Raw genomic sequence first — 114,026 nt, 5'->3', positions numbered from 1 at the left:
AACAGCGCCAGCGGGCTGCGCCCCAGTTCATGGTTGTAGCCGCGCACCCCGCTGTCGGGGGGGAGCGGGCGATCGATCAGCACCATGTCCAGCTTGTGGCTGGCCAGCTCGCTGAACAGCTGTTCCGCCCGCTCTTCATGGCACACCAGCCGCAGCGGGGTGGCCAGCGCCATGGCGGGCGCCAGCAGCTCGAACGCCAGGGTGCGGGGCACGGAGTCGGCGATCCCCACCTGCATGGTCAGCTCCTGGCTGGCATGGCGCAGGGTATGCTCGAGATCGGCACCGAGCGAGAAGATGGCGCCAGCCTGTTCGAGCGCCTGACGACCGGCGGCGGTCAGGGCAAGCCGCCGCCCCACCCGATTGAACAACGCCACCCCGAGCGAGAGCTCCAGCTCGGCCACCTGACCGCTGACGGTCTGCGGCGTGAGGTGCAACTGCTCGGCGGCCCGCGTCACACTCCCGCTGCGCGCCACGTGCCAGAAGTAATAGAGCTGTTTATAGTTGAGCATCGGGCCCCTTATCAGTTTTTACCGAACAATCATCAATCAAAATCTGATTTTATCGAAACATCTTGCACTCTAGCATGCAACCACCCTGTGAATTGCCTCCTGCGAACTCCCATGCTGGATGTTGTTGTACTCTTTTTCCTGTTTGGCCTGCTGGCCGGTCTGGTGCGCTCCGAGCTCAAGCTGCCGCCCGCGCTCTACGATACTCTCTCCCTCTTCCTGTTGCTGGCCATCGGCCTCAAGGGCGGCGTCGGCCTGGCGCAGCAATCACTGCAACCGTTATTACCGCAACTGGCACTGGTGATCCTGCTCGGCATGCTGCAGACCCTGGCCGGGTTTGCCGTGCTGCGCCTCAAGATGAACCGGGTCGATGCCGCCGCCACCGCCGCCCACTACGGCTCGGTCAGCGTGGCGACCTTTGCGGTCGGGGTGAACTGGCTCACCGAGCGCGGCATCAGCTTCGAATCCCAGCTCTCCATCTTCCTGGCGGTGATGGAGATCCCCGCCATCCTGGTCGGCATCGTGCTGGCCCAGGGAGTGAGCCGGCAGACCCGCTGGCGCCGGCTGGCCCATGAGACCTTCCTCGGCAAGGGGGTCACCCTGCTGCTGGGCGGCATGGCCATCGGCTATCTGGCCGGTCCCGACGGGATCGCCCCGCTCAAACCCCTGTTCGTCGACCTGTTCAAGGGGGCGCTGGCGCTGTTCCTGCTGGAGATGGGCCTCATCGTCGCCCGCCAGTGCCAAGACCTGCGCCGCCACGGCCTGTTCCTGCTCGGCTTCGCCCTGCTGATGCCGCTCGCCTCGGCTGGCCTGGGCCTGATGATCGGCCAGCTGATGGGGCTCTCCCTTGGTGGCCTGACCCTGCTGGCCACCCTGGCGGCCAGCGCCTCCTATATCGCCGTGCCGGCCACCATGCGCATCGCCGTGCCCCAGGCCAATCCGGGCCTGTCGCTCAGCGCCGTACTGGGGGTCACCTTCCCGTTCAACATCATGCTGGGGATCCCGCTCTACTACAGCTGGGCCCGCCACTTCACGGAGTAGCCACATGCAGACCGAGATCCGCACCCTGCTCACCGTCATCACGGAAGCGAACCTGGAACCCACCCTGCTGCGCACCCTCACCCGCGAGGGGCTGCGCGGCTACACAATCACCGATGCCAGAGGCCGCGGCGACCACGGTGAGCGCAACGCCAGCTGGAGCGAGAGCGGCAACATCCGGCTGGAGGCGATCTGCAGCCGCGAACAGGCGGAACGCCTGCTCGCCCACCTGCAGAGTCGCTACTACCCCGACTATGCCATGGTCGCCTTTTTGCAACCGGTCGAAATCGTGCGACCCGAAAAATTCTGAGCCGGCTTGCCGGCTCTTTTTGCCAACCAGAGACAAACGTTTGACTGCAAGGAGTCATAGCCATGAATACCCCTCCCCTGATCGGCCTGGTAATGGGATCCGACTCCGACTGGCCCGTGATGCAGGCCGCCGCCCGCATCCTCAAGGAGCATGGCGTCCCCTATGAGGCGCGCGTGGTTTCGGCCCACCGCACCCCGGATCTGCTGTTCGAATATGCCGCCAGCGCCCGTGAACGTGGCCTGCGCGCCATCATCGCCGGGGCTGGCGGCGCCGCCCATCTGCCAGGCATGGTGGCCGCCAAGACCACCATTCCGGTGCTGGGTGTGCCCATTCCGACCCGCCAGCTAAAGGGGATGGACTCCCTGCTCTCCATCGTGCAGATGCCCAAGGGGGTGCCGGTCGCCACCTTCGCCATCGGCGAGGCGGGCGCCGCCAACGCCGGCCTGTTCGCGGTCTCCCTGCTCTCCGTCGCGCAAGACGGCGATGCCCCCCGCTATCAGCAGCAGCTCGACGGCTTTCGCGCCAACGAGCGTGACCGGGTGCTGGCCCTCACGCTGGAGGACCCGGCATGATACTGCCACCCGCCACCCTCGGCATGTTGGGGGGCGGCCAGCTCGGCCGCTACTTCGTGATGGCTGCCCACCGCCTCGGCTACAAGGTGGTGGTACTGGATCCCGATCCCGCCAGCATCGCCGGCGCGGCTTCCGATCACCATATTGTTGCCGCCTATGACGACCCTACCGCCCTGCACGATCTGGCCAGCCGCTGCGCCGCCGTCACCTGCGAGTTCGAGAACGTGCCGGCCACCGCCCTGGCGCTGCTGGAGCAGTACCAGCCGGTACGCCCGGCCGCCGGTGCCGTGCGCATCTGTCAGGATCGCCGTGAAGAAAAGGCCTTCTTGAGCAGAGCCGGCATCCCGGTCGCCCCCAACCAGACCCTGCAGCCGGGCCAGCCGCTGCCAGCGCTGCCCGCCTCCCTCTTCCCCGCCATCCTCAAGACCGCCCGTGAGGGGTACGACGGCAAAGGTCAGTGGACCATTCAGGCCGCCGACCAGCTGCCGGCAGCGCTGGCCGTCAGCGGCGTACCCTGTGTGCTGGAACAGCGGCTGGCGCTGGAGGGTGAGTTTTCCCTGACCCTGGCCCGCAGCCCGAACGGTGCCATCGGTGCCCTGCCGCTGGTACAGAACTGGCACAGCGGCGGCATTCTGGACCAGACTCGCTCCCCGGCCAACGTTCCGGCGCTGGAGGCCGACGCCAGACGCATTGCCGAGCAGCTGATCGCCGCCCTCGACTACGTCGGCGTGCTGACGGTGGAGTTCTTCCTGGTGGCAGGGAAACTGCTGGTCAACGAGCTGGCGCCACGCCCCCACAACTCGGGCCACCCCAGCCTCGACAACGCCGAGTGCAGCCAGTTCGAGCTGCAGGTGCGCGCCCTGTGCGATCTGCCGCTGCCGGCGCGGATCGCCGTGCGCCCCGCCATGCTGCTCAACCTGCTGGGGGATCTCTGGCAGGCCGGCACACCAGACTGGGCCGCCCTGCTGGCACTGTCCGGCGTGCATCTGCACCTGTACGGCAAGGGGGAACCCCGCCCCGGCCGTAAGATGGGTCATGTCACCATCACCGCCGCCGACTGGCCGACGGTGGAAGAGACCTGCCACCGGGTGCGCCAGCTGTTGGGGCTACCGCCACGCTGAGCGCTTAGCCGCGCACAAAAAAAGACCCGGGCCAGGCCCGGGTCTTTTCATTGTTTGCTGCGACGGGTGGGTGATCAGGCCCGCTCCACCGATACCGGGGCCGGCAGGCGGATGGTGAGGGAGAGCACCAGCGCCACCACCAGCAACACCAGGATCAGGTTGAAGGTCGCCATAAAGCCGCCGAACAGGGAGGCCACGATGGAGCCGATGATGCTGCCCAGACCAAAGCCCAGATAGATGACGCCGTAGTTCTTGGTCAGGTTGTTGAGACCGAAGAAGTCGCTCACCAGCGAGGGGTAGACGGTGATGGTGCCACCGAAGCTGAACGCCACGCAGGCCACCGCCACGAAGAACAGGTTGGCGTTGAGCGGCACGAACAGCAGCAGTGCCATCCCCGCCAAGGTGATCAGCTGGGCGATAGTGATGACCCGGATGCGGGACATCTTGTCGGAGAGGATGCCCAGCACCAGCCGGCCGCCCAGGTTGGCCATGGCGATGATGGCGACGGCGTTGGCGGCGACCACGGCCGGCAGGCCCACCATGTTCTCGCCGATGTCCTTGGCCACGCCGATGACGTAGAGACCGCTCATGCAGGCAGTGAGGAACATCAGCGCCAGCATCCAGTACTGCGGCTTGCGCATCGCCTCGGCCAGGGTGAAGTCGCGGCTCTCGCTCTGCTGCACGGCGGCCGCCTGCTTGGGCGCATCCTTCATCAGCATGCCGCCCACCAGCACCATGGACATGGCGATCAGTCCCCACAGCTGGAAGGTGGTCTCAAGGCCGTTGCTGGAGAGCAGCAGCAGGTTGATGTACTTGAAACCCAGGCTGCCGAGGCCGTAGGCACCGATGGAGCAGGCGGAGATCAGCCCCTTGCGCTCCGGGAACCACTTCACGCAGTTGGAGAGGGTCATCAGGTAGCCGGTACCGTCGGCAAAACCGACCAGGATGCCGGCACAGAGGTAGAGCATCGCCAGGTTGCTGGCGTGGGCGGTGAGGAAGAAGCCGATGCCGAGCAGCACGCCAGCCCCCAGCGTGACGTTGCGCACCCCGAACCGCTCCTGCAGCTTGCCTGCCAGGGAGGAGGCCACCGCCAGGGAGAGGCTGAGCAGGCCGAAGGCAAAGGCGACCTGGCTGACCGGCTCGTCCAGCTTGTCGGAGAGCTGGGCGTTGAACAGGCTCCAGGTGTAAACGGATCCCAGCGCGAACTGGGTGATGATGGTCCCCAACAGGGTGAGGTAGCGGGTGCGATTCATCTCTTTGGTCATGATGCGTCTCGGTCAATGGCCTTAAGGAAACTGGGGCCACTATAGGCAAGACGCCACTCCCGCCGACCGATTAAGGCATGAAATGCAGATCGGCGGGAATGAATGACAATCAGAGCCGCATCAGCTGACGGAACGCCTTGATGTTGCTGCGGCTGACCGGCACCTCGAACGGCAGGTCATGGAGCCGGATGAGATAGGTGCTGTTGAACCAGGGCACTATCTCGCGGATCTTGTTGATGTTGACGCAGTAGGAGCGGTGGCAACGGAAGAACCCCTCGGCGGGCAGCCGGCTGACGAACTCGCTGAGGGTCATGGTCATCACGTAGCGATCATCGCGGGTGTAGACATAGGTGAGCTTCTCGTCGGCTTCCGCGTAGTAGATCTGTTCGCAGGGGGTGACGATGATGCGCTCCCCCTTCACCAGATTGACGGTGCGATTGTGCGGCGTGCCCGGCTCGCTCCCCTGCCCCGCCTGCGACTTGCCCGCCAGCTCCAGCTTTTGCAGCAGGCTGATGAGGCGCGGCTCGTTGTAGGGTTTGAGGATGTAGTCGAACGCCTCCAGCTCGAACGCCTCCACCGCAAACTCCTTGTAGGCTGTGACGAATACGATGTGGGGCGGATGGCTCGACTTGTGCAGGTTCTTGGCCAGCAGCAGGCCGTCGATGGAGGGGATCTGGATGTCGAGGAAGACCACATCCACCTCGTGATCCTGCAGGTATTTGAACGCCTCCAACCCATCCTCGAAGCTCGCCACTATCTCGATGGTGCTGTGCTGCCCCACCAGGTAGGCCAGCTCTTCCCGGGCCAGATACTCGTCTTCCACTATGATGGCTTTCAGCATGGCAACGCCTCGCGAGTCAGACACTTAACTTCCTCAATGATGGCCTTCAGCATGGCATCGACTCCTGATCCGGCAGATAGAAACTCACTTCGGTACCCGGCTCCAGCCGCTTGAGGTGCAGGCCATCGCCATAGAGCAGCTTGACCCGCTGATGCACGTTCATCAGGCCGATGCTGCGGCTCTCCACCCGACCGGCAGCCACCCCGTCGATCACCTCCTGACTGATGCCGTAACCGGTGTCCCGCACCGCCACCCGGATGCCGCCCGCCAGCTGCTTCACCTCGATGGTGACTCGACCCGGCGCGCTGCGGGGCTGGATGCCGTGCAGGATGGCGTTTTCCACCAGCGGCTGCAACAGCAGGCTCGGCACCTGGATGTGCACGTCGTCCACCTCGAATACCACCTCCAGCTTGTCGCCGAAGCGGGCCTGCTCGATGGCCACGTAGTCGCGCACCTGCTGCAGCTCCTCCTGGATGTCGATGAGGGTATCCCCCTTGTTGAGGTTGTAGCGCAGGTAGTCCGCCAGATTGGCGATCAGCTGGCGCGCCTGCTGGGGGCGAATGCGGATCAGCGACGAGATGGCATTGAGAGCGTTGAACAGGAAGTGCGGGTTGATCTTGCTCTGCAGCGCGGTGAACTCCGCCTTGCGGGTCATCTCCTTGAGCTGCTCGATGCGAGACACCTCCATCTGGGTGGAGATGAGCTGGGAGAGGCCCACCGCCATCTCCTTGAGGGAGCTGGTGATACTGTGGGTGCGGCGGTAGTAGATCTTGAGGGTACCGCTCACCGAGCCGTTTTCCCGCAGCGGAATAATGATGACCGAGTGGAAATCGGAGAGGTGATACTGGCGCAGATCGTTGTTGATGATGATCTGGTCCAGCAGCACCGCCCGCTGGGTCATGTCGCTGATGGCGTGGTGCTCGTCCAGCTCGTAGTAATCCTTGCCCACCCCCACATAGGCCAGCACGTCGCGGGTATCGGTGATGGCCACCGCATCGGCGCTGATCTCGCTGCGAATGATGGCGCACACCTGGCTCAGGGAGTGGCGATCGATGTTCTGGAAGAAGGGCAGCGTCTTGTTGGCGATGTCGAGCGCCAGCTTGGCCTGCTTGGCGGCAATCAGCTCCTTCTCGTCATCCAGATCCTGCACCAGCTTGATGATGAGGCCGATGCAGAGCGCCCCGGCGATCATCGGATAGGCGATGTGGCTGACGATTTCCACCCCCACCGCATGGGGCTCGGTCAGCAGCCAGATGAGCAGCATGGTGAGCCCTTCACACAACATCCCCGCCAGAATGCCGTACAGCCAGAGCCGCGACTTGCGACAGCGCAGGTGCAGCCAGGTGGCGAGCAGGCCGGCGATGATGCTGGCGATGAGGCACGGGATCGAGGTGTGGCCATCCATGTCGATGAGATAGCGGTGCAGACCGGAGATGACCCCGGCCGGAATGCCGACCCAGGGGCCGAACAGGATGCCGCCGGAGATGATGGCGATGATCCGCACGTTGATGAAGGCCCCCTCCACCGGAATGCCAGTGTAGGTGCTGAACACCGCAAACAGGCAGAAGATGGCTGCCACCAGCACCAACTCGGCCGGGGTGTGATCCCGCTTCTGGAACAGCCGCTGGAACGGCCGGGTACGGGTCAGGAAGAACAGGGTCATCAACATCAGCGCCGCCCGTTCGAACACCGCCAACAACATCATCTGATTTTCGAGCAAAGCAGGGATTCCATATCTATGACTAAAGGGAGGACAAGGCGCGGGATCATACCCCGTATCCCGTGTCAGCTCATTCCGAATAGTGGGTTCCAGATTAAGCTTTGCCGCTGACGGGTCGATAGATGAGTGACCCCCGGCAGCGGGGTAACCTCGATATCCAGGAGATAATCATATGTCTCAGAAAGGAGTTCTGGTGGCACTACTGGCTGGTTGCTGCGCAATGGCGGCTCAGGCCGGCACGCATACCTATCAGCTCAATTGGCCTGCCACCGCCAGCAAGAGCACCGGGATGGAAATCTCGCTCACCCACCCAGGCCAGCAACCGGTCAATTCCGTTTCCACATCCAGCCCGGTCCAGGCCGAGGCCATCAACGTCAGCAATCCGGATTTCAACACCACCTACCAATTGCAGGCTCGCACCCTGTATGCCAGTTTGCCCGAACAGGCCGGCACCGACTTCAAGCTGGCGCTCAACGGCCAGCCACTGCCGCGACACCATGCCCTGCCCCTGACCCAGGCTACCCGCTACTTCCTCAGCTATCTGGCTCCGGCCGCCAGACCGGACCAGACTGGCGAAGCAGCCTATGAGCTGCTGGTCTACTGGCACGGTTGACCATCCATGAAGGCATGCCCGGCATGCCTTCATTTTCATTCCGGCTCGGCCTGCATTTGCACCATGGCCTGCCTGACGATCCCGTAGGCATGCTGCAACTGCCGCAATGCCATCGGCAATCCCTGCGGCGCGATCCCGCCTGATTCTATCTCACCGCACACCGCAACCAGCGTCATCGCCCCCATGATCCTGGCCCCGCCCTTCAGACGGTGCACATAGTCGAGAAAACGGGCCAGTTCACCGCCCTCTGCGGCTTGCTGCAGGCCCAGCAGGTCATCGTCGCTGGCCCGCACAAACTCATGCAACAAGGGCAGCATCAGCGCAGGCTGATTGCCGGTCAAGGGTCCGAGACACTGCTTGATCTCCTGCACGCAGCGCTCGATTTCCCGCCGCTCCTCATGCTGCATGTGGCGACACAGGCAGCGCTCCAGCTCTTCCAGCCCTACCGGCTTGAACAGACAGTCGTCCATGCCGGCAGTCAGCCCCTCGCTCACCTGCTCCTGGCGGGCATCCGCCGTCAACCCCAGGATGAGGCAACGATGCGTACCCCGGCTCAGCTCCAGAGCCCGATACTGGCGGGTCAGTTCAAAGCCGCTCATGCCAGGCATGTTGAAGTCGGTGATCATCACGTCAAAGGGTGTGTTGGCAGACAGTGCCAGCGCCTCGCGCCCCGACTCGGCCGCCGTGGCATCATGCCCGAGGTATGCCAGTTGCTGGCTGACCAGCAGCCGGTTGGTGGGGTGATCGTCCACTATCATGACCCGCAGTCGCCGGTGATGCCCTGTCATCGTGCCCAATGCCACGGGCGTGACTGATTCGACCGCGCTCGCCAGCGGCAATTTCATCTCGATGCTGATGCACGTGCCGTGGCCGGGCTCGCTCTCCAGCAGCAGCGAGCCTCCCATCGACTCGCACAGCGAGCGAGAGATCATCAGTCCGAGACCGGTACCGGAGCGCTGGATGTGCTCGGGCTGCCTGGCCTGACCAAAAGGCTGAAACAGCCTGGCTTGCTCCGCAGGCGCAATCCCTATGCCCGTATCCCGGATCACCAGTTGCAAGGTACACCAGCCGTCGCTGGTTTTTGATTGCAACTCGACCCGCACCGATCCCTGCTCGGTGTACTTGATGGCATTGCTGATGAGATTGGAGAGGATCTGCTTGTAGCAGATGCCATCAATCTGTACCCAGCGGGGCTCGCCGGCGGCGAGTTCCAGTTGCAGGTTCTTTTGTCTGGCCAGCGCAGTGAATACGGTGACCACCGAGGCCGTCAGCGCCGTGATTTCATGGGGCTCCGGCCTCAGTTCAAGCCGGCCGGACTCGATCTTGGATATATCAAGAATATCGCCAATCAGGCTCAGCAGATCCCTGGCCGAACCATGGGCGATGGAGAGTGAGGTCTTGTCCTCTTCATGTAGTCGATCGCGGCGCAGGGTCAGTTCCAGCAAACCAATGATGGCATTCATGGGCGTGCGGATCTCGTGGCTCATGGTGGCCAGAAAGGTCGACTTGGCACGATTGGCTTCCTGGGCATCCTGGCTGGCCAGAGCCAGCTCTTCGAGCAGACGCAGCCGCTCGCTCACGTCGATCCAGCCACCGATTCCGCCCTGAACATTTCCCTCCAGGTCATAGTAGGGCTGAACCCAGTGATAAACGGCCACGGACCCCGTCGCCATGGAGAGGCGATGATCCCCCTGCCTGGCACAGCGTACCGTACGCGCGGTGCTCAAATCCTCGAACAGGGGAGCCAGAAAAGGCCAGCGTTGCACATCCTCCGCCATGGTCGAGCCCAGCAGGCGGCTCTTCTCCTCGCCAAAGAAGCTGGCATAAGTGCTGTTGCAGAGCACCAATCGATCCTCTCGATCTCTGGCGTAGATGGGATGGGGTGTGCCGTCCACCAGATCTTCGATGAACTTGAGCTGGGCACTCAAAGCCATCTCGGCTGCCCGGCGCTGGCGCACCTGTTTGTGTAAAGAGAGGCCCCATAGGCCGATCCAGATGGTCAGCAGCATGATCAAGGCAATGATGCCGCCAAATTCCCGCACCAGCTCCTGCCAGGTGATGGCCTCCTGCTGGGTACTGACGCGCCAGCGGTTGGAGAGTCCCTCCAGCTCATCCGGCGGAATGATGGCAATCACCCGATCCAGAATGTCGCGCAACATATGCTGCTTGGGCGAAACAGCAAACGCCGCCCCGATCGGGATGGAGTCGAACAACTCGCCCGTGATGAGCAGACTGTCCGGAAACTTGCTGTTGATGTAGTACTTGGCGACCCGCAACGGCAACACGGTCACGTCGCAGGTCTCGCTCGCCACGCAGCGCAGCGCATCTTCGATCCGTTCGAACTTTCTGGTGGTCAGCTTGCCATACTCGTCCTCTATCGCCTGCTCGGAGATGAAGTCCTTGATAATGGCGACCGTACCGGTCTTGAGCAGCGTCTCCGGTGCCGTCGCCTCATGGCGGACCCCCACCACATAGGCCAGCGGGTCGAGCACAAAGGCACGGCTGAACAGGTAACGACTGCGACGCTCTTCCGATGGGCTCAACACCGCGATGTCCACCTGCCCACCCTCCAGCAACTGCAACATTTGCCCTGGCGTCTTGACTGGCACCACCTCTATTTCCACCCCCAGCTTCGCTCGCAACACCTGCAGCAAATCGGCCACCACCCCGTGCAAGGTGTCATTGATGTCGAGAAAACTCAGCGGCGGCACCCCGCTGTTGACGGCCATCCGGATTTTTTTCTGCTGACCCAGCCAGGCCCACTGCTCGCTGGTCAGCTCGACCTTGCTGGCCCCGATAGAGAGGCCGCCGCCATTCCAGCGTTTGGCAATTTCCTCCCGCTTGCCTTCCAGAATTTCATCCAGCGCAATATTGATGATTTTTTTAAGCCGCTGATTTTTCCTTTCCAGCGAAAAAGAAAAACCATGGGTGTCTATATAAAGAGGCTTCAGTAATTGAATGCTGTCTTGATAAAATTTATTGACGATGAAGTTCCCGGAAATCATGTCCAGCATGACGGCATCGACTTGGCCATATGCAACCGCAGAAAGTGCGCTATAACGGGAGGAATACATTTTTATCTGAACCTTGGGCAGATAGCGCATCACATCGAGCGCCGGCAGATAATACTCCGGGACGGCCACCGTTCTTATATCACGCTCCTTTACGTGTATATTTTTATATATGGCCGGGTCATCCGGCATATATTTATCGGTCAACAATAATTGCTGCTCTTCTTCATAGGCATTGGAGGTACTCAGCAGATCGACCTCTCCCCGCTTGAGCGCAGCAATGGCCGCGGCGCGAGACGGCAGATTCTTTACGACGATCTCGACACGCAACAGATGACTCAGCATGCCGACAATGTCGGCGGTGACGCCTTCGTAAGCATTGGCACGCAGGGTGATGTCCATCGGAGGATTGTCGGGCATGGGTACCCCGAGCACCAACCGGCCACGATTTCTCAACCACAGCCAATCTTCCGCATGCAGCGGCAGGGTCTGCTTCTCAAGGTACTCGCTGTCATTGCGCGCATAGACATGCAGATAGGGCGCCGCCAGCTCATGAGCCGAAGCCCATGAAGCACAGCAACAGACCAGCAGAGCTGCAAACCAATGCCTCATGGTCACAGCAACTCTTGACGCTTGGCCAGGCTGATCAGATCAACCATGGTGGTGACATTGAGCTTTTGCATCAGCCGACTCTTGTAGGTGCTGACCGTCTTCTCGCTGAGCAGCATGCTCTCTGCAATCTGCTTGTTGGTGTGCCCCTGGCATATCTGCAACAAGACGCTCATCTCTCTATCCGAGAGTGCCGACAAGAGATCTTTCCGATCGACTTCATGGGCATTCTTGGCGCCAGCAATCACATCGCGAGGGAAATAAAGCTGACCTTTCCCTATCTTTACCAGCACAGTTTTCAGCAAGGAAAGATCATCCAGCTTGGATATGAAACCGTTGGCACCGGCTTGCAGGCAACGCACCATAATATGATGCGTGGCTTGTGCCGACAATATGACCACCTTGATATCAGCATCCATCTCTTTCAGTCTTTTGATCACCTCAATGCCGTCCAGCCTGGGAATCCCGATATCCAGAACGACCATATCAGGCTGATATTTCCGCGCCATCGAAACTGCATCAACACCATTATCAACTTCGGCAACAATATGATGATCGTCCTGCTTCAGCAGGATATTTACAGCCATTCTGATGGCGGGGTGATCATCTACTACCAATATTTTTGCCATATACTTTCCTGTCATTACTCCATTTGATTCAACGTATATTAACTACAAAGTCAGCACGTGTACCATATGGCGCTTGAATATTAATGATATGTTACGCAGTTCAAGTAACGACGCCTCTCTTCGCTCCTCATTCATTTTTATCTGATATTTTTGTTTATGCTCATCAAATACTTACAGAGCAATATATTCTTTTGAATCTCTATTTTTTCTTGTGCTCATTCCAACACGGCAACCCCTCCCATCCTCCCCCGTCAGAGGGACACGCCATCTAGATAAGAAAAGCACCAAAACTCTTAAAAATCAAAATCATAAGAAAAACAAAAAACCCTGATCAGAGAATGGACAAGTCTTATTTTAAGTTGCAGACAACAACCATCTTTTAGGACTTTTCCTACACAGCATTCAATCGATCCGGGCAGGTCCGTCCAGTATCTTTGCCGGCGAAAAGATGAGCTGATTGGCGAAACATTATCCTTCGGCGATCGGCAAGATTGCCTGGACAAACCCGTCCGGCAAGGTGGAAAGGGAATGCACCCTGGGTGCGTGAAATCAAACGGGTGGCAATTGCCCCCATCAGGAAATGTGTAGGAAATATCAAGATGAAAAAGACTCTGATTGCGCTGACTGTTGCAGGACTGGGCTTCGCTGCCACCGCTCAGGCCGCTGTAGAAGCAAAATCCGTTGCCACCTGGAAGGCAACCGCCAAAAAGGACACCGAGTCGGCGCTGGTTGTCACGCCGCTCGACAGCCTCTCTTTCCAATACGCGGAAGGGATCAAGGGTTTCAACACCGTGAACGGCCTGTTCGACGTTGCCATCAAGGGGGATGCCAGCGCCACCGACTTCACGCTGAAGGCCAAGAAGCTGAGCGGCACCCTGAACCACCTGAGCGGCGGCTCCACCGTCGACGTCGGCGTGCTGTGGCAAGGTGCTCCCGTCAGCACCACCGCCTATACCACACTGATCGATACCGCAGCCGGCATCACGGGCGGCAACCTCTCTCCGCTGGCCAGCAGCTTCAAGGATGACACCCAGCGCAGCACCGCCCAGGGCTCGTTCACCTTCAACATCGAGAGCGCGACCGTCAATGGCACAGAAGCGTCTTTCGAGACCCTGCCGGATGGCCTGTGGAGTGGGGAAGTCAACGTCGAGTTCGTTGCCAACTGGTCCTAATTACCTCGACGCATAGTATTCGGGGCCCTGCGGGGCCCTTTGCAATCACAGGAGTTCCCATGAACCTGAAAATGCTGATGGCATGGATGCTGTTTATTCCCGGGGTCAGCCAGGCCATCAACGTTGGTTCCGTCACCACCTTCATCGATGCAGGCAGCCAGGATGTTGCCAAGGAGATCGAGAATGGCAGTGCTCAAGCCAGACTGGTCACCATCTCCATCAGCCGCATCTCTTCGCCCGAAGAGGGTGGCCAGGAGATCCCGATGGAAGTGGCCGGCGAGCTGGTGCTCTCGCCCAGCCGACTGATGCTGCCCGCCCATGCCAAGAACAACGTGCGTTTCTTTTACAAGGGACCGCTGGATGGCAAGGAGCGCTACTACCGCATCCGCTGGCTGGACACCGCCCTGTCGATGGACGACCAGAGCAACAATCGCCGCCAGGCGGTTGCCACCACCTCTGCCCAGATAGGCACCATTCTGGTGGTCACGCCACGCCAGCAGCACTTCGCCTACAACCTGCAAAACGGAATGTTGAGCAATCAGGGGAATGCCTCTTACCGCACCGTAGCCTACGGCCCCTGTCTGGACCGCAAGGCACAGGCGCAGTGCAAAGAGACCTACTACGACCTGCCCGGCAAGCAGCGCCGCTTCAAGAAAGTCGATATGCAGGATCCGCAAAGTCATCTTGGCCTCTGGCTGGGTCAGGAATTCGTCGTCGTCAAATAACCCGTTTGTGCTGGTACTGCCTTCACCACCCGGTCGAGTGGCGGTGTTGTTTTGCCGAAATCAGAAACCATGGTGCGTGATATGTTGAAGAAAACCTGCTTGTTGCCGCTCTCATTGCTGATGGTGGTCTCCGCCTCGGCCAACAGCGCGGCGCCACTCAAGATCGCCAACGTCATCATTCCGGCCAGTTTTGCCCAGGCTCTGGCAGAAGGGCTGGCTGTTCCCGTTCGTCTGCAGTACACGGATGAAGAAAACCGGCTCGACACCCTGACCGATAACCCGATCGGCAATGCCACCCTGCTGCTGCAGGATGGCAAGCTGCATCTGCTGCACATCGATTTTGGTGCTGGCCAGCAGCAAGGTCTGCTCAACGACCAGCTGACCGCCATGCTCGCCAGTGAAGAGAAGCGCGCGTTTTCTGCCGAGGGCAGCTTGCAGATAGATGCCAACGCCAGCATGCAGCTTGACCTGGTGGCCATGTTGCTGACGATTCGGGTTTCACGCGATGCATTCGGCCAGGCCAGGCAACCGGACAACCGGGTGACCTTGACCCCGACCGTTGACGCCCTGACCGGGGTGCATCGTTACAATCTGGGCTACTCCTTCAACAGCAATCGGCAAAACGGTCACAGCGACTCCAACTTTCTGCAACTGGACAGTACCGTCGGGATGGGTGCCCATCACATGGCGCTGGACGCATCCCTCTACAACCTCGGGGAACCTGAGCAGAGCGGTGACATCTATCGTGCCATGTACGAACGGGATCTTGACGATCGCCGCATCGCGGCCGGCATGGTCTCGACCTGGGATCTGCAGACGCTGGGGGTGGTGACCGGTCTGAGTACTGGCCGCATTTATGGGGCATCGTATGGCAACCAGGCCCAGTCACGTAAACAGAAGGCCGACGCGTCCACCACCCCGGTACAAGTCTTCATGCCTGCCAATGGCGAGGTCAGGGTGTACCGTGAGGATCGCCTGATCAGCCTGCAAAACCTGGCCATCGGCAACCAGAATATCGACACCTCGGCGTTCCCCAGTGGCGTCTACAACGTCACGGTCGAAGTCTATGTCGATGGACGGCTGACCAGCACCACGACCCAGCGCGTCACCAAGTTGGGCGGCAGCCTGGGCTTTACTCAGGAGTGGGGATGGCAATGGTGGGGAGGCATGATGGAAGGCGCCCAGAACAACGGTGATTCACCGCTGCTGGGAGTATCGCTGGCACGTTCGCTCGATACCCTGGAGCTGACCACCACAACTTATGCCTTCAAGGATGCTGCGGTAGGCGAAGCCCGTGCAAACTGGCAGGCAACCGATCGTATCAGTGCCCAGTTGCAAACCATGCTGGCCTCCGACCAATCGTGGCGCTTCGCATCCAGCCTCGCCCTGCAGGCCCATGACAATGCCTCCCTGTGGCTCAGCCAGGAGAAACTCGAAACCGGCAGCGCCCTGACGGTAAGCAACGCCGAACTCTACTCTGCCGGCATCACGCTCAATCTGGGTGGCTGGGTCAGCGGTCTCGGCCAGCTCACTTTCAACACCCTGCACGACCGCCAGATGAGCAGCGATCGCAGCTATGCCGATTACTACCAGCACCTTTATGCCGGCAAATACGGCAACCTGTCGCTGCGCGCCAGCCTGCAGAGCGACAGCGGCACGCTCAACGGATTCAACAACAAGAGCATCACGCTGGATTACTCGATCCCGTTCGACAACCTGTTCAGCTTTGGCATGAGCAGCAACGAGCAGGGCCAGACCACGGCCAACCTCAACTACCAGAAACGCATGGACGGCGTCATCAATCTGGCCTCGTTCAATGCCTCGCGCATGATGCACGGCAGTGATGAACACAATATGGCGCTCTCCGGCACTCTCGGGTTCGAGAACAGGGTCATCGGCGGCACCATGACGCTGGGCCGCGGCCATGGTGGCGACATGAATGGCAACCTGATTGCACGCGGTGCCCTGGTCACGACGGAGGACGCACTGGTCGCCTCTAGCCGCAACTCCTCGGGGTCCGGCTTGATCATCAATACCGGGATCGATCGCGAAGGACAGATGCTCGCCAAGGTCAACGGACAGGATTACCCCCTACATGGCGAGCAGACCTTCCTCGCCCTCCCCCCTTACGGGGAGTACGAGATAGAGCTGCTCAACAGCAAGCGGGGCAAGGACAGCTACGACATCAATACCGGCAAGCAGCGCTATACCCTGTTTCCCGGCAACGTGGCCACCCTGGATGCGAGCAGCACCATCAAGGAGATGGTGACTGTCTTCGGCATACTCAGGGCGGAAGATGGCTCCTTGCTGGCCAATGCCCGCATCGACAACCATATCGGCACCACGGTGACCAACGAGGAGGGTGAATTCTCGCTGGATGTGGATAAAGCCAATCCCATGCTGACTTTCCGCCAGGGGAATGACTTCTGTGAAGCCGAGCTCGATCTTGAACAACACAGCGGCGCCGCCTGGGTAGGCATCATTACCTGCCAGGGACTGCCCACCTATGCCATGGTGAGAGAGTACTGATGATGAATCCCGCATATAAATGGCTGTTGGCGATGGTAATTGCCACCAGCTGGGCCTCGCAGGCCAGTGCCGCAGTAATAAAATATAATTTGGTCGATGCTGATCTGCGCCATTTTCTGTTTATTGAAAACCAGGAAGACCACAATCTATTTATTACACCAACCGATTATCTTGACCCTCGCCTGACGGGTGGCAATGCATGGACAACTGACTCCAGGCAGGTCAGTTTGGCATATGCAGACAATGGTCATAACTACACAGTGACCAACTACAACATCGATATGTGGGAAAACGGCCCAGTTAAATATCCGTATATCAATCAGCGTTGCATAAAAAGCTGGGCTGGGTGTGATCCACAGACAGCAGAAGCGATGAATAAACCCGCCTCAGTAAATGAAACTGGATTTTTCGGATTGATGAAGGCTGCCACCGGATATGCCCATGCAAAATTGAGCTCCGCTTTCTTTGACTATCTTCGCACCATGCCTGCCGGGGGCATTTTGAACCGAGAGATGAATCTTTGCATGACCACCAGAATCTATGATGCCGCGGCCGGAGAACGCTGTATCAATCAGGATAGTGGGACCTGGTACGTCAAGCGGACCCAGCATAAAAAAGCGGGACACCTACGTTTCATACAAACCAATGCGATCAGTGAAGTGATCGTCGACAGCAATGGGGCTCCCTATGTGCTACCCGGTTCACAAGGTTGTGAGAATTATCGGCTGGGTACACGAGATGGAGTGCTGTGCCGCTTTCTGGACTACGACTTCAATCAGGATGGCAGCCAGTCATTTTCAGACCCGTATATTTATACCAACATCAAAAATGCGGCACTCAACAGCGCCATTGTTGGCGGTGATGTACAGATGAGTGCCAATCTGACCAACTGGGCTCTTAAAGGTGCGGATTACAATGTCAGCTATCTTAGAGGGCAATCGTCCATTTATCTTTTTCTATCAAGCAACTTTTTCAAACAAGTGGTCAGGTTGGGATTACAAGAACAGCTCACCAGAAATTTGATTAACTTTAATATGCGAAATATCAAAGCGCCGGAAAGTGGATTCTATGAATTCAGCGGTACCACCGAGATCATTATAAAACCACGGGACTTCAGTGTTTCCATTCTATCCTCGGAGGGGGTGAGCAATCCCTACCGAGAAGGCAATGTGGGCAAGGATATATTGAGTTTCTCTTACAATATTTCGGATAGTGGGCCCATCAGTGCAGACATGCTTGAGATTACCGTTTCACAAGATATCGGGGCTCCGTATCAAGGTCTCTGCACTTTTTACCCCGCAGGACAGGCTGTTCCCGAACAGGCAGTACCTATACCGACTAGATTGGTATTTGATTCGACCAACCATGGAACAGCCTCCCGACATGCGGTCCGCTGTGATCAGACGCCGCTGGATATTCGCACCTTGGGGATTCAGGACAGCCAACCTCCGCAGGAATGGAATGACCCCGTCAGCGGCAAAGGTATTACCCGATTCTACAAGCTGGCGCTGGAATTCGATCTGACCGATCCCATGGTGCAACGCACCATTGGCAACGACCTGTGGGAAGGGGAAGTACAACAAAGCGGTACCATTACCATCAAAGGGACCTGGCGCTGACCATGAAGAGCGACATGCATCGCATTTTCTGGCTCTTGCTGGCCGGCACGCTGAGCTCACAGGCCATGGCCATCGACATCGGCGCCATGACGATTGCCATGGCACCGAACGAAGAGTTCATCGCCCGGACCGTCACCAACAACAGTGGCTCGCCCAAGGTCTACGAAGTGCAGATGGAAAAAATCAGTAATCCCACGGCCACGGGGACAAGCGTTCCGACGGTGCCCGGCGAGCTGCTGTTCGCCCCCAAGCGCTTTACGCTGCACGCCAAGCGCATGCAGAACGTCAAGCTCTACTACAAGGGGCCGGCGGATGGTCAGGAGCGTTACTATCGCATCACTTTCACCGAGTCACCGGCAGCCCAGCTTGATGAAAGTGGCCAGGCCAGGCGCCGTGGTGCGTTGGAGATGAAACTCGCGCTGCAATCGACCCTGGTGGTACGCCCGCGCCAGGTGCGTTTTCAATACCAGCTGGATCCGGCAAGGAGCAGCATCACCAATACCGGCAACACCTACTTCGAATTCATGGTGAAACGGGGATGTCTGCAGGCGGACAGCGAGGCCGGCAGCAAATACCTGCTGCCCGGCGAAACCTACCAGAACCCAAGGATCGGCCAGGCAGGCAACCAGAAACTGATCGTCTACCAATCCCGGTTCATCCGGGTCGGCAAGGATTGCTGGCCTGACTAGCCGCTCGCAAACGGGCGACCGGGATTGGGCAGAGCCCTGGCCATCAGGATGACAATGTGGCCAGTCGGGCGGCGAAGCCCATGAAAAACAGGCCGATGAGGCCGTTGCCGAGCCGGGCGAGGCGTACCTTGCGCGCAAAGAAGCGGGCCATCAGGGTGCCGCCGAAGATCAGCAGGGTCAGATAGACGAAGCTCATGGCCTCCAGCATGCTCGCCAGCACCAGGTAGGAGACCCAGGTATGGGCGTAGTTGAAGTCGACAAACTGCACGAAGAAGGAGACGTAGAACAGGATCGCCTTGGGGTTGGTGAGGCTTAAAGTAAGCGCCTTGGAGAAGTAGCGCTCGCCGTGCTCAACCACGGGCGCCTGCCCTTCCCGCCTGGCGATGAAGTTGGCATGCAGGATCTTCACCCCGAGATAGAGCAGATAGAGGGCCCCCAAGTAGCGCACCAGGGTAAACAGCAAGGGGGTGGTGCGAATGAGGGAGGCGATGCCCAGATAGGCGCAGAAGATCAGGATGGCGTCGCCGACGAAGACCCCGAGGGCCGCCTGGTAGCCCGGGCCGATGCCGCGGCTCGCCCCGGTACGCAGTACATAAATCGAGTTGGGCCCCGGCGCTATGATGATGAAGAAGAGCCCCACCAGATAGGTCCAGACATTGATGACTCCCAGGCTTTCGAACATGTTCCCTCCATGGCGGGTATGCGACGACGAGGTTTCTATACTAATCCGCCGCCCGCCGAGCACAAGTGCCGATCCGTGATCGTTCACCCCATTCTCTCACTGCTCGCTTTCGGCCCCACTTTGTAGTGTCCAGACGCGTCGGGATCAGGCATGTTAAGCCATCCCCAGACTCACAGAACCCGCCCTCATGGAAAAGAGCCTCAGTACCGATCAGCCACTCGCCGCCGCTACCGCGCACGATGCCTTGAATCGCACCACCTATCCGGTGATCGCCGCCATCAGCTTCTCGCACCTGTTGAACGACATGATGCAGTCGGTGCTGCTGGCCATCTATCCGCTGCTCAAGCTCGGCCTCAACTTGTCGTTCGCCCAGATCGGCCTCATCACCCTCACCTACCAGTTCACGGGTTCCTTGTTGCAGCCGCTGATCGGCCTCTACACCGACCGCCGGCCCATGCCCTATTCATTGCCGTTCGGCATGGGCTTTACGATGATCGGCTTGCTGTCGTTGTCGCAGGCGGCCAGCTTTGGCGCCGTGCTGCTGTCGGCCATGCTGATCGGCATCGGCTCATCGGTGTTCCACCCGGAATCTTCCCGGGTCGCCCGCATGGCAGCCGGCAGTCAGCCTGGGCTGGCGCAATCGCTGTTCCAAATCGGCGGCAACCTGGGGTCGGCCATAGGCCCGCTGCTCGCCGCGCTGATCATAGTGCCGCAGGGCCAGGGCAGCGCGGCCTGGTTCTCGCTGTTCGCCCTGGTCGGCGTCATCGTGCTCAGCCTGGTCGGACGCTGGTCCAGCCATCACGCCGCCAACTTCCATAAACGGATGAAGGCGCACCTCGGCCATGGTCTGAGCCGCCGCCAGATCGGCTGGTCGCTGGCCATCCTCGGCCTGCTGATGTTCTCCAAATTCTTCTACATGGCCAGCCTGAGCAGCTATTACACCTTCTACCTGATGGACAAGTTCAGCCTGTCGCTGGACAGCGCCCAGCTCTATCTGTTCGCCTTCCTGTTTGCCGTCGCGGCGGGTACCGTGCTCGGCGGGCCGATCGGTGACCGCATCGGTCGCAAGCGGGTGATCTGGATCTCCATCCTCGGCGTCGCCCCCTTCACCCTGCTGCTGCCCCATGTCGACCTGTTCTGGACCTCGGTGCTCTCGGTCATCATCGGCCTGATCCTGGCCTCGGCCTTCTCCGCCATCCTGGTCTACGCCCAGGAGCTGGTCCCCGGCAAGGTCGGCGCCATCTCCGGCCTCTTCTTCGGTTTCGCCTTCGGCATGGGGGGCATAGGGGCGGCCCTGCTGGGCCAGCTGGCCGATGCCACCAGCATCGAAACTGTGTACCAGATCTGCGCCTACCTGCCACTCATCGGCCTGCTGACTGCGTTCTTGCCGACTCTTAGAAAGGGATAACGGGCTACCCCGTGAGGGATAACACCCATAAAAAACGCGGCCTGAGCGGCCGCGTCTGAAGTAGATGAGAGCAAGGGTTGGTCAGCAGCACTGGCCAGCCACCCAGCCGGAAGACCAGGCCCACTGGAAGTTGTAGCCACCGAGCCAGCCGGTCACGTCCACCACCTCGCCGATGAAGTAGAGACCGGCCACCTTGCGCGCCTCCATGGTCTTGGAGGAGAGTTCGTTGGTATCCACCCCCCCCAGGGTCACTTCGGCGGTGCGATAACCCTCGGTGCCGTTGGGCAGGATCTGCCAATCCCCCAGCAGGGTGGCCACGGCCTCCAGCTCCCGCTCGTTGTATTGGCGCATCGGCTTGCTGATCAGCTGACCCAGCTCCACCAGCTTGTCGACGAAGCGCTTGGGCAGCTCGCGCCCCAGCACGGTTTTCAGCTCCTGCGCCGGATGGGCCTGGGCCCACGCCCTGAGGGTGGCGGCGATGTCGAGCTCCGGCAGCAGGTTGATGTGGATCTTATCCCCCGCCAGCCAGAAGGAGGAGATCTGCAGGATGGCCGGGCCGGAGAGGCCGCGATGGGTGAACAGCATGGCCTCCTTGAAACAGGTGCCATCCTCGGCGGTGACCGCCACCGGCAGGCTGACCCCGGCCAGATCGGCGAAGGCCTCTTTCTCGGCCTGATGCAGGGTAAAGGGCACCAGCCCGGCGCGAGTCGGCAGCACCTTGAGGCCGAACTGCTCCGCCAGCTTGAAGCCGTACGGGGTGGCACCGAGTTTCGGCATGGAGAGGCCGCCGGTGGCCACCACCAGCGAGTGGCAGCTAATCTCCCCCTGACTGGTGGTCAGCACGAAACCCTCTTCGCACTTGCTGACGGTGAGGATCTCGGTCTGGAACTGCAGGGCCACGCCGGCCCAGTCGCACTCGGTCAGCAGGATGTCGACGATCTCCTTGGCGCTCTCATCACAGAACAGCTGGCCTAGGGTCTTCTCGTGATAGCTCAGGCCGTGCCGGTCCACCAGATCGATGAAATCCTGCTGGGTGTAGCGCGCCAGCGCCGACTTGCAGAAGTGGGGGTTGGCCGACAGGAAGGCGTGGGGGCCGGCCTGATGGTTGGTGAAGTTGCAGCGGCCGCCGCCACTGATGAGGATCTTGCGGCCCGGCTTCTTGGCGTTGTCGAGCACCAGCACGGAGCGGCCCCGATAACCGGCCTGGGCCGCACACATCAATCCGGCCGCCCCGGCGCCGATCACCACCACATCAAACTGCTTCATCATCACTCACTCATCCAAAGAAAAACGGCCCTTTTATACGAAGACCGTCATTGTATCCGGCAGCAACCAGCGCCGTGGTTTCATGGCTGCCGCAATAGCAAACGGCCCCTGTTGAGAGGGGCCGTCATTGTACTGGCTGAACACTAAGTGTCCACGACTATCAGGCGTTGCCATCCATGATGCTGGCAGGGGCGCCCTTGGCCAGCTCGGCCAGCTCCTTGTCGATGAAGTAGAGGCCCTTGCCGTCTTCACCCACCAGCGACAGACGGTCGACGATGCTCTTGAACAGCTTCTCCTCTTCGTGCTGCTCGGCCACGTACCACTGCAGGAAGTTGAAGGTGGAGTAGTCCTGGGTGGTGAACGCCACGTGGGCCAGGCCGTTGATGCACTTGGTGATGTGGTATTCGTGCTCGAGGGTAGTGCGGAAGATGTCACCCAGCGACTTGAACTCGTGGGGAGGAGCATCGATGGCACCCAGCAGCGGCATGGCACCGGTCTCGCTCACGTAGGTGAACAGGCGCTCCATGTGCTGACGCTCCTCGACGGCGTGCTGGCGCAGGAAGTTGGCCGCCCCCTCGAAGCCCTTGTCCTCGCACCAGGCGCTCATCTGCAGGTAGAGGTTGGAGGAATAGAATTCAAGATTAATCTGCTCGTTCAACTTCTCGATCATGGCTTTGGCCAACATGATGATTCTCCACTGTGATTTGGTCACGATTGTCGCCACAGTTTCGTTATGAAGCAACCAGATACCGCTGCCCGAGCTCTCAGTTGTGACAGCTTTTCGCCTCATCCTATCCCCCATACGGTTATAGAGAAGCAAAGAAACATGGTGTAGGTGGATTCAGCCATTATGATGGCGCCAGTGGTCGGGGAAAGGATTCAATGAGATTCATAATGGCACTGGCGCTGCTCTGGATGACCCAGCTGCAGGCCACTCCCTCCTTGCTGAAAGAGGCTGAACTGCAGGCGGCGCGCGATCCCGTCGGCTATCTGCAACGCCTCGACGCCAACCCGCAGCAGGACATGGAGCAGTTTTACGCCAGAGCCCTGGCCCAGGCCGCGCTGGGGCGCTATCCGCAAGCCCTGCTCGACAACGCCCGTGCCCGCGGGCTGGCCAGTGCCCAGCAGGAGACCCTGCGTCTGCTCGACTTCCGCTTGCAGCAGATCGCCCTCACCCTGGATACCGAAGCGCCGGATCAGGCGCTCACCCTGCTGGAGCAGCTCAAACCCGCCGTCGCCGGTCATCCGCAGCAGACCTCGGAGTGGCACGCCCTGAACGGGCTCGCGCTCTATCGCACCCAGCAGCTCAGTGCGGCGATCGCCGAGCTCAAGACCGCCTTTCGCCTCAAGCAGACAATACCTGACTCCACCCTCGCCAGCCTGCAGTGCGCCCGCCTGCTGATGACCCTCGGCAACCTCTATGCCGACCTCAATCTGGCGCGGGAGGCCGAAAGCTATTACCTGGAGGCGCTACAGCGCATGGTGCAGCTGGACGAACCCAACAGCCAGACCATCATCCGGGCCAACATGGCGCGGCTCTATATCGATACCGATCGCCCCGCCCAGGCCAGACGGCTGCTGGACAATCTGCTGGCCAACCCGGCGCTGGCGCCGGACTACCGTGCCATCATCCTCGGCTATCAGGCCATGGCGCTCAATGCCGAGCGCGACTGGGCCGGCGCCCTGCGCGCCCTGGACGAGGCGCAGGCGCTCTATCAGCAACTGGGCTACCCGGAAGCCGGGGTGCGCCTGCTGGAGACCCGGGCCAGGGCACTGCAGGGCAGCGGCGAGAAGCAGCTGGCGCTGCAACTGCTGATCAGCCAGGGGCCTGCCGGTGCCAGCAGCAAGGCCTTGCAGGCCAGTTTGCTGGCGGATCAGGGACGCTATCCCGAGGCCTACCAGGTGCTCAATGAATACGTGAACGACTACAAGCAGCACTTCAACCAGACCCTGAGCCAGCATGCAGCCGCCTTCCAGGCAGAGATGGATCTGGCCCGCAGCGAGGCCAGCAACCGGGTGCTGCAGCAGGAGAACGAGAACAAGCGCCAGCAACTGCTGCATCAGCAGAGTGCCCGCCACTACCAGCTGGCGCTGGTCGGCCTGCTGGCCAGTGCCCTGCTGCTGCTGGGCGTCACCACCCACCGGCTGCACCGCAGCTCGCGCCACCTCTACAAGCTGGCCACCTTCGATCAGCTGACCGAGCTGCCCAATCGCCGCGCACTGCTGGAACGGCTGGCCACCCAGTGGCAGCAAGAGGGCCCGCTCACCCTGCTGATCATCGACATCGATCACTTCAAGCAGATCAACGACCGTCACGGCCATCAGGCGGGAGACAGGGCCATTCAGCGGCTGGCGAGGGAGCTGAGATCCTGGGCACCCGACCTGCAACTGGTCGGGCGCTGGGGCGGCGAGGAGTTTCTGGTGGCGGTGCCGCTGCCGGCGGCGGATTGCTGGTATCTGGCGGAGCAGCTACGCCAGCGCATCGGCCAGATCGACAAACCCCGCATGACCATCAGCATCGGGGTAGCAGGCCGCTCGGCCGCCGACGACGGGCTGGGCCAGCTCATCCATCGGGCCGACATGGCCATGTATCAGGCCAAGCGCCAGGGCCGCAACCAGACCATTCTGGCCGCAGAGCCGAGCAACCCGGAGCAGCCGGAGGCCCTGGCCAGCAGCGTGGCCTGACTTCAGCCCCACTGGCTCAGGGCAGCAGCTCGGTCAGCGAGGCCAGATCCACCGGCGCGCCGTAGTCGACACCCGGCAGCTCGAAGCCGTTGAGCTGCATGAAGTCCTGGCGCAGCCCGGCAAAATCCCCCAGCGCGTGGAAGTTGTCCGGCGTCACCTTGGACCAGAGCGCCGAGACGGCGGCCTGAATGGCCGGATCCAGTTCGTGGTCATCCATCCGGATCAGCCGGTTGCCGTCGGCCACCACCCCTTGCGGGCCGTACATCTTGGTGGCGAACAGCCGCTGCATCTGCTCGATGCAGCCCTCGTGCACCCCGCGCTCCTTCATCACCCCCATCAGCAGGCCCAGATAGACCGGCAGCACCGGAATATAGGCGCTCGCCTTGGTCACCAGCGCCTTGCAGACCGACACCCAGGCGTGGCCGCCAAGCTCCGCCAGCTGCAGGTTGATGGTCTCGGCGGTGGCGTGCAGATGCTCCTTGGCATACCCGATGGTGCCGTCCCGATAGAGGGGGTAGGTGGATTCGGGGCCGATATAGGAGTAGGCCACCGTCTGCGCGCCGGGCGCGAGGCAATCCGCCTGCTGCAGCGCCTGCAGCCAGAGCTGCCAATCCTCGCCGCCCATCACGCTGACGGTATCGCGGATCTCCTCCGGGGTGGCCGGCGCCAGCGACTGCTGCACCAGGGTGTCGTGTTCCAGATCCAGCCCCCAGCCGCTGAATGGCTGACCGGTGGTCTTGAGCACGGAGCGCACTTGCGTGCCGTCAGGCAACACCCGGATGCCGCTCGCCAGCGAGTAGATCACCAGATCCACCTGCCCCAACTGCTGGCGGATGGTGTCGATGGCCTGCTGACGCATCCCGGTGGAGAAGGCATCCCCGATCAGATTGATGGCGATACGGCCGGCCTGCTCCGCCTCCTTGCGAAACCAGATGTTGTTGTACCAGCCGGCGCTGCCCGGCCCCTTGTCGGAGGGGCCCCGCTCGAACGACACGCCCACGGTGTCGGCCCCGGCCCCGAAAGTCAGGGCGATGCGCGACGCCAGCCCGAAGCCGGACGAGGCGCCCAGCACCAGCACCCGTTTCGGCCCGTTGAACGGGCCCGCCGCCCGGATCCGTTCGATCTGCTGCAGCACGGCGGCACGGCAGCCGATGGGATGACAGTTGCGGGCGACGCAGCCCTGGATCTGTGGGTGAATGATCATCAAGGAGTCTCCAAGGAATCAATACGATACGCAAAATGACAGTGCAGACCGACCCGCATCCAACCGGGATCCGGTGTTCAATGGCCAGCGACGGTCTGCCAATGGAACTGGCTACAGCATAACCAAGCGAGACGGGATTACCTTGATGTCGGGCGGAATATCGGCGAGAAGGCGGCAGAAAAACAAAAGGGAGCGCGAGGCTCCCCAAAGCGGTATTCAGATGCTTTTTGTTGTTTTGTGTTCATTGCGAAGCACGGGCACATCCTATGCCTGTCACCGGCCGCGAGCAAGCCGGTGGGTGTGACCTGCTTCAAACTCCTGTTCGATTTATAGCCAGTTTATTGGCTGTCGTCAGCGACAAGCTCCATAAGAAACTCGTTTAAATCCCAAAACTGTGCCGGGGACACCATTTTAGTTTCAGCAGACATTGGTATAGTGGACTCAGGATCAGTGAGGAGAACTCCCATGAATGGAACCTATTACAAACACATACTGGCCGCGATCGACCTGTCGGAAGACAATCGCAAGGTGATCGAGAAGGCGGTCGACCGGGCCTGCTCCAACGGCGCCAAGCTGTCGGTGATCCATGTCGATGTGGACCTCAAGGATCTCTACACCGAGATGATCGATATCGACATCGACAACGTGCAGGATCAGGTGATCGCCGAAGCGAAAGAGAAGCTGGAAGCCTTCCTGGCCTCGGTGGACTACCCCATCGAGAAGAAGCTGGTGATCTGCGGGGATTTGAGCGAGCGGGTCAACCAGGCGGTCAGGGATTACCAGATCGATCTGCTGGTGTGCGGCCACCGCCAGAGCTTCTGGAGCCTGCTCACCTCGAGCGCGCGCCAGCTGATGAATACCGTGCCCTGCGATCTGCTGGTCGTCCCCTTGCAGAAGTGATCAAACAGGCGTAGTTTGATTTGCCATGAATATGACCTCATTCAATCACAACTACTGGTGGTGCTGCTCTTAAACAGGCGGCACTGCTTTTCTATGTAAAATTTCCCAAAGAAAACACCGTGACCGCCGAGAGGCGGTCATTGTTTTCATCCCTTTGTCGCCTCCCGGCTCACCCAACTGGAGAGAGTGACATGCACAACCCCGTTATCCTGACCGGCGACCGTCCCACCGGCAAACTGCACATCGGCCACTACGTCGGCTCGCTGCGCCAACGTGTCGCCGCCCAGCACCATTACCGCCAGTTCGTGATGATCGCCGACCTGCAGGCGCTGACCGACAACGGCCACAACCCGGCCAAGGTGACCGACCACGTGCTGGAGGTGATGGCCGACTACCTGGCCGCCGGCCTCGACCCGGCCAAGACCACCTTTTGCCTGCAGAGTGCCCTGCCCGCCCTCGCCGAGCTCACCACCTATTACCTCAACCTGGTCAGCGTCGCCCGGCTGGAGCGCAACCCCACCGTCAAGGCGGAGATCCAGCAGAAAGGGTTCGAACGCAGCCTGCCGGCCGGCTTCCTGATCTACCCGGTCAGCCAGGCTGCCGACATCACCGCCTTTCGTGCCACCCATGTGCCGGTGGGCGAGGATCAACTGCCGATGCTGGAGCAGGCCAACGAGATAGTGCGCCGCTTCAATACCCTGGTGGGCAAAGAGGTGCTGACCGAGTGCCAGCCCATCCTGAGCGACACCGGCCGCCTGCCCGGCATCGACGGCAAGGCCAAGATGTCCAAGTCCCTCGGCAACACCATAGAGCTCGGCATGTCGGCGGAGGAGATCAAGCAGGCGGTGTTCGCCATGTATACCGACCCCAACCACCTCAAGGTGAGCGATCCGGGCCAGGTGGAGGGCAATACGGTGTTTGCCTATCTGGATGCCTTCCACCCCGACAAGGCACTGGTGGCCGAGATGAAGGCCCACTATCAGCGCGGCGGGCTGGGAGACATGCGCTGCAAGCAGGTGCTGAACGACTGCCTGCAGACCCTGCTCGCCCCGATGCGGGAGCGGCGCGAGGCGGCCATCGCCGACAAGCGCCAGCTGCTGCGCCTGTTGCAGCAGGGCACCGAGCAGGCGCGCGCCCTGACCGACGAGGTGCTGGCCGAGGTGAAGGGGGCGATGGGGCTCGACTACTTCGCCGGATTGAACTGATCCGCCCCGCGCTGCGCCGGGCTGCCGAGCGCATCCGCGCCGTAGCGCTCGAACGCCAGCCGGTGCAACAGCCCCTTGAACCAGCCGATCGCCTCGTCATGGGCGGTGAGCGGGTGGCCCGCCATCAAATAGACGATGGGGATGTCGGGGTCCAGCTGGTGCAGCCGCAGCGGGTAGTAGCGGCAGAAGTGGCGCCCGATCATCTCGGGCACCACCACCAGATAGCGGCCGGTGGCCATCAGCGGCGGCACCGCCATAAAGCTCGGTAATCGGACACCCAGTTCACGCTCCACCCCGAAGCGGGCCAGCCAGAGATCCACCATGGCCTGGCTGTGGCCCCAGCTGGAGGTGTGGATGTGGGGCCGGCTGACCAGATCGTCCGGCCCCAGCACGTCAGGCAGCTCGCTGCCAAGGGGCGACAGACAGACCAGCGGGTTGTTGAACCAGGGTTCGCGCCACAACCGGGGCGATAGGTGATTGGCATCGGCGAAGCCGATCACCAGATCCAGCTCCCCCTTCTCCAGCTCCCGCTCGTAGTCGCTGTCGGCCAGCTCGCACACCTCCAGCCGGCAGTGAGGAGCATGCCGGTGCAGCCGCTCCACCAGCGCCGGCACCAAACCGTGTTCCACCGAACCCGGAGTGGCGATGCGAAAGATCCGCCGCGCACTGGCGGGGTCGAACCCCTTGGCCTGCCGCAACCCCTGCTCCAGCATGGCCAGCGCCTGACGTACCGGGCCGGCCAGCGCCTTGGCGCGCTCGGTCGGCATCATCTCGCGCCGGCTCATCACGAACAGGGGGTCGTCCAGCGCCGTTCGCAGCCGCCCCAGCGCATGACTGACAGTGGACTGGGAAAGGTGCAGCCGCTCGGCGGCACGGGTGACGTTGCGCTCCTGCATCAGCATGTCGAACACGGTGAGCAGGTTGAGGTCGAGGCGGGAAAGAGGCAGTTCCATCGATATTGGCCATGGTTGAATGACGACAATTCATTTTTGGCATAGTAGCAGATTGCATAGAATGCGCAGGCGAATTACATCGGAGATTAAAATGCGTAGCTATCTGTTGTTGCTGGCGATTGGCCTGTTGTGGGGCTCCCAGTTCATTTTCATGCATCAGGCCGTGACCGAATTGCCCCCCATCATGGTGGCAGCGGGTCGCGCCTTGTGTGGCAGCCTGACCCTGGGTCTGCTCTGCCTGTTCATGCGTCTCAAGAGCGAGCACACCCCGTGGCGTACCTATATGCTGATCGCCCTGCTCGATGCCACCCTGCCCTTCATCATGGTGGCCTGGGGTCAACAGTATGTGGATAGCGCCATCGCCGCCGTGGTAATGGGTTGTATCCCGTTTGTCACCATCCTGATGGCACCCTTGTTGGTTTCCGGTGAAAAAATCACCAAGGGCGGTCTCGTCTCCGTGGTCATCGGCTTCGTCGGCGTACTGGTGCTGTTTTGGCCGAAACTGGCCAGCGGCATGAATGCCGGCCTGCTCGGCGCCATGGCCATCCTGTTCGGTGCCAGCTGCTTCGCCATCGGCCTGCTGATGATCAAGCGCTTCGCCAAGGACCACCCGGTGGTCGTGGCACGCAACATCCTGATCTCTTCGGCCATCCAGCTGCTGCTGGCCGCGCCGTTCGTCACCGATCTGAGCGCGCTCACCATGCCGAGCCAGCATGCCATCGGCGCCGTCGCGGTGCTCGGGGTGTTCTGTACCGGTCTGGTCTACTTCCTCTACATGGCGCTGATCCAGAAGGCGGGCCCGACCTTCGCCTCCTTCAGCAACTACCTGGTGCCGCTGTTCGGCGTCATGCTGGGTGCCCTGTTCCTCGGCGAACAGATCCAGTCCACCACAGGCGTGGCACTGGCCCTGATCCTGGGTTCGGTCGCCCTCAACCAGTGGGCCCAGCAGCGCCGCGTCCAGCGGGAGGCTGCCCTATGTCAGGCATCCTGACCACACTCTGCGGCGGCCTGGTAGTGATCGCCGGCTGGCAGTATCGCCAGCGGCTGATGGGTCTGCTCGGACTGCTGATGGTGCTGCTGCCCTGGTTCTTCGACAGCAAGCTGCAAGCCATGCTGAGCTATGCGCTGAGTGCCTGACATCCGTCTCTGAATGTGTGACGAGAGTGTATCTCTCCTGTTTTTGGGACCGTTTTTCAAAAAAACCTCCGATTTGTCCCTTCTACCGGCGCTCTGCGCCGGTTTTTTTATGCCTGCCGCCCGTCACACCCGATAGCGATAACTCAGCCGCTCGTTCTTGCGCGGGCCGGTGATCTGCCAGCCGAGCAGAAAGCCGTCCCCGGTCGGCGTCAGCTCGGCGCTGTAGTGATCCTGGCCGCACAGGTGGGGCTCGGCGGTGAGCCAGCGACCATCCGCCTGAGGCAGCAGCTCGAACAGCACCACCGGCTGCTCGTAGCGCAGATGGGAAAGCCGGATCCCCCGCTCGCCACGCTGCCACCAGAAGCGGTTGTGCATGGTCAGCACCCGGCCATGGGGCGTGGTGTAGCGGCCCTGCTCGGCAAACAGCCAACCCCCCTGATGATCGGTCACCGTCACCTCCCCCTCGCCGCTGCCGCACCAGTCGGTGGCGGAGCCTTCCCCGTTGCTCGCGGTAAAGGCAAATGCTCCGATCTGTGGCAACTGGCGCCATAAACGCTGGATCAAGGCTTCCATCTCGGCCATCATAGCCCCCTTCAAAATTGACAACTGACGACAAATCAACCACATGAACTACTTGATAGGGGTTACCCTGCTCTGGTCATTCTCCTTCAGCCTGATCGGGGTCTACCTCGCCGGTCAGGTGGATGCCTACTTCTCGGTACTGACCCGCATCGTGCTCGCCAGCCTGGTGTTTCTGCCCTTTCTCAGACGGCGCTGGTTGCGCCCCGACCTGGTGGCCAAGCTGATGGCCCTCGGCGCCACCCAGCTCGGCATCATGTATCTGTTCTATTACCACTCCTTCCTGCTGCTGACGGTGCCGGAAGTGCTGGTGTTCACCATCTTCACCCCCATCTACGTCACCCTGATCCATGACCTGCTGGAGCGGCGCTTCAAGCCCACCTATCTGTGGGGAGCCTTGCTGGCAGTGCTGGGGGCGGCCGTCATCCGCTTCGACGGGCTGACCGAAAGCTACGTGCTGGGCTTCCTGGTGGTGCAGGGTGCCAACATTTGCTTCGCCATCGGCCAGGTTGGCTACAAGGTATTGCTGGCACGGGAGAAGGAGCAGCCCCCACAGCTCGCCGTGTTCGGCTGCTTCTATCTGGGCGCCCTGGTTGTGGCCCTGCCCGCCTGGCTGCTGCTGGGCACGCCACAATACCCCACCAGTACCCTGCAGTGGGGCATTCTGTTGTGGCTGGGGATTGGCGCTTCCGGGCTTGGTTACTTCCTGTGGAACAAGGGGGCGACCCAGGTCAGCAGCGGTGTGCTGGCCATCATGAACAACGCCCTGATCCCGGCGGGTCTGCTGGTCAATCTGCTGCTGTGGGGCAAGGATACCGACCTGCTCAGGCTCACCCTGGGCGGCCTGCTGATGCTGGCCTCCCTCTGGGTATGCCAGCGTCATGGGGTAAGTGAGCGCTGACTAAAAATCAGCCAACGACGGTGTTGTGCTCCCGTCTGGCCTGACCGTGGCAGGTAGCCAGCCGGGCCAGCAGGTGATCGATCTGCTCGCCGGCCTGGCTCTGCACCAGGCCGATGCTGACGGTCACCGGTCGCTGCGGCAGCAGGCTGGCATCGGCGATCTCGAGGCGCAGCCGCTCGGCAATCTCGAGGCCGCTCAACCGATCGGTCTGGGAGAGCATCAGGATGAAGCCGTCTTCGTCCCAGCGGGCGAAGGGGTCTTCCCGCCGCAGTTCGTGACGCACGATACGGGCCAGCTTGGCCAGCATGGCATCGCAGGCCACCTCGCCGAACAGCTGCTGGATCTTGGCCCTGTGGTCGACGCTGAATTGCAGCAGGCTGAAGCTGCCGCTCTCGCTGGCCAGCCGCTCATCGAGCAACAGCTCGAAGTGGCTACGGCTCTCCAGCCCGGTGAGGGGATCGGTACCGTGCCGCTCCTCCACCAGCAGTGTCTGTGAGTCGAGCAGACGCACCACCCCCAGCACCTGGCCGTGAACATCGCGCCGGGCCCGCTCCTCCAACCGAACATAGTGGCCGTCGTGATGCAGGATGCGGTATTCGAGCCGGATCTGGGCCACCCGCCCGCTCTGGCAGGCGGTCAGCGCCTCCTGCAGGCTTCCCACGTCATCGGGGTGCACCCGCTCCAGCCAGCCGAGATCGTCCAGACCGGCTTCGTTCAATCCCAGCAGCCGCAGACAGGAGAGATCCCGCTGCACGCCCTGCTGCGGGCTCCAGCTCCAGAGCCCTGCCTCCAGCAAGGCGATGGCATCCGCCATCAGCGCCAGATCAAACCGGGTAATTGCCTCCCTGTGGGGAGCCTTGAGCATGTCCATCGAGCGCCTCGACACCGAATCTGAAGACCTTCTCAATAAGTAACATTGGCTCTCGCGCCGAGCAACAGGGTCAGCTCGCTTTTCCTTGATAGCCGTTCATCAGGGCCTGCCAGTTCTCCGGTACGAAATGGAAACTGGTATGCAACTGGGACTCCTTGTTGAAGGAGCGCAGCAACCGTTCCAGGTTAGCCTGCTGCCAGTTGCCGGGAGAGCGGATGGCCCCCTTGTCGAAGTCGATCACCCACACCTTGCCCTCCTTGTCGAGCAGCAGGTTGTGGCTGTTGAGATCGGCGTGATAGACACCTGCGTCGTGCAACCGGCGCACCGTCTGACCCACCTTGTGCCACACCTCGCCGGCGATCGGCCCCTGCTTGAGCAGGGCCACCAGATCCTTGGCGCCACGGATGCGCTCGATCAGGATGTCGGCCCGATAGAAGGGGCCCTGCTTGGCCATCCGGGCGGCAAACGGGCGCGGCACCGGCAATCCCTGGGCGCTCAACTTGGCCAGCAGCGTGTATTCGGCCATGGCACGGCTCGATTCAACCCCTTCGAACCAGAAGCGATCCCGCACCACCTTGCCCACCATGCCACCGCGATAGTAGTGACGCAGCACCAGATGGCGGGATTCATCCTTGACGAACCAGGTCACTCCGCGGCCGATGGAAGACCCTACCACCTGGCGATGTGTCTGCCACCAGGCCGGATCAAACAGCTCGGGAGAAGGGTCGCGAAACGCCCCTTCGGCGTACCAGCAGATCTGGTTGTGTTCGGTCTGAATTTGCATTTTTGGCGATTCCGGTCGGTCAGTCATGGCTACACAAGGCAAGGGCAGGCAACGGCAACACGGGCTTTATCAGGGGCACCGGCTGCCGGTCGTGCGCAATTTTACAATCCACGGGGGAGTTTGCATAATGCCATCCATCCATTTTGCCACCATTGCGCCACATCATGCCGCTGTTCCAAACGCCGCCCTCCTCCATCTGCATCCTGCGGCTCTCCGCCATCGGCGACTGCTGCCACGCGCTGGCGCTGGTGCGCGTCATCCAGCGGGCCTGGCCGACGACCCGTATCACCTGGATCACCGGCAAGATTGAAGCGACGCTTTTTGCCGATCTGCCCGGGGTCGAAGTGATCGCCTTCGACAAAAGCAAGGGCTGGCGCGGCTACCGCGAGCTCTGGCAGACCCTCAAGGGACGCCAATTCGATGCCCTGCTGCACCTGCAGGCGGCCATGCGGGCCAGCATCGCCACCCTCGGCATCAAGACCAAGGTCAAACTGGGGTTTGATCGGGAGCGGGCCAGCGACGGCCAGTGGCTGTTCACCAACCACAGGGTGCCATCCCCCGCCTCGCCCCACGTGCTGGACGGCTTTCTCGCCTTTGCCAAAGAGCTCGGGATAAAGGATCTGACCCCGGACTGGCAACTGCCCATCAGCACCGAACACCAGGCCTGGGCGAAAGAGAAGATTGACGGCAAGCCGACCCTGCTCATCTGCGCCGCCGCCAGCAAGGCATTCAAGAACTGGACTGCCGCCGGCTATGCCGCGCTGGCGGATCACGCCACAGACAAGGGTTTTCAGGTCTATCTGTGTGGCGGGCCGGCCAAACTGGAGCGGGATCTGGCCGCCGACATTCAGCAACTGAGCCACAGCAAGCCGGTGGATCTGGTGGGGCAGACCAACCTCAAGCAGTTGCTGGCGCTGATCAAGGAAGCCAGCCTGGTGCTGGCCCCCGATACCGGCCCCACCCACATGGCGACCCTGGTGGGTACGCCGGTGCTCGGCCTCTATGCCCACCACAACCCGGACCGGACCGGCCCCTATCTGTGCCGTGACTACGCGGTCAGCGTCTATCAGGAGCTGGTCGAGCAGGAGACCGGCAAACCGCTGGCCGAGCTCGGCTGGCGCACCCGCCTCAAGGATCCGGACGCCATGAGCAAGATCACCCGCGAGCGGGTCATCGCCGCCTTCGACCGCCTCTGCGCCGATCGTCAGCTGCCCGCCGGACAGCAACTCGGAATTTCCGAGCAGTGAAGCAGGGATAATCTGCTGGCCCACCCGCACGGCGGCAGGCAGAATGGCGGCTGATGTGGGTGACGCTCCCGCAGCAAGCTACGAATACTTTGATCGGCTGGAATATGATTCCGGCCGTTTTTTTATCCGCCACCTTCTGTTAAAATTCGCCGCCTTTACATCCCTCTTAATTCAAGAATTTTCCGCGTTTCGGATTTGGCTGTCTCCCTTTCGGGCACAAGACGGCGGCCTCTGCTACAACCAAAACACGGTCTCGCTTAAAGGTACAGACATGGCGCAACAAGGCACTCTCTATATCATCTCCTCCCCGAGCGGAGCGGGTAAATCCAGCCTGCTCAACGCCTTGCTGACCCAGCACAACAGCGCAGGCAAGATGCAGCTGTCGGTTTCCCACACCACCCGCGCCACCCGTCCCGGTGAAGAGCACGGGGTGCACTACCACTTCGTCAAGGTGGAAGAGTTCAAGGCGCTGATCGAGCGCGGCGATTTTCTGGAGTGGGCCGAGGTGTTCGGCAACTACTACGGCACCTCCCGCGCCGCCATCGAAGCCTGCCTGGCGCAGGGGATCGACGTGTTCCTCGATATCGACTGGCAGGGCGCCCGCCAGATCCGCGCACAGATGCCGACCAAGTCCATCTTCATCCTTCCGCCCAGCCGCGAAGAGCTGGAGCGCCGCCTGATCGGTCGCGGCCAGGACAGTGCCGAGGTGATCAAGGGCCGGATGGAGAAAGCCATTGCCGAAATGGTGCACTATGACGAGTATGACTATGTCATCATCAACGAAGACTTTGAGCAGGCACTGTTCCAGCTGAGGGCCGTCATCGAGTGCCAACGGCTGGAATTGCGCCAGCAGCAGCAGGCCCAACAAAACTTGCTGCAACAGCTACTGGCAGAATAGGCCAAAAACAAGTAAACTTTTGCGTCATTTTTAAACACCGCTTTTTTAAACCGAGAAAGCCCAAACACTGGAGTCCTGCATGGCACGCGTTACTGTAGAAGATGCTGTAAAACAGGTAGGTAACCGTTTTGACCTGGTGCTGGTCGCCGCCCGCCGCGCCCGCCAAATCGCGGTTCAAGGCAAAGATCCCCTGGTTGACGAAGAGAACGACAAGCCGACCGTGATCGCCCTGCGCGAGATCGAACTGGGTCTGGTGAACAACCAGGTGATGGACACCCAGGACCGTTACGAGCAGCAAGAGCAGGAAGCCGCCGAGCTGGCTGCCGTTGCTGCCATCGCCGAAGGCCGCGGTTAAGTCAGTTATTTCTTATAGTCGGCGCCCGCCCGGGTGCCGACTGTTCTCCCCCATTTACAACCGCTCGAAAACCTCGCAAACTCAGGACTATACCCTCTATATCCACGGATTGCCGTTTCACCGCTGCGGGGACTGTCTTGTATTTATTTGAAAATCTTAAAGAAATAGCCAGTTCCTACCTGCCACCCGAGCAGGTGGAGAAGCTCAGGCAAGCCTATGTGGTGGCCCGTGATGCTCACCAGGGACAGATGCGTTCCAGCGGCGAGCCCTATATCACCCACCCGGTTGCCGTTGCCCGCATTCTTGGCGACATGCGCCTCGATCATGAAACCCTGATGGCCGCCGTGCTGCACGACGTCATCGAAGACACCCCTGTCACCAAGGCCGATCTGGCCGAACTGTTTGGCGATGCCGTCGCCGAGCTGGTAGCGGGCGTCTCCAAGCTCGACAAGCTGAAGTTTCGCGATCGCAAGGAGGCCCAGGCCGAGAACTTCCGCAAGATGGTGATGGCCATGACCCAGGATATCCGGGTCATTCTGATAAAGCTGGCCGACCGCACCCACAACATGCGCACCCTGGGCTCCCTGCGACCGGACAAGCGCCGCCGCATCGCCCGGGAAACCCTCGAGATCTTCGCCCCCATCGCCAACCGCCTCGGTATTCACACCATGAAGAACGAGCTGGAAGAGCTGGGCTTCGAGGCGCTCTACCCCATGCGCTCCCGCGTGTTGCGCGAATCGGTGCGCCGCGCCCGCGGCAATCGCCGCGAAATCATCGACTCCATCCAGAGCGAGATTGAGGGCCGGCTGCGGGAGGCAGGCATCGAATCCCAGGTCAGCGGCCGCGAGAAGAACCTGTTCTCCATCTACAACAAGATGGAGAAAAAAGAGCTGCAATTTCATGAGGTAATGGATATCTACGCCTTTCGTGTGAGGGTGAAGGACATAGATACCTGTTACCGGGTGCTGGGCCAGATGCACAGTCTCTACAAGCCCCGCCCCGGCCGTTTCAAGGATTACATCGCCATCCCCAAGACCAACGGCTACCAGTCGCTGCACACCTCCCTGGTGGGGCCGCACGGGGTACCGGTGGAGGTGCAGATCCGTACCGAGTTCATGGATCAGATGGCCGACAAGGGCGTCGCCGCCCACTGGGCCTACAAACAGGATGGCGACAGTTCGGGTACTACCGCCCAGATCCGCGCCCAGCGCTGGATGCAGAGCCTGCTCGAGCTGCAGCAGAGCGCCGGCAGCTCCTTTGAATTCATCGAGGGGGTCAAAACCGACCTCTTCCCCGACGAGATCTACGTGTTCACGCCGGAAGGACGCATCATGGAGCTGCCCGCCGGGGCCACCCCGGTGGACTTCGCCTACACGGTGCACACCGACATCGGCCACGCCTGCGTCGGTTCGCGGGTCGATCGCCACCCCTATCCGCTGAGCAGCCCGCTGCACTCCGGCCAGACAGTGGAGATCATCACGGCGCCGGGGGCTCGCCCCAACGCGGCCTGGCTCAACTTCGTGGTGACCACCAAGGCCCGCTCCAAGATCCGCCAGTTCCTCAAGAACCTGCGCACCGAAGAGTCGGTGGTGCTGGGTCGCCGCCTGCTCAACCATGCGCTGGGCGCCAAGAACATCGAAGACATCCCGGAGCCACGCATCAAGCAGGTGCTGGCCGACACCAAGCACGAAAACCTGCAGGGCCTGCTGGCCGACGTGGGCCTTGGCAACGCCATGAGCGTGATGGTGGCGCGCCGCATGCTGGGGGATGAACTGCCGCCGGAAGAACAGCCCAAGTCCAGCAGCAAGAAGATGCCGATCAAGGGTGCCGACGGCATGCTGGTCACCTTCGCCAACTGCTGCCGCCCGATCCCTGGGGACGCCATCATCGCCCACATCAGCCCTGGCAAGGGCCTGGTGATCCACCAGGAAGCCTGCCGCAACATCAAGGGCTACAGCAAGGAGCCGGACAAGTACCTGCCGGTGCAGTGGGAAGTGGACAAGGAGCAGGAACAGGAGTTCCGCACCGGTATCAGCATCGAGATCGTCAACCACCAGGGCGCCTTGGCGGAGCTGGCCAACGTGATTGCCGCTACCGGCGCCAACATTCACGCCATCAGCACCGAGGAGAAGGATGGCCGGGTCTATCTGGTCACCCTGCTCATCACCACCAAGAGCCGGATCCACCTTGCCAACATCATGCGCAAGATCCGGGTGATGCCGAACGTGCTCAAGGTGAGCCGACAGAAAAACTGACCACAGGCGGCGCAAGCCGCCTGCTGCTTTTCAAGAGACAAGCTTGGCCCAGCGCTGCAGGCACACCCGTTCAACTTGGCGAGTGGACAAACCCGGCTTCGGCAGAGCCGACATGACCGCGAAACGCGTCAAACGAATTTACGACAGGCTGGCCCGGCGCCAGCCCGATTTGATCCTGTGCATGCAAGCGATGCGTGCACACACCTCACGACATAGAAACCGATATGACTCCTGAACGCTTCAAGCGCATCACCGACATGCTGGCCCAGCGCCAGCTCGATCTGACCGTCTGCATGGAAGAGGTCCACAAGCCGCACAACCTGGCCGCCATCGTGCGTACCGCCGATGCCATTGGTATCCATCGGGTGCACGCGGTCTGGCCCAAAACCTGGATCCACAAGCGCAAGGGTACCGCTCGCGGCAGCCAGAACTGGGTGGACGTGAAGCTGCACCCTGACATCGGCAGTGCAGTGGCCGAGCTGAAAGCCTCCGGCATGCAGATCCTGGCTACCCACCTCTCCGACAGCTCGGTGGATTTTCGCGCCATCGACTACACCAAACCCACCGCCATCCTGGTGGGTCAGGAGAAGCACGGCATCGGCGAAGAGGCGCTGGCCCTGGCCGATCACCATATCGTCATCCCCATGGTGGGCATGGTGCAGTCTCTCAACGTCTCGGTAGCCGCCGCCGCCATCCTCTATGAGGCCCAACGCCAGCGCGAACTGGCCGGCTGCTACCAGCGCGGCTGCCCGCTCGACCTGGAGGAGCAGAACAACATACTGTTCGAGGGTGGCTACCCCATCTATGCCCAGCTCTGCAAAGAGAAAGAGATGCCCTACCCCCAGCTCGGCCCGGCCGGCGAAATCTTGGCGGACGAGCAGTGGTGGCAGCAGATGCAGCTGACGCGCAAAGGATGGGCCGCGCAACAGGAAGAAGATGAATGACAGGATCAGTGATGGAAAATCCGTTCGGTAGCTGGCTGGAATCCCAGGTCATACGGGATCATCTGACCAACCCCAATATCGAGGCCGGGGAGTACAGCTATTACTCCGGCTACTACCACGGCAAGCCGTTCGAGGATCATTGCGTACGCTACCTGCTCGGCGATGGTTCGACGCGGGAGTCCTGGGACAGTGGCCAGTGGGGTAAGGAAGTTGACCGCCTGATCATCGGCAAGTTCTGCTCCATCGCCTCCGGCGCCACCTTCATGCTGGCGGGCAACCAGGGTCACCGGATGGACTGGGTTTCCACCTTCCCCTTCGATGCTGCCCGCTTCGGTGACGGCGTGCAGGACGGTTTTCTGCGCAAGGGAGACACCCGGATCGGCAACGACGTCTGGATCGGCTCGGAAGCGATGATCATGCCCGGCATCACCATCGGTGATGGTGCCGTCATCGCCACTCGTGCCGTGGTGACCAAGAATGTGGCCCCTTACACCATAGTCGGCGGCAACCCGGCTCAGCCTATCCGACGTCGCTTCGGCGAGGAGCAGATTGCCATGCTGCAGGAGATGCAGTGGTGGGACTGGCCGCTGCAGCACCTGCAGGCGGCTATGCCGCTACTCTGTTCGGGCGATATTCAAGCCCTTTACCGACACTGGCAGCAGGAGTGCACATCATGAACCTGTTATCGCCCGCCCTGCTGGCCCTGACCCTGTTTTCTGCCGGAGCCCTCGCCGTGAACAATCCCTATCAGCTGACGCCGGAAGCCGACGTCGCCACCCTTCATCAGCAGACCCTGCCCGACTTCTGGCGCCAGCACGCCGTCGAGAGCGCCTTCAAAGGCAAGGACGGGGTCACCATCCGCTATGCCGCACTGCGCCAGGCCAAGGTCGATCGCGCCATCCTCATCGTCAACGGCCGGGTCGAAAGCTACCTCAAGTATCAGGAGCTGGCCTGGGATCTGTGGCGTCAGGGCTACAGCCTCTACCTCATCGACCACCGCGGCCAGGGCTTGTCCGATCGGCTGCTGGCCGACCAGGAGAAGGGATATGTCGACCAGTTCGACGATTATGTGCTCGATCTCAAGCAGTTTCATGACGAGGTGATCGCCCAGGACCAGCCCGCCAAGCTGTTCCTGCTGGCCCACTCCATGGGCGGCGCCATCTCGGCCCGCTATCTGGAGCGCTGGCCCGATGACATCGAGGCGGCCGTGCTCTCCTCCCCCATGATGGGCATCAATCTCGGCGGCCTGCCCAAGTGGCTGGCCAAGGGGCTGGCGGCCACCATCGGCACGGTCGGCGGCTGGCTGGGCGAGCCTCCCTATGGCCCGGGTCAGGGCCCGTACGAGAGCCACGACTTTGCCGACAACGGTCTGAGCCACAGCGAAGCCCGCTATCAGGCCTTCCGCGAGCTCTATGAGCAGCGCCCGCAGATCAAGCTGGGAGGCGCCACCGCCCACTGGATCTATCAGGGACTGACAGGGGCGGACGCCGCGGTGGCCGAGGCTGGCGCCATCAAGACGCCGCTGCTGCTGCTGCAGGCCGGTGACGACGGCGTGGTGGACAACGCCGCGCAGGACGCCTTCTGCGCGCTCGCTCGCTGTGAGGGAGGCAAGCCGCTGCGCATAGAAGGGGCCTGGCACGAGCTGTTCATGGAGGCAGATCCCCAGCGCCAGGCCGCGCTCAACGCGACTCTGGCCTTCTTCGCACGCTACTAGCGGCTGGTTATTTTTTGTATCCCTAAATAAATGGGGTCGCGGGAGCGGTTGCTGTACACTGCTCCCGCTTTCATTCGTAACCCCGAGGTGATGATGTATAAGGTCGTTGTATCCGATCTCGATGGCACCCTGCTCAACGGGCAGCACCAGATCTCCCCCCGCACCCGCGATACCCTGCACCGTCTGGTGGATCAGGGGATCAAGTTCGTGGTGGCCACCGGCCGTCACCATGTGGATGTACGCAGCATCCGCGACACGCTCGGGCTCGACATCTATCTCATCACTTCCAATGGCGCCGTGGTGCACGACAAGCAGGATCAGCTGATCTTCAACCAGGCCCTGCCGGACAGCGTGGCGGCCGAGCTGATCGCGCTGGAGCGCGACCCCTCCATCCACATCAACCTCTACTACGGCGACGAGTGGCTGGTGGAAGAGGAGATGCCCTGGCTGCTGCAGTTCCATCATGAATCCGGCTTCAGCTATCGCCTGACCGATCTCGCCAGCCACCCGCTGGACAAGGTCAACAAGGTGTTTTACATCGGTGAGCACGAGAAGCTGCTGCAGATCGAGGCAGAGCTGAACCAGCGTTATGGTGATCGGCTCAACGTCACCTTCTCCCTGCCGGACTGCCTCGAGGTGATGCACGCCGGGGTACACAAGGGCAATGCCGTGCGCGCCGTGCTGGAGCAGCACGGGCTGGAGATGTCCCAGGCGGTGGCCTTTGGCGACGGCATGAACGACTTCGAGATGCTGAGCATGGTCGGCCGCGGCGTGGTGATGGGCAATGCCCACGACCGGCTCAAGCTGGCGCTGGCCAATCACGAACAGACCCTGAGCTCCGACGAGGATGGCGTTGCCGTCTATCTGGAGCAGTTGTTCGCCCTGCAGGGCGTCAACATCGCCTGATGCTTCTGAACCTCATGGATACACGCCTCGGCCGTATCCATAAGGTTCGCATCCGCTAAATTCCCTTCTTGTTGCCTGATGCCTCACCAGATGAGGCTTTTCAGGTTCAGCTTGTCGAACATGCTGCCCTTGTTCTGCCATGCGAAGCTCTGGTTGGCCCCACCGAAACAGTCAGCCAGCCGCAGCGGGGTGCCCGGCTTGTGACGACGGCCGGCCACATCCAGACAGCGGTCAGCCTTGCTGTTGAACAGCCGATCTTCCTGCCACTGCCATTGCCGGCTCTCATCCTGGCACTCGGCCATGGTCAGCTCGCTCACCCCTTTAGCCACCAGGCAACGCTGGTCAAGCTGCAAGGCACCGGCATCCCAGCTGAACTGCTGGCGAGCGGTCTGGTCGCAAGGCTGGGTGATCAGCTGATTGTGGTCATTGAGGGCCACGCAGAATCCGGCATCGGTTACCAGCGCAGAGGTGGCGGTACTCTGCATGGGGGCAGCCCCCATCAGGATCTCGTCGGGTTTGGGTTTGTATGAGCAGCCGCTGAGGGCCACGACAACCAGCGCCAGTGTACTGACGCGAAAAGAATTTGGGTGCATATGACATGTTGGCCTGAATTGTGTTCAATAACGCCCACTTGCCGTGGGTCTGCGTCCCAGCATACCCGAAGCGACAGCGAGAAAGTGCCAACAGAAATGTAAACAGACGTGACAGAAACCTGCGGCAGCAGGCTGGCAGACGACAGAAAGCAAAAAACCCCGCCTGAGCGGGGTTTTTCAGAATGTGGTCGGTGATAAAGGATTCGAACCTTTGACCCTCTGGTCCCAAACCAGATGCGCTACCGGGCTGCGCTAATCACCGAGGCTTTAAAAAAGCTTTCTTTTCAAAACACAAAGACGACCATGAACGGTCATCCTCGTCATACAGCAAGTATGGTGCGAAGAGAGGGACTCGAACCCTCACACCCGGGGGGCACTAACACCTGAAGCTAGCGCGTCTACCAATTCCGCCACCTTCGCATACCTGACAAGCTGTAAAATGGGGTGGCTGATGGGGCTCGAACCCACGACAACCGGAATCACAATCCGGGACTCTACCAACTGAGCTACAGCCACCACAGCTGTTTTCGTTCTTCAACTCGCCCGCTTAACCGGCGCACTTTTGATGGTGCGCCCGACAGGATTCGAACCTGTGACCTCTGCCTCCGGAGGGCAGCGCTCTATCCAGCTGAGCTACGGGCGCTACGCTGTCGAACGGGGCGCAATATTAATGATGGGGACCCACCTTGTCTACTATTTTTTTATCTCGCAGAATCAACCGCTTGTTTTTCCATCGTTTCTGGCTTTTTTTAAGCGTTTTTGTTTCATTCAGGCTGGATCCAGCCCCGCTCCGCTACTTTTGGCACCCCCCACATAGCAATCCGATGATGGGCAAAACTTGACTTGCCTCAAAGCCCCCCTAGAATGAATGAACGTTCATTCAGCCGTTGTGATCATCCCGTCATGAACAAGAAAGAACGCATTTTCGATGCGGCTCATGAAGTACTCGGCGAACAGGGTTTCCACGGCCTATCCATTGCCGTGGTGGCCAAGAAAGCCAGGGTGGCGGCAGGCACCATCTATCGCTATTTCAGCGACAAGGATGACCTGATCCGCCAACTCTATCGGCACACCATCCTCCAGTGTCATCCCCTGGTCATGGAAGGCGTGCAGACAGAGGAGGTATCGTTCGAACAATTTCGGCGTTTGTGGCTCAACATCCACGCCATCTTTGTCGACGAACCGAACGCGCTCAAATGCAAATTGCAGTATGAAACGTCCCCGCTGGGAGCAGAGCTGGAGCAGGACCCGGTCATCAAGGCTGCCTGGGCCCCGCTGGATCGCTTCTTCGAACGGGGCCTGGAACAGGGTCTGTTTATCGACCTGCCCGTCCGGGTACTGCAGGTGCTGAGCCTGGATTGCGTGGCAAATATGGCGCTGCAAAGCCAGGTGCACCAATTCGAACTGACGCAAGACCAGCTGGAAGCCGTGATCCGGGCCTGCTGGCGAGCTATTTTGACCCCTTAAACATTGCACTCATATCTCAGGAGCGAGAGTTCATGAAAAAGTGGATGAGCATCATGTTGCTCATCGCGCTGGCCCTGTTCGGCAGCGTGATTGGCTTCAACCTGTTCAAGCAAAAGATGATAGCCAACTACATGGCCAACATGCCGGAGCCCGAGTTTCCGGTCACCACCCACAAGGTGGAGACCCGCGACTGGGTGCCGACCATCGAGGCAATCGGTTTCATCGAACCCAACCAGGGGGTAACCCTGTCGACCGAGCAATCTGGCACCATCGACAGCATCTCCTTCGAGTCGGGTGATACCGTCAAGCCGGATCAGCTGCTGCTGAGCCTGGATGCCAGCGTCGAGAAGGCCAACCTGCGCGCCTCCATGGCCAAGCTGCCGGCGGCCAAGGCCAAGTTCGATCGCTATCAGAACCTGTTCACCAAGGGATCCATCTCCCGCGACCAGCTGGACGATACCGAGGCGACCTACCGCTCCCTCGAGGCCGATATCGAGAGTCTGAAATCGACCATCGCCCGCCGCGAAGTGCGCGCACCGTTTGCCGGCGTAGTCGGCCTGCGCAACGTCTTCCTCGGTCAGTACCTGCAACCGGGTACCGATATCGTCCGTCTCGAAGACACCAGCGTGATGCGCCTGCGCTTCACCGTGCCGCAGACCGATATCTCCCGCATTCGCCTGAATCAGGACATCCTGATCAACGTGGATTCCTACCCGCATCGCCAGTTCAAGGGTCACATCAGCGCCATCGAGCCGGCCGTCAACTACCAGAGCGGCCTGATCCAGGTGCAGGCAGACATCCCCAACAACGACGGCCAGCTGCGCTCCGGCATGTTTGCCCGCGCCAGCATTCTGCTGCCGGCCCAGAAGGACCAGATCGTGCTGCCGCAGACCGCCATCACCTTTACCCTGTATGGCGAGAACGTCTACCTGGTCAAGGAGAAGGATGGCGTGAAGCGCGTCGAGCAGGTGGTGGTCAAGGTCAGCGAGCGCAAGGGCAACGATGCGCACGTGGTCTCCGGCATCAAGGCGGGTGACGAAGTGGTCATGTCCGGCCAGGTACGCCTGAGCAACGGCGCCAAAGTGAAAATCGTGCAGGACCAGGGCCTGAAGGTTCCGGACCAGGTTCCCATGCTGTAAAACGCGGAGAGACAGATGCGCTTTACCGATATATTCATCAAGCGGCCCATCCTGGCCATCTCGATCAGCTTTCTGATCGCGTTGCTGGGTGTCCAGGCCGTGTTCAAGATGCAGGTGCGGGAATACCCCGAGATGACCAACACGGTCGTCACGGTCAGCACCAGCTACTATGGCGCGAGTGCCGACCTGATCCAGGGCTTCATCACCCAGCCGCTGGAACAGGCCATCGCCCAGGCGGACAACATCGACTTCATGACGTCGTCCACCCAGCTCGGCAGCTCGACCATCACTGCCTACATGAAGCTCAACACCAATCCGAATGCGGCCCTGTCCGACATTCTGGCCAAGGTCAACTCGGTACGTTCCCAGTTGCCGAAGGAGTCGGAAGATCCCTCGGTGACCATGTCGACCGGCTCGACCACGGCGGTGCTCTACATCGGCTTTACCAGCCCCGAGCTCAACGCCAGCCAGATCACCGACTACCTGGAGCGGGTCATCAAGCCCCAGCTCTTTACCGTCGGCGGCGTCTCCAAGGTCGACATGTACGGTGGTACCAAGTACGCCCTGCGGGTGTGGCTGGATCCGGCCAAGATGGCGGCGTTCAACCTGACCGCCGCGGACGTGATGAGCGTGCTCAACAGCAACAACTATCAGTCCGCCACCGGTCAGGCCACCGGCTACTTCACCCTCTACAACGGCAATGCCGAGACCCAGGTCAACACCACCGAGGAGCTCGAGCGCCTGGTAGTGGCCACCCGTGACAGCAAGGTGATCCGTCTGGCCGACATCGCCAAGGTCAGCCTGGAGAAGAGCCACGATACCTATCGCGCCACCGCCAACGGCCGCGAGGCCGTAGTACTGGCCATCAACGCGGCACCGACCGCCAACCCGATCAACATCGCCCACGACGTGCTGGAGATGCTGCCGAGCCTGAAGAGCAACATGCCGAGCACCATGGAGGCCAACGTCCTCTATGACTCGACCGTTGCCATCAACGAATCGATCAGCGAGGTGATCAAGACCATCGCCGAGGCAGCCGCCATCGTGCTGGTGGTGATCACTCTGTTCCTTGGTTCGTTCCGGGCGGTCATCATCCCGATTATCACCATTCCCCTCAGCCTGATCGGGGTGGTGATGGTGATGCAGATGTTCGGCTTCTCCATCAACCTGATGACCCTGCTGGCCATGGTGCTGGCCATCGGTCTGGTGGTGGATGACGCCATCGTGGTGCTGGAGAACGTGGATCGCCACGTCAAGGAGGGGGAAGAACCGTTCCGGGCCGCCATCATAGGTACCCGTGAAATCGCCGTGCCGGTCATCGCCATGACGGTCACCCTGGCCGCCGTGTATGCGCCGATCGCCCTGATGGGGGGCATCACCGGCTCCCTGTTCAAGGAGTTTGCCCTCACCCTGGCCGGCGCCGTGTTCGTGTCGGGCATCATAGCGCTGACCCTGTCGCCCATGATGTGCGCCAAGATGCTCAAGGCCAACGAAGAGCCGGGCAAATTCGAGAGCAAGGTGCATCACCTGCTCGACCGCATGACGGTCCGCTACGATGCCATGCTGCACGCCGTGATGCAGAAGCGCATCGTGGTGGTGCTGTTCGCCGTCATCGTCTTCGCCAGCCTGCCAATGCTGTTCAAGTTCATTCCGAGCGAACTGGCACCGAACGAAGACAAGGGCGTCATGGCCGTGCTGGGTACCGCCCCCTCCAACGTCAACCTGGACTACATCCAGAGCACCATGGAGCAGGTGAACAAGGTGCTGGACGAACAGCCGGAAGTGGCCTTCTCCCAGGTCTTCTCCGGGGTGTTCAACGCCAACCAGGCGTTCGGTATCGCCTCCATGGTGCCATGGAGCCAGCGTGAAGCGAGCCAGAAAGAGGTGCTGGAACGGGTTGGCAAGCTGGTCGAGAACGTGCCCGGCATGTCCATCACCACCTTCCAGTTCCCGGAATTGCCGGGTGCCTCGAGCGGCCTGCCGATCCAGTTCGTCATCACCACGCCGAACAACTTCGAGAGCCTCTATCAGGTGGCGAGCGAAATCCTGACCGCAGCCCAGGGGAGCGGACGCTTCGTCTACTCCGAGCTGGACCTGCAGTACGACTCCGCCACCATGAAGATCAAGATCGACAAAGACAAGGCGGGTGCCTACGGCATCACCATGCAGGACATCGGCATCACCCTGGGCACCATGATGTCGGATGGTTACGTCAACCGGATCGACCTGGATGGCCGCTCCTACGAGGTGATCCCGCAGGTCGAGCGCAAATACCGCCTCAACCCCGAGTCGATCAAGGGCTACTACGTGCGGGCGGCCGACGGCCAGTCTATCCCGCTCGGCAGCCTGATCAGCATCGAGGTGGTCGGCGAGCCGCGCGCCCTGCCCCACTTCAACCAGCTCAACTCGGCCACCATAGGTGCCGTGCTGATGCCGGGCACCACCATGGGCAACGCCATCGCCTGGCTGGATGCCACCGCCAGCGAGAAGCTACCGCAAGGTTACCGTTACGACTACATGGGTGAAGCCCGCCAGTTCGTGACCGAAGGCAGCGCCCTGTACGCCACCTTCGCCCTGGCGCTGGCCATCATCTTCTTGGTGCTGGCGATCCAGTTCGAGTCGGCCCGTGACCCGCTGGTGATCATGGTCTCCGTACCGCTGGCCATCAGTGGCGCACTGATCGCGCTGGCCTGGGGTGCCGCCACCATGAACATCTACTCTCAGGTGGGTCTGATCACTCTGGTCGGCCTGATTACCAAGCACGGTATCCTGATCTGCGAGGTGGCCAAGGAGGAGCAACTGCTGCACGGTCGCAACCGGATGGAAGCCGTGATGGCCGCCGCCAAGGTGCGTCTGCGCCCCATCCTGATGACCACGGCCGCCATGATCGCCGGTCTCATCCCGCTGCTCTATGCAACGGGGGCCGGGGCAGCCCAGCGCTTCAGCATCGGCATCGTCATCGTGGCCGGTCTGGCCATCGGCACCCTGTTTACCCTGTTCGTGCTGCCGGTGATCTACACCTACCTGGCCTCCGAACACAAACCGCTGCCGGTGTTTGACGAATCCATTCCGCCCAAGGCGAAAGGGAGTCATTAAAAACCGTTCTGAATCAACAAGGCCCCGTTTCGGGGCCTTGTTTTTATCACGCTAACGAAACACGACATAAGTGCATGAAGCAGTTAAACTAAATGGCAATATATCCAGACCGCAAGGACGCCATGTCAGGACTCTTCTCCAAGACCGCTAAGGCCGTCGGCCGTAACGGACTCTCATACCGCCTGCTCTCCTACATTCTGGTGTGCAGTACCGTATTGGCGATGATCATTACGGTGTTGCAACTTGCCTGGGATTACCGCAAGGACGTGGCCGTGATCGAGGACAGCATCGGCCAGATCGAGGCTTCCTTCCTGCAGCCCATCGCCGCCAGCCTATGGAACCTGGACGAAGAGCAGGTCAAGGTACAGATCGAAGGCATCATGAACCTGCCCAACATGCAGTTCGTGATGGTGAAGGAGATGCTCGGCAACTCGGAAGTGCCGCTGCTGACCCAGGGGGTGGAGCGGGAAAGCTACGACATCTCCCGCGAGTTCAACCTCACCTATCAGGGCGAAGTGGTGGGCAAGCTGTTCGTCGCCGCCTCCCTCGAGCAAATCTACCAGCGCCTGATCGAGAAATCGGTGCTGATCATGGTCAGCCAGACCATCAAGACCCTGGTGGTCTCGTTCTGCATCCTGATCATCATCTACTACCTAGTGGTGCGGCACCTCAACCGCATCGCCAACTATGCCCAGAAGTTCAATCTGGACCGGCTCGCCATCGAGCTGACCCTGGAGGGGCGCCCCCTGCCCCGCAAGAAACCCGACGAGCTCGACACTCTGGTCGCCACCCTCAACCAGATGCGTACCCGGCTGAACGACGAATTTGCGGCGCGCCATCAGGCCGCCGAGCAGCTGCAACAGGAGCGGGACTTCTCCGCCACCCTGATCAACTCGGCCAACATGGTCATCTGCTGCATGGAGCCGGACCTCAACATCGCCAGCATCAACCCGGCAGCCATTCTGCTGACTGGCTACCACCAGCAGGAGATACTGCAGCACAACTGGCTGGATCTGTTCGTCAGCAAGGCCCAGCGCGACGAGCTGGCGGCCACCCTGGCCGATCACGGCTCCATCGAGGACAAAGAGGTCATCATGCATGACCAGCAGGGCCACGAGCTGGTGTTGCAGTGGACCTTCGCCCCCTTCTACGAAGGGCCCAACCTCAAGTATCTGATCGGCTTTGGCTACGACATCACCCGTCTCAAGAAGGTGGAGCGGGAAATCATCCAGCTCAACGAACAGCTGGAAGGCAAGGTGGTGGAGCGTACCCGCAGCCTGAGCGATGCCAACGACCAGCTGGGCAAGGCCTACGACGATCTGAAACAGGCCCAGCAGACCCTGGTGGAGTCGGAGAAGATGGCCTCCCTCGGTTCGCTGGTGGCCGGCGTGGCCCACGAGATCAACACCCCCATCGGCATCAGCGTGACTGCCTCTTCCTACCTGCAGGAGCGGGTGGCCGACTTCAAGCAGCACATCGACTCCAAGCAGCTGTCGCGCTCCTATCTCACCGAATTTACCGTCAACCTCGACGAGTCCATGCAGCTGCTGCAGGGCAACCTGCGCCGCGCTTCGGAGCTCATCGCCAGCTTCAAGCAGGTGGCGGTGGATCAGTCGTCCGAGGCACGCTACAACTTCAGCCTCGCCGACAACCTGCACCAGGTGGTGGTCTCCCTCGGCCACAAGCTGAAGAAGGCCCAGTGCGAGGTGGATATCCAGTGCGATCCCAAGCTGTCGATCTTCTCCTTCCCCGGCAGCTTCACCCAGATCTATTCGAACCTGATCCTCAACTCCATCAACCATGGCTTCGACAACTGGGACAAGCCCAAGAAGATCACCATCAAGGTGGAACAGCAGGGTGAAGAGCTGCTGATCGACTACAGCGACAACGGCCGCGGCATCCCGCCCGAGATCTTGCCGCGCATCTTCGACCCCTTCGTCACCTCCAAGCGAGGCCAGGGCGGCAGCGGGCTCGGCACCCACATCATCTACAACCTAGTGGTGCAGCTGCTGCGCGGTCGCATCAACTGCGTCAGCGAGCCGGACAACGGCGCCCAGTTCCATATTCGCCTGCCGATCCAACATAACTGAGCGCTGGCTCTTGTGAGCCAGCCGCTTTATCCCCATCATGCTGTGATTGCATTCTTAATGAGCGGAGAACCTCGCAATGGCACAGCATTTTGACTATATCGCCATCGGCGGCGGCAGCGGCGGCATCGCCTCGGCCAACCGGGCTGCCATGTACGGTAAGAAAGTTGCCCTGATTGAAGCCAAAGAGTTGGGTGGAACCTGCGTCAACGTCGGCTGCGTGCCGAAGAAGGCCATGTGGTATGCCGGCCAGATCGCCGATGCCCTGAAATATGGCGCCGACTACGGCTTCGACACCACCCTCAACCACTTCAACTGGGCCAAGCTGGTCGAGTCCCGCCAGGCCTACATCGGCCGCATTCATCAGTCCTACCAGAACGTGCTGGGCAAGAACCAGATCACCGTCATCAAGGGCTTCGCCCGCTTCGTCAGCAGCAACACCATCGAAGTGAATGGCGAGCAGTACAGCGCCGATCACATCCTGATCGCCACTGGCGGCCGCCCTGAAGTGCCGGCCATCCCGGGTGCCGAGCTGGGCATCGACTCCGACGGCTTCTTCGAGCTGCAGAGCCAGCCCAAGCGAGTTGCCGTGGTCGGGGCCGGCTATATCGCGGTGGAGATCGCCGGGGTGATGCAGGCGCTCGGCTCAGAAACCCACCTGGTGGTGCGCAAACATGCGCCGCTGCGCAACTTCGACCCCATGATCCACGAGACTCTGGTCGAAATCATGGCGCAGGAAGGGCCCAAGCTGCACACCCACGCCATTCCGAAAGCCATGGTCAAGAACGCCGATGAGAGCCTGACCCTGCAGCTGGAAGATGGTCGCCACCTCACCGTCGACTGCCTGATCTGGGCCATCGGCCGCGTCCCGGCCACCGACAACCTCAATCTGGCCGCCGCTGGCATCGAACTGGATGCCAAGGGTTTCATCCCGACCGACAAGTTCCAGAACACCGCCGTCGCCAACGTCTATGCCGTCGGTGACAACACCGGCCGCATCCAGCTCACTCCGGTGGCTGTCGCGGCGGGCCGCCGCCTTTCCGAGCGGCTGTTCAACAACAAACCCAACGAGCACCTCAACTACGATCTGGTGCCAACTGTGGTGTTCAGCCACCCGCCCATCGGCACCATCGGCCTGACCGAACCGGAAGCCGTCGCCGAATACGGTGAAGATCAGGTGAAGGTCTACCGCAGCCAGTTCACCGCCATGTACTCGGCGCTGACCCAGCATCGTCAGCCCACCCGGATGAAGCTGGTCTGTGTCGGGCCGGAAGAGAAGGTGGTCGGCCTGCACGGCATCGGCTTCGCCATGGACGAGATCCTGCAAGGCTTCGGCGTCGCCATGAAGATGGGCGCCACCAAGGCGGACTTCGACAACTGCGTCGCCATCCATCCGACCAGTGCGGAAGAGTTTGTGACTATGCGCTGATGGCCGTGTGAGGGGAGAAACTCGAGGATTGTCTCGACAACTGCGTTCTCCCTCTTCATCCCACCAGCGCGGAAGAGTTTGTGACCATGCGATAAGCATGTTTGAAACTGGCCTGTCACTCTCAGACCAGTCTCAGCCACTTACCTACCAAACCCGGCCCAGGCCGGGTTTTTTGATCGCAGCCCCCCCTCCACTCTGCCAATCCCCTCCTTTTTACGCCGATTTTACGCCAGCCAAATTGGGCTTTATGGCGCCTTTACGCCCGTTTTACATACCCTTTCAGCGTCAATGAGACCTATGGGATCGACACGGATATGCATCGATCCCTGACGCTAATTACCTCAACGGAGTCGTTATGAATTGGCTATATCTGCTGCTGGTCCTCGCCCTCGCGGGTTATCTGCTGCGCGCCCTCGCGCGTACCCATGAGTGAGGAACCGGATATGTGGCAAGAGATCATCTATCCCGTCGCGTTCGTGCTGCTGGTGCTGCTGCCGGCGCCTCTGCTTGGCAACTACCTGTATCGGGTATTTGAAGGCAAGAGTCGCTGGCTCGCCCCGCTTGAGCGCGCCACCCTGGCCTGCTGCGGCACGGACGGGCGCGAGCAGGACTGGAAGTCCTACGCCCTCAGCCTGCTGGCCTTCAACGGCGCCGGCTTCGGCCTGCTGTTCCTGATCCTGCTGGCGCAGGGGCTGCTGCCCCTCAACCCGCAGCAGCTGCCCGGGCTGAACTGGCAACTCGCCTTCAACACTGCGGTCAGCTTCATGACCAACACCAACTGGCAGGCCTACTCCGGCGAAGCCAGCCTCTCCTACTTCAGCCAGATGGTGGGGCTCACCACCCAGAACTTCGTCTCCGCCGCCACCGGCGCTGCCGTCGCCATCGCCCTGTTTCGCGGCATCGCCCGCCAGCAGACCACCCACCTTGGCAACTTCTGGCAGGATCTGGTGCGCTTCTGTCTCTACGTGCTGCTACCGATGGCGCTGATCCTGGCGCTGCTGCTGGTCTGGCAGGGGGTGCCCCAGAGTCTGTCGGCCTACCTGCCGTTCCACGCGCTGGAAGGCCAGGAGCAGCTGCTGCCGCTCGGCCCGGCCGCCTCCCAGATCGCCATCAAGCAGCTCGGTTCCAACGGCGGCGGCTTCTTCGGCATCAACTCGGCCCACCCGTTCGAGAACCCGACCGCCCTCTCCAACTGGCTGGAGATGGTCGCCCTGCTGACGCTGGCCGCCGCCATGGTCTGCACCCTGGGTCGCTACGTGAAGGATCTGGCCCACAGCCGCGCCATCCTCATCGCCATGACCATCATGCTGGTGTTGGGGCTCTGCCTCGCCATCGGTCAGGAGCTGAAACCGGATCCGGCCCTCGCCCACCTCACCAGCGAAGCCGGCAACTGGGAAGGCAAGGAGAGCCGCTTCGGCCCCGTGCTGTCCAGCATCTGGGAAGTGGCCACCACTGCCGCCTCCAACGGCTCGGTCAACGCCATGCACGACAGCTTCGCCCCGCTCGCCGGCATGGTCGCCATGATCAACATGCTGCTGGGTGAAGTGGTGTTCGGCGGCGTCGGGGCCGGCATCTACGGCATGATGCTGTTCGTGCTGCTGACCGTGTTTCTGTGCGGCCTGATGGTGGGGCGCACCCCGACCTATCTGGGCAAACGGCTCGGCATCACTGAGATGAAGTGGGTGGTCGCCAGCATGCTGGTGATGCCGGTCGGGGTATTGGTGATCGGCGGCATTACCCTGCTGATGCCGAACTCCGCCACCGTCATCGGTCACGACGGCCCCCACGGCCTGTCACGGCTGATCTATGCCTACGCCTCGGCCGCCGGCAACAACGGCTCCGCCTTCGCCGGCTTTGCCGCCGCCGACAGCTGGCAGTGCATCGCCATCGGGCTGGCCATGCTGCTCGGCCGCTTCGGCTACATCATTCCGGTGCTGGCCATCGCCGGCCAGCTGGCCCGCGCCCCGCGCCAGGAGACGAGCGAAGGGGACTTCCCGGTCAGCGGCCCGCTCTTCATCACCCTGCTGATCGTCACCGTGCTGCTGATGGGGGGTCTCTCCTTCCTGCCAGTGCTGGCGCTGGGCCCGGTGGCGGAACACCTGAGCCTGCTGGGAGGGGCTTTCTGATGCTGCACACCCGACTGATCTGCGTGACCAACTATTCGATGCAGGGAGCTTTCCAATGAGCAAGTCCGCTTCAATGAGCACCGACACCATTCAGGTGAAGGGCAAGAAACAGAAATCACAGATCCTGCAGGCCATGGTGGAAGCCCTCTATCGCTTCAACCCCAAGGCGCTGTTTGGCAGCCCCATCCTGTTCACCCTCTGGCTGGCGGCCGTGATGGCGACCCTGGAGTCGCTGCTGGGGCAGCCGCTCTCCGGCGTCGCTCCATCGCTGGCCTGGCAGCTGACTGCCTGGCTCTGGCTCACCCTCTGGTTTGCCAACTTCGCCGAGACCCTGGCCGAGGGGCGTGGCAAGGCACGGGCCGACAGCCTGAAGGCCGGCATGAGCCAGCTCAAGGCACGTCGGGTCACCAGCCCGCAGGATGACAAGGGCGAATGGGTACCGGCCACCAGCCTGCTCAAGGGCGATCTGGTGCTGGTGCGCAGCGGCGAGATGATCCCGGCCGACGGCGAAGTGGTCGCCGGCATCGCCTCGGTCAACGAGGCGGCCATCACCGGCGAATCCGCCCCTGTCATCCGCGAGTCCGGCACCGACCGCAGCGGCGTGACCGGCAATACTACCGTCGTCTCCGACCAGATCTGGGTGCACATCAGCAACAACCCGGGCGAAAGCACGCTGGATCGCATGATTGCGCTGGTGGAAGGGGCCAAGCGGCAGAAGACCCCCAACGAGATGGCGCTGGACGCCCTGCTGGTGGGGCTGACCCTGATCTTCCTGCTGGTGGTGGCCACCCTGCCCTGGTTCCTCGACTACAACGGCACCCAGGTGCCCCGGCTCTATCTGCTGGCGCTGTTCATCACCCTGATCCCGACCACCATCGGCGGTCTGCTCTCCGCCATCGGCATCGCCGGCATGGACCGGCTGGTGAAGCTCAACGTGATCGCCAAGTCGGGCCGGGCGGTGGAAGCCGCCGGCGACGTGCGCACCCTGCTGCTGGACAAGACCGGTACCATCACCTTCGGCAACCGGATGGCGGACGAGCTGATCCCGGCCCCCGGCGTGGACCCTTCTTTGCTGGCCCAGGCCGCCATGCTGGCCTCGCTCGGTGACAACACGCCGGAGGGCAAATCCATCCTGACCCTGGCGGGCAAGAGCCACACCAGACCGAGCCAGCTGGAGAGCGACATCCTCATCCCCTTCAGCGCCGAGACCCGGCTGAGCGGGCTGGATCGCAACGGCCATCACTATCGCAAGGGGGCGGTGGATGCGGTGCTGCGCTACCTCTCGCTCGATCGCAAGGCGGTGCCCGAGCTCATCCTCAAATCGGTGGACAACATCGCCCGCCAGGGCGGCACCCCGCTGCTGGTCTGTACCCACGAGAAGCTGCTGGGGGTGGTGTTCCTCAAGGACATCATCAAGCCGGGCATCAAGGCGCGCTTCCAGATCCTGCGCCACATGGGGATCCGCACCGTGATGATCACCGGTGACAACCCGCTGACCGCCGCCGCCATCGCCGCCGAGGCCGGGGTGGATGACTTCATCGCCGAGGCAACGCCGGAGAAGAAGCTGGCCTACATCCGTCAGGAGCAGGCCGACGGCCGGCTGGTCGCCATGTGCGGAGACGGCGCCAACGACGCACCGGCGCTGGCCCAGGCCGACGTGGGCCTGGCCATGAACGAGGGGACCCAGGCCGCCAAGGAGGCGGGCAACCTGGTGGATCTCGACTCCAACCCCACCAAGCTGCTGGACGTGGTTCTGGTGGGCAAGCAGCTGCTGGTGACCCGTGGCGCCCTGACCACCTTCTCCATCGCCAACGACGTAGCCAAGTACTTTGCCATCCTGCCGGCTCTGTTCATCGCAGCCTATCCGCAGCTGGGGGTGCTGAACCTGATGCAACTGGGCAGCCCGGAAAGCGCCATCCTGTCGGCCATCATCTTCAACGCCCTGATCATCGTCGCGCTGGTGCCGCTGGCCCTGCGCGGGGTCAGCCTGCAGGGCTCGGCCGCCAGCCTGCTGCGCCGCAACCTGCTGATCTACGGCGTCGGCGGCCTGATAGTGCCGTTCATAGGTATCAAGCTGATCGACCTAGTCATCACCGGCCTGGGCCTGGTGTAACGACATAGCGGGGTGCAGGCCTGGCTTGTACCCCATCAATCTTTTGGAGCAAGAGAATCATGATAGCAATCAGAACCCTGCTGACCCTGACCCTGCTGCTGGGGGTGGCGTATCCGCTGACCGTCACCGGGCTGGCCCAGCTGCTCTTCCCCTGGCAGGCCAACGGCAGCCTGCTCACCAACGCCAAGCAGCAGGTGGTCGGCAGCGCCCTGCTGGCACAGAAGTTCGAGCGGGCCGACTACTTCCACTCCCGCCCCTCCGCCAGCGACTTCGCCACCATAGGCGGAGGCGCCAGCAACCTGGGGATGAGCTCGCCGCTGCGGGCCGAGTTTGCCGCCGCCGCGGTCAGGGCTCAGCCGGAAGCCAGGGACCCCGCCCTGCTGACCCGCTCCGCCTCCGGCCTCGATCCCCATCTGCCACTCGCTGCCGCGCTGGCCCAGGTGGCGCGGGTCGCCGGGCAACGCGGGCTGGATCCCGTTCAATTGACGGAGCAGGTCAAGTCGGCGGCACAAGCTGGTATCCTTGGCCCGCAGGTGGTCAACATTCTCCAGTTGAACCTGCAACTCGATCATCAAAAGGGCGCCTGAGGGCGCTCCTTGCCGTTCGGGACAGGCTCCCTTTCGACAACGGGGACAAGCATGAGCAATGAGGTCACGGCCGCAGTTCGGCCGATGCAACGGGAGCACGGGGATGCGTGATGAGGTGAGGGCGGACGCCCTGCTGGCGAGCCTGGAACAGGAGCACAGGGGCAAGCTGAAGGTGTTTCTCGGTGCCGCCCCCGGCGTCGGCAAGACCTACGCCATGCTGCAGGCGGTGCGGGAGCAGGCCAAGGAGGGGGTCGACATCCTGATCGGGGTGGTGGAAACCCATGGCCGCCAGGAGACCCTGGCCCTGCTCGACAAGCTCGCCATCCAGCCGCGCAAGCTGCACCTGCACCGCCAGCAGCGGCTGGAGGAGATGGATCTGGACGGCCTGCTGGCCCGCAAGCCCGCCATCGCCGTGGTGGACGAGCTGGCCCACAGCAACGCCCCCGGCAGCCGCCATGAGAAGCGCTGGCAGGATGTGGAGGAGCTGCTGGGTGCCGGCATCGACGTCTACACCACCCTCAACGTGCAGCACCTGGAGAGCCTCAACGATCTGGTGTGGCAGCTGACCGGGGTCAGGGTCAAGGAGACCCTGCCGGATCAGGTGCTGCTGGAGGCCGACAGCCTGGTGCTGATCGACCTCCCCCCCAAGGAGCTGCTCGGCCGCCTCAAGGAGGGCAAGGTCTATGTGCCCCACCAGGCAAAAGCAGCCCTGCAGTCCTTCTTCTCTCTGAACAACCTCACCGCCCTGCGCGAGCTGGCGATGCAGACCGCCGCCAGTCACGTGGAGGGGGATCTGCAACTGCAGTGGCAGGCCGCCGGCAAGACCACACTGCCGCTGCGGGGCAAGCTGATGGTCTGCCTCGCCGATCAGCACGGCGCCGCCCTGGTGCGCTACGGTCACCGCTTCGCCCAGCGCCGCCAGCTGCCCTGGCTGGTGGTGCACATCGACAGCAAGGGGCAGCGCTCGGTCGAGCTGGAACAGGCGCTGGCGCTCGCTTCCCAGCTGGGGGCCAAGGTGCTGACCCTCTCCAGTCCGGCGGTAGCCGACACCCTGCTGGAGACCGCCGAGCAGCAGCAGGTGTCGCAACTGCTGCTGGGCAAACCCCACAAGGCCCCCTGGCGTCGCTCGCTGGTGCAACACCTGCTCAAGCAGGCGCAAGGACTCGAGATCACGCTGGTGGATACCGAGAAGCGCAAGCCCAGCCTGGGCTTGCAGCCGCTCCACCCCAAGGACATTCGCCAGAGCCTGCTGGCGGTGGCCATCATGGGGACCACCTCGGCCGCCGTCTGGGGCCTCTCCCACTGGCTGCCGCCCGCCTCCCTGCCCATGCTGTTCGTGCTGGGGGTGCTGGCCACCGCGCTCACCACCAGCCTGATGCCCGCCATCCTGGCCGCCGTGTTGGGCTTCGTCGGCCACAATCTGCTGTTCACCGCCCCCTACTTCTCTTTGAGCGTGGCCAGCCACAGCGATCTGCTCACCCTGTTCGTGCTGCTGATCGTCGGCATCACGGCCGGGCGGCTCGCCTCCCGTCAGCGCCAACAGCTGATCGGCCTGCGCGAGACCCAGCAACTGGGCAACGCCCTGCTGTCGCTGAGCCAGGGGCTGGCCACCGCCAGCAGCCCGGAAGAGGTGCTCAGACAGGGATCCCAGGCCATCTCGCTGGCGCTGGGCCAGCCGGTGTTCGCCCTCGATCAGCACTACCAGCACAGGGCCGGTTCGACCCAGCACAAGCCGGGGCAGACCGACAAGGCGGCCATCGACTGGTGTCTGGCCCAGAAACAGAGCGCCGGCGCCCACACCGCCACCCTCAACGCGGCCGAGGCCCAGTACCACCACCTCAGCGATGAACTGGTGCTGGGGATAGTGCTGGCCAATCCGCTCGCCTCTTCGGCCGAGCATCAGCTGCAGGCCCTGCTCACCGATATCCGCGCTGCGCTGGCGCGGATCGATCTCAACGAACGGCTGGCCGACAGCCAGCTGCAGGCGGAGACCGACCGGATGCGCGCCGCCCTGCTCTCCTCGGTCTCCCACGATCTGAAGACGCCGCTGGCCACCATCATGGGGGCCGGCAGCACCCTGCTGGAATATGGTGACCGGATCAGCAGCGAAGATCGCAGCGAGCTGCTGCACTCGGTGCAGGATGAGGCGCGTCGCCTGCACAGCTATGTGCAAAACCTGCTGGACATGACCCGCATCGGCTCGCCGGATTTCCAGCTGAAACGGGACTGGGTCGACCTGGCGGATCTGGTGGAGAACGCCCGCCGCCGACTCGACTCCTCCTGGCGCCAGCACAAGCTGCTGGTGCACTTCGATCAGCAGATCCCCCGCCTCTATGTGCACGGCGCCCTGATCGAGCAGGTGCTGGTCAACATCCTCGACAACGCCTCCCGCTACTCGCCGGCCGGCACCCCCATCGAGTTCAAGGTGATGCTGGCGGACCCCGATCTCATCCTCGACATCATCGACATCGGGGTCGGCATCGCCGAGTCGGATCGGGACAAGATCTTCAATCTGTTCTATACCCAGCCGGTCGGAGACTGCGGCAGCCGCGGCACCGGGCTTGGCCTCGCCATTTCCCGCGCTATGATAGAGGCCCACGGCGGCCGCATCTGGGCATTTTCCGGCCCCAACGGCAATGGCACCTGCATGCGCATCTCCCTGCCGCTGGCGCTCAATGCAGCCGCGGCCTGAACCTTTTTACTCTATCCAGCTGGAGGCTGAATGGCTCACATACTGGTCATCGACGACGAGGCGGCCATCCGCCGTTTTTTGCGGATCAGCCTGATCGCCGAGGGGCATCAGGTGAGCGAGGCGGTCGGCGTCAACGAGGGGCTGGCGCAGTATCGCCACCTCAATCCCGATCTGGTGATCCTGGATCTGGGCCTGCCGGACGGAGACGGCATTCAGGTGTTGCAGGCCATTCGCGAGCACCATCAACACCCGGTACTGGTGCTGTCGGCGCGAGATTCTGAACAGGAGAAGGTACGCTTGCTGGATGCCGGGGCCAACGACTACATGAGCAAGCCGTTCGGCATCGGCGAGATGATGGCCCGCATTCGAGTGCTGCTGCGCCAGCGGGCCGGGGTCAGCAGCGGTGAGCAGCGCCACTTCCCCCAGTGCGGGCTGACCCTGGACAGCAGCAGCCACAGGGTCACCCTGGGGGAAGAAGAGGTGCCCCTCTCCCGCAAGGAGTTCGCCCTGCTGCAGGCCCTGGTGTGCCACCCCGGCAAGCTGGTGCTGCAGACCCAGCTGCTCAACGACATCTGGGGGCCGAGCCACAAGGAAGACACCCACTACCTGCGCATCGTCATCGCCAGCCTGCGCAAGAAGCTGGGAGATAACCCCCAGCAACCCACGCTGATCGAGACCGAATCCGGCATCGGCTACCGTTTTATCGGCAGCTGATGTTTCACGTGGAACGACGCCAACCGCAGCAGAGGGCCAGCAGACCGCAACCACCGAGCAGCAGACCGAGATCCTGCAAGCTGGCGGCAACCGCCAACCCCAGGCTGAGCAACAGGTAGTAACCGAGTCCGAACAGGGCACCGGCACTGCCTGCCACCTCCCGATAAGCCAGCAGCGCCTGGCTCAGCACATTGGGGATCGCCAGCCCGAACGCCACCACCACCCCCATCATGGGCAGCAGAAACCAGAGCGAAGTCTGACTGGCCCACACCAGCCAGCCGGACCCCAGCGCCAACGCGGCAGCGAGCCGGATCAGCGAGGCTGGCGACCAGCCACGCCCCAGCAGGCGCTTGTTGAGCAGGCTGCCCCCCAGGGTCGCCAGCGCCAGCAAGATACCGGAGTAACCAAACTCACCCGCACTCAACCCCAGTCCGGCAAACAGGAAGGGAGCCAGGCTGTAGTAGCCAAACAGCATGGTGTTGAACAGCGCCACCAGTGCCGCGTTGCGCCACAAGGCTGTATCACGCGCCATCCGTTGTGCCAGCGGCCAGAGTGCGACCCGCTGGGTGATGGCCGGCCGGGTTTCCGGCAGTTGCCAGCAAGTGACCAGCAGCAATCCGGCGGCCAACACCAACAGGGCGCTGAATACCCCGAGATAGCCGAACCCGCTCGCCAGCTGGCCGCCGCTCACCAGCCCCAGCACCGGACTGAGGGAGAGCGCGATACCCATCACCGAAAAGACCCGCGCCAGATCGCTGCCCTGATAGCTGTCGCGCAGCATGGTCTGGGTCACCACGGAGCCCACGGCGGCGCCGAAGGCCGCGATGACCCGGGCCAGCAGCAGGGTTTCAAATTGAGTGGCCAGCAAAGCCAGCAGAGTGCCGGCGCCATAGGTCATCAGCCCCGCCAGCATGGCGGGACGCCGCCCGACCAGATCGCACAGTCGGCCCCAGCAGACCACGCCCGCCGCAAACGCCAGAAAATAGACCGACAGGGTCTGGGATGCCTGCCCCTCGCTCACCCGAAACTGGCTGGCGATATGGGTCAGCACCGGGCTGTAGATGGTCTCCACTATCTGCGGAAACATCATCAATCCGACCACCAGCCAAAGCGGTGGCAACTTGTTGTTCATGACAAACCTCCTTCACAAGAGGCCGTTATTCTAGAGTGACGCAGATTGTCCGATTACAATAAGCAGGACTATAAACATCAATAATCGGACACATGGCCTTTATTCTTCCCGATCACCCTTTTGACCCGGATCGGCACGACGGCAGCGCCATCGGGATCGCCTCCGCCCTCGGCTGGCACGACTCCGGCCGTCATCAGCACAGGCGCCATCAGCTGCTGTTCGCCCAAGCCGGCTGCATGACCATAGAGCTGGACGATCAGGTCTGCCTGCTGCCGCCGACGCGGGCAGCCTGGCTGCCGGCAGGCCTGCCCCATCGGGTGCTGATGCGCGGGGTGGTGGCGTATCGCTCCCTCTACTTCCAGCCAGAGCCCGGCTTGCCGACCGAGATGGCGGTGTTGGCGGTCAACCCGCTGCTGCGGGAGATCATCGAGCGGATGGCGATCTGGCCGTGGGACAAACCGGCTGCGGAGCAGCATTGCACGCTGGCGCTGTTGCAGGAGGAGCTGGCGCAAGCGCCGCGGGAATCCTGGCAGTTGCCGCTGCCGTCAGACTCGCGTCTGGCCGGCTGGCTGCAGGAAGTGAAGCGGGGCGACACCCTGCCCGATCGGCTCAACCGGCTGGCCGAACGGGTGGGTGCCAGTGACAAGACCATAGGCCGCATCTTCATGCGGGAGACCGGCATGAGCTACCAGGCCTGGCGCCAGCAGTGGCGACTGTTGCGGGCGCTGGAGCTGCTGGCCGAGGCCGAACCCATCAGCCGGGTGGCGGCAACGCTGGAGTTCGCCAGCGACAGCGCCTTCATCAGCTTCTTCAGACAGCACACGGGGCAGACCCCGCTGCGCTATCTCAGCTCTCGGGGTGAGTCGCATCGGCCGAGCTCGCCTCCACCACCAGGGTCTCCAGTGCCAGCGGCTTGAGGTTGTGGATCGCCCCCTCCACCACCGCATGGGAGGCCTGCTGCTGCTGGGCAGCTATCTCCTGCGCCAGCTTGGCGCTGTCCAGTTCGGGTCTGGGGTACTCGTCGGCCATGACGTTCAGGCTCAGGCTGCTGGCAATCAAGGTTGCGATCAGGATTTTCATCTGGTGTGCTCCGGTGTGGTTGAGATGACCAGATAGCTATTCCAATTGTTGTGCCACATCTATAACGACATGATTTTGTTTAAATTAATAATTTTCAGATGGAAACTGGCGCCAGTTGGAAAACACCCTGTATTCAGGATTGAACCAACAAGTGGTCATTTTCACCACGCTTAATTTTTGTCTGCTGTTCCACGTGGAACATCCCATTTTTTTGATCGACACCCGCTTTTAAACTGAGCTATGGTGCTAGCTCCCCCGTAACTGACTCTGGATCTGTCACCGAATGGAATTTTCCTTGTTCGGCGAGAAGTTCACTCGCCATGCCGGTATTACCCAACTCATGGATGACCTTAATCAGGGGCTGACCAATCCGGACGCCATCATGCTGGGTGGCGGCAACCCGGCCCCCATCCCCGCCATGCTGGAACGCTTCCAGGCAGAGGCCAAGAGCCTGCTCGACAACGGTGAGCTGGTGAAGGCGATGGCCAACTACGATGGCCCCCAGGGCAAGGACAGGTTCACCAAGGCGCTGGCGGCCCTGCTCAGCAAAGAGCTGGGCTGGGACATCTCTGCCCGCAACATCGCCCTGACCAACGGCAGCCAGAACGCCTTCTTCTATCTGTTCAACCTGCTGGCGGGCGAATTTGCCGATGGCCGCAAGAAGAAGGTGCTGTTCCCGCTCGCCCCCGAGTACATCGGCTATGCCGACTCGGCACTGGCGGACGACTACTTCGTGGCCTACAAGCCCACCATAGAGAAGCTGGCCGACGGCCAGTTCAAGTACCACGTGGACTTCGAGAGCCTGCAGGTGGGTGACGACATCGGGGTGATCTGCGTCTCCCGCCCCACCAACCCCACCGGCAACGTGCTGACCGACGAAGAGATCGAACACCTCGATCAGATTGCCCGCGACAAGGGCATTCCACTGCTGATCGACAACGCCTACGGCGTCCCCTTCCCGGGCATCATCTTCAGCGAGGCCAAGCCGTTCTGGAACGCCAATACCATCCTCTGCATGAGCCTCTCCAAGCTCGGCCTGCCGGGCACTCGCTGCGGCATCGTCATCGCCGACGAGAAGATCATTCAGGCCATCACCAACCTGAGCGGCATCATCAATCTGGCACCGGGCAGTCTGGGGCCCGCCATCACCATTCCGATGATCGAGAGCGGCGAGATCATCGCCCTCAGCGAGCAGGTGGTGAAACCCTTCTATCAGCAGAAGGCGGAGCTGGCTGTGCAACTGCTGCGCGAGGCGATCCCCGACCCGCGCTTCCACATCCACAAGCCGGAAGGCGCCCTCTTCCTCTGGCTCTGGTTCGAGGGCCTGCCGATCCACTGTCAGGATCTGTACGAGCGACTGAAGGCGAAGAACCTGCTGATCGTGCCGGGCCACTACTTCTTCCCCGGCATCGACGACCCCGAGTGGCGCCACAGCCAGGAGTGTATCCGCCTCAACTACTCCCAGAGCGAGGAGCTGGTACGGCGCGGCATCGCCATCCTGGCCGACGAGATCAACGCCCTCTACACCGGCTAAGCCCAGTTCGGCGATACAAAAACAGAGAGGCCTGCACATGCAGGCCTCTCTTGCTTATCGCGCGCCGGTTGGCTTAACCGGGCAGTGCCAGCTGCTCGGGCTTGCCGATCGGGATGGCACGAGGCTTGAGCGCCTCTGGCAGCTCACGCGCCAGATCGATGGTCAGCAACCCATGCTCCAGCTTGGCGCCCTGCACTTCCACATGCTGGCTCAGCTTGAAGGCGAGCTCGAAGTCGCGCTCGGCGATCCCCTGATGGAGGAACTGGCGTTCATCGGCGGCGGCCTTGCGCCCCTTCACCTTGAGGGTGCCGTTTTCGGTCTCCAGCTCCAGTTCTTCGCGCTCGAAGCCGGCCACGGCAACCGTGATGCGATAGCCGTCGTGATCGCGCTTTTCGATGTTGTACGGGGGGTAAGCGGCGGTCTTCTGCTCGAACAGGCCTTCCAGCTCACGGGCCATCCGCTCGAAGCCGACGGCGTTGGAATAGAGATGAGAAAAATCGAGGTTACGCATAATCCTATCCTTCTATAAGCAACAGGTTTTACTTCTCCACGGGCCCGTCATCGGCACCCGGGAAACGTCATCAATTCAATGAGGTCAGGCTATCAGCCGTTGATCTCGATCTTGCGGGGCTTCATCGCCTCGGGCACTTCGCGCACCAGGTCGATGTGCAGCAGACCGTTTTTCAGATCGGCGCCCTTCACCCGCACATAGTCAGCCAGCTGGAAGCGACGCTCGAAACCGCGTTCGGCTATGCCTTGGTAGAGGTAGTTGCGCTCGGTATCGGCCTGCTTGTTGCCCTTCACCGTCAGCAGATTTTCCTGGAAGCTCAGCTCCAGCTCTTCCTGGGTAAAGCCCGCCACCGCCATGCTGATGCGGTAGTCGCTGTCACCCAGCTGCTCGATGTTGTAGGGGGGATAACCGGCATTGCCATTGCTGGCCGCAGATTCGATGAGATTGGCCAGACGATCGAAACCGATGGCAGAACGATAGAGCGGAGAAAAGTCGATAGAACGCATAGTATTATCCTCTTTTGAGCGATAACTGATTGTTTGCCCTCCTGATGGACGGGCGCCTAGTCGAAACCTCTGTCGAGCGTTCCGGCCTTGTTATCTATATAGGGGCCCGCTTTCGGCTTTCAAGGGCCCTGATCGAAAAATCTTCTCGCCGCCCGTGGCAGGCCTTTGCCACATTCAACTTTCTCCCCCAGTCACAACATGGCACCCTGAGCGGAGATCTTGAGGAGCCACATCATGTCCCGTTCAGAACGCCTGCTGGCCCTGCTCCAGCTGCTGCGCGGCCACCGCTACGCCATCACCGGCAGCGAGCTGGCCAGCCAGCTTGGCATCAGCCTGCGCACCCTCTATCGGGATATCGCTACCCTGCAGGCACAGGGCGCCCACATCGAGGGGGAAGCGGGCATCGGCTATGTGCTGCGCCCCGGCTTCATGCTGCCGCCGCTGATGTTCAGCGAAGAGGAGCTGGATGCGCTGGTGCTGGGCTCACGCTGGGTGGCGGCCCATGCCGACCATGCCCTCAGTACCGCCGCCAGCAGCGCGCTGGCCAAGATAGAGGCCGTGCTACCCGCCGACTATCGCCAACAGCTGCATGCCAATGCACTGCTGATCGGCACCTCTCGCGGTGACAGCCCCGTCGATGAGGCTCCACTGCGCAGCGCCATCCGCCAGCAGCGCAAGGTGAGCCTGAGCTATCGGGATCTTAAGGAGGAGAGTTCAGAGCGCACCGTCTGGCCCTGTGCCCTCGGCTACTTCGACCAGGTGCGGGTACTGGTGGCCTGGTGCGAGCTGCGCCAGGACTTTCGCCACTTTCGGGTGGACAGGATCAGTGCGATGCGTCTGGAGGCGGAGTCTTATCCGGGCAGCCGGGAGCAGCTGCTCAAGGAGTGGCGGGACAGCCAGCAGATCCCGCAGCCCAGATTCATTGCTGACAGAAACTGACAGCAGGCAGCGCCATGCTGACGGGGTCGGCGCCGATGCGTCATCTCATCAGCAAGGAGCATCACCATGTTAATCCCCCAGTTCACCATCCTCTATGTTGCCAACCCGGCCCGCAGCGCGCTTTTCTATCGCAAGCTGTTCGGACGCCCACCGGTGGAGGAGTCCCCCACCTTTGCCATGTTCGTGTTCGAATCGGGCGCCAGACTGGCACTCTGGTCCAGCGCCACGGTCGAGCCCGCCGTGACCCAAACGGCCGGGGCCATGGAGCTGGCCTTCGCCTTCCCCGATGATGCCGCGGTCGATAGACAGTCTGCCGAGTGGCAGGCGCGTGGGCTCACCCTGATCCAGGCACCGACCCGGATGGAGTTTGGCTACACCTGCATGGCGCTCGATCCGGATGGCCATCGTCTGCGCCTCTACTGCCCGGCCCCCGAACTGGGCTGAGCTGGCACCATCAAGAGGGCCCCATGTTTCACGTGGAACGTGCCACCTCCTTCGCCAGAAAAACAAAAAGCCGCTCACAGGGAGCGGCTTTTTTATATCGAGCTGACAGCGTCGAATTAGACGTCGAGGTTGGCCACGCGCAGGGCGTTGGTCTCGATGAAGTCACGACGCGGCTCAACCGCATCACCCATCAGGGTGGAGAAGAGCTGGTCGGCACCGACGGCGTCGTCGATGGTGACGCGCAGCATGCGACGGGCTTCCGGATCCATGGTGGTTTCCCACAGCTGGTCCGGGTTCATCTCGCCCAGCCCTTTATAGCGCTGGATGTAGATGCCACGCTTGCCTTCGCCCATCAGCCACTCGACCGCTTCAACGAAGCTGGCGACCGGCTTCACCTTCTCGCCACGCTTGATGTAACCACCTTCCTCGATCAGGTTGGCGATCTCCTTGCCCAGCGAGACCAGCTGACGGTACTCGGAGGATTGCAGGAAGTCGTAGCTGAGCGGGTATTCGCGGTCGACCCCGTGCTGGCGTACCACGGCGTGCGGCACGAACAGACGGCGCTCTTCGTCGTGGCGTACCTGCATCTGGTACTGGATGCCGTGGTTGCTCTCGTTGAGCACGGCTTCCATGCTCTGGCACCAGGCCAGCAGATCGCTCTCGCTGCTCAGCAGCGCTTCGTTCAGCTCCGGCTGATAGATCAGCTGGGTCAGTACGGCTTCCGGCGCGCGGCGGGACATACGGGTGATCAGGTGAGTCACCGAGCGATGCTGGTTGACCAGACGCTCCAGCGCCTCGCCACCGATGGCCGGGGCAGACTCGTTGACGTGCAGGGTTGCACCGTCCAGCGCCATGGCGGTCTGGTACTGCAGCAGCGCATCTTCGTCTTTCAGATACTGCTCCTGCTTGCCCTTCTTCACCTTGTAGAGCGGCGGCTGGGCGATGTAGACGTAGCCACGCTCGATGATTTCCGGCATCTGACGATAGAAGAAGGTCAGCAGCAGGGTACGGATGTGCGCACCATCGACGTCCGCATCGGTCATGATGATGATGTTGTGATAACGCAGCTTGTCCGGGTTGTACTCGTCACGACCGATACCGCAACCCAGTGCGGTGATCAGGGTGCCCACCTCCTGGGAGGAGATCATCTTGTCGAAACGGGCCTTCTCCACGTTCAGGATCTTGCCCTTGAGCGGCAGGATGGCCTGGTTTTTCCGGTTGCGACCCTGCTTGGCGGAACCGCCAGCAGAGTCCCCTTCCACTATGTAGAGTTCGGAGAGAGCCGGGTCTTTTTCCTGACAGTCAGCCAGCTTGCCGGGCAGACCGGCGATATCCAGCGCGCCTTTGCGGCGGGTCAGTTCGCGGGCCTTGCGGGCCGCTTCGCGGGCACGGGCCGCATCGATGATCTTGTTGACCACGATCTTGGCATCGCCCGGGTTTTCCAGCAGGAAGTCGGCCAGCTTCTCACCCATCGCCTGTTCGACGGCGGTCTTCACTTCGGAAGAGACCAGCTTGTCCTTGGTCTGGGAGGAGAACTTAGGGTCAGGCACCTTGACGGAGATAACGGCAATCAGACCTTCACGCACGTCGTCGCCACTGGCGGCAGACTTGGCCTTCTTGCTGTAGTCCTCTTTGTCCATGTAGGAGTTCAGAGTACGGGTTAGCGCGGTACGGAAGCCCACCAGGTGGGTACCACCATCGCGCTGCGGAATGTTGTTGGTGAAGCAGTAAACCCCTTCCTGGTAGGCGTCGTTCCACTGCATCGCCACTTCGACACCGATGCCGTCCTGCTCGGTGGTGAAGTGGAACACTTTCGGATGGATCGGGGTTTTGTTCTGGTTCAGGTATTCAACGAACGCCTTGATGCCGCCTTCGTAGCAGAAGTGCGCCTCGCGGCCGTCACGCTCATCTAGCAGGCGGATGGAGACGCCGGAGTTGAGGAAGGAGAGCTCGCGCAGACGCTTGGCCAGGATCTCGTAGTGGAACAGGGTATCGCTGAAGATGGTCGGGCTCGGCCAGAAGCGGACTTCGGTCCCAGTGCCGGTGCTGTCGCCAATCTGCTTGAGCGGTGCCTGCGGCTCACCCAGGTGATAGGTCTGCTCGTAGACATGGCCGTTGCGACGGATGGTCAGCAGCAGCTTGTCAGAGAGGGCGTTTACCACGGAGACGCCGACGCCGTGCAGACCACCGGAAACCTTGTAGGAGTTGTCGTCAAACTTGCCGCCCGCGTGCAGCACGGTCATGATGACTTCGGCAGCGGAGCGACCCTCTTCCGGATGGATGTCGACTGGAATACCACGACCGTTGTCACGGACGGAGACGGAACCGTCGGAATGGATCTTGACCTGAATATCGGAGCAGTAGCCGGCCAGAGCCTCGTCAATGGAGTTGTCGACGACCTCGAACACCATGTGGTGCAGACCCGAGCCATCATCCGTATCGCCGATATACATCCCCGGGCGCTTGCGGACCGCATCCAGGCCCTTCAGTACCTTGATATTCGAGGAGTCGTAAGTATTTTCACTCATAGCTTACTCTCTGCCTTCTCTAACGTTTCGGAGATCTTGCCTTGTTCCACGTGGAACAACTTGCAGTCATTCGCATCCATCATGTCTGCGAGCTGACCGGTGTCGATGGCGGTAATGAATACCTGGGACGCACACTGCTTCAGCCTTGCGGCCAGCAACCGGCGCTTGTCGACATCCAGTTCAGAGGCAAAATCATCAATTAAAAAAATACAGCCACGGCTGCTATGTTGATTCAAATAGAGCCCTTGGGCCAGTCGCATGGCACAGACCAGCAACTTCAACTGACCCCTGGACAAAATATCCTGAGCGGGGACGCCGTTCGCCTTGAGTCGCACATCGGCCTTCTGTGGGCCTACTCCTGTGTAACCCAGCGCCCGATCCCGCTCAAACCCCGCCTCCAGCAATTCATTGAGCGGGGTATCTTTTTCCCAGCCTCGATAGAATCCAAGGTTGATATCGAATTCCGGCAAAAAATCCGCCGTCATCTCCTTGATCAGGGGCGTAATGGCCTGACAATAACTGGCGCGAAACTCGGCCAATTCACCACCCAGCCGTACCAATTCCTGATCCCAGTACGCCAGCTGGCGATACTGGCTGCTCTGACGCAACAGCGCATTGCGCTGTTTCAGCAGCCGACGCACTCGCCCCCACAGGGAGAAGAAGGTCGGCTCCTGATGAAAAACACCCCAGTCTAGCCAGGCCCGACGAGCCTGCGGCCCACCGGTCAGCAGATTGAAGCCATCTGGATGGATCAACTGCACCGGCAGCAATTCGGCCAGCTCGGCCAGGCGCTGGGCCTGGGCACCGGCGATCTTGAGCTGGGTCTCGCCACTCTTGTCCTTGGCGAGGCCGATGGGCACCTGGCGCCCTTCCAGTTCGCACTGGGCGAACAGGGTAAACGCCCTCTCCCCCTGGCGGATGACCCGCCCGGTCAGGTGAGTACGAAAGGAGCGACCGAGACCGAGGTAGTGAATGGCTTCCAGCACGCTGGTCTTGCCGCTGCCATTGCACCCGACCAGGATATTGAGGCCGGGCGACAGCGCGAGACTGGCCTGCTGGATATTGCGAAAGTCGCTGAGCTGGAGTTTGACCAGGGACACGACTAGATCCGCATCGGCATTACCACGTACTGAGCATCCTGACTGTCAAAATCCTCAATAATGGCGCTGCTGATGGAATCGCTCAGGCTGATCCGGATTTGGTCACATTTTAACGTATTCAGCACGTCCAGCACATAAGAGACGTTGAAACCAATCTCCATCTCGCCGGCTTCGTATTGTACGTCAAGCAGCTCTTCGGCTTCTTCCTGTTCCGGGTTGTTGGCGGTGATGCGCAGCAGGTTTTCCTGCAGATTGAGACGCACCCCACGGAATTTCTCGTTGGAGAGGATGGCGGCACGGGCAAAGGCCTGGCGCAGATCCTCACGACCGGCGATCAGGGCCTTGTCGCTGTTGCGCGGAATGACGCGGCGCCAGTCCGGGAAGCGACCATCCACCAGCTTGGAGGTAAAGATGAAGCCATCAAGGGCGGCACGCAGGTTGCTGCGGCCGATCTGCAGCCGCACCGGCTTGTCTTCCGCTTCCAGCAGGCGCACCAGTTCCAGCACGCCCTTGCGTGGCAGGATGACCTGATGATCGGGCAGCGATTCCGTTACCACCTCGCGGCGGCAGGTCGCCAGCCGGTGACCGTCGGTCGCCACGGTACGCAGGCCGTGGCCCTCGCTCTCGAACAGCATGCCGTTCAGGTAGTAACGCACGTCCTGGCTGGCCATGGAGAACTGGGTGGCATCGATGAGCTTTTTAAGCTCCAGCTGGCCGATGTCGAACTCGAGCACGGATTCCCAATCCTCGATGTTCGGGTATTCGGTGGCCGGCAGGGTCGACAGGTTAAAGCGGGAGCGGCCGGAACGGATGATCAGACGCTCGCCTTCGGTATTGAGGCGAATGTCCGCCCCCTCCGGCAGACCGCGGCAGATGTCCAGCAGCTTGCGCGCCGGCACTGTGGTGCGGCCATCCTGACTGTCGCTGTTGAGATAGACCTGACCGATCATCTCCACTTCGAGGTCAGTCCCGGTCAGTGACAGCAGACCGTTGCTCACATCCAGCAGCACGTTGCCGAGGATTGGCAGGGTCGGCCGGCCACCGAGGGCACCGGACACCAGTTGCAGAGGACGTAACAGGGCCTCACGGCTAATTTCGAGCTGCATCTGTGCTCTCCGTTGTTATTAGGAGGAAAAGGTTCGGATCAGGTTGGAATATTCGAACTGCATCTGTCCACTCCGTTCCGTTGTCAGGAAGAAAGGGTACGGATCAGGTTGGAATAGTCTTCCTTGATGTCGTGACTCTCTTCCTTCAGCTGCTCGATCTTGCGGCAGGCATGAAGCACGGTAGTGTGGTCACGACCACCAAAGGCATCACCTATCTCCGGCAAGCTATGGTTGGTCAGCTCCTTGGCCAGCGCCATCGCCAGCTGGCGTGGGCGGGCAACGGAGCGGGAACGCCGCTTGGAGAGCAGATCCGCCAGCTTGATCTTGTAGTACTCCGCCACCGTCTTCTGGATGTTGTCGATGGTGACCAGCTTCTCCTGCAGCGCCAGCAGGTCGCGCAGCGCTTCACGCACGAAGTCGATATTGATCGCCCGACCGGTAAAGTTGGCGTTGGCGATCACCCGGTTGAGGGCACCTTCCAGCTCGCGCACGTTGGAGCGCAGCCGCTTGGCGATGAAGAAGGCCACTTCGTCCGGCAGGTGGATCTGGTTCTCGTCCGCTTTGCGCATCAAGATCGCCACCCGGGTTTCCAGCTCAGGCGGTTCGATCGCCACCGTCAGGCCCCAGCCGAAGCGGGACTTGAGACGATCTTCCACCCCGTTGATCTCCTTCGGATAACGATCCGAGGTCAGGATGATCTGCTGGTTGCCTTCGAGCAGGGCGTTGAAGGTGTGGAAGAACTCCTCCTGGGAGCGCTCCTTGTTGGCAAAGAACTGGATGTCATCGATGAGCAGGGCATCGACGCTACGGTAATAACGCTTGAACTCTTCAATGGCGTTATTCTGCAGCGCCTTCACCATGTCCTGCACAAACCGTTCGGAGTGCATGTAGATGACCTTGGCGTCCTGCTTGCGCTCCTTGATGGCGTTGCCGACGGCATGCAGCAGGTGGGTCTTGCCCAGACCGGTGCCGCCATAGAGGAACAGCGGGTTGTAGGCCCCGCCCGGATTGTCGGCAACCTGACGGGCAGCCGCACGGGCCAACTGGTTGGACTTACCCTCGACGAAATTCTCGAAGGTATAGTTCACGTTGGTGTTGCTCTTGTGGTTCGGCTCGGGTTTGGCCTCGGCCTTGCTTTCCCAGCTCTTCTGCGAGTTATTCACAGGATCCGCACCCCGCGCCGGCGCTCTGGCGACCGCGACGGGATGGGGACGATTACCGATGTCAAAACGCAGAGTGGGGCCGTCGACCCCGCAGAGTTCATTGATGATGCCGTTCACCCGGATGAGATACTTGTCTCGAACCCAGTCCAGAACAAAGCGATTCGGTGCATACAGGGTCAGAGTATTGTCACTCAACTCCGCTTGAAGCGGCCGGATCCACATGCTGAATTCTGCCGAGGGCAACTCATCTTGCAGCCGGTTAAGGCACTGCTGCCATAGCGAAGCAGTCACTCTAAACTCCCGTCGATTGATTAACTAAAGACCGGCTATTCTACGTTTTTAGCGGCTGGATCTCTAGCCGCGACCTCGCGGATCCAGCAAATAAGATCCTTGACTTTCAAGGATCCAGCAGCGCCGAATCGGATTTCATCCCCAAGGTTACCCACAGCCAGATCCATCGACAGGGGCACCAAAGATCCAGACCTGAAGCGGTTATTTTATATAACCAAATATCATTTATTCTTTAGCTTTTATTCCAATAACATCAGCGCAAATCCAGTGTTTACAACTAAAAATACAGAACAACAGAGAGAGAGGAATCCCCATGACGTCATCCATCAAGCTGGTCTCCGGCGCCGCCATTCTGCTGGCCGCCCTGTCCGGTCAAGCCATCGCCCAGGAAACCATCAAGGTCGGCATGTCCGGCAAGTACTTCCCGTTCACCTTCGTCAAGCAGGACAAGCTGCAGGGCTTCGAGGTGGATATGTGGAACCAGATCGGTGAGCGCACCGGCTACAAGGTCGAATTCGTGACCGCCAGCTTCTCCGGCCTGTTCGGCATGCTGGAAACCGGCCGTGTCGATACCATCTCCAACCAGATCACCATCACCGACGAGCGCAAGGCCAAGTACGCCTTCTCCCAGCCCTACGTCTATGACGGTGCCCAGATCGTGGTCCGCAAGGGCAACAGCACCATTCACGGCATCAAGGATCTGGAAGGCAAGAAGGTCGCGGTGAACCTGGGCTCCAACTTCGAAGAGCTGCTGCGCAAGAACGACCCGAACAAGAAGATCGACATCCGTACCTATGACTCAGCCTTCGAGCAGGATGTTGCCCTGGGCCGGATCGATGCCTTCGTGATGGACCGCGTCTCCACCGCCCAGCTGATCAAAGAGTCCAAGCTGCCGCTGCAGCAGGCCGGCGCACCGTTCGAAACCATCGAGAACGCCCTGCCCTTCCTGAAGACTCCTGAAAAGCAGGCGCTGCTGAAGAAGGTCGATGATGCCCTCACCGCCATGCGCAAGGACGGTTCCCTGCGTCAGATCTCTGAAAAATGGTTCGCTTCCGACATCACCGACAAATAAATGATGGAATTTGACCTCGAATACACGCTGGGGCTGTTTCCCATCCTGCTCAAATATCTGGGCACCACGATGGAGATGGCCCTGTGGGGATTCGTCCTGGCACTCGTACTGTCGCTGGCCCTGGCGATAGTACGGGTGTTTCGCGTTCCCGTGATCCACTGGCTGGCGATGCTCTATATCTCGTTTTTCCGGGGTACACCGCTACTCGTCCAGCTGTTCCTGCTCTATTACGGGCTGCCGCAGCTGTTCCCCATCTTCGTGGGAATGGATGCCTTTACCGCCGCCATCGTCGGCCTGACCCTGCACTTCGCCGCCTACATGGCCGAATCGATCCGCGCCTCCATCATTGGCATCCACAAAAGCCAGATGGAAGCCGCCCTCAGTATCGGCATGAGCCGCTACCAGGCGATGCAGCGGATCATATTGCCGCAGGCGGCCCGCATCGCGACGCCATCGCTGATGAACTACTTCATCGACATGATCAAGAGCACCTCGCTGGCCTTTACCCTGGGGGTGGCCGAGATCATGGGCAAGGCGCAGATGGAAGCCTCCTCCTCCTTCAAGTTCTTCGAGAGCTTCATGGCGGTGGCGCTGGTCTACTGGGTGGTGGTGATCTTCTTTACCCGCTTGCAGCATCTGCTGGAAGTGCGGCTCAACCGTGCCTATTAAAGGAGGGCCATCATGATCAAGTTAACCGGCCTGTCCAAGGCATATGACGGCAATCAGGTGCTGAACAGCATCGATCTGGAGGTGAAAAAGGGGGAGATAGTGGTCATCATCGGCCCCTCCGGCACCGGCAAATCGACCCTGCTGCGCTGCCTCAACCTGCTGGAGACCCCGGATGCCGGCAACCTCGCCATCGACGATCTGCAGCTCAACCTGGCCAAAGCCAGCGAGCAGCAGGCGATAGAGCTGCGCAAGCGGGCCTCCTTCGTGTTCCAGAACTACGCTCTGTTCGCCAACAAAACGGCGCTGGACAACATCGCCGAAGGACTGATCACCGTCTGGAAACAGCCGAAGGCAGAGGCCCGTGCCACCGCCCTCGGCATCCTCAAGGACATCGGCCTCGCCGACAAGCAGGACGCCTATCCGGCTTCCCTGTCGGGTGGTCAGCAGCAACGGGTCGGCATCGGCCGGGCCATGGCCGCGCACTCCAAGGTGATCCTGTTCGATGAGCCCACGTCGGCCCTCGACCCCGAGTGGGTCGACGAAGTACTGGGCCTGATGAAGGAGCTGGCCCGCCAGCACCAGACCATGGTGGTGGTAACCCATGAGATTGAATTTGCTCGAGATGTTGCCGATCGGGTGATCTTCATGGAGGGGGGCCGGATCGTGGAACAGGGCCCGCCGGATCAGATATTGGTCGATCCGCAGGATCCCCGTACCCGGGAGTTCCTGCGCAAAGTGCTTAAATAGCTCTCTCTTTGGCGGCATTGCCGCCTTTTTTATTGGAGGATCCTTGTTAAACCCCGGGTTGCCAGTATAATCCGGAGCCCTCGATCCTCTGGATCCTCACTGCCGGTTCGGGCCTTTGCAAGGTCAGGGCAGGAAGAGAGGGAACGGCGGATTGACTAAAAGCCGAACTCTGTTTAGAATTCGGCCTCTTTTGCTAGTCGTCACACGCTATAGCTGGCGCGTCGGCTAAGTGTGACAATCAAAACTGTACAGAAATACGGAATCGAATCATGAAACGTACTTTTCAACCGTCCAACCTGAAGCGCAAGCGCTCTCACGGTTTCCGCGCCCGCATGGCAACTGCCAACGGTCGTAAAGTTCTGGCCGCTCGTCGTGCCAAGGGTCGTGCCCGCCTGGTAGTCTAATGCCTACCCAGCACGCCTTTTCTCGGGAGTTACGTCTGTTAACTCCCGAACACTTCAAACGCGTTTTCGCCGAGCCTGTCCGGGCCGCTTCTCCGCAAATTACGCTTCTCGCCTGTCCCAATACCCTCGAACATCCTCGCCTTGGTCTCGCTGTGCCCAAAAAAGCACTCAAGCGTGCCGTCTGGCGCAACCGTGTAAAACGGGTGGTTCGGGAAAGTTTCCGCCTCAATCAGGCCAATCTGCCCGCTATCGACATCGTCGTGATCGCCAAGGCCGGTGTGAAAGAGATGGATAACGAGGAACTGTTCAAGTTACTGGAAAAGCTATGGCGCACTCTGTCACGCCGTTGCAATGGGTAGCTGTCAAACTGATACGCCTGTATCAGCTAATTATTAGCCCGCTGCTCGGGCCGCGCTGCCGTTTCACTCCGACTTGTTCCCAATTTGCGATAGAAGCAATCCGACTTCACGGTTTCATAAAAGGCGTTTGGTTAGCCAGCAAACGTCTATTAAAATGCCATCCCTTATCCGAGGGTGGTTATGACCCGGTTCCGCAACCAAAGCGAAGAAACTGAAGACTATGGAATCACAACGCAATCTCATCCTGATCGGTTTGCTGTTCGTGAGCTTTTTGCTCTGGCAACAGTGGGAGTCCGACAAGGCTCCGAAGCCGGCCCCGACTACCGTGGCCCAAACCGAACATTTCGTACCTGAAGCCGGTCAGACCGGTGATATTCCTCAGGTTTCCGAGCAAGCCAATGCGAACACCGCACGCAAGCTGATCACCGTCTCCTCCGACGTGCTCAAGCTGACCCTGGATACCCAGGGTGGCGACATCGTCTCTGCCGATCTGCTGGCCCACAAGCTGGAAGAAGGCAAGGATCAACCGTTCGTACTGCTGACCAGCCAACCTGAGCACCTCTATGTTGCCCAGAGCGGTCTGGTTGGTCGCAATGGTCCTGACAGCCAGGCCCAGGGTCGTCCCACCTACGAAGCCGCCCAGACCAGCTACCAGCTGGCTGATGGTCAGGATCAAGTCGTCGTACCGATGACCTGGACCGACAGCAAGGGCGTGGTCTTCACCAAGGAGTTCGTCCTCAAGCGTGGTGACTACGCCGTTGGCGTCGATTACAAGATCGACAACAAGTCCGCCGAGCCGGTCCAGGTGCAGTTCTACGGTCAGCTGAAGCAGACCGTGACTACCCCGAAAGACCAGCAGGGTCATGCCATGGTGGCCAGTGCCTACCGTGGTGGTGCCTTCTCCAGCGAAGATACCCGCTACAAGAAGTACACCTTCGACGAGATGAAGGATGCCGACCTGAACAAGACCACCAAGGGTGGTTGGGTCGCCATGCTGCAACACTACTTCGTCTCTGCCTGGGCACCGAATGCCGACGATACCAACAGCTTCTACAGCCGAGTGATCCCTGGCAAAGACCAGGCCATCATCGGCTACAAGGCGCCGCTGGTTGACGTGGCTGCCGGCCAGCAAGCCGAAGTGACCAGCAAGCTGTGGGTCGGTCCCAAGCTGCAAGACCAGATGGCCAAGGTGGCAAACCACCTCGACCTGACCGTCGACTACGGCTGGCTCTGGTTCATCGCCCAACCGCTGCACTGGCTGCTGACCGTGTTCCACGGTTTCGTCCAGAACTGGGGTGTGGCCATCATCATGCTGACCCTGCTGGTACGCGGCATCATGTTCCCGCTGACCAAGGCCCAGTACACCTCCATGGCCAAGATGCGCATGCTGCAGCCGAAGCTGGCCGCACTGCGTGAGCGCTTCGGCGACGATCGCCAGAAGATGTCTCAGGGCATGATGGAGCTGTACAAGAAGGAGAAGGTCAACCCGCTGGGTGGCTGTCTGCCGATCCTGGTGCAAATGCCTATCTTCATCGCCCTCTACTGGGCACTGATGGAATCCGTTGAGCTGCGCCACGCGCCGTTCGCCCTGTGGATCACCGACCTGTCGGTGAAGGACCCCTTCTTCGTGCTGCCGATCCTCATGGGTGCGTCCATGTGGTACCTGCAGAAGATGAGCCCGACCACCATTACCGACCCGATGCAGCAGAAAGTGATGCAGTTCATGCCGATCATCTTCACTTTCATGTTCCTCTGGTTCCCGGCAGGTCTGACCCTGTACTGGCTGGTGAGCAACGTCATCTCCATTACCCAGCAGACCATCATCTACCGTCAGCTGGAGAAGAAAGGCCTGCATACCCGCAGCTAATCGCTCCCGATGGCAAGATGGATGACAAAAGAGGCGGCCTTCGGGCCGCCTTTTTTATTACAATGACCCCACTGCTGTGAACCATCAGCGAACAAATGAGCCAAGCAAGATGACTACAGATACCATCGTGGCCCAGGCCACCGCCCCCGGCCGGGGTGGCGTCGGCATAGTCCGCGTCTCCGGTCCCGCAGCCGAACAGGTCGCCGAGATAGTGCTCGGCAAGCTCCCCCGGGTACGTTATGCCGAATATCTGCCGTTCAGGGATGAGCAAGGCCAGCCGCTGGATCAGGGCATCGCCCTGCTGTTCAAGGCCCCCAACAGCTTCACCGGCGAAGATGTGCTGGAACTGCAGGGCCATGGCGGCCCGGTGATCATGGACATGCTGGTGCGCCGCATCCTGCAGATAAAAGGGCTGCGCCCTGCCCGCCCCGGCGAGTTCAGCGAACGCGCCTTCATGAACGACAAGCTGGATCTGGCCCAGGCCGAGGCCATCGCCGACCTTATCGAGGCGTCCAGCGAGCAGGCGGCCCGCAGTGCCATGCACTCCCTGCAGGGGCAGTTCTCCGGCAAGATCCAGCAGCTGGTGGAGAGTCTCACCCGGCTGCGCATCTATGTGGAAGCCGCCATCGACTTCCCGGACGAGGAGATCGATTTTCTCTCCGACGGCAAGGTAGCGGGGGATCTCTACGCCATCATGGCGGAGCTCGATGACGTACGCGGCGAGGCCAAGCAGGGCGCCCTGCTGCGGGAAGGGATGAAGGTGGTGATCGCCGGTCGTCCCAACGCCGGCAAATCGAGCCTGCTCAACGCCCTGGCCGGCCGCGAGTCGGCCATCGTCACCGAGATCGCCGGCACCACCCGCGACGTGCTGCGCGAGCACATCCATCTGGATGGCATGCCGCTGCACATCATCGACACCGCCGGTCTGCGCGATACCCAGGACAAGGTGGAGCAGATCGGCATCGAGCGTGCCTGGGCCGAAATTGAGCAGGCCGATCGGGTGCTGTTCATGGTGGATGGCACCACCACGGCTGCGGTCGACCCGCGGGAGATCTGGCCGGAATTTGTTGATCGGTTGCCAAAAAAGATTGGCCTCACCGTGGTGCGCAACAAGGCCGACCTGACCGGCGAAGATCTGGCTCCGAGTCAGGAGCAGGGCCACGCAGTCTACCGCATCTCCGCCAAGACCGAGCTGGGGCTGCCCGCCCTGCGCGAGCACCTGAAGGCTTGCATGGGCTTTCAGGGCAACACCGAGGGGGGCTTCATGGCCCGCCGCCGCCACCTGGATGCGCTGGAACGCGCCGCCGAGCGGCTGCTGGTGGCCAAGGAGCAGCTGGAGGTGTTCGTGGCCGGCGAGCTGGTGGCCGAAGAGCTGCGCCTGGCGCAGGAGTCTCTCTCCGAGATCACCGGCGAGTTCAGCTCCGACGATCTGCTGGGCCGCATCTTCTCCAGCTTCTGCATCGGCAAATAACGCCGCACGGCAGGCAATAAAAAGCCCGGGTTCATCCCGGGCTTTTTTTGTGCACTTTTCATCCACCAACCTAGAGGCGGCGCAGACACCACATGAAGTAAGCGCCACCTAACAAGGTGGAGACCAGCCCCACCGGTACCTCCTGCGGGAACAGGATCTGCTGGCCAATCCAGTCCGCCGACACCATCAGCAGGGCGCCGGAGACGGCGGCACCGAGCAGATGCCAGCGTGCCCGCACCAGCCCCATCAGCTTGGCCATGTGCGGCGCCAGCAGACCGACGAAGGAGAGCGGCCCCACCACCAGGGTCGCGCTGGCGGTGAGCACGGCCACCAGCAGCAAGATGGCGAGCTGAGCCCGGTTGAGCCGAATGCCGAGCGCGGCGGCCACCGCCGGCCCCATCGGCAACAGATCGAGCCAGCGGCTGAGCAGCAGGCAAGCCGCCAGCAGCGTCAGCGCCAGCACGACCAACCCGCCGGCAATCGGCAGGGTGACGTAATAGGTAGAGCCGGACATCCAGGAGAGCAGTTGTTGCACCCGCAGGTCACCGTTAGCCAGCGCGATGGCCTGCAGCGGCTCGAACAGCGCCGTGATGGCGATGCCGGAGAGCAGCAGCCGCTCCGGCTGGAAGCCGTGGCTGCGATTGACCAGCAGCAACAGCAGCAGACAACCGAAGGCACCGAGCAGGCCGCCGGCCAGCATCATGGGCAGCGGCAGGGCGGGCAGCAGCAGCGCCGTGGCAATCACCCCCATGAAGGTGCCACCACTCACCCCCAGCAGCTCGGGGCTCGCCATGGGGTTGCTGCTGACCCGTTGCAGCAGGGTGCCCGCCAATGCCAGCAGCACGCCCGCAGCACCGGCCGCCAGGGTGCGCGGCAGCCGCCACTCCAGCTGGGCCTGCCAGCGCAGCCAGCTCGGCCAGTGCCAGCCGTCCATCCCCTGTCCAAACAGCAGGGAGGCGATCACCGCCAATACCAGCCCCATCAACATCAGGCCGACAAGGCGGGCCGGCGCCGGGTGGCGGGCCACCAGCAGGGCGGCATTCGCCTTCGGCGTGCCCGATTTGATGCCCAGGCGCGGGATCAGCCACAGCAGCAGTGGCGCCCCCAGCAATGCCGTCATGGCACCGGTCGGGATGAGCACAGAGCCGCTGCGGCTCAGGGATTGCAGCAGCAGATCGGTGGCCGCCAGCAGCAGAGCACCCAGTACCGGGGCCCACAGCAGCCGCAGGGCCAGTTTTCTTACCCCCAGCAAGCGCACCAGGGCGGGCGCTGCCAACCCGATGAAGCCGATCAGCCCCACCACGCTCACCACGCAGGCGGTGACGAACACCGCCAGCCCCAGCCCGGCGAAACGCAGGTGCGAAAGGGAGACCCCCAGACTGCGGGCGCTGGCATCATCCAGCTCCAGCACCGCCAGCGGGCGTACCAGCACGGCGGCCAGCACGGCGGCCAGCAGCAGACGGGGCAGCAGGTAGCTCACCCCGCTCCAGCTGTTCTGCACCAGCGAGCCACTGCCCCACACCAGCAAGCCTTTCAGCTCCTCCTGAAAGAACAGCAAGAGCCCCATGCTGATGGCCGCCAGATAGAGGTTGATCACCAGCCCGGCAAAGACGATGACCACCGGATTGAGCTGGCGACGCCAGGCCAGGGCAAACACCAACCCCATGGCGAGGCTGCCGCCGGCCATGGCGATCCACTCCCGCCCCAGCAGCAGCCAGGAGGGGGCAAACAGGGTCACCATCATCAGCGCCAGCTGGGCGCCGGAGGCCACCCCCAGGGTGGTGGGCGAGGCCAGCGGGTTGCGCAGCACCTGCTGCATCAGGGTGCCGGCCAACCCGAGGGCGGCGCCGGCCAGCAGGCAGATGGCAAGGCGAGGCAGCCAGCTGAAGTGGACCACCGCCTGGCTGGCATCGGTCAGATCTGGCGACAGCAGGGTCGCCAGCCAGCGTACCGCCGGCAACTGACCGGCCAGCTCCCAACCAGCGAGCACCAGCGTCAGCCCCAACAGCAGGCTGACAGGCAGTCGCAGCGGCAACGGAAAAATCCGGTTCATTGCAGCCCCTCCCCACTTTGCCCATCCTGCAGCAGCGCAGTACTGAGCTGCACGGCGAAGCGATGCGCCGCCAGCACACCGCCAAAACTCCACACCGCGGGCAGATGCAGCACGGCCGCCGCCCTCACCTGTGGCAGCTGCTGCCACAGACCGGGCTCCTGCAGCCGCTCGCTCACCCCGACCGGGATCGGATCGACCACCACCAGCCGCGCTTGCGGCAGCGCCATCAACTGCTCCAGGCTGGCCACGGCAAAGCCCCAGGCATTGGTTTCCCCCTGCCAGCCATTGCGCAGGCCGAGCCGCTGCATCACCGCCTCGAACAGGCTGTGGCGGCCAAATACCCGCACATGGCGCTCATCGATGAACTGCACCACCAGCAGGGGCGGCAGATCTTCGGGTAATGTGGCCCGCATCTGCGCCAGATCCTGGTCCAGCCCGGCCAGCAGTTGCTCGGCCTCGGCGGTCTTGTCCACCAGTGCGGCTATGGTCAGGGTCGCCTCGTGCAGTCGCTGCCACAGATCGGCATCCGGCTCGTAGAGCGCGATGGATTGTACCGGCGCGATGCGGGAGAGAATCGGCGCCAGCGGGGCCGCCAGCGGCGAGATGAGGATGCGATCGGGTTTGAGCTCGGCCAGCAGCTCGCGGTTGGGCTGGGCACGCTGGCCGATATCCACCACGGCGGCCGGCAGCAGCGGTTCGCCGACCCAGGCGCGGTAGGAACCGACATCCCCCACCGCCAGCGGGGTCACCCCGAGCGCCAGCAGGGTTTCGGCTATGGTCCAGTCGACGGTGGCGATGCGGGGAACCGACTTCACAGCATCGGCTTGAGGGAGGTCTGCAGCGGCAGGCATCACTGGCTCGGCCTGCAACATGAGCGGAGCCAAGAGGCAGCAGAACCAGCCAACTTTCTTGAATAAGAGCATCGAGATAACAAGCCTTATCTAAACGATGGCGATGGCGTGGTCATGGGCCGGGTGGCGAATGACCTCCATCGGGATGCCATAGATGGCGTGCAGGGTCTCGCCGGTCATGATCTGTTCGGGTTCGCCGTGGGTCAGCAGGCTGCCGGAGTGCAGCGCCACCAGCCGATCGCAGAAGCGGGAGGCCATGTTGATGTCGTGAATGACGATGATGACCCCGAGCTTGAGCTGACGGCTCAACTGCTTGACCAGCGTGAGCACCTCCACCTGATGGGCCACGTCCAGCGCGGCCAGCGGCTCGTCCAGCAGGATGAAACGGCTCTCCTGGGCCAGCAGCATGGCCAGCCAGACCCGCCCCCGCTCGCCGCCGGAGAGCGTATCCACCAGCCGGTCGGCAAAGCGTTCGGTATGGGTCAGCGCGATGGCCCGTTCGACCTGGCGGTGATCCTCCACCCCCATCCGGCCCAGCAGGCCGCGCCAGGGGTAGCGGCCCATCTCCACCAGCTCCCGCCCGAGCAGGTTTTCGGCGCTCGGCAGATGCTGGGGCAGATAGGCCACCTGACGGGCGAAGTCGCGCGCCCCCCACGCCGGCAGCGGCTTGTCATCGAACCGGATCTCGCCGTCACTGAGCGGCTGCTGACGTGCCAGCAGCTTGAGCAGGGTGGATTTGCCCGAACCATTGTGGCCGATGAGGCCATAGACCTTGCCCTGCTCAAAACAGAGATCGGTGGGGTGCAGCAGCGTGCGGTCATTGACCGCGAAGCTGGCTGATTTCATCTCAAACATAAGCGGTTCCTGTTGGCCGGGTTCAAACCGGCACCTCTGCATTCAAGTCACAATCGAGATGGGCGACCGCATCGCGGCTCACCTGCTCGCGCCGCTCGCCGGTCAGCTCGCTGAGCCGGCCCTGGCGCATCTCCAGCAGCCGGTCGGCCTGGGAGAAGTAGAGATCATCGTGGCTGATGGCGATCACCGTCTTGCCCATCTCCTTCAGGCGCGGCAGCAGCAGCTGATAGAAGATGCGGCGGAACTGGGGATCCTGATCCGCGGCCCACTCGTCGAACAACATCACCTCGCGCTGCTCGGCCAGCGCCAGCAGCAGGGCGACCCGCTTGCGCTGCCCCTGGGAGAGGTCGATATCGGCGATGAAGCCATCTTCGATGGTGAGCTTGCTGCCCATCTGCAGCCGCTCCAGCCACTCGGCCACCAGCTCATCCTTGGGTTCCGGCCCCAGCAGGTGCTGGAACAGGTGATAGTCGGTGAAGATGGCGGAGAAGAGCGCCAGATAGGCGTTGCGATCGGTGATCGGCTCCCCATCCAGCAGGATCCGGCCCGATACCGGCTGATAGAGGCCGGTCAGCAGCATGGCCAGGGTCGACTTGCCGGAGCCGTTGCCACCGATGATGAAGAGTTGCTCCCCCTTCTCGATGGTGAGGTTGATCGGGCCGACGGAGAAACCGCCCTCCCCCTGATAGTGAAAGCTCACCTGCTCCAGCTCGATGCGCTGCCAGGTGCGGGGCGCGGACGGCAGCGGGAAGTCGGCGTCCGGCGCGGCCAGATTGAGCGCCGCTATCTTGTCGAACGCCACCTGGGCGGAGAGCAGGGTCGGCAGGGCACCAATGCCCTGCAGCAAGGGGGTGCGCAAAAACAGCAGGGTCAGCGCGAAGGTGGCGGCCACCTGGGTGTCGGCCCAACCCAGCCCGTTGGCCAGGAAGAAGACCAGGCCGATGGCCCCCAGCATCATGATATTCGACCAGTTGACCGCGCTCAGGTGATAGGTGTCGGCGCGGATGATCTGCTGGCGGTAGTCCTGTGCATTCTGCTGATAAAGCTGGTGGTAGACGAAGTGGGCCCGCTCGCGGTTGAGCGCCAGCTCCTTGCTGCCGGCGATGATGGCCTGATAGTTCTGATAGAGCCGATCCTCGGCCTGACGCATGTGGGAGAGATGGCGATAGACCCGGTTCACCAGCAGCCAGCCCACCACCATGGTGAAGGTGACCCAGAGGGTGGTGACGCCGAGCAGGGCCGGCGACAGCCAGCCGAGGTAGAGGGCCGACCCCAGGGTGAGCACCAGCCCCTGCACCAGCTCCGGCAGGCGCACGAAGGCGATGGTGATCTGGCCGATGTCGCTGGAGAGGGAGGCCAGCAGCGGCCCCTGGCCAATCTGGCGCAGGCGGGCCACATCGGTATCCAGCAACTGCTTGAGCAGGCGGCCGCGCAGCCGGTAGACGAAATGATGGCCGAGGGTGGTCAGCGCCAGCTGAGAGCCGAGCGTGATCACCAGCAGCAATAAAATGAGGCCGATCAGCTGGCCGAGCACCGGCAGCGGATCGCCGACGGATTCGACGAGAGACTGATTGATAAAGGCAATGACACCAATCCCGCTGACGGCACTGAGCAGGCTGAGCAGGGTAATGGCGATGAAGGGCCAACGATATTGGCGATAAACCAGAGACAAGAGTTCCATAACGGACCGGTATTCCAGAGAGATCAGAGCAACTGCAGGTGAAAAGAAGGGCGGGAACCCGGTTCCCGCCCCACTTCGATTACCAGCGGTAGTTGATGCTGCCCACTACGCTGCGCGGCTCGCCGTAGTAGCAGTAGTAGTCGCAGCTGGCCACGTAGGTATCACCCAGCAGGTTGTTGACGTTGAGCTGAGCCCGCCAGTTCTTGGCAAAGTCATACCCGATCATCGCATCCCACACGGTATGGGCCGGCACCTCGGCCGAGCCGTAGATGGGGGTGTAGTCCGCATTCACGGCACCGATGCCGACGCTGGAGCCGACATAGCGCACGCCGCTACCCAGCTCGAGACCGGAGACCGGACCCTGCTGCACCTTGTAGTTGCCCCAGAAGGAGGCCTGGTGGCGCGGGATCAGACTGGCACGGCGATCACCCTTGCCGGTGTCGTTGGTCTTGGCATCGGTATAGGTGTAGGCGGCGGTCAGGCGCAACGCCTCGGTGGCCTGCACGCTCCCTTCCAGCTCGACGCCCTGGGAGGTCACTTCACCAGCCTGGGTCTGCTGGCCGGAACCGGTAGAGACCAGCGAGTTGGTCTGCTCCAGATCGAACAGGGCCAGGTTGATGTAGCCATCGAGGAAGCTCGGCGCGTACTTGACGCCGGTCTCGTACAGGGTGCCCTTGAGCGGCTTGTAGGATTGGCTGGTGTTGGGGTCGATCCCCGGCAGCACCTCGAACGACTCGGCATAGGCAATATAAGGAGAGAGACCGTTGTCGGCCAGGTACATCAGGCTGCCGGAGAGGGAGAGCTCGTGATCATACTGCTTCTCGTTCTTGCCCTTGGCTTCGCTGATGTTGTGGGTCTCCACATAGTCGAAGCGACCGCCGCCGGTCAGCAACCAGCGATCGTCCCAACGGATCTGGTGCTGGGCGTAGAGGCCGCTCTGGCCCTTGGTGCTCTTCTGGTGGGTGGCGGTGGATTCATCAAAACCGGGGAAGCCGCTGTAATCCGGGTTCATGGTATTGATGGAGCCCATGCCGTAGTTGTCGGCTTCCTGGCCTTCATTTACATGGCGCTGCAGATCCACCCCCAGCAGCAGGGTCTGCTCGGTGCTGTCGGTGTTCCAGTAACCCACCATCTGGTTGTCCAAGGTGGCGCTCTTGGTAGTGCCATCGCGGTAGACCAGGCCGCGGAAGGCGGTGGTGCCTTCATAGGTCGGGAAGATATAGGTCTGGCGCAGCAGCAGATCGTTGTAGTTGAAGCGGACGTTCTGCTTGAACTCCCAGGTCTGGTTGAGCTGGTGGGCCAGCTCGTAACCGGTGGAGATCTGGGTGTTGCGGTTGCGATCGTAATCCGGCTGGCTCAGGTTGGTGCTGGGATCGATCTGGCCACCGCTGGTATTGAGGGTGCCGTAAACCGGGAAGAAGCCGTTGGTCGGCACCCCTTCGTCGTGCAGGAAGCTGGCCAGCAGGGTCAGGCTGGTGCGATCCGAGAGATCGAAGGTCACGCTCGGCGCCAGATAGACGCGATCGTTGTAAGTGCCATCCAGCACGCCGTCACGCTCTTTATAGAGAGCAACCATGCGGTAGCGGCTGTTGTCGGTCAGTGCATCGGAGACATCCACCCCGATCTGGCGGTGATCCCGGCTGCCGAGCTGCAGATCCAGCAGCCCCTGCGGGGTGGCGGTCGGCCGCTTGCTGATGGCATTGATCACGCCGCCGGGAGGCGCCTCGCCGTAGAGGATCGAGGCCGGCCCTTTCAGGACCTCCACGCTCTCCAGGCCGAACGGCTCCGGCGTCCAGACATAGTAACCGGTGCCGAACAGGCGGTTGCCGTCCAGATAGGAGGCGGCATCGAAGCCACGTACCTTGAACCAGTCGGTATTGTTGTCGGAGCCATAGAGGCCGCTGAGCACGCCGGAGCGGTAGCGCAGGGACTCGTCAAGCTGCTGCACGGCGTGCTGATCCAGATCCTCGCGGTTGACCACGGAGACGGCGCGAGGCGTCTCGGCCATCGGCACTTCCACCTTCATGGCGGTGCCGGTGACCACCATGGTCTCGCTGGCCTTGGGCAGTTCTTTCGGTTGTTCGGCCGCCAGCACGGGCAGGCTGGCCAACAGGCAGGAGAGCGGCAACAGTTGCTGTGCGCCTCTCTTTCGCATTGCTGCGATGGGGGTGTCTTTTTGCGCAATCATAGTAAGTGTCTCAAATATCAATGAGTTGTTTCTGATTTCTTATTATTGGTGCCCGGTCATGCCGGTAGCCCGGTTCCTCAGGCGAATAAAGCAGCGACATGCTACTACAGGAGCCATGATCGAATCGATTCAATAATTGCTAATCATTTGCATCTGCATTGTTACTTAACGTATCAAGGCGTCGATTGAGCAGCATATGAAGAGGGGGAGCCGATCTTTTTCTGCCAGTCGGCAAAAAGGCGTCAACGGAGCATCGGGGACGCCCCATTGATGGGCAAAAAGCACCGAGGATCCATTATCCCCAAGCTTTATCCATATTTATCCACACCCTTTGGCGGTAGAATCCGGCTTTCCCTCGCTTCGTCTGAAATCAGGATCCATTCCATGGCCAAACTCAATCTCGTCGTCGGTTCCATGCTGGGAGCCGCCGAATATGTCGCAGACCACGTCGCCAGCTTGCTGGAACAGGCAGGCCATCAAGCCGAGATCCACAATCCGGCCAGCCTGGCCGAGGTGCTCGCCGAGCCAGAAGCCATACTGCTGGTGGTCACCTCGACCCACGGTGCCGGCGATGTGCCGGACAACCTGCAGCCCTTCGCCAAGGATCTTGCCGAGCAGCATCCGGATCTTAAAACATTGAAATATGGTGTGATCGCGCTGGGTGACAGCAGTTATGACACCTTTTGCCAGGGCGGCAAGACGCTGGATCGACTGCTGGCCGAGTGCGGCGCCAGCCGGATTGGAGATCGTCTCGACATCGACGTGACCCAGCACGAGATCCCGGAAGATGCCGCTGAAGGCTGGATCCGGGACTGGCTGGCATTGATCGCCTGAACGGGAGCGGGAGATCCGGTAAAAAAGGCCTTGATCTCCCCGCTTATCCCCAGATCGCTATCCACCAGGTTATTAACAGATAGATCCGGATAAGTTGTTCTACGCCGTTACCCACAACGCCGCCGAAAAATGTGCATAACTATGGTGTAAAACTCTGTAAAACCTATAGTTATCCATGTATGAGATCCAGAGCGGCAAGCCTCTGTGTATAAAAACCCTTGTTATCCCCCAGTTCACGGGGCCAGGATCCAAGCTTTTCCACAACCTGGGATCGTCTTTAACACGATGATCTTTATGATCAAAAAGTGCTTATCAACAGAAGTGGTGGATCCTAATAAAAGATCCAATAAAAGATCGATCTAAAGATCCTTAAGATCTATTTAGTGGATCCTCCCTCCATACTGAACGCTAAGTAGACGTTCCCCTCAGGGCGTGAAACAGATAGAATGTTCCGCCCTTCAGCCCAGGCAAATAAAGATCTTCAGGCGTGCAGATCAAGGTGATCCCCAATGCAATACCATGAACAATTTGATGTGATCGTCGTTGGCGGCGGTCATGCAGGAACCGAAGCAGCAACAGCGGCAGCCCGGATGGGGCTGAATACCCTGTTGTTGACCCACAATATCGATACGCTGGGACACATGTCCTGTAATCCGGCGATCGGCGGGATCGGCAAGGGACACCTGGTCAAGGAAGTAGATGCCCTCGGCGGGATCATGGCGCGCGCCATCGATCTTGGCGGGATCCAGTTCCGCACCCTCAACTCCTCCAAAGGACCGGCAGTGCGCGCCACCCGTGCCCAGGCGGATCGCCTGCTGTACAAGGCCGTCGTACGCCAGATGCTGGAGAACTACCCCAACCTGAAGATCTTCCAGCAGGCCTGTGACGATCTGATCATGGACGGGGATCGAGTTGCCGGTGTAGTGACCCAGAGCGGGATCCGCATCAGTGGCAAGACGGTAGTACTGACCGTCGGCACCTTCCTGAACGGCCTGATCCACATCGGGATGGAGAACTACAAGGGCGGCCGCGCCGGGGATCCTCCCTCGATCGCCCTCGCCCAGCGCCTGCGTGAACTGCCGCTGCGCATCGATCGTCTCAAGACCGGCACTCCGCCGCGCATCGATGCCCGCAGCGTCGATTTATCTGTGATGCAGGCCCAGTACGGCGACGATCCGCGCCCGGTCTTCTCCTTCATCGGCGACGCCAGCCAGCACCCGCGTCAGGTGCCCTGCTACGTTACCCATACCAACGAGCGCACCCACGAGGTGATCCGCAACAACCTGGATCGCAGCCCCATGTACGCCGGGGTGATCGAGGGGATTGGGCCGCGTTACTGCCCGTCGATCGAGGACAAGATCACCCGTTTTGCCGACAAGACGGCGCACCAGATCTTCGTCGAGCCGGAAGGTCTGACCACCCACGAACTCTACCCGAACGGGATCTCCACCAGCCTGCCGTTCGACGTACAGGTGCAGATCGTCCGTTCCGTGCGCGGCTTCGAGAATGCCCACATCACCCGTCCCGGCTACGCCATCGAATATGACTTCTTCGATCCGCGGGATCTCAAGGCCAACATGGAAAGCAAGTGCATTCCAAACCTGTTCTTCGCCGGCCAGATCAACGGCACCACCGGCTATGAAGAGGCGGCCGCCCAGGGTCTGCTGGCCGGTCTGAACGCCGGTCTGCGGGCGCAGGAGAAAGATGCCTGGCATCCGCGCCGGGATCAGGCTTACATCGGCGTGATGATGGACGATCTCTCCACCCTGGGGACTCGCGAGCCCTACCGCATGTTCACCAGCCGCGCCGAATATCGCCTGCTGCTGCGCGAAGACAACGCCGACCTGCGTCTGACCGGCATCGGTCGCGAACTGGGTCTGGTGGATGACGAACGCTGGGGCAAGTTCAACGCCAAGATGGAGCAGGTGGAGCAGGAGCGTCAGCGCATGCGCTCGACCTGGATCCACCCGCAGCATCCGTCGCTGGAAGCCGTCAATGCCCTGGTCAACACCCCGTTGACCCGCGAGCAGAGCCTGGAAGAGCTGCTGCGTCGCCCCGAGGTGACCTATGAGGCCCTGATGGCCATCGAAGGGGTTGGCCCGGCCCTGCCCGATACGGCCGCCGCCGATCAGGTGGAGATCCAGATCAAGTACGCCGGCTACATCGAGCGCCAGCACGACGAAGTGGAGAAGCAGCTGCGCAACGAGAACACCCTGTTGCCGCTGGACATGAACTACCGCGACGTCAACGGCCTCTCCAACGAGGTGATCGCCAAGCTCAACGATGCCAAGCCGCAGACCATAGGTCAGGCGTCCCGCATCTCCGGCATCACCCCGGCGGCCATATCCATCCTGCTGGTTCATCTGAAAAAACACGGCCTGCTGCGTAAAACCGCCTGAGGATCCTACCGTTGCAAAACATGCTGGAAAGATTGAACGGCCTGCTCATGCAGGCCGGAATTGTTATCACCGATACCCAAAAGACCCAGTTGGTTCAGCTTGTCGAGTTGCTGCACAAGTGGAACAAGGCTTACAATCTCACCTCGGTACGAGATCCGGACGCCATGCTGGTCAAGCATATCCTCGACAGCCTGGTGGTGAGCCAGCACCTGCACGGTGAGCGCTTCATCGATGTGGGCACCGGCCCGGGCCTGCCCGGCCTGCCGCTGGCGATCATCAACCCGGACAAGCAATTCGTGCTGCTTGACAGCCTGGGCAAGCGGATCAACTTCATCCGCCAGGTGATCCTGGAGCTGGGTTTGACCAACGTGACGCCGGTCAAATCCAGGGTCGAGGAGTATCAGCCCGAGGTCGGATTTGACGGCGTGCTGAGCCGGGCATTCGCCTCGCTGGAAGACATGCTGAACTGGTGTCACCATCTGCCGTCGGCCCAGGGCAGCTTCCTGGCGCTCAAGGGACAATTCCCCGAGCAGGAGCTGGCCCAGTTGCCCGCCAACATCCATCTGGTCGCCTCCCATCAACTGGTGGTACCGGAGCTGGAAGGCGAACGTCATCTGCTGGAATTCAAACATATCCAGCCCGAATAGGGTCGCAGTTTCATTTAGGGGACAGTGTGGGAAAAGTCATCGCCATAGCCAACCAGAAGGGTGGAGTGGGTAAAACCACCACCTGTGTGAACTTGGCCGCCTCCATGGCCGCTACCCGCCGCAAGGTGCTGGTGATCGATCTGGATCCGCAGGGCAATGCCACCATGGGCAGCGGTGTCGACAAGTACGACGTCGAGCGCACCGCCTATGAGCTGCTGATCGAGGACGCCCCCATCGGCGAGGTGATCATCCCCGAAACTTCCGGGGGCTATCACCTGATCGCCGCCAACGCCGACGTGACCGCAGCCGAAATCCGGCTGATGGAATTCTTCGCCCGCGAGATCCGCCTGCGCAATGCGCTGGCCTCGGTACGAGACAAATACGACTACGTCTTCATCGACTGCCCGCCTTCTCTCAACATGCTGACCGTCAACGCCATGGCTGCCGCCGATTCCGTGCTGGTGCCCATGCAGTGCGAATACTATGCGCTGGAAGGGCTTACCGCCCTGGTCGACACCATCAGCAAGCTGGCAGCCGTGGTCAACCCGGAGCTGAAGATCGAGGGGGTGCTGCGCACCATGTTCGATCACCGCAACCGGCTGGCCAATGATGTGTCCGATCAGCTTAAACAGCACTTCGGGGACAAGGTCTATCGCACCATCATTCCCCGCAACGTAAGACTGGCTGAGGCGCCGAGCTTCGGTGCGCCGGCCATGCACTATGACAAATCATCGGTGGGCGCCAAGGCCTATCTGGCTCTGGCTGGCGAGATCCTGCGCCGTCAGGAGCAGGAACGTCAGGTGACCATCGCAGACCGAGAGAGCATATGACGCCGAAAAAACGTGGGCTGGGCAAGGGGCTGGACGCTCTGCTCAGTACCAGCACGGCCGCGCGCCAGAAACAGGTGATGAGCGACCAGCGCACCGAGCAGGCCATGGCCCCGACCAACCAGGGCGAGTTGCGCAAGCTGCCGGTGGAGTGGCTGCAATCCGGCAAGTACCAGCCGCGCAAGGATATGTCGCAGGATGCGCTGGAAGATCTGGCCAACTCCATCCGTGCCCAGGGGGTGATCCAGCCCATCGTGGTGCGTCCGCTCGGCGAGCACTCCTTCGAAATCATCGCCGGCGAGCGGCGCTGGCGCGCCTCCCAGCTGGCCCGCCTCGAGGTGGTGCCCTGCCTGGTCAAGGATGTGCCTGACGAGGCTGCCGTCGCCATCGCGCTGATTGAGAATATTCAGCGCGAGGATCTCAATGCCATCGAAGAGGCGGTCGCCCTGCAGCGGCTGCTGACCGAATTCGAACTGACCCACCAGCAGGTGGCCGAGGCGGTGGGCAAGTCCCGCACCACGGTCACCAACCTGCTGCGCCTCAATCAGCTCAACGACGACGTGAAGCGCTTCGTCGAGCACGGCGACCTCGACATGGGCCATGCCCGTGCCCTGCTGGCGCTGAGCGGCCAGGCCCAGTCCGAACTGGCGAAACTGGTGGCCCAGAAGGGGCTGACAGTGCGAGATACCGAGAAGCTGGTGCAAAAAGCGCTGGAACCGGCAAAAGCCAAGGTCGAGCCCGTCCGTGATCCCCAGTTTGGTTATCTCGAGCGCCAGATTTCAGAAAAAATTGGCAATCAGGTACAACTTCAGCCGGGAAAACAGGATAGCGGTAAGTTAGTAATAAGTTACGAGAACTTGGCGGATTTGGACCGGGTATTGGGCTATTTTGGCCTGTCAGAAACGTGATTTTTACGCTTTTTGTAGTAATAAAACATCCATTCCTTTTGATATGAACATAACCTTAATTCTGTGCGGAAAGCCGCAAAAATTAAGGATTTTTGCCATGTTGCAATAGCTGTCTTCAAGGGTATAATTTGACCGGCTTTTTGGGCTGTAAACGCGGGGTCTTCGGATCCCGATTTTTTACAGTTCTGTAATGTTCAGGGGTAGGTTGGTGAAGCAGAAAATAGCCTTGGAAGGTTTAACGCTGGCCTTGGCTATGCTCGTTTGTCAGCTCGTCCTGATCCTGGCGATCAGTACCGTCTGGTTTTACCAGACCGGTGCGTTTGCCGGACGCTCCTCCCTCTTCGGGGGGGGTATGTACTGGGTTCCTCAAGCCCTGTTCACGCTCTGGGTTCTGCGCCGCAAGGTGACGAAGGAGAGTGTGGGCCTGGTTCTGCGGGACTTTTATGGTGGGGCAGGGATTAAGCTCATTACTACAACAGGACTTTTCGCCCTGATGTTTGGCGCCGGGATCGAGGTCGATACCGTCTCGTTCTTCGCCACTTATATCCTCGCCCTCGTTGTACAGTGGATAGTCTCATTCACGCTTAACAACCACTATTAGGAAAACTCATGTCTGCAACCGGAGAAGTCCTGACTCCTCAGGGATATATCTCCCACCATCTGACCCATCTGCAAGTCGGGTCTGGGTTCTGGACGGTGAATATCGATTCCATGATATTTTCCGTCTTGCTAGGCGCTCTGTTTATCTGGTCGTTCCGCCGTGTCGCCGTCAAGGCTACCAGCGGTGTGCCCGGCAAACTGCAGTGCTTTGTGGAGATGCTGGTCGAGTTTGTGAGTGGTAACGTCAAGGACATCTTTCACGGTCGTAACAAGGTCATCGCACCTTTGGGCCTGACAGTGTTCGTGTGGATCTTCCTGATGAACCTGATGGATCTGATCCCCGTTGACTTTATCCCCCACGCTGCACAGTTGATGGGTGTTCCCTATCTGCGTGTGGTTCCCTCTGCTGACGTTAACATCACCATGTCCATGGCTTTGGGCGTGTTCTTCTTGATCCTGTACTACAGCATCAAGGTCAAGGGTATCGGCGGGTTCGTGAAGGAGCTGACGCTTCAGCCTTTCAACCACCCGGCGGCCATCCCGGTTAACCTCATCCTGGAAACTGTTACGCTGATTTCCAAACCTGTTTCTCTGGGTCTTCGACTGTTCGGCAACATGTATGCTGGCGAACTGATCTTTATCCTGATTGCGGGTTTGCTACCCTGGTGGTCACAGTGGATCCTGTCCGTGCCTTGGGCAATTTTCCACATCCTGATCATCACTTTGCAGGCGTTTATCTTCATGGTGCTGACCATCGTCTATCTGTCGATGGCACAAGAAGACCATGGTTGATGCAACTCAAATAATCCTTTTTATACAATCAATTACATCTAAATAAATGGAGATCCTCATGGAAAACTTGAACATGGACCTGCTGTACATCGCTGCTGCAATGATGATGGGTCTGGCGGCTATCGGCGCGTCCATCGGTATCGGTATCCTGGGTGGCAAGTTCCTGGAAGGCGCTGCTCGTCAACCTGACCTGATCCCTGTTCTGCGTACCCAGTTCTTCATCGTGATGGGTCTGGTGGATGCGATCCCGATGATCGCCGTTGGTCTGGGTCTGTACGTGATGTTTGCGGTTGCTGGCTAAGTCTCAACGACTCCCGGACATAACCCATTAACTAACTAAGAGGACATAGGCTGTGAATATCAACGCCACCCTCCTCGGCCAAGCAATTGCTTTTTTCATCTTCGTAGTGTTTTGCATGAAGTACGTATGGCCGCCGCTGATGGCAGCCATCGAAGCCCGTCAGAAAGCCATTGCTGACGGTCTCTCTTCCGCGGAGCGTGCCAAGAAAGATCTGGATTTGGCCAAGGCCAACGCCACCGATCAGCTGAAAGAAGCCAAGCTCCAGGCTGCAGAAATCATTGAACAGGCTAACAAACGTAAAGCCCAGATCATTGATGAGGCTGCTGCCGGTGCCCACTCTGAGCGGGAAAAAATCCTGGCTCAGGGCCGTGCCGAGATCGAAGCTGAACGTCATCGTGCCAAAGAAGAACTGCGTAAGCAGGTTGCTGCTCTTGCCATTGCTGGTGCAGAGAAGATCCTGGCGCGTCAAATCGACCAGGCTGCCAACAGCGACATCGTCGACAAACTGGTAGCAGAACTGTAACGGGAACGGGGCTATGTCTGAACTGACTACAATCGCTCGCCCCTACGCCAAGGCTGCTTTCGAGTTTGCCGTTGAGCACAAGGCGGTTGACCAGTGGCTGGGGATGCTCGGCTTCGCTGCACAAGTAGCGGAAAACGAGACCATCCACAACCTGGTAAACGGCTCTGTGGCTGCTGAAGAACTGGCAAGTATCTTTGTCGGTATCTGCGGTGAGCAACTCGACGAGCATGGTCAGAACCTGATCCGGGTGATGGCTGAGAATGGTCGCTTGGGTGTGCTGCCGGCGGTCGTTGCTGAATTCGTCGCGTTCAAGGCTGAACTGGATAAAGAAGTTCAGGCTGACGTGATTTCGGCGATCGAACTGACCGACCAGCAGAAAGCCAATATTCAGGCTTCTCTGGAACAACGTCTCGCGCGCAAAGTGAAGCTGAATTGCAGCATGGATGCGTCCTTGATGGCCGGGGTGCTCATCAAGGCCGGTGATCTGGTTATCGACGGTACAGTCCGCGGTAAGCTGGATCGCATGGCTGACGCGCTGCAATCTTGATTGGGGTATTAGAGCATGCAACTGAATTCCACTGAAATCGCCGAGCTGATCAAGCAGCGCATTGCGCAGTTTGATATCAAGAGCGAAGCGCGTAACGAAGGTACCATCGTCTCTGTGAGCGACGGTATCATTCGTATTCACGGCCTGGCCGATGCCATGCAAGGTGAGATGATCGAGCTGCCGGGCAACCGCTACGCTCTGGCATTGAACCTGGAGCGTGACTCCGTCGGTGCGGTGATCATGGGTTCCTATGACGGTCTGTCAGAAGGAATGAAAGTAAAAGGGACTGGCCGCATTCTGGAAGTGCCGGTCGGTCGTGGTCTGTTGGGCCGGGTGTTGAACACCCTGGGTCAGCCGATCGACGGGAAAGGTCCAATCGACAACGACGGCTTCTCGCCGATCGAAGTGATTGCACCGGGCGTTATCGAGCGTAAGTCTGTTGACCAGCCGGTCCAGACCGGTCTGAAAGCCATCGATGCCATGATCCCTATCGGTCGTGGCCAGCGTGAGCTGATCATCGGTGACCGTCAGGTTGGTAAGACCGCCATCGCGATCGACACCATCATCAACCAGAAAGACTCCGGCATTAAGTGTGTCTACGTTGCGATTGGCCAGAAGGCCTCCACCATCGCCAACGTGGTGCGCAAGCTGGAAGAGCACGGCGCTCTGGCCAACACCATAGTAGTGGTTGCCTCTGCTTCCGAAGCTGCCGCTCTGCAGTACCTGGCTCCGTATGCCGGCTGCTCCATGGGTGAGTACTTCCGTGACCGCGGTGAAGACGCGCTGATCATCTATGATGACCTGTCCAAGCAGGCCGTAGCTTATCGCCAGATCTCCCTGCTGCTGCGCCGTCCGCCAGGACGTGAAGCTTACCCGGGTGACGTTTTCTATCTGCACTCCCGTCTGCTGGAGCGTGCTGCTCGCGTCAACGCCGAGTACGTAGAGAAGTTCACCAATGGTGCCGTGAAAGGCCAGACCGGCTCCCTGACCGCGCTGCCGATCATCGAAACCCAGGCGGGTGACGTATCTGCATTCGTACCGACCAACGTGATCTCCATCACCGATGGTCAGATCTTCCTGACCTCACAGCTGTTCAACTCCGGTATTCGTCCGGCGGTTGACCCGGGTATCTCCGTATCCCGTGTGGGCGGTGCCGCTCAGACCAAGATCGTCAAGAAGCTGTCCGGTGGTATCCGTACCGCGCTGGCCCAGTATCGCGAACTGGCGGCATTCGCCCAGTTCTCCTCCGATCTGGACGACGCAACCCGCAAGCAGCTGGACCACGGTCAGAAAGTGACCGAGCTGATGAAGCAGAAACAGTACTCTCCGCTGAGCGTGGCTCACCAGTCTCTGGTGCTGTTCGCCGCGGAAAAAGGCTATCTCTCCGATGTCGAGCTGAACAAGATCGTCGACTTCGAAGCCGCTCTGCTCTCTTACGCCAATACCCAGCATGCTGAGCTGATGGCTGAAATCAATGCCAAGGCCGACTACAACGACGCGATCGTTGGCAAGCTGACTGCGTTGCTGGATGACTTCAAGGCAACCCAGACCTGGTAAGCGTGTGTGGCAGCGCGAGCTGCCACCTGATGGAGAGTAAGAGATGGCCGGCGCAAAAGAGATACGTAACAAGATCGGGAGTGTGAAAAACACTCAGAAGATCACCGGCGCTATGGAAATGGTGGCAGCAAGCAAGATGCGCCGTGCGCAAGATCGCATGTCTGCCAGCCGTCCGTACGCTGAAACCATGCGCAAGGTGATCGGCCATATCGCTCAGGGGAACTTGGAATACAAGCACCCCTACCTCATCGAACGTGAGGTCAAGCGAGTGGGTTACATCGTCGTCTCCACCGACCGTGGCCTGTGTGGCGGTTTGAACATCAACCTGTTCAAGGCTGCCCTCAATGATATGAAGCAATGGAGCGCGAAAGGAGCCAAGGTTGACCTGGCTCTGATCGGCAACAAGGCCTCCAACTTCTTTGAACGGCACGGCGCCAAGGTGAAAGCTCATGTCGCAGGACTGGGCGATAACCCGAGCGTCAATGACCTGATTGGTTCAGTCAAGGTCATGCTGAAGGCTTACGACAACGGTGAGATTGACAGGCTGTATCTGGTGTACAACAAGTTCGTCAACACCATGGTTCAGCAACCACGAGTCGATCAACTGCTGCCTTTGCCCGTAACTGAAGACAGCAAGCTCGCCAAGAAACACCACTGGGATTACCTCTATGAGCCGGATCCCAAGCAACTGCTGGATACCCTGCTGATTCGCTACGTCGAATCCCAGGTCTACCAGGGGGTAGTGGAAAACTTGGCAAGTGAACAGGCAGCCCGAATGGTTGCCATGCAAGCCGCGACTGACAACGCCGGTAACCTGATTAACGATCTGCAACTGGTATACAACAAGGCCCGTCAGGCCAGTATTACCCAGGAACTGACAGAGATCGTATCCGGTGCTGCTGCGGTGTAAGGCAAGGGTTATCAAAGGTTTAGAGGATTTGACATGAGTAACGGTTTCATCGTCCAAATCATCGGCGCTGTGGTGGACATCGAGTTCCCGCAAGATGCCGTGCCCCAGGTGTACGATGCACTGAAGGTTGTCAGCGAAGGTCAAGGCCAGGGTCTGGTGCTGGAAGTTCAGCAACAGATCGGTGGCGGCGTCGTTCGTTGCATCACCATGGGCTCCTCCGACGGTCTGCGTCGTGGGTTGGAAGTAGTGAATAGCGGTAAATCCATCCAGGTGCCGGTCGGTGTATCGACTCTGGGTCGGATCATGAACGTACTGGGCGATCCGATCGACGAAAAAGGTCCGATCGGTGAAGAAGAGCGTTGGTCCATCCACCGCGCGGCTCCCAGCTACGAAGATCAGTCCAACAGCAACGACCTGCTGGAGACCGGCATCAAGGTTATCGACCTGGTATGCCCGTTCGCTAAGGGTGGTAAGGTTGGTCTGTTCGGTGGTGCCGGTGTAGGCAAGACCGTCAACATGATGGAGCTGATCCGTAACATCGCGATCGAACACAGCGGTTACTCCGTGTTCGCCGGTGTAGGTGAGCGTACCCGTGAGGGTAACGACTTCTACCACGAGATGATGGAGTCCAACGTACTGGACAAAGTATCTCTGGTTTACGGTCAGATGAACGAGCCGCCCGGAAACCGTCTGCGCGTGGCGCTGACCGGTCTGACCATGGCCGAGAAGTTCCGTGACGAAGGTCGTGACGTGCTGTTCTTCGTGGACAACATCTACCGTTACACCCTGGCCGGTACTGAAGTATCCGCACTGCTGGGCCGTATGCCTTCCGCAGTAGGTTACCAGCCGACCCTGGCCGAGGAGATGGGTGTTCTGCAGGAACGTATCACCTCCACCAAGACCGGTTCCATCACCTCCGTACAGGCCGTTTACGTGCCTGCGGATGACTTGACCGACCCGTCTCCGGCGACCACCTTCGCCCACCTGGATGCGACCGTCGTACTGTCCCGTCAGATCGCGGCACTGGGTATCTACCCGGCCGTTGACCCGCTGGACTCCACCTCCCGTCAGCTGGATCCGCTGGTGGTTGGCAAGGAGCACTACGAGACTGCTCGTGGCGTTCAGACCGTGCTGCAGCGCTACAAAGAGCTGAAGGACATCATCGCCATCCTGGGTATGGATGAGCTGTCAGAAGAAGACAAACTGACCGTAGCCCGTGCCCGTAAGATCGAGCGTTTCCTGTCCCAGCCGTTCTTCGTGGCAGAAGTGTTTACCGGTTCCCCGGGCAAATACGTGCCGCTGAAAGAGACCATCCGTGGTTTCCAGGGCATCCTGAAAGGCGAGTACGACGATCTGCCGGAGCAGGCGTTTTACATGGTTGGCAGCATCGACGAAGTTGTCGAGAAAGCCAAGAAACTGTAAGCCTCGATAGGAGGGCCCATGGCAGAGATGATCTCCTTTCACCTGGACGTGGTGAGCGCTGAAGGAAAACTGTTTTCCGGTCGCGTGCAGTCCGCTCAGGTATCAGGCTCCGAAGGTGAGCTGGGTCTCCGCCACGGTCATGCTCCGTTGCTGACTGCCATCAAGCCGGGCCTGGTCCGCTTGGTGAAGCAGAATGGAACTGAAGAGGTGCTGTACATCTCCGGCGGCATGCTGGAAGTACAACCCGAAGCCGTGACCGTGCTGGCGGACACCGCGATTCGTGCCGACGATTTGGATGAGGCGAAAGCCCAGGAAGCCAAACGTGCGGCGGAAGAGCGGATCCACAGCTCCCATGGTGATATCGACTACGCCCAGGCCGCCACCGAGCTGGCCAAGGCGATGGCTCAACTGCGGGTCATCGATATCGTCAAAAAGAATTACCGTTAATAACGGTGAGGTAAAAAGCGACCTGCGGGTCGCTTTTTTTTTACTCGTTGGATAGACTCCGCCGAGAATTTATTCATGTTCCAAAGGTCGAATTATGCCACTCAACGTCGTGATCCTGGCTGCGGGTAAAGGTACCCGTATGCGCTCCTCCCTGCCCAAGGTGCTGCACCCGGTCGCCAACAAACCGATGGTTTCCCATGTGATCGAGACTGCCCGCAAGGTCGGTGCCGAGCAGCTGCATCTGGTGTATGGCCACGGTGCCGAACTGCTGAAGGAGCGGATCCAGGCATCCGACCTGAACTGGGTGCTGCAGGCCCAGCAACTGGGTACCGGCCACGCCGTCGCCCAGGCCATCCCGTTCTGGCAGGACGAAGACGACGTGCTGGTGCTGTACGGCGATACCCCGCTGATCCAGCCGGAAACCCTGCAGCGGCTGCTGGCCGCCAAAGCCGCCGACGGCATGGCGCTGCTGACCGTGGTGCTGGACAACCCGACCGGCTATGGCCGCATCGTGCGCAGCAACGGCCAGGTAGTCGGTATCGTCGAGCAGAAGGATGCCAATGCCGATCAGCTGGCGATCCGCGAAGTGAACACCGGCGTGCTGGTGGCCAATGGTGGCCAGCTGCGCAGCTGGTTGTCGCGTCTGGACAACAAGAATGCCCAGGGCGAGTTCTATCTGACCGACGTGATCGCCATGGCCCATGCCGACAACTGCCCCATCGCCGCAGTCCACCCGGACGACGCCATGGAAGTGGAAGGGGCCAACAACCGGGTGCAACTGGCCCAGCTCGAGCGCAGTTACCAGAAGATGCAGGCCGAGCGGCTGATGATCGCCGGCGCCACCCTTATCGACCCGGCCCGCTTCGATCTGCGCGGCACCCTGGAAATCGGGGAAGAGGTGGTGATCGACGTCAACGTCATCATCGAAGGCAAGGTGGTGCTGGGCAACCACGTTCGCATCGGGGCCGGCAGCGTGCTGAAGGATTGCGTGATCGGCGACCACACCGAGGTGAAACCCTACTCCGTCATCGAAGGGGCGCAGATCGCCGATCAGTGCTCGGTCGGTCCCTTTACCCGACTGCGCCCGGGCGCCGTGCTGGAGCAGGATGCCCACGTCGGCAACTTCGTCGAGATGAAGAAGGCCCGGCTGGGGGTTGGCTCCAAGTGTGGTCATCTGACCTACCTGGGGGATGCCGAGGTGGGTGCCAAGGTGAACATCGGGGCCGGCACCATCACCTGCAACTACGACGGGGTGAACAAGTTCCAGACCATCATCGAGGACGACGTCTTCGTCGGCTCCGATACCCAGCTGGTAGCGCCGGTGCGCATCGGCAAGGGGGCGACCCTGGGGGCCGGCTCCACCATCACCAAGGATGTGGCCGAGAACGAGCTGGTGATCACCCGGGTACCCCAGCGTCACATCAAAAACTGGGCTCGCCCGGTCAAGAAGAAGTGATGCCCGATCAATGAAATGCAAACCGGCGCCTGATGGCGCCGGTTTTGTTTTCAGCTCTCCTGTCCGCTGGCGGGGGGCGTCGGGGCATTCCCCATCACCCGATACCAGTCCAGCTTGCGGGTCAGCACCATGATGAGCGCCAGGATGGCGAACAGCAGCAGGGCGCCGAGCAGCAGGGCTATCTCCTCGGCCTGCAGCAAGCCGAACAGGATGGCGTAGACCAGCCCGAGCAGGGCCGCGAAGCCGAGCCCCTGTTTGGGGCCGCCCAGCACATGGCTGAGGTAGAAGCCGTTGAGGGCCACGCTGGCCAGGGCGGCTATCAGATAGGCCCAGGCAAAGCCGAGGTGCTCGGTCAGGGCCAGCAGCACCAGATAGAAGATGGCCAGCCCCATACCCACCAGCGCGTACTGGATCGGGTGCACCCGCAGCCCCTTGAGCAGCTCGAACATGAAGAAGCTGAGGAAGGTGAGGCCGATGAACAGCAGTGCATACTTGGCGGCCCGCTCGTTCTGCTGGTAGTGATCTACCGGCTGCACCAGGCTGACGCTGAAGGCGGGCAGATCGCTGCTGGCACCCTTCATCATCCGGTTGAAACGGCTCTCCATGTCGGTGGCGAACCAGCTGCTCTGCCAGCTGGCCTCGAAACCGCTGGCGTTAAGGGTGCGGCTGCCCGGCAGAAAGTCACCGATGAAGTTGGGGTGGGGCCAGTTGCTGGCGAGGTTGAGCCTGCTGTCCTGGCCGAGCGGTACCACTTCCAGCTGGTTCATCCCCTGCAGATCCAGCTCGATATGGAAGGCGCCGTCTGCTCCCGGCAGGGTGGCAAGCGGTGCATGGATGCCGGCCAGCCCGTCACCCAGCAGGGCGCCGGGAGCAAACGGAATGCGCTGTTCCCCCAGTTGCAGCTCAGGCACCCGGTTGATGCCGCGGGCATCGGACAGCACCAGGCTCAGATAGGGTTTGCCTGCCACCAAGGCGGGATCGGCGCCATCGACGGTCAGCTCCGGTTCGCCGCTGATCAGGGTCTTACCGTTCAGTTCGGCAGGCAGTCGCCCGGAGAGGGAGAGCCGGGTGCGATAGACCTGGGCCTGGTAGATACCGAGCTTGCGCGGGGTCACCTCCATGCTGGCCTGCACGTCCAGCTGTTCTGGCAGCAGGTAGCGGTAGAGCTGCAGTTTGCGCTCGAAGCGCTCGCCATCCTGCTCCACCGTGACGGTGCGGGTATAAGGCTGCACCACGACCGGCCCCAGCAGTCGCTGCGGACCGCTGCTGCTGGCCATGATGCTGTGGATGACCTGGCTGCGATAGGCCTGGCGCTCCCGGTTCAGCTCCATGATGGATTGCACCGGCACCATCAGCAGCAGGCTGAGCAACAGCAGCAGAAAGATCTTGTGGCTAAATATCTGTTTGACCATGACACGTCTCCTTGTTGATGGAGCCGAGTGTGACGGTCGTGGGTGAAGGGGAGATGGGGTTGTGTGAAGCGGGGGTGAAGGGGGATAAAAAAACCGGCGCCTGGCGCCGGTCTGGGTATCACAGGGTTTTCAGTTTGGCCGGCAGGGCGGCCAGCACCTCTTCCTTGGCCTTGAGCGAGGCGAACTGCTTGCCGGGTTTCTGCACCACGGTATGGACGAAGATGATCTGCTTGCCCGGCTTGCTGGCCCAGCCGACGAACCAGCCGATCTGCTGCTCCCGGTTGAGGCTGCCATCCAGCTTCTTCGGGTAGCCCATGCCGGTCTTGCCGTGGATCTGCCAGCCGTCGATCTCGCTCACCTTGAGGATGTTGGCGGTGTACTGCAGGGTCTGCGCCGACACCGGCAGCTTGCCGCTCACCATCTTGCCGAGGAAGCGGGCCTGCTCTTGTGGGCTGATGGCGAGGCTGGAACTGAGCCAGGCCTGGGTCAGGCCGTCGTGCTTGCCAGGATTGCCGGAGAGATCCCGGTTGCCGTAGTCAAAACGGTCGACGTACTGCTGGAAGCGCTCCATCCCCAGCCATTCGGTGATCTGCTGGGAGAACCAGACCACCGAGTAGGTTTCCCAGCGGCGTGGGGTGGTGGTCTCCCGCCAGGCGGGCAGCCAGTCGTCGTAACCGGGTTTGAAGGGCAGTGCCGGGTGCTCTTCGTCCACCAGAAAGCCGCTGTCGTAGCCCATCAGCGCCAGCGGGATCTTGAAGGTGGACGCGGGTGGCAGCTGGCTTGAACAATCCCCTTCGCTGGAGAGGGGCTGGCCGTTGCCGTCGGCATAGAGAAAGCAGCCGGCGGCGGCGCTGGCCGGCAGCGAGAACAGCAGGCCTGCGCCGAGCAGGCCGGATAACAGAAGGCGGGACATGGGGTCTCCTTGAGCACATTGAGTTCGCTGGGAAAACATCAGCATAGCGCCGCTTTATGTGGCCAGTGTGAAGTGTCAGCCCGCCGGCAACCAGAGCTCGGCCAGCACTCCGCCGTCAGGCTGGTTGGCGAGGGTCAACCGGCCACCGTGCTGGCGCGCCACCTCGGTGGCGAAGCTGAGCCCGAGGCCGCTGCTCTTGCCCTTGTCGGGTCTGGGCAGCGAATAGAAGCGCTCGAAGATGCGCGGCAGGGCGTAATCCGGAATGCCGGGCCCCTGATCCCGTACCCGGAAGCAGTAACCTCCCTCCTCCATGGTCCCGCTCAGTGCCAGGGTGCCGCCGATGGGGGAGAAGTCGAGGGCGTTGTCCAGCAGGTTGCCGAGCGCCTGCTCCACCAGCAGCGAGTCCCACTTCTGTTTCTGGGCCTCCCCCAATTCGGCGTGCAGGGTCACCTGACGGCGCTGGGCCAGGATCTGGCGGGCATCGAGCACCCGTCTGCCCAGCCTGGCCGGCTCGATGGCCTGCCTGTCCAGCCCCTGCCCCGACTCCAGTTTGGCCAGCTGCAGCATGCGTTCAATCAGCTGCTGCATGCGGGCCGTCTCCAGATTGATATTGCCGATAAAACGGGTAGCCACCTCGGGTGGCGGTGCCTCGGCCAGGATCTCCCCTGCCCCGCGAATGGCGGCCAGCGGGCTCTTGAGCTCGTGGGTCAGGCTGTGCACATAGGCTTCGATGTAGGCCTTGCCGTCCAGCTGGCGACGCATGGTTTCCAGGGAGCGGCCGAGCCGATCCAGTTCCGGGCTGTAGAGGCGCGGCAGGCTGGCGGGCTGACCCTGGCTGACCGCATCGGCGTAGTGCACCAGCTTGCCGATGGCGCGGTTGAGCCACCACACCAGCAGGGCGCCGATCAGCAGCGAGATGAACAGCAGCAAGGCCGCCCCCTGCAGCAGCTGGTGTTCGCTGCGCTCTATCATGGGCAGCAGGGTACGGTTGGGCTTGGCGACGGTGAGGGAGCCGAGGATGTCGTCCCCCTCCCGCAGCGGTGCGGCCACGTGCATCACCGAACTGGCGGGATCGTCGGGGTCGCTGCGGGTGCTGCGGGCGCCGTATTCCCCGCGCAGGGTGCGATAGACATCGTTCCAGCGTGAATAGTCCTTGCCCAGATCCACCCCGTCCGAGTCGTACACCACCTTGCCCCAGCGATCGACCACATAGATGCGGTACTCTGCCTGCTGTTTGAGGTGACCATCGATCAGGGCGTTGATGGGGCTCTGGTTGAGGCGGGCGAAGGCGCTGGCCAGCCGGCCATCCGCCATCTTGCCTTCCTGCAGGTCATCCAGTGCCAGCGGTGCCAGCATCTGGGCCATGTCCACCAGGGTATCTTCGGTGGCGCTGCGCACCCCGGGTTTGATCTCCTCGACGAAGATCTCCAGCACGAACCAGGCGGCCAGCGCGAAGATCAGCACCAGCCCGCACAGCAGTTGCAACCCGATCCTCATGGCGTCCTCCGGCCGATGTCAGGCCACCGTCTGTTCATGCCAGCTCCAGGCTGTAGCCGAGCCCACGATGGGTCAGGATCAGGTTGGCGTGGGGATCCCGCTCCCGCAGCTTGGCACGGATGGTCTTGATGTGGGTATCCACGGTGCGATCCAGGCTCTCCTCCGCCCCGCTCCACACCAGGTCCATCAGCTGCTGGCGGGAGTAGACCCGGCCCGGCGCCTGCATCAGGGTCTTGAGCAGCAGGTATTCGTAACGGGTGAGCGCTAGTGGCTGGCCGTGAAAGCTGATGCGGGCCCGCTCCTCGTCCAGGGCCAGCAACTGGCTCGGTGGGGGGGTGGCCGGTTGGCTGCGGCGCAGGATGACCCGCACCCGGGCGCACACCTCCCGTGGCGAGAAGGGCTTGGCCACATAGTCGTCGGCGCCGATCTCAAGTCCGATCAGCCGGTCTATCTCCTCGCTGCGGGCGGTGAGAAACATCAGCGGGGTATCGCACAGTGCCCGAACCTGCTTGCACAACTCGAAACCGCTGATGTCCGGCAGCCCCACATCCAGGATCAGAAAGTCGGGGCGCGTCTGTTCCAGTCGTGCCAGCAGCGGCTGGCCGAGGGAAAACCACTCCACCTCGAAACCGTCGGTCTGCAGCGCATAAATCAGGGTGTCGGCGATGCTGGCTTCATCTTCCACCAGCCAGATGGTTCGTTTTTGCATGGCATCCTCGTCGCAAATCAGCTGCCCCATTCTGGCATCGAACCAAATCGGATCCTATTTGCCGTTTGATTTTTTCAAAAAAGGTATTAATATTTCGACATTCTTTCGAATCGAAACTTAAAGATGACCAAACGTAATACTCAGCAGCGCCGTCACACCATAGTGAGCCTGGTGCAGGAGCAGGGTGAAGTGAGCGTCGATGCCCTGGCCAAACACTTCGCCACCTCCGAAGTGACCATCCGCAAAGATCTGGCGGTGCTGGAGACCGGTGGCCTGCTGCTGCGCCGTTACGGCGGTGCCGTTCCCCTGCCCTCCGAGATGGTGGTGGAGAGCAATCCAGAGCAAGTTTCGAAACGAAAGCTGGCAATCGCCCGTGCGGCCGCCGAACGGATCCGTGATCACAATCGCGTCATCATCGACAGCGGCAGTACCACCAGCGCCATGATCCCCATGCTGGGCAACAAGCGTGGCCTCATCGTGATGACCAACTCCCTCAACGTGGCCGGCGCCCTGCGCGAGCTGGAAAACGAACCCACCCTGCTGATGACCGGCGGCACCTGGGATCCCCACTCCGAATCCTTCCAGGGGCAGGTGGCGGAGCAGGTGCTGCGCTCCTATGACTTCGACCAGCTGTTTATCGGTGCCGACGGCATCGACCCGGAACGCGGTACCACCACCTTCAACGAGCTGGTGGGCCTCTCCCGGGTCATGGCCGAAGTGTCGCGGGAGGTCATCGTCATGGTGGAGTCGGAGAAGATCGGCCGCAAGATCCCCAATCTCGAACTGCCCTGGTCCGGCATCCATACCCTGGTGACCGACGAGGGGCTGGCCAGTGCGGCCAGAGAACAGATCCAGGCCAGGGGGATCCAGCTGATTTGCGCCCCCGTGGCCGTTTGACCTGAACAAACCAATATCCAACCGAATTAACGTCTTACGTCTCAAGGAGAAGTGTATGTGTGGCATCGTCGGGGCCGTCGCCCAACGTGATGTGGCTGAAATCCTGGTAGAGGGCCTGCGCCGTCTGGAATACCGTGGCTACGATTCGGCCGGTGTGGCCGTGTTCAGCGCCAACCAGCCGCTGCAGCGGGTGCGTCGGCTGGGCAAGGTGGCCGAGCTGGCCAAGGCGCTGGAAGAGCAGTCCGTCCACGGTGGTACCGGCATTGCCCACACCCGTTGGGCTACCCATGGCGAGCCGTCCGAGCGCAACGCTCACCCCCACGTCTCCGAGCATATCGTGGTGGTGCACAACGGCATCATCGAAAACCACGAAGAGCTGCGTGAAGAGCTCAAGGCGCTGGGCTATGTGTTCAGCTCCGACACCGACACCGAGGTGATCGCCCACCTGGTGCACCACGAGCTGAAATCCGCCCCCAGCCTGCTGGCGGCCATGCAGGTAGCGGTGAAGCAGCTGCGCGGCGCCTACGGCACAGTGGTGATGGACAGCCGTGACGACAGTCGCGTGGTGGTAGCCCGCTCCGGCTCCCCCCTGGTGATCGGCCGCGGCATCGGCGAGAACTTCATCGCCTCCGACCAGATGGCACTGCTGCCGGTGACCCGTCGCTTCATCTTCCTGGAAGAGGGTGACGTGGCCGAAGTGACCCGCCGCGACGTACACATCTTTGATACCCACGGCGAGGCCGTGGTGCGCGAGGAGCTGGAGTCCGAGCTCTCCCACGATGCCGGTGACAAGGGTGAATACCGTCACTACATGCTGAAAGAGATCTACGAGCAGCCCAAGGCCATCACCAATACCCTGGAAGGTCGTCTGGGTTCGGATCACGTGGTAGTCGAGTCGTTCGGCAACGGCGCCCGCGCCATCTTCGACAAGGTCGAGCACGTCCAGATCGTCGCCTGCGGCACCTCCTACAACTCCGGCATGGTGGCACGCTACTGGTTTGAAGAGATCGCCGGCGTCTCCTGCGACGTGGAGATCGCCTCCGAATTCCGCTACCGCAAGTCGGTGGTACGTCCCAACAGCCTGCTGGTGACCCTCTCCCAGAGCGGCGAGACCGCCGACACCCTGGCCGCCCTGCGGTTGGCCAAGGAGTCCGGCTACATGAGCTCGCTGGCCATCTGCAACGTGCCGGGCTCCTCCCTGGTGCGTGAATCGGATCTGGCCTTTATGACCCGTGCGGGGGCAGAAATCGGAGTGGCCTCCACCAAGGCGTTCACCACCCAGCTGGCCGGTCTGCTGATGCTGGTGGCCTCGGTCGGTCACTGCCGTGGCAACTTGAGTGCCGCCGCCGAGGCCGAACTGGTCAAGGCGCTGCAAGCCCTACCGCTGCGTATTAAAGAGAGCTTGGCGCTGGCCAAGGATATCGAAGCCCTGGCCGAAGAGTTTGCCGACAAGCACCACAGCCTGTTCCTCGGCCGTGGCAGCCAGTACCCCATCGCCATGGAAGGGGCACTGAAGCTCAAAGAGATCTCCTACATCCACGCCGAGGCCTATGCCGCTGGTGAGCTCAAGCACGGCCCGCTGGCGCTGATCGATGCCGAGATGCCCATCATCGTCGTGGCGCCGAACAACGATCTGCTGGAGAAGCTCAAGTCCAACGTGGAAGAGGTGCGCGCCCGTGGGGGTATCCTCTACGTGTTCGCCGATGCCGATGCCGGCTTCAAGAGCGACGAGACCATGCGGGTGATGAGCCTGAACCACGTGGAAGAGATGATCGCGCCGATCGTCTATACCGTGCCGTTGCAGCTGCTCTCCTACCACGTTGCCCTCATCAAGGGCACCGACGTGGATCAGCCGCGCAACCTGGCAAAATCCGTGACCGTGGAATAAGCCGTCGCCGGAAATGAAAAAGAGCCGCATTGCGGCTCTTTTTGTTTGTCTGGCTCGGTGGCCGTTATGACAGCCGCAGGTTGGTGATGGTCACGTCGTCCAGCGAGGGCACTATGATGCCGCTGGAGATGCTCTTGGCGATCGCCTGGTTGCGGTTCTTCGAGTCGGTCTTGTTGGTGACCTGATTGAGGTGGAAGTTCACGGTCCGCTCGCTGATGCCGAGGATGGTGGCGATCTCCCAGGAGGTCTTGCCCTCGCTGGCCCAGAACAGGCACTCCTTCTCCCGATCCGACAGCTCGGTCAGGTACTTCATCAGATCCGGCCTGCTCTTTATCAGCTGCAGCGCCGAGTTGAAGATGTAGCTGGCGCAGAACGACAGCAAGGGAACGTTTTCAAACATCAGATCGGAATTGGACTTCTCCTTGCTGATGAAGGAGAGGATGCCGTGTTCCCCCTGCGGCGTGTGCAGCGGGAAGGAGACACCGTTTCTCACCCCGAAGTCGGCGGCCAGGTTCATCACCTCCCGGCTGGCGCTGGGCAGCCAGGGAGAGTCGCAGTCGAGCTTGTTCCAGAAGATGGGCTGGGTCTGCTTCAGTCCCAGGAAGACGACCGGATCCTGGGTCAGGTAGTGCCGCTCTGAATAGGCATCGAACCAGCTGGTGGGGCAGTTGTTGAACAACGCCACATGGGATTTCTGCATGCTGATGGGGAAAATAATCAGCAAACGGAAGTAATCAAAGCCCATCTGGTGACTGAAGCGCTCCAGCTGCTGCTGGATGTCGCTGGTCTTCTTGGCCTTGGTGAACCGATCGATGTGTTCCCAGATCGCATCGTTGAACATGAACTTCTCCTTTTTCGATCTCTATCACATTGATCGAAAAGATATTTTTTATTTATTAATTTGGTGTGGTGAGAACCAACGCCAGTGACTCCCGTGCTTGCTTAAAAATTATCCTGTTTTTTCGGCCGAAGGCCAACAAAATCATCTGATTGCCACTGCCCCCACTCTTTGAGACAATGAGAATAGTTATCATTGTTAAGATTTATATCATGAATAAGTTTTGGGGTTTGGCCTTGTTGCCACTGTCAGTCCACTTCGCTGCTGGCGCCGACGAGCTGGTCGCACCGGCACTGAAAAACAGCATCGCCGCCGGGAAAGCCTCCCAGCAGCGCGTGGAAAAAGCCGCCGATGCGGCCGTTGCCGCCCGGCTGGAGCTGCAAAATGCCCAGCTGCAACTGCGTGATCTGGAAGCCTACAACCGCTACATGCAGTCTCTGGTGGCCGATCAGCAAAATGAGCTGGGCAAACTGAGTCAGCAGCTGGAGGCGGTACAGGAGACCCGGCAGGGCCTGATCCCGCTGATGCTGCAGATGCAGGCCGATCTGGAGCAGCTGGTACAAAACGACATGCCGCTGCGTAAGGAAGATCGCCTCGCGCGGGTTGAACAGTTGAAAGCGACCCTGGCCCGAGCCGATGTGAGCGAGGCGGAGAAGTTCCGCCAGCTGCTGCAGGCCTACCAGATTGAAGCCGAATACGGCAGCCGGTTGGATAGCTACTCTGCCGAGCTGGCGCTGGATGGCGCACCGCGCCGGGTCGACGTGCTGGCGGTGGGCCGGGTCTCCCTGCTGGCGATGACCGCTGATCGCTCCCAGGCGTGGCGCTGGTCTGCGCAGAGCAAGCAGTGGCAGGCTCTCGACAGCCAGTGGCTCTCTCCCATCGCCGAGGCGCTGGAGATGGCTGCCGACAAGAAGGTCCCCCAGTTGTTGAATGTCCCCCTTTCCGTCAGCCGTGGTCAGGAGGCCCAGTCATGAGCGTCACCATGAAGTGGTTCCCCCTCGCCATCGCCCTCTCTCTGGGTACTACTGCCGCGGTTGCCGATGAAGCCTGGCAGCAGCAGGAGCAGGCTCGTGAGCAGCAGGCCCAGCAGGACCTGGCGTCTGTCTCCAAAGAGCTGAACAGCGCCCGTGCCAAACTGGCCGCGGCCCAGAGCCTCAGCAAGCAGCTGGCGGCCGAGTTTGCCGGCAACGAGAAGCAGCTGGTGGAGCTCAATGCCCAGTGGGAGCAGGCCTCCGGCGACATGAACGAGATCTTCGCGGTGACCCGTCAGGGGGCCAGCGATGCGGTCAAGCTGCTGAGCGAATCCGCCGTCGAGGGCCAGTACCCGGAGCGCCTCGCCCCGCTCAAGGCCATGGCGCAGGAGAAGCAGGTGCCGGATCGCGCCGCCCTCGCCCTGCTGCCCGCCACCCTGCTGCAAGAGATCCGCGAATCGGGCCGGGTTGCCCGGTTCACCGGCAAGGTGCTCGATGCCCAGGGGGCTGCCAGCGAGCAGTCGCTGACCCGGGTCGGCAGCTTCGCCCTGCTGGGGAGTGCAGGCTTCCTGCAACCCACTGCCGAAGGCCTGAGCCCGGTGCTGGGTCTGCCCGGCAGCGTACTCTCCACGGCGGCCGCCTATCAGGGTCAGGAGGGAGAAGCACTGCCGCTGGATCCCTCCCACGGCACTCTGCTGGAGATGCTGGCGCAGGCCCCCACCTTCTGGCAGCAAGTCCAGCAGGGCGGCCAGGTCGGCGCCATTATCGTGCTGCTGGCCGCCATCGGCCTGGGGATCGCCGGGGTAAGGCTGTGGAGCCTCTCCCGTGAGCTGGGTCGGGTTCGTCGCCAGCTCAAGAGCGGTGAATATCATGCCGACAACGCCCTCGGTCGGGTGCTGACGGTGGCTGACAAGCATCCCGAGCTGAGCATGGAGACCCTCGAACTGCGTCTCGATGAGGCGATCCTGCAGGAGACCCCTCGCATGGAGCGCGGCATCGGCATGGTCAAGGTGATCGCGGCCATCGCCCCCATGCTGGGTCTGCTCGGCACCGTGACCGGGATGATCGGCACCTTCCAGGCCATCACCCAGTTCGGAACCGGCGATCCCAAGATCATGGCGGGCGGCATCTCCATGGCGCTGGTCACCACGGTACAGGGTCTGGTAGCGGCCATTCCGCTGATCCTGGCCCACAGCCTGCTGCAATCCCGCTTCACCGAACTCTCCAACGTACTGGAGCAGCAGGTGGCCGGGATTCTGGCCGAGCGGGCCGAAAGCAACCGTGACGGGATGGAGCGGGCGGCATGATGCTCGACATCTGGCAACAGCTGCAGAGCTTCATGGGCCGTGGCGGCCCGGTGCTCTGGGTCATTCTGGCCCTGCTGGTGCTGATGTGGATTCTGATGATCGAGCGGCTGCTCTACCTCAACCTGGGGTTTGCCCCGCTGCAGCGCCAGCTGCTTGGCCGCTGGCAGGCCCGCAGCGAGCGCCACAGCTGGCACGCGCGGGCGATCCGCGGGCGCTGGCTGGCCGAGGCCGAGCTGGAGCTCAATCGTCATCTGATCTTCATCCGCACCCTGGTGGTGCTCTGCCCCATGCTGGGGCTGCTGGGTACCGTGACCGGCATGATAGGCGTATTCGATGCGTTGGCCGCGGCCAACCGTTTTAACCCGGAGAGCATGGCGGGCGGGATCTCCCGTGCCACCATCCCCACCATGGCTGGCATGGTGGTCGCGCTCTCCGGCGTGTTGTTACTCAGCCGGCTCGAGAGCCAGGCCAAGCGTGCGCTGGCCAAGACCCGGGACGGCCTGCGAGAAGAGAAGGTAATGCAATGAGACGGCAATCCAAACGCCAGCGTGACGAAGTGCAGATCGACATGACCCCCATGCTGGATATCGTGTTCATCATGCTGATCTTCTTTATTGTCACCACCTCCTTCGTGCGCGAAGCCGGGCTCGAGGTGCACAGGCCCCAGGCCAGTCAGGCCAAGGCGCAGAAGTCCTCCAGCATCATGCTGGCGATCGGCGCCCAGGGGCAGATCTTCCTCGACCGCAAGCAGATCGACGTGGAGCGGGTGCAGGCCAGCGTCGCCCGCCTGCTGGCGGAACAGCCCGAGGCCAGCCTGGTGATCCAGGCCGACGAGCGGGTGCCCCACGGCAAGGTGGTGCGGGTGATGGATGAAGCCAAGGCGGCAGGCATCGCCAACATCGCCGTGGCGGTGGCACCGAAATGAAATACAAGCTGATGAGCCTGGGACTGGGGATTGCCCTCAGTCTGGGGATCCTGCTGTTCATGGCCACCCTGGTGGAGCCGCCCAGAGGGGAGAAGGCGAGCGCCGAGCAGAAATCCATCGTCATCAACATGCAGAACGAGGTGACCGAGGTGCAGGTGCGCGAGCGTCCGGTACCCCAGGAGCCGGAACCCTTGCCGGAGCCGCCTGCCGCGCTGGCTTCGACGCCGCTGCCTATGCCTGCGGCGGCCCCGCTGCCCTCGGTGCAGCCGAGCCTGGATCTGGTCTCCAGCCTCAGCGCGGTGCAGGTCTATGCCCCTGGTGTTGCGACCAGCCCTAGCCCGGTTGCGAGCGGCAACTTCCATGGCCAGCAACAGGGGGCCGGGATTGGCGCCGGTGACATGTTGATGCCGTTGCAACGGATCGAGCCTGTCTATCCCTATCGGGCCCAGCAGGCCGGTATCGAAGGGTCGGTGACCTTGCGTTTCAGCGTCGATGCCGACGGCCGGGTGCAGGATGTGGAAGTGGTCGAGGCCAAGCCGAAGCGCCAGTTCGAGCGGGCGGCCATTCAGGCGATCAACAAGTGGCGCTACCAGCCGAGACCGGGCGCCACCGACAAGCTGGTGCAAGTCATCACGCTCAAATTCAAACTGGAGTCATAACTATGTTGCGGATCTGGATCTGTGTGCTGGCCCTGGTCAGCCAAGCCTGTCTGGCGATGGAGGTGAGCCCTCATTTCTCCCGCCAGCTGGAGCCCGTGATGAAGCTCTATCAGTCCGGCCAGTGGCAACAAGCCCAGAGCAAGGCATCTGGCCTCAAACCAAATAGCGATGCCGAGCGTGCCTGGCTGGCGCAGCTGCAAGCCTCGCTGGCAGCCAATCTGCAGCAGACCACCCAGGCGAGCCGCTACGTCGAACAGGCCCTTGCCTATAAAGAGTGGCCCGAGCAACAACAGCTGCAACTGCTGCGGCTGCGTGGGGATATCCAGGCCCAGCAATCCAACTGGGCCGGCGCCATCGCCAGCTACAAGGCCGCTTTGGCCATCAAGGCTGACGATGCCTTGCGCCTGCGTCTGGCCGGCCTCTATTACCACAACAAGCAGTATGGTGAGGCGGCCAGCCAGAGTGAACAGCTGTTGAAGCAGAGCTGGCAGAAGCAGGCTGCGATCATCCGCCTCTCGGCCCTCACCGCGCTGCAGCGCTACGGTGTGGCGGCCGATCAGGCCGCAGAGCTGATCCGCCACGAGCCGGCAGAGAGCAAGTGGTGGCAGCAGGCGGTGTCGCTCAACCTCTCCGCCAAGCGCGGCGATCAGGCGTTGGCGCTGCTGCAAACCGCCATCGACAGGAAGCTGATGGATGATGCCGCCACCCGCAACCAGCTGATCCGTCTTTATGCCTGGCAGGGACTGCCCTATCGCGGTGCCCGTCTGCTGGAAACGGCCATGGCAAAGGGACAGATGAAACAGAGCGCCGACAATCGCCAACTGCTGGCTCAATTGTGGGAAGGCGCGCGCGAGTGGCCGAAGGCCGTCGACAGCTGGCAGCTGCTCGCCCGCGAGCATGCCCATCCCAAGGCGGCCATGCGTGCCGCCGAGCTGCTGTTGCAACAAGGCAGAACGGATGCGGCCATGACCCAGCTCGCCGCCATCAAGTCGGTGAAAGGCGAGCAAGGTAATCGCGCCAAGGCGCTGCTGGTGCAGGCACATCTCAATAAAGAGCAGTATACCCAGGCGCTGGAGCTGGCCCGTGAACTGCAGCAGCAGGATAACTGGCAGCAGCGGGCGACCAGCTGGGTCAACTATATCCAGGCGCAAAGCGAAGAATTGAGCAAAAAAGCGGCGTGAAAGCAGGCTGAAGCCCTTGTTTTAGAGGCTTCAGCCTGCTTTTTCAGCAAACGAACGCATTTTTGCAAAAAGCCCTTGTCATCGCGGCGCGGCTCCCTATAATGCGCCCCTACCAGCACGGCGGAACACGCCAACCTGATGAGCCAGCTTCCTTGCGAAGTGGGCGCCGAAAGAAAAGCGAAAACAATCGCTTGACTTTCGA

General features: G+C 61.3%; 104 protein-coding genes and 4 tRNA genes (1 of these 108 running past the window's edge). 70 read left to right on the top strand and 38 right to left on the bottom strand.

Annotated elements, in window-relative coordinates; genetic code table 11:
• Positions 1-509, bottom strand: the 5' portion of a protein-coding gene (locus tag ACB032_RS20910; protein ID WP_201976210.1) for a LysR family transcriptional regulator. The gene continues 394 nt to the left of window position 1, outside the view; only the first 509 of its 903 coding nucleotides appear in the window; it begins with the start codon at positions 507-509; its stop codon lies beyond the left edge, outside the window.
• 111 nt (positions 510-620) lie between these two features.
• Between ACB032_RS20910 and ACB032_RS20905 the strand changes: the two genes are divergently transcribed.
• From ACB032_RS20905 to ACB032_RS20890, 4 genes are all read left to right on the top strand, one after another.
• Complete coding sequence (locus ACB032_RS20905; protein ID WP_162516919.1) at positions 621-1,547, top strand: sodium-dependent bicarbonate transport family permease; 927 nt, start codon at positions 621-623, stop codon at positions 1,545-1,547.
• Between the two features lie 4 nt (positions 1,548-1,551).
• Positions 1,552-1,854, top strand: coding sequence for a P-II family nitrogen regulator (locus ACB032_RS20900; protein WP_005306985.1), 303 nt, complete (start codon positions 1,552-1,554; stop codon positions 1,852-1,854).
• Positions 1,855-1,916: 62 nt separating this feature from the next.
• On the top strand, positions 1,917-2,426 hold the full coding sequence (gene purE, locus ACB032_RS20895) for a 5-(carboxyamino)imidazole ribonucleotide mutase (RefSeq protein ID WP_011704108.1): 510 nt from the start codon (positions 1,917-1,919) through the stop codon (positions 2,424-2,426).
• A complete protein-coding gene (locus ACB032_RS20890; RefSeq protein WP_371138673.1) occupies positions 2,423-3,547 on the top strand; it encodes a 5-(carboxyamino)imidazole ribonucleotide synthase in 1,125 nt (374 codons plus the stop codon). The genes purE and ACB032_RS20890 overlap by 4 nt, the downstream gene beginning before the upstream one ends.
• A gap of 74 nt (positions 3,548-3,621) precedes the next feature.
• Here ACB032_RS20890 and ACB032_RS20885 read toward each other — a convergent pair whose 3' ends face one another.
• From ACB032_RS20885 to ACB032_RS20875, 3 genes are all read right to left on the bottom strand, one after another.
• Positions 3,622-4,812 carry an MFS transporter gene (locus ACB032_RS20885; protein ID WP_016348936.1) on the bottom strand — a complete coding sequence of 397 codons (1,191 nt, stop codon included), beginning with the start codon at positions 4,810-4,812 and terminating at the stop codon, positions 3,622-3,624.
• A gap of 109 nt (positions 4,813-4,921) precedes the next feature.
• Positions 4,922-5,653, bottom strand: a complete 732-nt coding sequence (locus ACB032_RS20880) for a LytTR family DNA-binding domain-containing protein (RefSeq protein WP_042064388.1) — start codon at positions 5,651-5,653, stop codon at positions 4,922-4,924.
• A 46-nt stretch (positions 5,654-5,699) separates the two neighbouring features.
• Positions 5,700-7,373: a LytS/YhcK type 5TM receptor domain-containing protein gene (locus ACB032_RS20875; RefSeq protein ID WP_371138672.1), complete on the bottom strand. Its 1,674-nt coding sequence runs from the start codon at positions 7,371-7,373 to the stop codon at positions 5,700-5,702.
• 172 nt (positions 7,374-7,545) lie between these two features.
• Between ACB032_RS20875 and ACB032_RS20870 the strand changes: the two genes are divergently transcribed.
• A complete protein-coding gene (locus ACB032_RS20870) occupies positions 7,546-7,986 on the top strand; it encodes a hypothetical protein (protein ID WP_101617823.1) in 441 nt (146 codons plus the stop codon).
• Between the two features lie 35 nt (positions 7,987-8,021).
• Here the strand turns inward: ACB032_RS20870 and ACB032_RS20865 are convergent, their stop codons facing one another.
• Together ACB032_RS20865 and ACB032_RS20860 are read right to left on the bottom strand one after the other, a co-directional pair.
• A complete protein-coding gene (locus tag ACB032_RS20865; protein WP_371138671.1) occupies positions 8,022-11,609 on the bottom strand; it encodes an ATP-binding protein in 3,588 nt (1,195 codons plus the stop codon).
• A 2-nt stretch (positions 11,610-11,611) separates the two neighbouring features.
• Positions 11,612-12,235, bottom strand: coding sequence for a response regulator transcription factor (locus ACB032_RS20860; RefSeq protein ID WP_139391323.1), 624 nt, complete (start codon positions 12,233-12,235; stop codon positions 11,612-11,614).
• 599 nt (positions 12,236-12,834) lie between these two features.
• Between ACB032_RS20860 and ACB032_RS20855 the strand changes: the two genes are divergently transcribed.
• From ACB032_RS20855 to ACB032_RS20835, 5 genes are all read left to right on the top strand, one after another.
• Entirely contained in the window at positions 12,835-13,407 is a 573-nt protein-coding gene (locus ACB032_RS20855; RefSeq protein WP_139391324.1) for a common pilus major fimbrillin subunit EcpA, read from the top strand.
• A gap of 59 nt (positions 13,408-13,466) precedes the next feature.
• Complete coding sequence (locus ACB032_RS20850) at positions 13,467-14,132, top strand: hypothetical protein (protein ID WP_139391325.1); 666 nt, start codon at positions 13,467-13,469, stop codon at positions 14,130-14,132.
• An 81-nt stretch (positions 14,133-14,213) separates the two neighbouring features.
• On the top strand, positions 14,214-16,661 hold the full coding sequence (locus ACB032_RS20845; RefSeq protein ID WP_371138670.1) for a CS1-pili formation C-terminal domain-containing protein: 2,448 nt from the start codon (positions 14,214-14,216) through the stop codon (positions 16,659-16,661).
• Positions 16,662-16,663: 2 nt separating this feature from the next.
• Positions 16,664-18,280, top strand: a complete 1,617-nt coding sequence (locus ACB032_RS20840) for a hypothetical protein (RefSeq protein ID WP_168756304.1) — start codon at positions 16,664-16,666, stop codon at positions 18,278-18,280.
• 14 nt (positions 18,281-18,294) lie between these two features.
• The gene (locus ACB032_RS20835) at positions 18,295-18,969 is read left to right on the top strand and encodes a molecular chaperone (protein WP_247651354.1); all 675 of its coding nucleotides are present in this window, start codon (positions 18,295-18,297) and stop codon (positions 18,967-18,969) included.
• Positions 18,970-19,012: 43 nt separating this feature from the next.
• On the opposite strand, the gene leuE is transcribed toward ACB032_RS20835, so the two are convergent.
• Entirely contained in the window at positions 19,013-19,651 is a 639-nt protein-coding gene (gene leuE, locus ACB032_RS20830; protein ID WP_060390970.1) for a leucine efflux protein LeuE, read from the bottom strand.
• 187 nt (positions 19,652-19,838) lie between these two features.
• Here leuE and ACB032_RS20825 point away from each other — a divergent pair, with 187 nt between their 5' ends.
• On the top strand, positions 19,839-21,059 hold the full coding sequence (locus ACB032_RS20825) for an MFS transporter (protein WP_371138669.1): 1,221 nt from the start codon (positions 19,839-19,841) through the stop codon (positions 21,057-21,059).
• 81 nt (positions 21,060-21,140) lie between these two features.
• Here ACB032_RS20825 and ACB032_RS20820 read toward each other — a convergent pair whose 3' ends face one another.
• Together ACB032_RS20820 and ftnA are read right to left on the bottom strand one after the other, a co-directional pair.
• Entirely contained in the window at positions 21,141-22,325 is a 1,185-nt protein-coding gene (locus ACB032_RS20820) for an NAD(P)/FAD-dependent oxidoreductase (RefSeq protein WP_371138676.1), read from the bottom strand.
• Between the two features lie 160 nt (positions 22,326-22,485).
• The gene (ftnA, locus tag ACB032_RS20815) at positions 22,486-23,010 is read right to left on the bottom strand and encodes a non-heme ferritin (RefSeq protein ID WP_016348910.1); all 525 of its coding nucleotides are present in this window, start codon (positions 23,008-23,010) and stop codon (positions 22,486-22,488) included.
• A gap of 209 nt (positions 23,011-23,219) precedes the next feature.
• Between ftnA and ACB032_RS20810 the strand changes: the two genes are divergently transcribed.
• Positions 23,220-25,010, top strand: a complete 1,791-nt coding sequence (locus ACB032_RS20810; protein ID WP_371138675.1) for a diguanylate cyclase domain-containing protein — start codon at positions 23,220-23,222, stop codon at positions 25,008-25,010.
• 16 nt (positions 25,011-25,026) lie between these two features.
• Here ACB032_RS20810 and fabV read toward each other — a convergent pair whose 3' ends face one another.
• Positions 25,027-26,214 carry an enoyl-ACP reductase FabV gene (fabV, locus tag ACB032_RS20805; RefSeq protein WP_371138668.1) on the bottom strand — a complete coding sequence of 396 codons (1,188 nt, stop codon included), beginning with the start codon at positions 26,212-26,214 and terminating at the stop codon, positions 25,027-25,029.
• 465 nt (positions 26,215-26,679) lie between these two features.
• Between fabV and ACB032_RS20800 the strand changes: the two genes are divergently transcribed.
• Together ACB032_RS20800 and trpS are read left to right on the top strand one after the other, a co-directional pair.
• On the top strand, positions 26,680-27,114 hold the full coding sequence (locus ACB032_RS20800; RefSeq protein WP_336752953.1) for a universal stress protein: 435 nt from the start codon (positions 26,680-26,682) through the stop codon (positions 27,112-27,114).
• Positions 27,115-27,305: 191 nt separating this feature from the next.
• On the top strand, positions 27,306-28,319 hold the full coding sequence (gene trpS, locus ACB032_RS20795) for a tryptophan--tRNA ligase (RefSeq protein WP_371138667.1): 1,014 nt from the start codon (positions 27,306-27,308) through the stop codon (positions 28,317-28,319).
• Here trpS and ACB032_RS20790 read toward each other — a convergent pair.
• Positions 28,298-29,272 carry a LysR family transcriptional regulator gene (locus tag ACB032_RS20790; protein ID WP_011704088.1) on the bottom strand — a complete coding sequence of 325 codons (975 nt, stop codon included), beginning with the start codon at positions 29,270-29,272 and terminating at the stop codon, positions 28,298-28,300. The two genes, trpS and ACB032_RS20790, sit on opposite strands and share 22 nt — an antisense overlap.
• Before the next feature lie 91 nt (positions 29,273-29,363).
• Between ACB032_RS20790 and ACB032_RS20785 the strand changes: the two genes are divergently transcribed.
• Both ACB032_RS20785 and ACB032_RS20780 read left to right on the top strand, forming a co-directional pair.
• Positions 29,364-30,263, top strand: coding sequence for a DMT family transporter (locus tag ACB032_RS20785; RefSeq protein WP_016348905.1), 900 nt, complete (start codon positions 29,364-29,366; stop codon positions 30,261-30,263).
• Entirely contained in the window at positions 30,248-30,409 is a 162-nt protein-coding gene (locus ACB032_RS20780) for a hypothetical protein (RefSeq protein WP_016348904.1), read from the top strand. Before ACB032_RS20785 ends, ACB032_RS20780 begins: the two co-directional genes overlap by 16 nt.
• A gap of 123 nt (positions 30,410-30,532) precedes the next feature.
• Here the strand turns inward: ACB032_RS20780 and ACB032_RS20775 are convergent, their stop codons facing one another.
• Positions 30,533-30,991, bottom strand: a complete 459-nt coding sequence (locus ACB032_RS20775) for a DUF6314 family protein (protein ID WP_039214095.1) — start codon at positions 30,989-30,991, stop codon at positions 30,533-30,535.
• 43 nt (positions 30,992-31,034) lie between these two features.
• Here ACB032_RS20775 and ACB032_RS20770 point away from each other — a divergent pair, with 43 nt between their 5' ends.
• The gene (locus tag ACB032_RS20770; RefSeq protein WP_011704084.1) at positions 31,035-31,889 is read left to right on the top strand and encodes a carboxylate/amino acid/amine transporter; all 855 of its coding nucleotides are present in this window, start codon (positions 31,035-31,037) and stop codon (positions 31,887-31,889) included.
• Positions 31,890-31,896: 7 nt separating this feature from the next.
• Here the strand turns inward: ACB032_RS20770 and ACB032_RS20765 are convergent, their stop codons facing one another.
• Entirely contained in the window at positions 31,897-32,760 is an 864-nt protein-coding gene (locus ACB032_RS20765) for a sensor domain-containing diguanylate cyclase (protein WP_043126152.1), read from the bottom strand.
• A gap of 70 nt (positions 32,761-32,830) precedes the next feature.
• Positions 32,831-33,544, bottom strand: coding sequence for a 3-deoxy-D-manno-octulosonic acid kinase (locus ACB032_RS20760; RefSeq protein ID WP_011704082.1), 714 nt, complete (start codon positions 33,542-33,544; stop codon positions 32,831-32,833).
• A 164-nt stretch (positions 33,545-33,708) separates the two neighbouring features.
• Here ACB032_RS20760 and ACB032_RS20755 point away from each other — a divergent pair, with 164 nt between their 5' ends.
• The 8 genes from ACB032_RS20755 (at position 33,709) to ACB032_RS20720 (ending at position 41,863) form a co-directional block, all read left to right on the top strand.
• The gene (locus tag ACB032_RS20755) at positions 33,709-34,791 is read left to right on the top strand and encodes a glycosyltransferase family 9 protein (protein ID WP_171281827.1); all 1,083 of its coding nucleotides are present in this window, start codon (positions 33,709-33,711) and stop codon (positions 34,789-34,791) included.
• Between the two features lie 271 nt (positions 34,792-35,062).
• On the top strand, positions 35,063-35,689 hold the full coding sequence (gene gmk, locus ACB032_RS20750; protein ID WP_162498770.1) for a guanylate kinase: 627 nt from the start codon (positions 35,063-35,065) through the stop codon (positions 35,687-35,689).
• A gap of 79 nt (positions 35,690-35,768) precedes the next feature.
• Complete coding sequence (gene rpoZ, locus ACB032_RS20745) at positions 35,769-36,044, top strand: DNA-directed RNA polymerase subunit omega (protein WP_005307060.1); 276 nt, start codon at positions 35,769-35,771, stop codon at positions 36,042-36,044.
• A 137-nt stretch (positions 36,045-36,181) separates the two neighbouring features.
• Complete coding sequence (gene spoT / locus ACB032_RS20740; RefSeq protein ID WP_011704079.1) at positions 36,182-38,299, top strand: bifunctional GTP diphosphokinase/guanosine-3',5'-bis pyrophosphate 3'-pyrophosphohydrolase; 2,118 nt, start codon at positions 36,182-36,184, stop codon at positions 38,297-38,299.
• Positions 38,300-38,523: 224 nt separating this feature from the next.
• The gene (gene trmH, locus ACB032_RS20735; RefSeq protein ID WP_254202484.1) at positions 38,524-39,243 is read left to right on the top strand and encodes a tRNA (guanosine(18)-2'-O)-methyltransferase TrmH; all 720 of its coding nucleotides are present in this window, start codon (positions 38,524-38,526) and stop codon (positions 39,241-39,243) included.
• Between the two features lie 11 nt (positions 39,244-39,254).
• Complete coding sequence (locus tag ACB032_RS20730; RefSeq protein WP_371138666.1) at positions 39,255-39,920, top strand: CatB-related O-acetyltransferase; 666 nt, start codon at positions 39,255-39,257, stop codon at positions 39,918-39,920.
• Positions 39,917-40,957, top strand: coding sequence for an alpha/beta fold hydrolase (locus ACB032_RS20725; protein ID WP_371138665.1), 1,041 nt, complete (start codon positions 39,917-39,919; stop codon positions 40,955-40,957). The genes ACB032_RS20730 and ACB032_RS20725 overlap by 4 nt, the downstream gene beginning before the upstream one ends.
• A gap of 93 nt (positions 40,958-41,050) precedes the next feature.
• Positions 41,051-41,863 (top strand): Cof-type HAD-IIB family hydrolase, encoded by an 813-nt coding sequence (locus tag ACB032_RS20720; protein WP_017410507.1) that lies wholly within the window; start codon positions 41,051-41,053, stop codon positions 41,861-41,863.
• 83 nt (positions 41,864-41,946) lie between these two features.
• Here the strand turns inward: ACB032_RS20720 and ACB032_RS20715 are convergent, their stop codons facing one another.
• From ACB032_RS20715 to ACB032_RS20695, 5 genes are all read right to left on the bottom strand, one after another.
• Positions 41,947-42,456: an RICIN domain-containing protein gene (locus ACB032_RS20715; RefSeq protein WP_219306201.1), complete on the bottom strand. Its 510-nt coding sequence runs from the start codon at positions 42,454-42,456 to the stop codon at positions 41,947-41,949.
• 185 nt (positions 42,457-42,641) lie between these two features.
• Positions 42,642-42,718: transfer RNA gene (locus tag ACB032_RS20710), tRNA-Pro, on the bottom strand.
• Between the two features lie 72 nt (positions 42,719-42,790).
• A tRNA-Leu gene (locus tag ACB032_RS20705) sits at positions 42,791-42,876 on the bottom strand.
• Positions 42,877-42,896: 20 nt separating this feature from the next.
• A tRNA-His gene (locus ACB032_RS20700) sits at positions 42,897-42,972 on the bottom strand.
• 50 nt (positions 42,973-43,022) lie between these two features.
• Positions 43,023-43,099 (bottom strand) — tRNA-Arg (locus ACB032_RS20695).
• Between the two features lie 260 nt (positions 43,100-43,359).
• Between ACB032_RS20695 and ACB032_RS20690 the strand changes: the two genes are divergently transcribed.
• The 10 genes from ACB032_RS20690 to ACB032_RS20645 all read left to right on the top strand — a co-directional run bounded on the left by ACB032_RS20690 (position 43,360) and on the right by ACB032_RS20645 (position 59,906).
• Entirely contained in the window at positions 43,360-43,923 is a 564-nt protein-coding gene (locus ACB032_RS20690; protein ID WP_016348886.1) for a TetR/AcrR family transcriptional regulator, read from the top strand.
• A gap of 32 nt (positions 43,924-43,955) precedes the next feature.
• Positions 43,956-45,062, top strand: a complete 1,107-nt coding sequence (locus ACB032_RS20685; RefSeq protein WP_011704066.1) for an efflux RND transporter periplasmic adaptor subunit — start codon at positions 43,956-43,958, stop codon at positions 45,060-45,062.
• A gap of 15 nt (positions 45,063-45,077) precedes the next feature.
• The gene (locus ACB032_RS20680; RefSeq protein WP_371138664.1) at positions 45,078-48,158 is read left to right on the top strand and encodes a multidrug efflux RND transporter permease subunit; all 3,081 of its coding nucleotides are present in this window, start codon (positions 45,078-45,080) and stop codon (positions 48,156-48,158) included.
• 122 nt (positions 48,159-48,280) lie between these two features.
• Positions 48,281-50,248 (top strand): ATP-binding protein, encoded by a 1,968-nt coding sequence (locus ACB032_RS20675; RefSeq protein ID WP_171279904.1) that lies wholly within the window; start codon positions 48,281-48,283, stop codon positions 50,246-50,248.
• A 76-nt stretch (positions 50,249-50,324) separates the two neighbouring features.
• Positions 50,325-51,674, top strand: a complete 1,350-nt coding sequence (gorA, locus tag ACB032_RS20670; protein WP_371138663.1) for a glutathione-disulfide reductase — start codon at positions 50,325-50,327, stop codon at positions 51,672-51,674.
• 443 nt (positions 51,675-52,117) lie between these two features.
• The gene (gene kdpA / locus ACB032_RS20665) at positions 52,118-53,800 is read left to right on the top strand and encodes a potassium-transporting ATPase subunit KdpA (RefSeq protein WP_274798986.1); all 1,683 of its coding nucleotides are present in this window, start codon (positions 52,118-52,120) and stop codon (positions 53,798-53,800) included.
• 55 nt (positions 53,801-53,855) lie between these two features.
• Positions 53,856-55,913 (top strand): potassium-transporting ATPase subunit KdpB, encoded by a 2,058-nt coding sequence (gene kdpB / locus ACB032_RS20660; RefSeq protein ID WP_060390950.1) that lies wholly within the window; start codon positions 53,856-53,858, stop codon positions 55,911-55,913.
• Between the two features lie 59 nt (positions 55,914-55,972).
• Positions 55,973-56,500 carry a potassium-transporting ATPase subunit C gene (locus tag ACB032_RS20655; RefSeq protein ID WP_371138662.1) on the top strand — a complete coding sequence of 176 codons (528 nt, stop codon included), beginning with the start codon at positions 55,973-55,975 and terminating at the stop codon, positions 56,498-56,500.
• Between the two features lie 103 nt (positions 56,501-56,603).
• Positions 56,604-59,192 (top strand): DUF4118 domain-containing protein, encoded by a 2,589-nt coding sequence (locus ACB032_RS20650; protein WP_371138661.1) that lies wholly within the window; start codon positions 56,604-56,606, stop codon positions 59,190-59,192.
• 30 nt (positions 59,193-59,222) lie between these two features.
• The gene (locus ACB032_RS20645) at positions 59,223-59,906 is read left to right on the top strand and encodes a response regulator (RefSeq protein ID WP_011704058.1); all 684 of its coding nucleotides are present in this window, start codon (positions 59,223-59,225) and stop codon (positions 59,904-59,906) included.
• 4 nt (positions 59,907-59,910) lie between these two features.
• On the opposite strand, the gene ACB032_RS20640 is transcribed toward ACB032_RS20645, so the two are convergent.
• Positions 59,911-61,038, bottom strand: coding sequence for a multidrug effflux MFS transporter (locus ACB032_RS20640; RefSeq protein ID WP_371138660.1), 1,128 nt, complete (start codon positions 61,036-61,038; stop codon positions 59,911-59,913).
• Positions 61,039-61,130: 92 nt separating this feature from the next.
• On the opposite strand from ACB032_RS20640, the gene ACB032_RS20635 reads away from it, so the two are divergent.
• A complete protein-coding gene (locus ACB032_RS20635) occupies positions 61,131-61,955 on the top strand; it encodes a helix-turn-helix transcriptional regulator (protein ID WP_371138659.1) in 825 nt (274 codons plus the stop codon).
• Here the strand turns inward: ACB032_RS20635 and ACB032_RS20630 are convergent.
• Positions 61,885-62,118, bottom strand: coding sequence for a hypothetical protein (locus tag ACB032_RS20630; protein ID WP_371138658.1), 234 nt, complete (start codon positions 62,116-62,118; stop codon positions 61,885-61,887). The genes ACB032_RS20635 and ACB032_RS20630 overlap by 71 nt on opposite strands.
• 283 nt (positions 62,119-62,401) lie before the next feature.
• On the opposite strand from ACB032_RS20630, the gene ACB032_RS20625 reads away from it, so the two are divergent.
• Positions 62,402-63,652 carry a valine--pyruvate transaminase gene (locus ACB032_RS20625; RefSeq protein WP_371138657.1) on the top strand — a complete coding sequence of 417 codons (1,251 nt, stop codon included), beginning with the start codon at positions 62,402-62,404 and terminating at the stop codon, positions 63,650-63,652.
• Positions 63,653-63,725: 73 nt separating this feature from the next.
• Here the strand turns inward: ACB032_RS20625 and ACB032_RS20620 are convergent, their stop codons facing one another.
• A complete protein-coding gene (locus tag ACB032_RS20620; RefSeq protein ID WP_016348873.1) occupies positions 63,726-64,163 on the bottom strand; it encodes an Hsp20 family protein in 438 nt (145 codons plus the stop codon).
• Between the two features lie 92 nt (positions 64,164-64,255).
• The gene (locus ACB032_RS20615; protein WP_010635612.1) at positions 64,256-64,669 is read right to left on the bottom strand and encodes an Hsp20 family protein; all 414 of its coding nucleotides are present in this window, start codon (positions 64,667-64,669) and stop codon (positions 64,256-64,258) included.
• Positions 64,670-64,903: 234 nt separating this feature from the next.
• Between ACB032_RS20615 and ACB032_RS20610 the strand changes: the two genes are divergently transcribed.
• Together ACB032_RS20610 and ACB032_RS20605 are read left to right on the top strand one after the other, a co-directional pair.
• Complete coding sequence (locus ACB032_RS20610) at positions 64,904-65,608, top strand: helix-turn-helix transcriptional regulator (protein ID WP_371138656.1); 705 nt, start codon at positions 64,904-64,906, stop codon at positions 65,606-65,608.
• Between the two features lie 66 nt (positions 65,609-65,674).
• Entirely contained in the window at positions 65,675-66,052 is a 378-nt protein-coding gene (locus tag ACB032_RS20605) for a VOC family protein (protein WP_371138655.1), read from the top strand.
• Between the two features lie 116 nt (positions 66,053-66,168).
• Here ACB032_RS20605 and gyrB read toward each other — a convergent pair whose 3' ends face one another.
• The 4 genes from gyrB to dnaA form a co-directional block, all read right to left on the bottom strand.
• Positions 66,169-68,580 (bottom strand): DNA topoisomerase (ATP-hydrolyzing) subunit B, encoded by a 2,412-nt coding sequence (gene gyrB, locus ACB032_RS20600; protein ID WP_016348869.1) that lies wholly within the window; start codon positions 68,578-68,580, stop codon positions 66,169-66,171.
• The gene (recF, locus tag ACB032_RS20595) at positions 68,577-69,680 is read right to left on the bottom strand and encodes a DNA replication/repair protein RecF (protein WP_024946260.1); all 1,104 of its coding nucleotides are present in this window, start codon (positions 69,678-69,680) and stop codon (positions 68,577-68,579) included. Before recF ends, gyrB begins: the two co-directional genes overlap by 4 nt.
• Positions 69,681-69,682: 2 nt before the next feature.
• Complete coding sequence (gene dnaN, locus ACB032_RS20590) at positions 69,683-70,786, bottom strand: DNA polymerase III subunit beta (RefSeq protein WP_011704048.1); 1,104 nt, start codon at positions 70,784-70,786, stop codon at positions 69,683-69,685.
• Positions 70,787-70,869: 83 nt separating this feature from the next.
• Positions 70,870-72,240 carry a chromosomal replication initiator protein DnaA gene (gene dnaA, locus ACB032_RS20585; protein WP_005307141.1) on the bottom strand — a complete coding sequence of 457 codons (1,371 nt, stop codon included), beginning with the start codon at positions 72,238-72,240 and terminating at the stop codon, positions 70,870-70,872.
• Between the two features lie 313 nt (positions 72,241-72,553).
• Here dnaA and ACB032_RS20580 point away from each other — a divergent pair, with 313 nt between their 5' ends.
• From ACB032_RS20580 to mnmE, 8 genes are all read left to right on the top strand, one after another.
• Complete coding sequence (locus ACB032_RS20580) at positions 72,554-73,312, top strand: amino acid ABC transporter substrate-binding protein (protein WP_005307144.1); 759 nt, start codon at positions 72,554-72,556, stop codon at positions 73,310-73,312.
• Positions 73,313-73,981, top strand: a complete 669-nt coding sequence (locus ACB032_RS20575) for an amino acid ABC transporter permease (RefSeq protein ID WP_011707929.1) — start codon at positions 73,313-73,315, stop codon at positions 73,979-73,981. It begins immediately after the preceding gene.
• A 12-nt stretch (positions 73,982-73,993) separates the two neighbouring features.
• On the top strand, positions 73,994-74,728 hold the full coding sequence (locus ACB032_RS20570) for an amino acid ABC transporter ATP-binding protein (RefSeq protein ID WP_011707928.1): 735 nt from the start codon (positions 73,994-73,996) through the stop codon (positions 74,726-74,728).
• A gap of 269 nt (positions 74,729-74,997) precedes the next feature.
• Positions 74,998-75,132 (top strand): 50S ribosomal protein L34, encoded by a 135-nt coding sequence (gene rpmH / locus ACB032_RS20565; protein ID WP_005307156.1) that lies wholly within the window; start codon positions 74,998-75,000, stop codon positions 75,130-75,132.
• Positions 75,132-75,491, top strand: a complete 360-nt coding sequence (gene rnpA, locus ACB032_RS20560) for a ribonuclease P protein component (RefSeq protein WP_016352406.1) — start codon at positions 75,132-75,134, stop codon at positions 75,489-75,491. Before rpmH ends, rnpA begins: the two co-directional genes overlap by 1 nt.
• The gene (gene yidD / locus ACB032_RS20555; RefSeq protein WP_010635605.1) at positions 75,458-75,706 is read left to right on the top strand and encodes a membrane protein insertion efficiency factor YidD; all 249 of its coding nucleotides are present in this window, start codon (positions 75,458-75,460) and stop codon (positions 75,704-75,706) included. The genes rnpA and yidD overlap by 34 nt, the downstream gene beginning before the upstream one ends.
• Positions 75,707-75,711: 5 nt before the next feature.
• Positions 75,712-77,358 (top strand): membrane protein insertase YidC, encoded by a 1,647-nt coding sequence (gene yidC / locus ACB032_RS20550; protein WP_011707925.1) that lies wholly within the window; start codon positions 75,712-75,714, stop codon positions 77,356-77,358.
• A 109-nt stretch (positions 77,359-77,467) separates the two neighbouring features.
• Positions 77,468-78,829, top strand: coding sequence for a tRNA uridine-5-carboxymethylaminomethyl(34) synthesis GTPase MnmE (gene mnmE, locus ACB032_RS20545; protein WP_029302505.1), 1,362 nt, complete (start codon positions 77,468-77,470; stop codon positions 78,827-78,829).
• Positions 78,830-78,899: 70 nt separating this feature from the next.
• On the opposite strand, the gene fhuB is transcribed toward mnmE, so the two are convergent.
• From fhuB to ACB032_RS20520, 5 genes are all read right to left on the bottom strand, one after another.
• Positions 78,900-80,882 (bottom strand): Fe(3+)-hydroxamate ABC transporter permease FhuB, encoded by a 1,983-nt coding sequence (gene fhuB, locus ACB032_RS20540; RefSeq protein ID WP_371138654.1) that lies wholly within the window; start codon positions 80,880-80,882, stop codon positions 78,900-78,902.
• Positions 80,879-81,805: an ABC transporter substrate-binding protein gene (locus ACB032_RS20535; protein WP_371138653.1), complete on the bottom strand. Its 927-nt coding sequence runs from the start codon at positions 81,803-81,805 to the stop codon at positions 80,879-80,881. The genes fhuB and ACB032_RS20535 overlap by 4 nt, the downstream gene beginning before the upstream one ends.
• A gap of 18 nt (positions 81,806-81,823) precedes the next feature.
• Positions 81,824-82,588: an ATP-binding cassette domain-containing protein gene (locus ACB032_RS20530; protein WP_371138652.1), complete on the bottom strand. Its 765-nt coding sequence runs from the start codon at positions 82,586-82,588 to the stop codon at positions 81,824-81,826.
• Between the two features lie 22 nt (positions 82,589-82,610).
• Positions 82,611-84,269 carry a multidrug ABC transporter permease/ATP-binding protein gene (locus ACB032_RS20525; protein ID WP_371138651.1) on the bottom strand — a complete coding sequence of 553 codons (1,659 nt, stop codon included), beginning with the start codon at positions 84,267-84,269 and terminating at the stop codon, positions 82,611-82,613.
• Positions 84,270-84,348: 79 nt separating this feature from the next.
• On the bottom strand, positions 84,349-86,457 hold the full coding sequence (locus ACB032_RS20520; protein ID WP_371138650.1) for a TonB-dependent siderophore receptor: 2,109 nt from the start codon (positions 86,455-86,457) through the stop codon (positions 84,349-84,351).
• A gap of 384 nt (positions 86,458-86,841) precedes the next feature.
• On the opposite strand from ACB032_RS20520, the gene mioC reads away from it, so the two are divergent.
• The 15 genes from mioC to glmU all read left to right on the top strand — a co-directional run bounded on the left by mioC (position 86,842) and on the right by glmU (position 100,627).
• Entirely contained in the window at positions 86,842-87,291 is a 450-nt protein-coding gene (gene mioC, locus ACB032_RS20515) for an FMN-binding protein MioC (protein ID WP_029302499.1), read from the top strand.
• A gap of 509 nt (positions 87,292-87,800) precedes the next feature.
• Positions 87,801-89,690, top strand: a complete 1,890-nt coding sequence (mnmG, locus tag ACB032_RS20510) for a tRNA uridine-5-carboxymethylaminomethyl(34) synthesis enzyme MnmG (protein WP_016352399.1) — start codon at positions 87,801-87,803, stop codon at positions 89,688-89,690.
• Positions 89,691-89,710: 20 nt separating this feature from the next.
• Complete coding sequence (gene rsmG, locus ACB032_RS20505; RefSeq protein ID WP_024946269.1) at positions 89,711-90,337, top strand: 16S rRNA (guanine(527)-N(7))-methyltransferase RsmG; 627 nt, start codon at positions 89,711-89,713, stop codon at positions 90,335-90,337.
• A 26-nt stretch (positions 90,338-90,363) separates the two neighbouring features.
• On the top strand, positions 90,364-91,167 hold the full coding sequence (locus ACB032_RS20500) for a ParA family protein (protein WP_011707916.1): 804 nt from the start codon (positions 90,364-90,366) through the stop codon (positions 91,165-91,167).
• Positions 91,164-92,072 carry a ParB/RepB/Spo0J family partition protein gene (locus ACB032_RS20495; RefSeq protein WP_011707915.1) on the top strand — a complete coding sequence of 303 codons (909 nt, stop codon included), beginning with the start codon at positions 91,164-91,166 and terminating at the stop codon, positions 92,070-92,072. The genes ACB032_RS20500 and ACB032_RS20495 overlap by 4 nt, the downstream gene beginning before the upstream one ends.
• 190 nt (positions 92,073-92,262) lie before the next feature.
• Positions 92,263-92,673 carry an ATP synthase subunit I gene (locus ACB032_RS20490; protein ID WP_017410469.1) on the top strand — a complete coding sequence of 137 codons (411 nt, stop codon included), beginning with the start codon at positions 92,263-92,265 and terminating at the stop codon, positions 92,671-92,673.
• Positions 92,674-92,681: 8 nt separating this feature from the next.
• A complete protein-coding gene (gene atpB, locus ACB032_RS20485; RefSeq protein ID WP_011707913.1) occupies positions 92,682-93,464 on the top strand; it encodes a F0F1 ATP synthase subunit A in 783 nt (260 codons plus the stop codon).
• Positions 93,465-93,522: 58 nt separating this feature from the next.
• A complete protein-coding gene (gene atpE / locus ACB032_RS20480) occupies positions 93,523-93,765 on the top strand; it encodes a F0F1 ATP synthase subunit C (RefSeq protein WP_005307205.1) in 243 nt (80 codons plus the stop codon).
• Between the two features lie 52 nt (positions 93,766-93,817).
• A complete protein-coding gene (atpF, locus tag ACB032_RS20475; RefSeq protein ID WP_011707912.1) occupies positions 93,818-94,288 on the top strand; it encodes a F0F1 ATP synthase subunit B in 471 nt (156 codons plus the stop codon).
• A 13-nt stretch (positions 94,289-94,301) separates the two neighbouring features.
• A complete protein-coding gene (gene atpH / locus ACB032_RS20470; RefSeq protein ID WP_011707911.1) occupies positions 94,302-94,835 on the top strand; it encodes a F0F1 ATP synthase subunit delta in 534 nt (177 codons plus the stop codon).
• A 15-nt stretch (positions 94,836-94,850) separates the two neighbouring features.
• Positions 94,851-96,392: a F0F1 ATP synthase subunit alpha gene (gene atpA, locus ACB032_RS20465; protein ID WP_011707910.1), complete on the top strand. Its 1,542-nt coding sequence runs from the start codon at positions 94,851-94,853 to the stop codon at positions 96,390-96,392.
• Between the two features lie 43 nt (positions 96,393-96,435).
• Positions 96,436-97,302 carry a F0F1 ATP synthase subunit gamma gene (gene atpG / locus ACB032_RS20460; protein WP_011707909.1) on the top strand — a complete coding sequence of 289 codons (867 nt, stop codon included), beginning with the start codon at positions 96,436-96,438 and terminating at the stop codon, positions 97,300-97,302.
• Positions 97,303-97,335: 33 nt separating this feature from the next.
• Positions 97,336-98,724 (top strand): F0F1 ATP synthase subunit beta, encoded by a 1,389-nt coding sequence (gene atpD, locus ACB032_RS20455; protein WP_005307215.1) that lies wholly within the window; start codon positions 97,336-97,338, stop codon positions 98,722-98,724.
• An 18-nt stretch (positions 98,725-98,742) separates the two neighbouring features.
• Positions 98,743-99,171 carry a F0F1 ATP synthase subunit epsilon gene (locus ACB032_RS20450; RefSeq protein WP_005307217.1) on the top strand — a complete coding sequence of 143 codons (429 nt, stop codon included), beginning with the start codon at positions 98,743-98,745 and terminating at the stop codon, positions 99,169-99,171.
• A 94-nt stretch (positions 99,172-99,265) separates the two neighbouring features.
• The gene (gene glmU / locus ACB032_RS20445; protein ID WP_371138649.1) at positions 99,266-100,627 is read left to right on the top strand and encodes a bifunctional UDP-N-acetylglucosamine diphosphorylase/glucosamine-1-phosphate N-acetyltransferase GlmU; all 1,362 of its coding nucleotides are present in this window, start codon (positions 99,266-99,268) and stop codon (positions 100,625-100,627) included.
• Positions 100,628-100,677: 50 nt separating this feature from the next.
• Here the strand turns inward: glmU and creD are convergent, their stop codons facing one another.
• The 4 genes from creD to blrA all read right to left on the bottom strand — a co-directional run bounded on the left by creD (position 100,678) and on the right by blrA (position 105,158).
• Positions 100,678-102,039: a cell envelope integrity protein CreD gene (creD, locus tag ACB032_RS20440; protein ID WP_371138648.1), complete on the bottom strand. Its 1,362-nt coding sequence runs from the start codon at positions 102,037-102,039 to the stop codon at positions 100,678-100,680.
• Positions 102,040-102,157: 118 nt separating this feature from the next.
• A complete protein-coding gene (gene blaOXA / locus ACB032_RS20435; RefSeq protein ID WP_371138647.1) occupies positions 102,158-102,952 on the bottom strand; it encodes an OXA-12 family class D beta-lactamase in 795 nt (264 codons plus the stop codon).
• 75 nt (positions 102,953-103,027) lie between these two features.
• Positions 103,028-104,449, bottom strand: a complete 1,422-nt coding sequence (blrB, locus tag ACB032_RS20430; protein ID WP_371138646.1) for a beta-lactam sensor histidine kinase BlrB — start codon at positions 104,447-104,449, stop codon at positions 103,028-103,030.
• A 34-nt stretch (positions 104,450-104,483) separates the two neighbouring features.
• Entirely contained in the window at positions 104,484-105,158 is a 675-nt protein-coding gene (gene blrA, locus ACB032_RS20425) for a beta-lactam response regulator transcription factor BlrA (protein ID WP_016352391.1), read from the bottom strand.
• Between the two features lie 123 nt (positions 105,159-105,281).
• On the opposite strand from blrA, the gene ACB032_RS20420 reads away from it, so the two are divergent.
• Together ACB032_RS20420 and glmS are read left to right on the top strand one after the other, a co-directional pair.
• Entirely contained in the window at positions 105,282-106,055 is a 774-nt protein-coding gene (locus tag ACB032_RS20420; protein WP_017410463.1) for a DeoR/GlpR family DNA-binding transcription regulator, read from the top strand.
• Between the two features lie 55 nt (positions 106,056-106,110).
• Positions 106,111-107,943, top strand: a complete 1,833-nt coding sequence (gene glmS, locus ACB032_RS20415; RefSeq protein ID WP_017410462.1) for a glutamine--fructose-6-phosphate transaminase (isomerizing) — start codon at positions 106,111-106,113, stop codon at positions 107,941-107,943.
• 64 nt (positions 107,944-108,007) lie between these two features.
• On the opposite strand, the gene ACB032_RS20410 is transcribed toward glmS, so the two are convergent.
• Entirely contained in the window at positions 108,008-108,784 is a 777-nt protein-coding gene (locus tag ACB032_RS20410; protein ID WP_016352388.1) for a LuxR family transcriptional regulator, read from the bottom strand.
• 209 nt (positions 108,785-108,993) lie between these two features.
• Here ACB032_RS20410 and ACB032_RS20405 point away from each other — a divergent pair, with 209 nt between their 5' ends.
• From ACB032_RS20405 to ACB032_RS20380, 6 genes are read left to right on the top strand one after another with little or no spacing between them, the layout of a single operon-like run.
• Complete coding sequence (locus tag ACB032_RS20405) at positions 108,994-109,755, top strand: DUF3450 domain-containing protein (RefSeq protein ID WP_043126251.1); 762 nt, start codon at positions 108,994-108,996, stop codon at positions 109,753-109,755.
• On the top strand, positions 109,752-111,059 hold the full coding sequence (locus ACB032_RS20400) for a MotA/TolQ/ExbB proton channel family protein (protein WP_371138645.1): 1,308 nt from the start codon (positions 109,752-109,754) through the stop codon (positions 111,057-111,059). The genes ACB032_RS20405 and ACB032_RS20400 overlap by 4 nt, the downstream gene beginning before the upstream one ends.
• Complete coding sequence (locus ACB032_RS20395) at positions 111,056-111,586, top strand: MotA/TolQ/ExbB proton channel family protein (RefSeq protein ID WP_005307253.1); 531 nt, start codon at positions 111,056-111,058, stop codon at positions 111,584-111,586. Before ACB032_RS20400 ends, ACB032_RS20395 begins: the two co-directional genes overlap by 4 nt.
• Positions 111,583-111,984, top strand: coding sequence for an ExbD/TolR family protein (locus ACB032_RS20390; protein WP_371138644.1), 402 nt, complete (start codon positions 111,583-111,585; stop codon positions 111,982-111,984). The genes ACB032_RS20395 and ACB032_RS20390 overlap by 4 nt, the downstream gene beginning before the upstream one ends.
• On the top strand, positions 111,981-112,643 hold the full coding sequence (locus ACB032_RS20385; RefSeq protein WP_101150412.1) for an energy transducer TonB: 663 nt from the start codon (positions 111,981-111,983) through the stop codon (positions 112,641-112,643). The genes ACB032_RS20390 and ACB032_RS20385 overlap by 4 nt, the downstream gene beginning before the upstream one ends.
• 2 nt (positions 112,644-112,645) lie before the next feature.
• On the top strand, positions 112,646-113,824 hold the full coding sequence (locus ACB032_RS20380) for a tetratricopeptide repeat protein (RefSeq protein WP_371138643.1): 1,179 nt from the start codon (positions 112,646-112,648) through the stop codon (positions 113,822-113,824).
• On the opposite strand, the gene ACB032_RS20375 is transcribed toward ACB032_RS20380, so the two are convergent.
• The coding region (locus tag ACB032_RS20375; RefSeq protein WP_204511160.1) for a hypothetical protein at positions 113,779-114,026 on the bottom strand (248 nt) is incomplete at its 5' end. The two genes, ACB032_RS20380 and ACB032_RS20375, sit on opposite strands and share 46 nt — an antisense overlap.

This window comes from Aeromonas sp. S5(2024), assembly GCF_041403025.1.
In the GTDB taxonomy this organism is placed as follows: Bacteria; Pseudomonadota; Gammaproteobacteria; order Enterobacterales; family Aeromonadaceae; genus Aeromonas; species Aeromonas hydrophila.
This window is presented reverse-complemented; position numbering and strand designations above follow the sequence as displayed.

Bases quoted from the DNA above. Each gene is read 5' to 3' on its own strand.
- ACB032_RS20530 (WP_371138652.1), bottom strand. From the start codon at position 82,588: ATGTTTGAGATGAAATCAGCCAGCTTCGCGGTCAATGACCGCACGCTG.
- ACB032_RS20615 (WP_010635612.1), bottom strand. From the start codon at position 64,669: ATGCGTTCTATCGACTTTTCTCCGCTCTATCGTTCTGCCATCGGTTTC.
- glmU (WP_371138649.1), top strand. From the start codon at position 99,266: ATGCCACTCAACGTCGTGATCCTGGCTGCGGGTAAAGGTACCCGTATG.
- trmH (WP_254202484.1), top strand. From the start codon at position 38,524: ATGACTCCTGAACGCTTCAAGCGCATCACCGACATGCTGGCCCAGCGC.
- kdpB (WP_060390950.1), top strand. From the start codon at position 53,856: ATGAGCAAGTCCGCTTCAATGAGCACCGACACCATTCAGGTGAAGGGC.
- ACB032_RS20650 (WP_371138661.1), top strand. From the start codon at position 56,604: ATGCGTGATGAGGTGAGGGCGGACGCCCTGCTGGCGAGCCTGGAACAG.
- atpG (WP_011707909.1), top strand. From the start codon at position 96,436: ATGGCCGGCGCAAAAGAGATACGTAACAAGATCGGGAGTGTGAAAAAC.
- glmS (WP_017410462.1), top strand. From the start codon at position 106,111: ATGTGTGGCATCGTCGGGGCCGTCGCCCAACGTGATGTGGCTGAAATC.
- blrA (WP_016352391.1), bottom strand. From the start codon at position 105,158: ATGCAAAAACGAACCATCTGGCTGGTGGAAGATGAAGCCAGCATCGCC.
- ACB032_RS20520 (WP_371138650.1), bottom strand. From the start codon at position 86,457: ATGATTGCGCAAAAAGACACCCCCATCGCAGCAATGCGAAAGAGAGGC.
- ACB032_RS20575 (WP_011707929.1), top strand. From the start codon at position 73,313: ATGATGGAATTTGACCTCGAATACACGCTGGGGCTGTTTCCCATCCTG.
- purE (WP_011704108.1), top strand. From the start codon at position 1,917: ATGAATACCCCTCCCCTGATCGGCCTGGTAATGGGATCCGACTCCGAC.
- ACB032_RS20790 (WP_011704088.1), bottom strand. From the start codon at position 29,272: ATGGAACTGCCTCTTTCCCGCCTCGACCTCAACCTGCTCACCGTGTTC.
- gmk (WP_162498770.1), top strand. From the start codon at position 35,063: ATGGCGCAACAAGGCACTCTCTATATCATCTCCTCCCCGAGCGGAGCG.
- ACB032_RS20655 (WP_371138662.1), top strand. From the start codon at position 55,973: ATGATAGCAATCAGAACCCTGCTGACCCTGACCCTGCTGCTGGGGGTG.
- atpH (WP_011707911.1), top strand. From the start codon at position 94,302: ATGTCTGAACTGACTACAATCGCTCGCCCCTACGCCAAGGCTGCTTTC.
- ACB032_RS20845 (WP_371138670.1), top strand. From the start codon at position 14,214: ATGTTGAAGAAAACCTGCTTGTTGCCGCTCTCATTGCTGATGGTGGTC.
- atpE (WP_005307205.1), top strand. From the start codon at position 93,523: ATGGAAAACTTGAACATGGACCTGCTGTACATCGCTGCTGCAATGATG.
- ACB032_RS20680 (WP_371138664.1), top strand. From the start codon at position 45,078: ATGCGCTTTACCGATATATTCATCAAGCGGCCCATCCTGGCCATCTCG.
- ACB032_RS20780 (WP_016348904.1), top strand. From the start codon at position 30,248: ATGTCAGGCATCCTGACCACACTCTGCGGCGGCCTGGTAGTGATCGCC.
- rnpA (WP_016352406.1), top strand. From the start codon at position 75,132: ATGCCTACCCAGCACGCCTTTTCTCGGGAGTTACGTCTGTTAACTCCC.
- ACB032_RS20690 (WP_016348886.1), top strand. From the start codon at position 43,360: ATGAACAAGAAAGAACGCATTTTCGATGCGGCTCATGAAGTACTCGGC.
- ACB032_RS20610 (WP_371138656.1), top strand. From the start codon at position 64,904: ATGTCCCGTTCAGAACGCCTGCTGGCCCTGCTCCAGCTGCTGCGCGGC.
- ACB032_RS20715 (WP_219306201.1), bottom strand. From the start codon at position 42,456: ATGCACCCAAATTCTTTTCGCGTCAGTACACTGGCGCTGGTTGTCGTG.
- ACB032_RS20900 (WP_005306985.1), top strand. From the start codon at position 1,552: ATGCAGACCGAGATCCGCACCCTGCTCACCGTCATCACGGAAGCGAAC.
- ACB032_RS20385 (WP_101150412.1), top strand. From the start codon at position 111,981: ATGAAATACAAGCTGATGAGCCTGGGACTGGGGATTGCCCTCAGTCTG.
- ACB032_RS20630 (WP_371138658.1), bottom strand. From the start codon at position 62,118: ATGAAAATCCTGATCGCAACCTTGATTGCCAGCAGCCTGAGCCTGAAC.
- atpB (WP_011707913.1), top strand. From the start codon at position 92,682: ATGTCTGCAACCGGAGAAGTCCTGACTCCTCAGGGATATATCTCCCAC.
- ACB032_RS20725 (WP_371138665.1), top strand. From the start codon at position 39,917: ATGAACCTGTTATCGCCCGCCCTGCTGGCCCTGACCCTGTTTTCTGCC.
- ACB032_RS20535 (WP_371138653.1), bottom strand. From the start codon at position 81,805: ATGCTCTTATTCAAGAAAGTTGGCTGGTTCTGCTGCCTCTTGGCTCCG.
- gorA (WP_371138663.1), top strand. From the start codon at position 50,325: ATGGCACAGCATTTTGACTATATCGCCATCGGCGGCGGCAGCGGCGGC.
- ACB032_RS20855 (WP_139391324.1), top strand. From the start codon at position 12,835: ATGAAAAAGACTCTGATTGCGCTGACTGTTGCAGGACTGGGCTTCGCT.
- ACB032_RS20640 (WP_371138660.1), bottom strand. From the start codon at position 61,038: ATGAACAACAAGTTGCCACCGCTTTGGCTGGTGGTCGGATTGATGATG.
- ACB032_RS20885 (WP_016348936.1), bottom strand. From the start codon at position 4,812: ATGACCAAAGAGATGAATCGCACCCGCTACCTCACCCTGTTGGGGACC.
- ftnA (WP_016348910.1), bottom strand. From the start codon at position 23,010: ATGTTGGCCAAAGCCATGATCGAGAAGTTGAACGAGCAGATTAATCTT.
- ACB032_RS20405 (WP_043126251.1), top strand. From the start codon at position 108,994: ATGAATAAGTTTTGGGGTTTGGCCTTGTTGCCACTGTCAGTCCACTTC.
- ACB032_RS20380 (WP_371138643.1), top strand. From the start codon at position 112,646: ATGTTGCGGATCTGGATCTGTGTGCTGGCCCTGGTCAGCCAAGCCTGT.
- ACB032_RS20840 (WP_168756304.1), top strand. From the start codon at position 16,664: ATGAATCCCGCATATAAATGGCTGTTGGCGATGGTAATTGCCACCAGC.
- trpS (WP_371138667.1), top strand. From the start codon at position 27,306: ATGCACAACCCCGTTATCCTGACCGGCGACCGTCCCACCGGCAAACTG.
- ACB032_RS20890 (WP_371138673.1), top strand. From the start codon at position 2,423: ATGATACTGCCACCCGCCACCCTCGGCATGTTGGGGGGCGGCCAGCTC.
- ACB032_RS20835 (WP_247651354.1), top strand. From the start codon at position 18,295: ATGCATCGCATTTTCTGGCTCTTGCTGGCCGGCACGCTGAGCTCACAG.
- ACB032_RS20880 (WP_042064388.1), bottom strand. From the start codon at position 5,653: ATGCTGAAAGCCATCATAGTGGAAGACGAGTATCTGGCCCGGGAAGAG.
- ACB032_RS20635 (WP_371138659.1), top strand. From the start codon at position 61,131: ATGGCCTTTATTCTTCCCGATCACCCTTTTGACCCGGATCGGCACGAC.
- ACB032_RS20865 (WP_371138671.1), bottom strand. From the start codon at position 11,609: ATGAGGCATTGGTTTGCAGCTCTGCTGGTCTGTTGCTGTGCTTCATGG.
- rpmH (WP_005307156.1), top strand. From the start codon at position 74,998: ATGAAACGTACTTTTCAACCGTCCAACCTGAAGCGCAAGCGCTCTCAC.
- ACB032_RS20870 (WP_101617823.1), top strand. From the start codon at position 7,546: ATGTCTCAGAAAGGAGTTCTGGTGGCACTACTGGCTGGTTGCTGCGCA.
- ACB032_RS20525 (WP_371138651.1), bottom strand. From the start codon at position 84,269: ATGGAACTCTTGTCTCTGGTTTATCGCCAATATCGTTGGCCCTTCATC.
- mioC (WP_029302499.1), top strand. From the start codon at position 86,842: ATGGCCAAACTCAATCTCGTCGTCGGTTCCATGCTGGGAGCCGCCGAA.
- ACB032_RS20810 (WP_371138675.1), top strand. From the start codon at position 23,220: ATGGCACTGGCGCTGCTCTGGATGACCCAGCTGCAGGCCACTCCCTCC.
- fhuB (WP_371138654.1), bottom strand. From the start codon at position 80,882: ATGAACCGGATTTTTCCGTTGCCGCTGCGACTGCCTGTCAGCCTGCTG.
- gyrB (WP_016348869.1), bottom strand. From the start codon at position 68,580: ATGAGTGAAAATACTTACGACTCCTCGAATATCAAGGTACTGAAGGGC.
- ACB032_RS20620 (WP_016348873.1), bottom strand. From the start codon at position 64,163: ATGCGTAACCTCGATTTTTCTCATCTCTATTCCAACGCCGTCGGCTTC.
- ACB032_RS20625 (WP_371138657.1), top strand. From the start codon at position 62,402: ATGGAATTTTCCTTGTTCGGCGAGAAGTTCACTCGCCATGCCGGTATT.
- ACB032_RS20580 (WP_005307144.1), top strand. From the start codon at position 72,554: ATGACGTCATCCATCAAGCTGGTCTCCGGCGCCGCCATTCTGCTGGCC.
- ACB032_RS20905 (WP_162516919.1), top strand. From the start codon at position 621: ATGCTGGATGTTGTTGTACTCTTTTTCCTGTTTGGCCTGCTGGCCGGT.
- ACB032_RS20675 (WP_171279904.1), top strand. From the start codon at position 48,281: ATGTCAGGACTCTTCTCCAAGACCGCTAAGGCCGTCGGCCGTAACGGA.
- ACB032_RS20390 (WP_371138644.1), top strand. From the start codon at position 111,583: ATGAGACGGCAATCCAAACGCCAGCGTGACGAAGTGCAGATCGACATG.
- blrB (WP_371138646.1), bottom strand. From the start codon at position 104,449: ATGAGGATCGGGTTGCAACTGCTGTGCGGGCTGGTGCTGATCTTCGCG.
- ACB032_RS20400 (WP_371138645.1), top strand. From the start codon at position 109,752: ATGAGCGTCACCATGAAGTGGTTCCCCCTCGCCATCGCCCTCTCTCTG.
- ACB032_RS20570 (WP_011707928.1), top strand. From the start codon at position 73,994: ATGATCAAGTTAACCGGCCTGTCCAAGGCATATGACGGCAATCAGGTG.
- atpA (WP_011707910.1), top strand. From the start codon at position 94,851: ATGCAACTGAATTCCACTGAAATCGCCGAGCTGATCAAGCAGCGCATT.
- ACB032_RS20410 (WP_016352388.1), bottom strand. From the start codon at position 108,784: ATGTTCAACGATGCGATCTGGGAACACATCGATCGGTTCACCAAGGCC.
- creD (WP_371138648.1), bottom strand. From the start codon at position 102,039: ATGGTCAAACAGATATTTAGCCACAAGATCTTTCTGCTGCTGTTGCTC.
- ACB032_RS20720 (WP_017410507.1), top strand. From the start codon at position 41,051: ATGTATAAGGTCGTTGTATCCGATCTCGATGGCACCCTGCTCAACGGG.
- ACB032_RS20450 (WP_005307217.1), top strand. From the start codon at position 98,743: ATGGCAGAGATGATCTCCTTTCACCTGGACGTGGTGAGCGCTGAAGGA.
- ACB032_RS20775 (WP_039214095.1), bottom strand. From the start codon at position 30,991: ATGGCCGAGATGGAAGCCTTGATCCAGCGTTTATGGCGCCAGTTGCCA.
- ACB032_RS20495 (WP_011707915.1), top strand. From the start codon at position 91,164: ATGACGCCGAAAAAACGTGGGCTGGGCAAGGGGCTGGACGCTCTGCTC.
- ACB032_RS20800 (WP_336752953.1), top strand. From the start codon at position 26,680: ATGAATGGAACCTATTACAAACACATACTGGCCGCGATCGACCTGTCG.
- ACB032_RS20490 (WP_017410469.1), top strand. From the start codon at position 92,263: ATGTTCAGGGGTAGGTTGGTGAAGCAGAAAATAGCCTTGGAAGGTTTA.
- ACB032_RS20825 (WP_371138669.1), top strand. From the start codon at position 19,839: ATGGAAAAGAGCCTCAGTACCGATCAGCCACTCGCCGCCGCTACCGCG.
- ACB032_RS20395 (WP_005307253.1), top strand. From the start codon at position 111,056: ATGATGCTCGACATCTGGCAACAGCTGCAGAGCTTCATGGGCCGTGGC.
- ACB032_RS20755 (WP_171281827.1), top strand. From the start codon at position 33,709: ATGCCGCTGTTCCAAACGCCGCCCTCCTCCATCTGCATCCTGCGGCTC.
- ACB032_RS20730 (WP_371138666.1), top strand. From the start codon at position 39,255: ATGGAAAATCCGTTCGGTAGCTGGCTGGAATCCCAGGTCATACGGGAT.
- kdpA (WP_274798986.1), top strand. From the start codon at position 52,118: ATGTGGCAAGAGATCATCTATCCCGTCGCGTTCGTGCTGCTGGTGCTG.
- atpD (WP_005307215.1), top strand. From the start codon at position 97,336: ATGAGTAACGGTTTCATCGTCCAAATCATCGGCGCTGTGGTGGACATC.
- mnmE (WP_029302505.1), top strand. From the start codon at position 77,468: ATGACTACAGATACCATCGTGGCCCAGGCCACCGCCCCCGGCCGGGGT.
- mnmG (WP_016352399.1), top strand. From the start codon at position 87,801: ATGCAATACCATGAACAATTTGATGTGATCGTCGTTGGCGGCGGTCAT.
- blaOXA (WP_371138647.1), bottom strand. From the start codon at position 102,952: ATGTCCCGCCTTCTGTTATCCGGCCTGCTCGGCGCAGGCCTGCTGTTC.
- ACB032_RS20760 (WP_011704082.1), bottom strand. From the start codon at position 33,544: ATGCAAATTCAGACCGAACACAACCAGATCTGCTGGTACGCCGAAGGG.
- leuE (WP_060390970.1), bottom strand. From the start codon at position 19,651: ATGTTCGAAAGCCTGGGAGTCATCAATGTCTGGACCTATCTGGTGGGG.
- yidD (WP_010635605.1), top strand. From the start codon at position 75,458: ATGGCGCACTCTGTCACGCCGTTGCAATGGGTAGCTGTCAAACTGATA.
- ACB032_RS20770 (WP_011704084.1), top strand. From the start codon at position 31,035: ATGAACTACTTGATAGGGGTTACCCTGCTCTGGTCATTCTCCTTCAGC.
- rsmG (WP_024946269.1), top strand. From the start codon at position 89,711: ATGCTGGAAAGATTGAACGGCCTGCTCATGCAGGCCGGAATTGTTATC.
- ACB032_RS20785 (WP_016348905.1), top strand. From the start codon at position 29,364: ATGCGTAGCTATCTGTTGTTGCTGGCGATTGGCCTGTTGTGGGGCTCC.
- ACB032_RS20685 (WP_011704066.1), top strand. From the start codon at position 43,956: ATGAAAAAGTGGATGAGCATCATGTTGCTCATCGCGCTGGCCCTGTTC.
- dnaN (WP_011704048.1), bottom strand. From the start codon at position 70,786: ATGCAGCTCGAAATTAGCCGTGAGGCCCTGTTACGTCCTCTGCAACTG.
- ACB032_RS20420 (WP_017410463.1), top strand. From the start codon at position 105,282: ATGACCAAACGTAATACTCAGCAGCGCCGTCACACCATAGTGAGCCTG.
- ACB032_RS20605 (WP_371138655.1), top strand. From the start codon at position 65,675: ATGTTAATCCCCCAGTTCACCATCCTCTATGTTGCCAACCCGGCCCGC.
- ACB032_RS20860 (WP_139391323.1), bottom strand. From the start codon at position 12,235: ATGGCAAAAATATTGGTAGTAGATGATCACCCCGCCATCAGAATGGCT.
- yidC (WP_011707925.1), top strand. From the start codon at position 75,712: ATGGAATCACAACGCAATCTCATCCTGATCGGTTTGCTGTTCGTGAGC.
- rpoZ (WP_005307060.1), top strand. From the start codon at position 35,769: ATGGCACGCGTTACTGTAGAAGATGCTGTAAAACAGGTAGGTAACCGT.
- ACB032_RS20765 (WP_043126152.1), bottom strand. From the start codon at position 32,760: ATGGACATGCTCAAGGCTCCCCACAGGGAGGCAATTACCCGGTTTGAT.
- ACB032_RS20850 (WP_139391325.1), top strand. From the start codon at position 13,467: ATGAACCTGAAAATGCTGATGGCATGGATGCTGTTTATTCCCGGGGTC.
- fabV (WP_371138668.1), bottom strand. From the start codon at position 26,214: ATGATCATTCACCCACAGATCCAGGGCTGCGTCGCCCGCAACTGTCAT.
- ACB032_RS20645 (WP_011704058.1), top strand. From the start codon at position 59,223: ATGGCTCACATACTGGTCATCGACGACGAGGCGGCCATCCGCCGTTTT.
- ACB032_RS20820 (WP_371138676.1), bottom strand. From the start codon at position 22,325: ATGAAGCAGTTTGATGTGGTGGTGATCGGCGCCGGGGCGGCCGGATTG.